A 115,343-nucleotide genomic window follows, 5' to 3' on the forward strand; every position below is an offset into this window, starting at 1 on the left:
CGCGGCGGCGCTCGCGTGGATGTTCGCCGAATGGGCAGCCAAGGGCAAGCCGTCGGTGCTCGGTATCGTGTCAGGCGCGGTCGCGGGTCTGGTGGCGATTACGCCGGCGTCGGGCTTCGTCGGCACGCTCGGGGCGCTCGTGATCGGTATCGTCGCGGGTGTGGTCTGCTTCTGGTCGGCCACGTGGCTCAAGCACAAGCTCGGTTACGACGATTCGCTCGACGCGTTCGGCGTGCACTGCGTGGGCGGGATCGTCGGTGCGCTGCTGACCGGCGTGTTCGCGGTCAAGGATATCGGCGGCGCGGACGGTGACGTGATGCTGCAACTGAAGGGTGTCGCGACGACGCTGATCTACAGCGGGGTGGTCTCGTTTGTTCTGCTCAAGGCAATCGACGCAGTGATGGGGTTGCGTGTCGCCGAGGAAGAAGAGCGCGAAGGACTGGACCTGGTGCTGCATGGCGAGGCGGTCGAATAACGGTTGCGCCGCGGATGGAGCGGGTACGACGGTCACCGCCCCTCCTTTGGGGTGCCGCGTACCTGCCGGCATCGCTGCCCATGCGGGGCAGGGCGCCTGCGTGCCTTGGGTTGGGGCCTGGCGCTTACAGCGGCCAGGCCGCGACAGAAGTCGGAGCACCCTTCGTACTTGAGAGCATGCGGGTGTCTGCCAGGTACGCGCCCGTACTGCCGAAGTTCGGCCAGACGAGCGAGGAGGTCGTGCCGGGTTCGAGCAACCGGATTTCCGCCAGCCGATGAAAAAGAATAATCAGCAGCATGTCGTCGTACTGGTTGTTCTCATATCGCAAATCGCCTTTTTGGCAATGTTCGCATTCGCCGAACCTGTCGTCAGGCATAACAGATGGCTCGCCGCAGGATTCGGATTCGACTTTTTATTCGGGCTGATTCTGTCTGTCGGCTTTGTCGGGATGTGGCGCACGCGCGCCGTCGATTCAGATTTTCTCGGATTTCTTCTGGCCAATCCGGTTGATCTGGCGATCGTGATTGCGACCGCCGGTCAGCTAGTGGCCATTCTGCTTGTTTGATGCGATTGGAAAGCACATTTCGATTTAGAAGCAGCTCGGCGCGAGCTGACCATCCCAGGTGGAATGTCCCGGGATGGAACTCCAATTAAGAAAAAGCTGTTCTATTTTTCTGTAATCGCAAATGGGGCATAAAGACATGAAAAAAACCTTGCTGGCAATTGGGGTCCTCGGCGCATTTTCGGTTTCCGCGTATGCGCAAAACAGCGTGACCCTGTACGGTCTTATCGACACGGGACTCATCTATACCAACAACCAGGCCGGTCATAGCAATTGGCAAATGGCGACCAGCTCCACGCAGAATACGGTGTTTGGCCTCAAGGGTACCGAAGATCTGGGAGGTGGTGTTCGTACGATCTTCAAACTCGAGCAGGGCTTCAATCTAAACAACGGTAGCCAGGCCTTTCCGGGTGACGCCTTCGGTTCTCAGGCCTGGGTCGGGTTGCAAAGCGACAATCTCGGCACCGTGACGTTGGGCCGCCAGTTCGATGTGCTGAACGACCAGCTCGGACCGATCACCGCGGGGAGCAACACGTGGGGTGGCAACCTCGCCGCACACCCGTTCGAGAACGACAACCTGGCGGCTGATTCGGTGGTCGTCAACAACTCGGTCAAGTATGTGAGCCCGACCTATGCCGGCGTGACGTTCGAAGGCATGTATTCGTTCAGCAACAAGGCGGGAGGATTCGCTGACAATCGCGCGTACGGCTTTAGCGTAGGTTATGCGCAGGGCCCAGTGAATCTTGCTGGCGGGTACCTGCAGTTCAATAACGCAGGCGGTGGCGTATCGGCCACGAATCCGAATGGGGCAATCGCGCAGGGCGACGGCAGCGCGAACTTCATCGCGGAGCGCCAGCGTATCTGGGGCGCCGGCGGCAATTACACGTTCGGCCCCGCGACTGTCGGATTCGTGTGGAGCCATACTCAGATCGACAACATGGCGGGCGTCATCTCGCTGGGCCTCGGCAGCTATCTGCCGCTTGGCGGCAATCTGCGATTGGACAATTACGAGGTGAACGCACACTACTCGGTGACGTCTGCGTGGAGCGTATCCGGTGCCTATACGTTCACTGACGGTGCTTACAACCAGGGGGCCACGAAGGCCTCTCCAAAATGGAATTCGGTCATGCTGCAGACCGACTATTCGTTGAGCAAGCGTACCGACGTGTACCTGGAAGGCGTCTATCAGCATGTTCATGGCGCGCCGGCGGATTCCGTGCTCGCAGATGCGATGATCAATACCCTCTCGCCATCGTCGACGGGCACGCAGGTCGCGGTCACCGCGGGACTGCGACACCAGTTCTGATCTTCTGATTGCACGAATCGTGCGCTGTAGCGATGCGGCTGTGGGCATAACTTGATGCACGGACACAGCCGCGTTGCAACAGAGGTCGCCTGACTCTCGCAACTCGTCGCCCCGGGCTACGAGACCTATCGCGGTCTCGGCCGGGACGGGTTATCCGTCAACGTCTCACGCAGGTCGGATCGACCGTAGGCAGCGCGCGGACTCAGCGAGTGCGGACGCTCAGCTATCGGGATGGCTCGCGACAAAACTCGCGAACGCATTGTACGGAAGCCCAAGCGCCGTGCCGTTGATCATCAGACCGTAAGTTGCGTCCCCGCTATCGAGCTCGTAATACATCGCCGATTGAATGTTCTTCGTCTTTCTCGCCTGATAGTAAGTGAGCAGGCGCGACGTGATGTAGTTGGCCCGGTACGCCTCGGTCTTCTCCGGTCCTGTGTTCCATTCCGAGATCACGAAGGGGACGCCATATCGGGCCTTGCAATAGGTGGGCAAATCGAAGCCCGGGCCGGACCCGTCGGAGCCGATATCGAAGATGTCGCCGTACACCTCGTAGTTGTGCCACGTAGTCAAGTCCCACCTGACGGTCGGATGGCCGCTCGTGCCATCGGGCTGCTTGCCATCCCACAGAGCGTCGGATGCGCCGGTGTCCGCGACGCAAAAGTTGACGCCGCATTTAGCATCCGCCTGCACCGACTTGACCCCGTCGATCATGCCGCGCATCACGCCGCGCATCAGCGGCCAGTTCGCATTGTTGAAGTCGACGACACTCGTTCCTGCGCTGGTGGAGTCGAGAATGATCCCGTTCGCGCGCGTCAGTTCGTTGCCGCATTCATACAGGGTCACGCCGTGGGGTTGCAACGCCGTCGCGACAGTTACCGCGCAATCGAAGCCGCGTGTGTAGGCGGTCGATTCGCTCGTGAACAGGTTGCCGTTACCGTCGTAGATGCCGGCATCGATCAGCACGAAAAGGGTCAAGCCCGCTGGCTGGAATGCTTGTGCCAACGCCACGACCGCGGCGAGTTGCGGTGCGTAGTCGGTACAGCTGAGCCGGTACGTCGAGCAGCCCAGGGCTTGCATGATCGACACGAGCTGCGACGTGGAATACAAATAATCGTAATGCCCGTTGATACCGTGAAACGAGCCGGCCGGCGCCGCGGTCGCGATGCGCGGATCGTTGCACGGCAACCATTCATCCGCGTCGGCGCACACGTGGAACTGACCGCCGGTCGATTGCGCCCAGAACTTGCCGCCGTACCACAGCAGAAGCGCAGCATTCGACATCGTGCCGACGGCACTCCGATTGCGGTACACGACACCGTTCACGACGGTCCATATCGCGCCGACCTTGTCGATCAGATACGACGCGGGCGGGATCATGGTGCCGTCGACGGAGGTGCCGCCCAAACGTGGGTCATTGCACGACTGCCATCCCGAACCATTCCATCCGTAAAATTGGCCGCCGGTTCCCTCGTGATAGATCGTACCCCCGTACCAGAGTATCAACGAGACGTTGTAGGTGTTGCCCGCCGCGACACCGTTCCTGTAGACAGATCCGCCGACCAGGGTCCACGACGCGTTCTGACTGTCGATAATCACCGTCGCCGGGGGGATGGTCGTGTTCTGTGGCGAAGCGTTCGATGTGTTGCCGGGTGACCCCGAGTTCGGGTCCGATGGAGCGCCAGAACTGTCGCCCGAGGTCGAGCCGGACGTACCGGTGGACGCTGTTCCAGTCGAGGCGGTCGACGACGAGCCGTTCGCCACCGTCGTCGTGCCGCCAGTCGAAGTCGTAGTACCGGAACTGGTCGTGCCCGTCGAGGTCGCGATACCGGAGGTTGCCGTGCCCGTAGAGGGTGCCGCCGTCGTGCTCGACGGGTTCGTGGAATTGCCCGTGGAAGAGCCGCCGGCATCCGCAGTACCGCTATCACCACCACCACCACCACCACCGCCGCCGCACGCGCTCAATACGACGCTTCCGCCGAGCGCAGTGAGACAACCAAGAAATTGACGTCGCGCAATCATGACAATAGCGCGAGCTGCCGCGAGGCGGCCCGCAAGGAATCCGGAGAGAAGTTGGGGAGTCCTTCGGGTCGCGAGTGCGTCGCGTGAGCCGCTCAGGACATTCGATGCGCGCTCGTGGGTGGTCTCGCGTTGCGACCGATCACTGAGTCCGGCAAGTCATGCCTGTCTGTCGGCACAAACTGCGCATGGGAGCAGGGTTGTGCCGAAATAAAATCTTTTCGCTCGCGATGGACGAACCGCGAAAAGATTTCACTCTGCGGGTGAGGGCGTGGGAATCGGACGCTGTCTGCACAGTGGCAGACTCAGACGGGCGATCGCGATGCCGCTTATGTGCGATGCGGCCCGACGATGCCCAGCCGCGCGATGCGCCGGTACAGCGTCGCGCGCGATATGCCTAATGCCAGCGCGGCGGCGTTAGGCCGCCACTGGCAACGCGTGAGTGCCGCGACGATCCGTGCCCGCTCGTCGTCGGCGCTGGCCGGCGACGTGGAGTTCGCCGCGAGCGCCGGCGTGACGGCGGGCGCGAGTTGCGCCGCGAAGTCCGGCGACACGTGCCGCAACTCGACGCGAGCCGAATCGCAGACCGCGCACGCATAGCGCAGCACGTTGCGCAGTTGCCGGATGTTGCCGGGCCACGAAAAAGCGGCAAGACGCCCGGCGAATTGCGGATCGAGCATCAGCACATGCGTGGCCGCCTGGGCTTCCTCGTTGAACACCGTATCGATCACATCGCGGATATCGGTGCGCTCGCGCAGCGGCGGTATGCGCAGCGTCGCGCCGCTCAGGCGATAGTAGAGATCTTCGCGGAACGATCCAGCTTCGACCATCTGCATCGGATCGCGGTGCGTCGCGCAGATCACGTCGATATCGACGCGCACCGGCGTATCGCCGCCAAGCGGCACCACTTCGCCCTCGGCGAGTACACGCAGCAGGCGTGTTTGCAGGCCGAGCGGCATGTCGCCGATTTCGTCGAGAAACAGCGTGCCGCCATGCGCGAGGGCGATCTTGCCGCGCGCGCCGCGACTGCGCGCGCCGGTGAACGCGCCAGGCGCATAACCGAACAGCTCGCTCTCGATCAGCGGCTCCGGAATCGCGCCGCAATTCACGGCGACGAACGGCCGCGTGCGCCGCGAACCCGAGTCGTGCACCGCGCGCGCGAACACCTCCTTGCCGACACCGGTTTCGCCGAGCAGCAGAACCGGGAGCCGCTTGCCGGCGATCCGCAATGCGACTTGCGCGTTGCGCGCGATCCGTTCGTCCGAGCTGTGCAAAAAGCGGCTCATCGCGCCGATGCTGCTGTCCGCATGCGGATCGGCCGGCCGTGTCGCGAGGAGCGGGCGAGCCGCGCGTCTCATCGGCGCGCGAATGCGTGCATACAGCATCGCGCCGGTCGCGCGCAGCCGCAGCGCCACGATCATGTCGGTGCGCGCGACGTCGTGCAGACGGACCTCGGACGTGTCGAATATCTCGTCGATGTGACGCGGCCCGTCGAGCCCCGCGATGCTCTCGTGCGCCTTGCGGTTCGCGGCGGCGATGTTGCCGCATTCGTCGAATGCGATCAGTGCTTCGGGCTGCGCTTCGACGAAATGGCGGCTTTGATGGCCGAACAGGATCCAGTGCTGCGCGGTCTGATTCAGAAAGTAGCCATCCTCGATCAAACTCGCGCTTTGCCGCACCAGCTGAAAAACCAGCCCTTGGCTGTCGCGGTTGTCGGGCGATCGAATCGCCGATGCATCGAGCACGCCGATCAATTCGCCGGTCGGCGCGAAGATCGGCGAAGCGCTGCACGTGAGCGTCGTGAACGCGGCCCGGAAGTGATCGGTCTTGTGCACGGTGATCGGCGCGAGATCGGTGAGTACGTTCGCGATGCCGCAGGTGCCTTCTTCGCGCTCGGACCAGCACGAGCCGATATACAGCCCCGCATGCTTGAAATCGTTGCGCCGGTCGCGGTCGATCCGATAGTCGATCGTGACGCCGTGCGCGTCGGACAGCATCACGCAATAGTCGGCGACACGAATCATTTCGTGCAGCCGCGTCAGGCACTGGCCCGAGGCGCGCAGAAAGGCTTCCTCCTTGCCCTGGACTTCGCGCAGTTCGGCGGACGTCAGCACGCGCGGGCCGATCACCGAACTGGGGTCGAGCCGGTACTGCTCGTACGAACGTTGCCACGACGACACGAGGCGCGACGAATTGGCAGGGGCCGGCAAGCGTCCTTCGATGGCCCCGCGTACGCGATCGACGTGCTGCGTTTGAGAAACATAGGGCATGGCCGGCTCCAGGCGAGCGGCACCGAGTAGGGCGCGTCCCTGTCTTGTAGCACATCCACACTGAGCGATCACATTGCGGCGCAGCACGTCAGGGGCGTGAGACGAACGTCTCAGAGACGAGTGAGACGCTGGTCGCATCGAGCAAACCCTTGTCTGGCGCGGTACCGCGCAAGCGTCGCGACGTGCTGTGAGCCGCGCACCACGTCGCGGGACGGGCCCGTGAGACACAGTGAACTGCGCGGCGCAGGTCCGATGAAAGCGGCCGCGACCGTCCGACCTCCGCGTCCACCCTGTGAATACGGCGCTTTCGGCGCGTACGCACGACGCGCAAGCAACTGGCCCGACCTTTGCAGTATCGCTGGCAGACAAGCAAACGCGAAAGCAAGCGCGCTTCATCACAGCAAGTCGCTTCGCTACTCGCGCACAGGAGACAAGCCAGTGTCATCACCCATCACCGTCGGCGTGATCGCGAACCCGGCATCGGGCCGTGATATTCGACGCCTCACCACGCACGCTTCGGTGTTTCCGACCGCCGAGAAGGCGAACATGGTCGTGCGCCTGCTCGCGGGCCTCGGCATGCTCGGCGTCGCTCGCGTGCTGACCTTGCGCGACCGGACCGGTGTCGCTGCACTGGTACTGCGTGCGCTTGAAACGCACGCCGCCGTGGCCGAGCCGCAGCCTTGGCCGACCGTCGAATTTCTCGAACTGCCGATCACGGACAGCGCGGCCGACACCCATGCGGGTGTCGCGCGGATGGTCGGGTTGGGTGTCGATCTGATCGCGGTGCTCGGCGGCGACGGCACGCATCGCGCGGTTGCCGCGCATTGCGGCGAGGTGCCGCTGCTGACGCTGTCGACGGGTACCAACAACGCGTTTCCGGAACTGCGCGAAGCGACGGTGGCGGGCCTCGCGGGCGCGCTCGCCGCTTCGGGGCTCGTGCCGCCCGAGGTCGCGCTGACGCGCAACAAGCGTCTCGTGGTCCGTTGCGTCGCGGGCCCGAACAAGGGGCGCGAGGAAATCGCGCTGGTCGATGTGTGCCTGAGCCGGCAGCGTTTCGTCGGTGCGCGCGCCGTCTGCGAGCCGGCTGATATCGAAGCGCTGTTTCTGACCTTCGCGGCGCCGGATGGTATCGGCCTGTCGTCGATCGGCGGCGCGTGGGCGCCGGTCGAGCGCGGCGCGCCGTACGGGCTGCATCTGAGGTTCGCGCGCGCGGGCGAATCCGGCGTGCCGATCTTCGCGCCGCTCGCGCCGGGCCGTGTCGATCGGGTGACGATGCGCACCTGCGAGCGCTTCGAAGCGGGCTGCTGGACGCCGCTGCATACCGAACAAGGGACGCTCGCCTTCGACGGCGAGCGCGAGATCGAGCTCGAACGCGACGACCGCTACGAGATCGCGCTCGACTGGGCGGGACCGCTGACCGTCGATGTCGGCCGCACGCTGCGCTATTGCGCGTCGCGGCAGTTGATGCGCGAAGCGGCGGCACGTCGGAGGTAATCAACTCAGGAGGAAGCGAACGCCTGAAGCACAGCTGGCTGAAGTAGCAGTGACCATCGAGATCATTCCCTGGAGACACACCATGTCTGTATCGACGCAGTTGAGCAAGGAAAAGCTGCTGGAAGCGTACCGGATGATGCGCACGATCCGCGAGTTCGAGGAGCGCCTGCACGTCGAATTCGCCACCGGCGAGATACCCGGCTTCGTGCATCTGTATGCCGGCGAGGAAGCGTCGGCGGTCGGCACGATGATGCATCTGAACGACGCGGACTATGTCGCCACCACGCACCGTGGTCATGGCCACTGCATCGCGAAGGGCGTCGACGTGCCCGGCATGATGGCCGAAATCTACGGCCGTAGCACCGGCGTGTGCCGCGGCAAGGGCGGCTCGATGCATATCGCCGATCTGTCGAAAGGGATGCTCGGCGCCAACGGGATCGTCGGCGCGGGCGGTCCGCTCGTGTGCGGCGCCGCACTCGCCGCGAAGCTCAGGAAGACCGGCGGCGTCGGCGTGTGCTTCTTCGGCGACGGTGCGTCGAACCAGGGCGTGATCTTCGAATCGATGAATCTCGCTTCCGTCTGGCGCCTGCCGGCGATCTTCGTCGCGGAAAACAACGGCTATGCGGAGGCGACCTCGTCGACGTGGTCGGTCGCGGCCGACAACATCGCCGACCGCGCGAGCGGCTTTGGCATGCCCGGCGTGATCGTCGACGGCTTCGATTTCTTCGCGGTGCACGAGGCGCTCGGCGCCGCGATCGAGCGGGCGCGCGGCGGCGGTGGCCCGACGCTCGTCGAAGTGAAGCTGTCGCGCTATTTCGGTCACTTCGAGGGCGATGCGCAAACGTATCGCGCGCCCGGCGAAGTGCAGAAGCTGCGCGACGAAAAAGACTGCCTGAAGCGTTTCGAGGAGCGCGTGGTGCGCGCCGAAATGCTCAGCGCGGACGAACTGCGCGGCATCGATGCCAAGGTGAAGCAGCTGATCGACGGCGCGGTGACGGAAGCGAAGGCCGCGCCTCTGCCGACGGCCGCCGACCTGCTGACCGACGTCTACGTGTCCTATCCGTAACCCGCGGCGCGAAACCATTCAACCTTCAGCTTTGCAAGGGATCGGAATAAGTGCGTTGCATGGGACCAGAGTAAGCGCTAATGCGCCAACTCTGTTCGACAGCTAAAGCGCTAACTCCGATCGACAGGAGACAGTCATGGCAAGGAAGATCACGTTTTCTCAGGCGATCAACGAAGCGCTGAGCCAGGAGATGGCGCGCGACGAAACCGTCATCGTGATGGGCGAGGACAACGCGGGTGGCGCCGGGTCCCCAGGTGAACAGGATGCGTGGGGCGGTGTGCTCGGCGTGACGAAAGGACTCTTTCACAAGTTTCCGGGGCGCGTGCTCGACACGCCGTTGTCCGAAGGCGGCTTCATCGGTGCCGCGGTCGGCGCGGCCGCATGCGGCATGCGGCCGGTCGCCGAGCTGATGTTCATCGATTTCATGGGCGTGTGCTTCGACCAGATCTTCAATCAGGCCGCGAAGTTTCGCTATATGTTCGGCGGCAAGGCGCTGACGCCAGTCGTGATCCGCACGATGCAGGGCGCTGGCCTGCGCGCGGCCGCGCAGCACTCGCAGATGCTGACGTCGATGTTCACCCATATCCCCGGCCTGAAAGTGGTGTGCCCGTCGACGCCGTACGACGCGAAGGGCCTGTTGATCCAGGCGATTCGCGACAACGACCCGGTCATCTTCTGCGAGCACAAGCTGCTGTATGGCCGCGAGGGCGACGTGCCGGAAGAGTCGTATGCGATTCCGTTCGGCGAAGCGAACGTGGTGCGCGAAGGCGACGACGCAACCATCGTGACCTATGGCCGGATGGTTCACCACGCGACGGATGCCGGCGAAAAGCTCGCGAAGGAGGGCATCCAGGCCGAGGTGATCGATTTGCGCACGACCTCCCCGCTCGACGAGGAAACGATCCTGGAAAGCGCCGAGCGCACCGGGCGCGTCGTCGTGGTCGACGAGGCGAATCCGCGCTGCTCGATTGCGACCGATATCGCCGCGCTGGTCGCGCAGCGCGCGTTCCATTCGCTGAAGGCGCCGATCGAACTCGTGACCGCGCCGCATACGCCCGCGCCTTTCGCAGGCGTGCTCGAAGATCTGTATATCCCGTCGGCCGAGAACATCGCCGTGGCCGTGCGGAAAGTAAGGAGCTGAGCAATGCCGATTCACATGATCACGATGCCCAAGTGGGGGCTGTCGATGGAGCAGGGACAGGTCAACGGCTGGCTGAAGGAGGTCGGCGAAAAAGTCGCGAAGGGCGACGAGATACTCGATGTCGAGACCGACAAGATTTCGTCGGGCGTCGAGTGCGCTTTCGACGGCACGCTGCGCAGGCAGATCGCGCAGCCGGGCGACACGCTGCCGATCGGCGCGCTGCTCGGCGTCGTCGCCGACGAAGCGAGCTCCGAGGCCGATATCGATGCGGCGGTCGAGGCGTTCCAGCGCGACTTCGTGCCGGCCACCGCGGACACGGCGGAGGCCGGACCGCAGCCGCAAAAGGCGCAGATCGGCGGGCGCACCGTGCGTTACCTGAAGATCGGCGACGGCGGCACGCCCGCGGTGCTGATCCACGGTTTCGGCGGCGATCTGAACAACTGGCTCTTCAATCATGCGGATCTCGCCGCGCACCGCGCCGTGTGGGCGCTCGATCTGCCGGGGCATGGCGAGTCGGGCAAGGCGGTCGACACGGGCAGCCTCGACGAACTGGCCGACAGCGTAATCGCGTTTCTCGACGACCGGGGCATCGAGCGCGCGCATCTCGTCGGCCATTCGATGGGTGGCGCCGTGTCGATGACGCTCGCCGCGAAGGCGCCCGAACGCGTCGCGTCGCTGGCATTGATCGCGGGCGCGGGGCTCGGCGACGAGATCAATCGCGAGTACATCGAAGGATTCGTCGAGGGCAGCAGCCGCAACGCGCTGAAGCCGCATCTGGTGAAGCTTTTTGCCGACGGGTCGCTGGTCACGCGGCAACTGATCGAAGACATCGTGAAGTACAAGCGGCTCGAAGGCGTGAACGACGCGCTGCGCAAGATTGCCGCGTCCGCGTTCGAAGGCGGGGTGCAAAGCCGCGTCTATCGCGAGCGGCTCGACACGCTCGCGCCTCGCACGCTGGTGATCTGGGGCGCGCAGGACCAGATCATTCCGGCCGCGCACGCGCAGGGGCTGCCCGCTCAGGTGCGTGTGCACGTGATCGACGGCAAAGGACACATGGTGCAGATGGAGGCCGCATCGGAGGTGAACCGCCTGCTCAACGAGTTCTTCGGATAACCGCGATGGACGCCGCTCCTCATACCGACAGCCTCACGGCGCTTGGCCAGCATGGCAAGCGCAACCGCGACAAGCTCGCCCGCATTCCCGTGAAGATCGTGCCGGCGGACGATTCGACCGTATTGCCGAAGCCGCCCTGGCTGCACGCGCGGCCGATGATGAGCGAAACCGTCGCGGGCATGGCGGCGGTGCTGCGCGAGCACAGCTTGCATTCGGTCTGCGAGGAGGCGATGTGTCCGAACATCGGCGAGTGTTTCGCGCAGCGCACCGCGACATTCATGATCATGGGAGGGATCTGCACGCGGCGCTGTGCGTTCTGCGACGTCGCGCACGGACGGCCGCAAGCGCTCGACGACGACGAGCCCGCGCGGCTTGCCGACGCCGTCGCGGCGCTCGGGCTGCGCTACGTCGTGATTACATCGGTGGACCGCGACGATCTGCGCGACGGCGGCGCCGCGCACTTCGCGCGTTGTATTGCGCTCGTGCGCGAGCGCGTGCCGGGCATTCGCGTGGAAATCCTGACGCCGGATTTTCGCGGGCGAATCGACCGCGCGCTCGATGCTCTGTCCGTGGCGTGGCCAGACGTTTTTAATCACAACATCGAGACGGTGCCGTCGCTGTACCGGGCGGCGCGGGCAGGCGCGGACTACCTCGGTTCGCTCGAACTGCTATCGCGCGCGAAACGCCAGAACGCGGCGGTGTTGACCAAATCCGGCCTGATGGCCGGGCTCGGCGAGACCGACAGCGAACTGCTCGCGACGATGCGCGATCTGCGTGCCCATGACGTCGACGTGCTGACGATCGGCCAGTATCTCGCGCCGTCGCGGTTTCACATGGCGGTGCGGCGATACGTGCCGCCCGCGACGTTCGACATGCTACGCGACGAAGGTTTGAAGATGGGGTTCATGGAAGTGGTGTCGGGACCGCTCGTGCGTTCGTCGTATCACGCGGATCGGATCGCCGGAAAGCTCTGAATGCATGTGCGCCGGACCTTTGGCGGCGCAATCCGATGAATACCTCCCCGTAACCTCGGCTTTTCGAACGATTGACCGCCGGGAAACTACTCGACAATTCGTAGGTATGCGAGGCGAGTCCCAGCGCGGGGTCGCTTCCCGAACGACGAAACGGTATTCGTCACCACGTGCACTTTGTCGAGGCAGGCATGTCAAGCAACATTACGATCACGGACGAACTCGTCGCTGAAATCGCAAACCGGTTGGCCGAAGAAGGCGAGAAGGTGTCTCCGGTAGCCATCTGGTCCGAAGTCCATACAGGCTCGGTGGTCGCGGTGGCAGCGGCATTGCGCAAGTGGCGTGAAACGCGCGCCCCGCGGGTGCCGCAGGTCGTCGAACGTCCGGCTTTGCCGGAGACCGTGACCGACACCATGCGCGATGCGCTCGACCGGCTATGGAGCTCAGCGCAGGACGAAGCGGAACGCGCGGTGGCGCGACGCCTCGCCGCGATGCGCCAGCGCGTCGAGGACGCCAGCAACGAGCGCGACGACGCGCTCGCGGAACTGCAAACCACCGTCCAGGAACTCGATGCGCTGCAAGTCCAACTGGATAAGATGACGAGCGCCTACGAGGAGAAAGTCGACGCAGTAGCCGGTCTCGAAGAGGACATTGCGCTCGCCGTGCAACGGACCGACGCGGCGGAGAAGCGCGCGCAGGAACTTGCTGAGCGCGTTTCGCTCCTCGAAGCGGAACTGCAGAGCGCGGAACTGGCCGCGGAGCGCCGAGCGCTTTCGCACGAGGAGACCGACGCCGCGGGCGAGGGCGAGGTGGCGAACGAGTCGGCTGGGTCAGTCGTCGAAACGCCGGCCGACGAAACGGAGCGTGCGGCGCTGGAAGCGGCGCATTCCGAAGCGGTCGCTCGTCTTCAAAGCGAGCTCGAAGCGATTCGCGCGGAGCTGCAGGCCGAGCAGGAAGCGCACGCGGCCCGCCGGGAAGAGGTCGCGGGCGCGCAGGCTGAACGGAATGCCGCCGCACTTGAATTGCAGAATGTCCAGACGCGGATCGCCAGCCTGACCGATGAGCGCGATGCGGGCGCCTCCGAAATCGCGAGACTGTCGGCCAGCTTGTCCGAGGCGCAGGCGCGTGCCGACGCGGAGCAGCAGCGCGCGGCCGAACTGGCCGAAAGCTCGGTGGCGAGCGAGAACGTCGCGGGCCTGGAGTCGGCGTCGCCGGTGACTGCCGACTCTCAGCAGCTCGAGGCATTGAAGGCGCAGATGACGCGCGACGCGGACGCGCATGCTGCCGCAATTGCCGAAGCGCGGGAGACCGTCAGGAAATGGTCCGACTACTCGAACGCACTGAAGCAGCAACTGGCTCAGGCGAATGAAAAAATGGTCGTCGTCCTTGCCCGCGGCGCGGGTGAAGCGACATTGAGCCGCCGGCTTGCCGCTGAACTGGGCCAGATCAAGCCAGAGCATGAATTGCTGCGCAAGGAGATTCAGCAGCAGGTGCTCGTCGAAACGATCAGCGCTCAACTCGAGAAACAAGGCTACCGCTACGACGAGAAGACGGGTGCGGTGTCGAAGCTGAACACCGAAACCTCGCCAGCGTGACGGGATCGTCGATGGGATGGCGGCAGCGCCGATCGATTTTCTCTGTGCGCGGGAAGCCGGTGCCGTCGCATCGCGATGCGACCGTTCTCCCAGGTCGTTACCGGTGCACCCATATGCGACTTGCTGTCGTCGATCGAAGCACCGGTCGCAAGCTCAGTCAGAAGAAGTGCTGTACGCCAATGCGCACCGACGCCTGATCGCTGCGCGACGACGGCGACAACGAGAGCAGCGCCGCTTGCGCGCCGCCGCCCGCGTGCTGATAGGTCAGCTCGGCGTAGAGCATGGTGCGCACCGAAAGGTGATACAGGTTCGAGAGACCGGCGGTCGTGTAGGTCTTTCCGTCGAACCACGTGCGGTAGCCGCCGAGCAGCACGGTGTCGAATGGCGTGACGTTCCAGTCCACGCCTAACTCAGTTGTCGTGGCACGCGTTGAATCCGTATCGCTGGCGATTTTCACCGTATCGACGACAGCGTGAAACGCCCATTGGCGATTGGGTATATACGTGCCGGCCACACCGAAGATCTCGGTATTGCGCGCCTTGAATGGCGTGCCGCCGGTAAGGTCCTGACCGAGGAAACTGGCGTAGCCAAGCGACGTATTGAAGGCGTACGACTTGTTGCGGGTGTCGCTGTATACCGCGCCCAGTTGCAGCGCCGAGGACTTGTAGAGGAGCGCGCCGCCTACATAGCGGCCCTGTCCCGTCGAAGGATCGGTGAAGCCGTACATCGCGCGCGCCGACACTCCATGCCACGGATTGCTTGCGTACTTCACCGTGTTGTTCACGGGGGTGACCGCATCGTTGTCGATGTTGGCGGGGCGGTACAGCAAGTAGTTGTACTGGACAGCGCCGTTCGCGTTGGGCAGAAGCACATCGTCGGTCAGATCCCACTGCCTGCCGAGTGTGAGCGTGCCCCAACGGTTGTCGGAAAGCCCGACGAAGGCCTTGCGGCTGAACAGTACGCCCGAAGTCGCGAAAGCGCCCGTATTCGAGAAGAAACCGTTCTCCAGCTGGAATACGGCTTTCGATCCACCCCCTAGATCTTCCGAGCCTTTGAAGCCGAACTGGTCGGGCACGCTGATCGGCCCCATGACGACTTGCGAGCTTCCCTTCGCATTGGTCACGTAGCCAACGCCTTCATCGATGCTGCCGTACAGCGTGACGCTGCTTTGCGCATGTGCGGACGATGCTGTCACACCCATGCACAACATCAGACAACTCAACGAAACGTAAGGGGTACTGATTGCGGATGCGAAAGGATTAGGTAACGGTCTCATGCCGATCGCAGGTAGGGGAAAAGAAGGAGGAGGAGATCAGGTCGCAGGCCGGTTTGCACCGGCTCTGCGGCGTGTCATGCGTGGCGCGGCCTGCACAGAGCGATGGCGAGCGCGGCGACGAGGGCCGATGCGGCGAAGGCGATGAAATTCAGGCGCACGTCGAGATGCGACGCGGCGAACCACGCGCCGAGCATCGGCCCCGCCATCGCGCCGATCCGGCCTATGCCGACTGCCCAGCCCGTCGCGCTCGCTCGTGCGAACGGCCGGTAGAAGCTTGCGATATAGCCGAGCTGCACCATCGCCACCCCGATACTGCCCAACCCGGCGAGCGCCACCAGCGCGTAGTTCGTGAACACGCCGCCCCTCACCGTCAGTCCGCAGATCGCGAGCGCGCCGATCACGTAGCCGCCGACGATCGTCTTGCGCGGGCCGAGCCGATCACCGACGCGGCCGATCAGAATGCCGCCGATCGCCGAGGAGAGCATGAAGACCGCCAGAAACGACAGGCTCGAGCCGAGGTCGTAGCCGAGCTTGCGCATCAGTTGCGGCAGCCAGGTGCCGAGCCCGTAGATCACGAGTACCGCGGCGACTTGCGCGAGCCACAGACAAAGCGTCGACCACCAGTTGCCGTGCGAGAACACCTCGCCGAACACGACGCGCAGCGAAGGCTTGGCCACCGCCTCGACGGGAATGCTGTCGAGCGACGCGATCGACAGGCCGAGCCGTTGCGCGAGCTCATCGGCCTCGCGTCGCTTGCCGCTCGCCATCAGATAGGCGAGCGACTCGGGCAGCAGCTTGATCAGCACGGGAAGGGCGAGCAGCGGCAACGCGCCTACCGCGACGACGAAGCGCCAGCCATGCGACGCGAGAAACGCCATCCCGATCACAGCGGAAACCAACGCTCCGATCGCGTAGCCTGAATACATGATGGCGAAATTGAGGTTGCGCCTGGGCGCCGGCGAGTATTCGACCGTGAGCGCCGCCGCCGCGGAAATGACGCCGCCGAGGCCGAGTCCACCGATGAAGCGCATCACGCTGAAAATGAACGGCGTGGGCGCAACGGCCGCACCCAGCATCGACAGCGAGAACAGCGCCACGCACGCAATCAGCAGACGTTTGCGGCCCATCAGGTCGGTCAGAACGCTGATGAAGTACGAGCCGAACAGCGTGCCGAACAGCGCCGCGCTACTCATCGCGCCGACTTCGATCGGCGTGAGCTTCCACACCGGGTCGGCGAGCATCGACGGAACGATAGTGCCCATGACGCCGATGTCATAGCCTTCGGTCACGATCGTAAGGAAACAAAGGGCCAGCACGCGGCGCGTGGTGCGCGCGGGCGGGTCGAGTGCGAGTGCGAGAGGACTTTCGGAGATGGCCGCCATGGGATGACTTTTTCGAACGAACTACCGGAAAGATCAGGCAAGCACGATGCCAGTCCCTCGTGGATGACCTCGTGGCCGAAAGCGCGGATCACGTGTCTATCCGCGCTTTGTGCGGCTTGCCCGCCCGGCGCAGGCGGAAGCTGTTGTCTGCGCTCGAATACAGAATGACATTCTATTTTCGAGGCGTCAAAGATTTCAAAATAAATTTAGGCGTGGTTCGGGAAAATCCTGGGTCGAGGCCGCGTCGCCTGCTCAGCTTACGTCATGTCGCGGCGCCTCGCCCAATAGCAGCGTGGTCATGAGCGCGGTGATGCGCTGGATGTCGCGGTGATCGCCGATACGCTGATTGATCACGAAGCCGTCGAACGCCATCCAGATCACGTGAGCGAACAGGTCGCCGCCGAGGGCCGCGACGCGCTCGGCGGGCAGCGCGTCTTTGAGGAGCTGCGTGAGGAAATTCTCGACCGATACGAGCAGATTGTTCGGTTTCGCGAGACCCGCGGGCGCGCTCGCGAGTGCGTCGATCAACGAGTTCGCGAAGGCGTTGTCGGCGGCCGGGATGTCGTCCCAGATGCCCGCCAGGATGCGCTCGATCTTTCTGCGCGGACCGTTGAGCAACGCCACTTCGCTGCGCAGCCGATGCAATTGCTCGATCAGCCAGGGCTCGTAGATTTCATAAAGGATGACGAGCTTGGAGTCGAAGTAGACATACAGGTTGGCGACCGTGGTGCCCGCGAGACGGGCGATTTCGGTCATCGTCGTGGCTGAATAACCCTTTTCACTGAAGGCGTTGAACGCGGCCGTCAAAATGGCTTCCCGCTTGACGGCTTTTTTGATTTGCGGCACTTGAGGGCTCTCTATCGGAAGGGCGGTGGTCGGTTCGGGGCATTCTATCAAGCCGCCACGCCCACGCCGGTGCGTGTCGGACGCTGCCGACCGCGACTTCCATTTCGATACAGCCTTGCTGCTGAAAGAGCCTGCGTGCGGCTTGCGCAATCAACTCATGCTTCCCGTGTTTCATTACATCGCACCTGTTCGGATTCGCGCGGACATGCCCCCGCGTTTCGCGAAATCAACAAAAGACACTTGACGATCAAAATTTTTCAAAACAGAATACCATTCATTAATAAACGACATTCGTTTTTGAGGTGAAGCTATCGTGTCCACGACCTTGCTGTCCCCCGAAGTCCCCGCGCCGGCAGGCACGCTGACCGGCCGGTATCCCGAACTCGGCTCCGGTCCGATCCCGGTCGAGCCGTACATTTCGCCGGAGTACTACGAGCGCGAGAAGCAACACATCTTCAAGAAGACGTGGCTGCAGGTCGGTCGGGTGGAGGAGATTCCGAAGCCGGGCGACTACTTCGTGAAGGACCTCGCCGCGTGCGACACGTCGATCATCGTGGTGCGCAATCGTCAGGGCGAGATCCGCGCCATGCACAACGTGTGCGCGCACCGCATGAACGAAATCGTCTACGACAAGTGCGGCAACACCCGCAAATTCTTCTGCAAGTTTCATGGCTGGGCGTACGACCTCGACGGCAAACTCACGGGTGTGCCCGACGAGAAGTGCTTCTTCGGTCTCGATCGCGAGCAGTTCGGCCTCTCGCGTGTGGCGTGCGAAGTGTGGCAAGGCTTCATCTTCGTGAACATGGACCCGAATCCGCCGGTCTCGCTCGCGGATTACATGAGGCCGATGTTCGGCGACATCGAGGGCTATCCGTTCGATAAGCTCACCGCTGGCTTCGGCTGGCAAACGGTCGTCAACTGCAACTGGAAGCTCGCGCTCGACGCGTTCCAGGAGGCGTATCACGTCGCCTATGTGCACGGCAATTCGATCGCGGACGCGATCGACAAAAGCGACAACGAAAGCATGCCGCCGCTCGACGCGCTGTGCGGCGAATTTCATCGGCGGCTCTCGCTGGCGGGCAACCAGAAGTCCGTCTATGGCAACCCGAAGGCGGTGACCGAGGGCGGCGCGGCCGCGCAGAACGCGTTGTCCGAGCAGGGACATAAACGCCCGATCGCGGCGGCGGCATTGCGCGCGGGCATCGGCAGCGCGAAGCACGCGTTTGCGCTCGACGCGCTGCCGTCAGGCGTGAACTGGACAAGGAGCCCGAACTGGCTGTTCGACATGAACATCGTGTTCCCGGACTTTTACGTTTCGCTGCGTCCGAACTATTGCCAGGCGTACAACTTCCGTCCGATCTCGCACAACCAGACGCTCGTCGACGCACGCGTGTACTACCCCGAAATGACGACGCCCGGCGGCCGCTTCTTCCTCGAATACATGAAAGTCGCGCTGCGCGACGTGCTGCTCGAAGACTTCAGCACGCTCGAACGCACGCAACGCGCGGCCGAAACGGGCGCGAAAAAAGTGATGGTGTTGCAGGACAACGAACTGCTGGTGCGCCACGCGTATCACGTCGTCGAACGGATGCTGGCGCAAGGCGTCGCGGCCGGTGCGACGGTTTAACCAGGAATCGAACATGAGCACCGCAATGCCTACCCAGCCGGTCAATTTCGTCAGCAGAAAAGCGCCCGTCGCCCGCACGTTGCCCGCGGGTTTCGAGTCGCTCGCGCCGTTCGTCGACATCTGGGCGCTCGAGACCGAAACCGCACGCAACGCGCAACGCCACGCGGTCGGCATGGAAGCCATTCTTGCGTTTCGCGACGCGATCCTGCCGCAGGTCGACGACGTCGTCGCATATCTGAACGGCTACGCGCTCGCGACGCTCGACGAGCATCCCGAAGCGATGACCTTGATGTACCTGCTGCTGTCGCTGGCCGAGATCGCGCCTGCAATCGAGTTCTATAACCAGCCGGCCGTCATCGACGGATACGAGTCCGCGCGTTTTCGCGCCGACGAGACTTTTGTCATGCGTCCGCTGCCCTGAGCGTTGACGCGATCGGCCGGTGCGTCCGGTCTGAACCTGAAGGAGACAGCAAATGGCGAAATGCCGCGTGTTTGGCATCGATCACGGCCTGAAGACCGTGGTCGAAAACGGCCTGTACATGAAGACGATGATCGGCGCGACGATGAGTGTTGCGGTGATCAAGTTCGTCGAGCAGGAGGGTACGAATCTGCCCGCGAAGGCGCACGATCACGGCGAGGAAGCGTCGCTGCAGGTGCTCGGTTCGTGCTCGATCTTCGAGGTGCGGCCGGACACGCCCGACGTCGAGCGCACGCTCGCCCAAGGCGACGCGATGATCATTCCCGCAGGCCTCAGTCACTACGGCAAGAACTGCTACGGCGCGCAAGGCGTGAGCATGCGCTTGAACGTGGTATCGCCGCCGCGCGCGGAATATGGCGCGCAGGACGACACGCCGTATTACCCGCTCGCCAATCGATGATGAGGGATGCAAATGAATAATCGCGCTGACAATCTGGCCGGCGACATCGCGCAATGCACGGCAGTTCAGGCAGGTGAGCGCTGGCGCGATCCGCACGCGGAGAGCCAAACGGTGCGCGCGCAAGGCGCGCTGTTGAGCACGGAGTTCGCGGTGTTCGAGCCGAGCGAAGTGCGCGACGAGGTAGCGGGAGCGCGCGGCGAGGAAGTCGTCGCGATTCTCGAAGGCCAGTTCGATATCGATGCGGCCGGCGAGCATTACCGGCTCGTCGCGGGCGAGGCGATCCTGATTCCGCCGCGCGAGCCGCGTCGCTTTACGTGCATCGGCGCCAAGGGCGTGCTGTATCGCGCCGGGACCAGTGTGTGAGATCCAATCATGAAGCACGATCCATTTGAACCGGATGATGTGAAGCACGTCGTCGTCGTCGGCGCGGGCCATGCTGGCGGACGCGTCGTGCAGCATCTCGTGTCGCTGGGCTTCGCGGGGCGCATCACGCTCGTAGGCGACGAGCGTCATCCGCCCTACGAGCGGCCCGCGCTCTCGAAGGAATGGCTGACGAGCGAAACCGAGCCGACGCTCGCGGCGTCGCCGCTCGTTCTGGCGCCCGCAGCGTTCTGGGAGCCGTCGGCGTTGCGCGATGCGCGCATCGACCGCCTGCACGAACGTGCGGTCGCGCTCGATGCGACTGAGCGCGTGCTGACACTCGCGAGCGGCACCCAGGTGCGGTTCGATCGCCTGGTCGTGGCGACGGGCGGCGCGCCGCGCGACGGCGCGATTCCCGGCGCGAACCGGCCCGGCGTACACCTGCTGCGCACGGTCGACGATAGCCTCGCGCTGCGCCGCGCGCTGCGCGAGAGCCGTGGCCTCGCCATCATCGGGGCAGGCGTGATCGGCATGGAAGTGGCGTCGTCGGCGCTCGAGCTTGGCGTGCCGGTGACGGTGCTCGAAGCGGGCGAGCGCGTGCTCGCCCGCTGCCTGTCCCCCGTGATGTCCGAGTGGCTGCTGCGCGAGCATCGTGCGCGCGGCGTGCGGGTGGAACTGGGGGTCGCGGTCGAGTCGATCGCGGACGCAGCGCAAGCGGCGCAACTTGCCACCGACGGCACGCGCTATGTCGTGCGTTGCAAACTCGTCGATACCGCGCAAACGCGATCACGCGAAGCCTTCGACGTCGCCGCCGACACGATCCTGATCGCGATCGGCGTCGATTGCGCGCCGGCGTTTCTCGCGGGCACGGGGCTCGCGGGACGCCAGGGAGTCGACGTCGACGAAACCTGCCGCAGTCCGCATGCGCCGTGGCTTTACGCGGTCGGCGACGTCGCGCATGTGCTCGATGGCGAGAGCGAGCGCGGTGGTCTGCGTCAGGAAACGTGGCGCAATGCCGAGAACCAGGCGCTCGCGGTCGCGCAGACCCTGATCGGCCGCGCGCAGGCGTATCGCGAACCGCCATGGATGTGGACCGATCAGCTCGGCAACAACATCCAGGTCGTCGGCCAGCCCGATCCGCGCGACGAGGTCGTGCTGCGCGGCGAACCGGGCGCTGGACCCTGCGCGGCGCTGAGCATGCGCGACGGTCGCATCGTCGCGGGTGTGCTCGTCAACGCGGGCCGTGAGCGGCGCTTCCTCGAAAAGCTTGTCGCCAGCGCGATGCCCGTGGACGTCGCGCGCCTCGCGGACCCCGGCACGTCGCTCAAGGAGCTTGCCGGATGAGCGCGATTTCGATGGGAATGGCCGACGCACGTACCCGCAACGACACGCCCACATACAGCGGCGCGCAGATGGCAGCGCTTGCGGCACGCGTCGAACGGCTCGAAGCGATCGAAGCGATTCGCGCACTCAAGGCGCACTACGGCGCGCTCGCCGACGCGAAGTACGGTGGCGACTACCGCAAGCTCGACCGCGAAGCGCTCGCGGACATCGCACGCCAGCAAGCGGCCTGCTTCACCGGCGATGCCGTCTGGGCGGGCGGCAACGGTTTCGGCGGCGACCTCGTCGGACGTGAAGCGATCGAGCGCTGGTTTCTCGATTCGCCGTGGCGCTTCGCGATGCACTACTACGTCAGCGAGACGCTCAAGGTGGATGTCGCGCGCGGCGTGGCGCAGGCGAACTGGCGGCTGATGCAGGTGGCGCTGCGCGAGGACGCGGACACGCGCGCAGGCGCGGTGTGGCTGGGCGCGGTCACGACCGAACACTACCGGCGCGACGCGGCGAGCGACCTCTGGTTGATCAGTTACATGAAATTCGAAGCGCTCCACATGATGACCCTGGCGGATGGGCCGCTGCCGATCGCCAGCAATTTCGCGGACCTCGACGCGCTGCGCGTCGACCGCACCGAGGACAATCAGTCATGACAGAAGTCATTGCGTCGCCCTGCGCGACCCATACGGATTCTTGCCGCGGTACTGTCGCGCTCGATATCGCCGAGCACGCGTGCCGCGTGCTGCAGAACATACCCGTCAACGCGGAGTATCGTCACATGATCGTCGCCGCGCCGATCGGGGCCGCGCTCGCGCAACCGGGCCAGTTCTTCCATCTCGCGTGCCCGCCGGGCGCCGCGGGCACGTCGTTTCTGCGGCGGCCGATGAGCGTCTACGGCGCCGATCCGCTGCGGCACACCGTCGAGTTTCTCTACAAGGTGCAGGGTATCGGCACGCAAGGGCTGGCGACGTTGCGGCCAGGCGACACGCTCGATGCGCTCGGACCGCTCGGTCGTGGCTTCGAATTGCCTGAAGAGACGCGCCATGTCTTGCTGCTGGCGCGCGGCGTAGGCCTTGCGACGCTCGCGCCACTCGCGGCGCATGCCACCGCGCGGGGCGCGTGCGTGAGCGCCGTGCTAAGCGCGCGCAGCCAGGCCGTGGTGATGTCCGCCGAGCGTTTGCGCGTGGCGGGCGCGACGGTTCATATCGTCACCGACGAAGACGGCAGCAGCGATCCCGCGCGCGTCGAAGCGCAACTCGAAGCGCTGCACGCCGAAGCGCCGTTCGACTTCCTGTCCACCTGCGGCTCGAACCGGCTTCTGATGCTGCTCCAGAAGCTCGGCAAGTCGTGGGGCGTGGCGGGACAAACCGCGATCGAGCAGCACATGGGTTGCGGAATCGGCTCGTGCTATGCGTGCGTGCGTCCATTCCGCGCGCATGCCGATTCCGACCGTCTGACCTTCCGGCGCGTGTGCTGGGAGGGCCCCGTGTTCGATTTGCAGGAAACGACATCATGGTAGATCTGAGCGTCAAGGTGGGCGGACTCACGCTCGCCAATCCCGTCATGCCCGCGTCCGGCACTTTCGCGGACGGCAACGCGCGCGTGTTCGATCTCAATTGCCTCGGCGCGATCGTCACCAAGACGATCACCGCCGACATTCGCGAAGGCGTACCGCCGCCGCGGGTCGCCGAGTTCAAGGACGCGACGCTGTTTTCGATCGGTATTCCGAGCAAGGGCGCCGACTATTACATCAATACGACGGTGCCGTTCTACCAGCGTTATACGCCGCCGATCGTGGGCAGCATCTCCGCGAATTCGGCGGCCGAGTTCGGCGAGCTGGCGGGGCGCATCGGTACGAGCGGCATTGCGGCGATCGAGGCGAACGTGTCGTGTCCGAACCTGAAAAAGAACGGCAAGGCGTTCGGCATGGACCCCGAGGCGACGTATCAGGTCGTGCGCGCGATGAAGTCGAGCACCCGCGTCCCCGTGTGGGTCAAGATGACGCCGAACGCCGGCAACCTGGTCGAAGTCGCGCTCGCCGCGCAAGCCGCCGGCGCCGATGCACTGGTGTGCTGCAACGCGATTCTGGCGATGGCGATCGACGTGCGGACCTTCAGGCCGCGCGTCGCGAACGTGATGGGTGGCCTGACCGGCGCCGCGACCAGGCCGATTCTGCTGCGCATGGCCCACCAGTGCGCCGAGGCCGTCGAGATTCCCGTGATCGGCTGCGGCGGCATCAGCACGGCGGAAGACGCGATCGAGTTCATGCTCGCGGGCTGCGCAGCGGTCCAGGTCGGCACCGCCAACTTCATTACGCCGAACGCGATGCCGCGCGTGATCGATGGGCTGCGTGCGTTCTGCGAGCAGCGCGGTCTCGCGCGCGTCGCGGACCTGATCGGCGCGATGCAGCGTCATGACGTGATCAATCTGCAAAAGGACTATGCGCTATGAAGGTCATTCCTATTGCCTCGGTATGCGGGCGCACGGTTCGCGCGCCTGCGCACGCGGCTGAGGCGGCGCTCGCGAGCGGCGGGGCGCCGGCGCTATCGATGGCCGCCGACGCGTGGCATCTGGTCGGCGAGCTCGATCGGTGTTTTGACGGTAACGATTGTCTGGGCGTGACGATCGACACCGTGAAGGTCGGCTTGTTTCGCGTCGCCGGCGAAATCCATGCGCTCGACGATATCTGCACGCACGGCAACGCGTTGCTGAGCGAGGGCCTGCTCGACGGTCACGAGATCGAATGTCCGTTGCACGCTGGCCTCGTCGACGTGCGCACGGGCAAGGGCACGACCGCGCCGATCGTGCGCGATACGCGGCGCCATGAGGTCCGGATCGACGGCGGCAATCTCTACGTTCGGCTGCGCCGCTGAGACGATGAGCTTTTTATCGACTGCAACCAAAACCGCGCGCGGGCCGAAAATCGCCGTGATCGGTACGGGCGGCACATTTGCGATGCACGCGCGTGGCCCGTTCGACTGGGTCGAGTATTCGGAAAGCGGCGTCGTGCATCCGCTCGACACCCTGCTCGCGACGCTCGGCGAGCTCGCGCCCGACGTCGAACTGCTACCCGTCACGTTTCGCAGCCTCGGCAGCGTGGCGATCCAGCCGGCGGACTGGGTGGAACTCGCTCGGCTGATACGGCACACGGCGCTCGCCGATCCGTCCATCACAGGGTTCATCGTGACCCACGGAACGGCGACGCTCGAAGAAACCGCGTGGTTCCTGCAACTCGTGCTCGACATCGCGCGGCCGGTGATCGTCACGGGAGCGCAGAGGCCCGCAAACACCGCGGGCAGCGACGTGCTCGCGAACCTGCGCGGCGCGATTGCGGCAGCGCGCGATCCGCTGAGCGCGGCACACGGCGTGCTGGTCGCGATGGACGGCTGGCTGTTCTCGCCGCGCGACGTGACCAAGGCGGCCAGTTTCGAACTGAACGCGTTCGAGTCGCCGGGCTACGGTCCGCTCGCGCGCATCGAACCCGACGCGCGTATTGCGTGGCGGCGCGGTGCGATTGCGACGCGTCGCGGTAGCGAATCCGCATGGTTCTCACGAGCGCTGCTGGAAGCGGATGCGCCATTCGCGCTGCCGCGCGTCGATATCGCGATCTCGTATGCGGGTGCCGACGGTGTGGCGATCGACGCGCTGGTCGCGGCAGGCAGCGCCGGCATCATCAGCGCGGGACTGGTGCCGGGACGGCCGGCGGCAGCCGAGGCGGCCGCATATCGCAAGGCGGTTGAGGCCGGTGTCGTGGTCGTGCAATCGAGCCGCGCGGCGCGTGGCGTGGTGCCGCCTCAGGCGTTTCTGGCACGCGACGGCGTAGTCGCGGGCGGCGATCTCGCGCCGCACAAGTTGCGCATCGCGTTGATGCTCGCACTCACGTTCGATGGCGATTCGCGAGCCGATTTCGCGCAACGGCGCGAACGCATTCAAACCATTCTGCTCGCGTTGTGAACGCTTTGGCACGCAAGGAGGCATTTCGAATCATGCAGTTCTCTTACCTCGTGACCTGGGTGCATCCGGACCCGGCGGCATGCATCAGCGCCGACGACCTCGAACGCATCGCCGCGATCGTCAACTCGACGCCCGCGCTGCGCCGCTCCCGCCTTTACACGCCGGAATCCGCCGACGATTACTACACGCGGGACGGCGCGTCGCCGATCTTCGCGATGCAACTCGACTACGCCTCGGTGTTCGATCTCGAAGCGCCGATCGCGGCAGGCGGCCATTTGCAGGCGCTCGCCGCGGCCAATCTCGCGAGCCTCGCCGGATGCCGCGTGGAGCAGCAGGCGATGCTGCGCCGTCCGTTTCCGGTGGCCGATGCCGACGCGCGCGTGCCAGCAGGCAGCCTGCCATGCCAGTTCCTCGTGCACTACCCGGGCCACGCGCTCGACTTCGACGAATGGATCAACTACTACCTCACGCATCATCCGCAGATCATGTTCGACTTTCCGGGCGTGCGCGAGATCGAGATTTTCACGCGCATCGACTGGCTCGACGCGATGCCATGGACACGCGTGCACTACATGCAGCGCAACAAGCTGATGTTCGACAGCGCACGGGCGATCACCGAGGCGATGCACTCGCCGGTGCGCCACGCGATGCGGCAGGACTTCGAACGATTTCCGCCGTTCGAGGGCAGCAACATCCATCATCCGATGGCGGCGCGCACGACCTTCTTCGACTAACGCAATTCGCAAGGGGCAAGCATGAGCATCGGGTTCGGTCATCTCGCGCGTATCGGGCATCTGTACCCGTCGGGTGGACTGTGCGACTTCGAGATTCAGGCGATGGCGCCCGACGGCGTGCAATTCGTCACGACGCGTTTGCCGTTTCGCGACACGTCGATCGAATCCGATCGCACGTTGATCGACGACATCGAACAGCACGCGCAACTGCTCGCCGACGCGAAGGTCGACCTGATCGCGACGAATTGCACGGCCGCAGGCGTCGTGAACGGACCTGACGCGATCAATGCACGGGTGACGGCAGCGACGAACATCGCGGCGGTCACGACGATCGAGGCCGTGCTCGCCGCGTGCGACGCGCTGGGCGCGAAGAAGCTGGGACTCGTGACGGCTTACGGCGAACGCGTCGTCGCGGCGGAGCAGGCATTTTTCGAGCAACGCGGGCTGAGTGTCGTCGCCGAAGCGAGCCGCGCGTGCCGCACGCCTTTCGAGCAGGGCACGGTGCAGCCCGAGGTCTGGTCCGACATCGCGACGCGACTACCGGGCGATTTTGACGCGTTGCTGATCAGTTGCGCGGGCATTCGGGTGAGCAGCGTGATCGCTTCGATCGAGACGGAAGTCGGACGCCCGGTGATCAGCAGCAATTCCGCGCTGTTGTGGTACTGCTTGAGGAAGCTGAACATCTCTGCGAAGTCGCCGGGATATGGCGTTCTGTTAAGCGATTGAGACGGTCCCTTTCCTGCCTGCTGCACCTGGCGCGCCAGGGCGCGATATCGGCCGCATCTGGCGCGTGGCGGAGCAATTCGAAGTACCTGTGCATGGCGGTTTGACCCAGGTCCGATAGTCAGCGTGCGGCACGGCCAGGCGTAGAATCGCGGGCGCAGCGGCGAGTCCATTCGTCGCCGGACCGGAGACCGATGGCTGATGGAAATCAAGTGGATCGAAGACTTCATCGCGCTCGCCCGCTATCAGAGCTTTTCCCGGGCGGCGGAGTTTCGCAACGTCACGCAGTCGGGTTTCAGCAGACGGATCCAGTCGCTCGAACAATGGGTCGGCGCCGATCTCGTCGATCGCAGCGGCTTTCCGCCGACCCTGACCCCGGCAGGGCAACTGTTTCGTGACGCGGCCGAAGACATCCTCGACAAGCTGTTCGACACGCGCGCCATCATTCGCACCGAACAACGCATCGCCGGCACGAGCCTGCAGATCGCAGCCGGCCACACGATCGCGCTCAACTTCCTGCCCGCGTGGCTGCGCACGCTGTCCAGGCATGTCGGCGAAGTGCGCGCGCGCGTGATTCCGGCGAACGTGCACGATTCGATACTGATGCTGGTCAACGGCAACTGCGAGCTGATGTTCGCTTATCACCATCCGCAGCTGCCGTTGCATCTCGATCCGACCAGGTATGAATGCGTGACCGTGGGCGTCGATACTTTCATGCCGGTATGCAGGCCCAATCAGCGGCTTGCGCACGTGTACCGTCTGCCCGGCGTGATCGAACATCCGATGCCGTTCATCGCCTATACGGAGACGAGCTACTTTGGGCGCTGCTTCGCGTTGCTGATGGAGCAGAGCAAAGCGTCGCCCGCCTTGCAACTTCACTATGAATCCGACATGGCCGAGGTCGTGAAGAAGCTCGTGCTGGAAGGCGAGGGTGTCGCCTGGCTGCCGAAGAGTTCGATCGCCGCCGAACTCGACAGTGGCCAGCTTGTCGCCGCCGGCCGCTCCGAATGGCAACTGGAGCTGGAGTTGCGCGTGTATCGCGACCTCACGAACCGCACTGAACTGCTCGATACGCTGTGGCGGCATCTGCGGGCCTCGTCGGGGTCAGCCGAATAGCGCCGCTAGGGTTATCCCGCGTTATGCGAAACTTGCATAGCCGTATGCAACACTAGCATTCACGTCTTTTCTGCCGTCTCTAGAATTCCGTCCAGTCACAAATAATCTCAGGACGGAGACACATGAAGAATCGGCTTACCCTCTACATCCTCGCCGGCATGCTGCTCGGCGTGGCCGTCGGTTATGTCTGCCATCGCACGGCGGCCGATGCCGCGCAGGCGAAGGAGATCGCCGGCTACTTTTCCATCGTCACCGATATCTTCCTGCGGCTCGTGAAGATGATCATCGCGCCGCTCGTGTTCGCCACGCTCGTGTCAGGTCTCGCCGGCATGGAAGGCACGAGCGACGTGCGCCGCATCGGTCTGCGCTCGATCGCGTGGTTCCTGTGCGCGTCGCTGTTCTCGCTCGCGCTCGGCCTCGTGCTCGCGAACCTGCTGCAACCGGGCGCCGGCTTGCACATGTCCCAGACGAGCGCTGACGTGGCCACCGGCCTCAACACGTCGAGCCTGAACTTCAAGGACTTCGTCACACACGCGTTCCCCACCAGCATCGTCGATGCGATGGCGCGCAACGATATCCTGCAGATCCTCGTCTTCTCGGTGATGTTCGGCATCGTGCTCAGCGTGATCAAATCGGACCCGCGCGTCGCGCCGCTGATCGCGGGCGTCGAAGGGCTCGTGCCCACCATGCTGAAACTGACCGATTATGTGATGCGTCTCGCGCCCGTCGGTGTGTTCGGCGCGCTGGCATCGGCGATCACGGTGCATGGCCTCGACGTGCTGACGACGTACGGCAAGCTCGTCGCCAGCTTCTATACGGGGCTCGCGCTGCTGTGGACGGCGCTGATCCTCGCCGGCTACGCGTTTCTCGGCAAGCCGGTCTGGGCCTTGCTCAAGGCGATCCGCGAACCCGCGATGCTGGCGTTCTCCACCGCGAGCAGCGAGGCGGCGTATCCGCGCCTGACGGAGAAGCTGGAGGAATTCGGCGTCGACAAGAAAGTGGTGGGCTTCACGTTGCCGATCGGCTATGCGTTCAATCTCGACGGCTCGATGATGTATCAGGCCTTCGCGGCGATCTTCATCGCGCAGGCGTTCGGCATCGACATGCCGATCGGCACGCAGATCGTGATGCTGCTCGTGCTGATGGTGAGCAGCAAAGGCATGGCGGGTGTCGCACGCGGCTCGGTGGTGGTCGTCGCGGCCGTGGCGCCGATGTTCCATTTGCCGCCATCGGGCGTCGTGCTGGTGCTCGCGATCGACCAGATTCTCGACATGGGGCGCACGGCGACCAACGTGATCGGCAACAGCATCGCGACGGCAGCCATCGCGAAGTGGGAGGGCCAGCGCGTGACGCGGCAGGAACGCCGCACGGCGATGGCGACGGCTTCGTTCGGCCAGCTCGAAGGCGAGACGAAATGAGCGGCATCGACGCAACGTCTGCCACGAGCGCGCGCAAGTTCGGCGTGGTGGGCGGGCTCGGCCCGCTCGCGAGCGCGGACGTGTTCTTCAAACTGATCAAATCGACGCCGGCCACGCGCGACGCCGAGCACTTCGATGCGATCTTCGAGCAGCAGCCGTTTCGCAGCGCCGATGCCGACAGCGAGACGTTGACGCAGCGCAAGCTGTACATCTTCGATCTGATCAGCAGCTTCGAGAAGCGCGGCGTGACGACGGTCGTGCTGCCGTGCTTCCTGAGTCACACGTTCATCGACGAACTGAAAGCCAATTCGCCGCTGCAGATCGTCGACATGATCGATGCGGTGCGCAGCCACGTGCGCAGAAGATTTCCCGCGGTGCGCCGCGTGGGCGTGCTCGCGTCGGCGCATACGCGGCGCAGGCGCCTGTTCGAGAAGTACTTCGCGGCGCCCGAGTTCGAAGTGATCCACCCGCGCATCGGCGACGGCATCGATTTCGTCACCGAGGCCGTTTATGGCGAGGATGGCGTGAAGAGCGGCAATCTGCGTGGCCGTCCGGCCGAGTTGCTGCGGGCGGCGTGCGAGGACCTGATCGAACAGGGCGCCAACGTCATCGTGCCGGGGCTCACCGAGATCGCGCTGGTCGCGGACGAACTCGGTGCGTTGCGCGTGCCGCTCGTCGATTCGAACCTGGCTTATGCGCAGTACGTGGTGTCCGGCCAGTACCACACGCCCGAGACGATCTTCAAGGTCGGCGTGGTGGGCGGCGTGGGTCCGGCGGCCACCATCGATTTCATTCACAAGATCGTGCGCGCGACGCCCGCGCGGCGCGATCAGGACCACCTCAAGCTGCTCGTCGAGCAGAACCCGCAGATCCCGGATCGCACGGAGAATCTGATCGGCGATGGACCCGACCCGACCATCTCGCTCTATGCGACCTGCAAGAAACTCGAAACGGGCGGCGCGGATCTGATCGCGATCCCGTGCAATACGGCGCATGCCTTCGTCGAGCGGATACAGCCTTATCTCGGCGTGCCGATCGTCAATATGCTGACGGTGACGGTGCGTTATCTGCGCGAGTCGTTTCCCGCGCTGCGCTCGGTCGGCGTGCTCGCGACTTGCGGCACGCTCGCGAGCGGCGTCTACGAAAAGGCGCTCGAATCGCACGGCTTGCGGCAGGTCGTCCCGGCACCCGCGCTGCAGGCGCGCGTGATGGACGCGATCTACGGCAAGGAAGGCGTGAAGGCCGGATTCACGGCGGGGCAGTGCCAGCAAGATCTCGCCGCGGCGATCGACGGGCTTATCGCCGACGGCGTCGAAGTGATCGTTCTCGGCTGCACGGAACTGCCGCTGCTGATTCGCGAGCCGTATGTGATCGGCGCGAACGGCGCGCGCGCGAGCGTGGTCGATCCGACCGACGTGCTCGCGAAGCAGTGTGTCGCCTGCGCGACAGCGCCGCCTCGATAACCCAACCGCATCACCCAGTCAATGCGACGGACCTGCACACGAGGTGTGCCGGATGACCCCGCTCGCCTGTCGATTTCAGAACCTGAGAGGTAATCATGCTTGCACCGACCGAACGTATCGAACACGACCTTCTCGGCGATCTCGCCGTGCCCGCGACCGCGTACTACGGCGTACACACGCTGCGCGCGCTGCAAAACTTTCCCATCACGGGTATTCCGATCTCCGTGTATCCGAACCTCGTCAACGCGCTGGCGAGCGTGAAACAAGCCGCCGCACTCGCGAATTACGATTTCGGCCTATTGAGCGCAGTGAAGATGCAGGCCATCGTGCACGCATGCAGGCAGGTGCGCTCAGGCACCGCGCACGAGCATTTCGTCGTCGACGTGATTCAGGGCGGCGCGGGCACGTCGACCAACATGAACGCGAACGAGGTGATCGCCAATCTCGCGCTCGAACATCTCGGGCAACAGCGCGGCGAATACGCGGTTCTCCATCCGAACGAGGACGTGAATCTCGGCCAGAGCACCAACGACGTCTATCCGACCGCGCTCAAGATCGCCACGTACGCGGGCATCATGCAACTGGTCGACGCGATGGGCGTGTTGCGCGCATCGTTCGAACGCAAGGCGGTGGAATTCGGCAACGACCTGAAGATGGGCCGCACGCAGCTTCAGGACGCCGTACCGATGACGCTCGGCCAGGAGTTCAGCACCTTCGCTGTGATGCTCGGCGAAGACGAAGAACGGCTGAAGGAAGCGGCCCAGCTCATCTGCGAGATCAATCTCGGCGCGACGGCGATCGGCACCGGCATCAACACACATCCGGAATACGCGCAGCTTGCATGCAGGCACTTGGGCGAAATAACCGGTATCGCGTTGACCACGTCGCCGAATCTGATCGAAGCGACGCAGGATGTCGGTTCGTTCGTGCAGCTCTCTGGCGTACTGAAGCGCGTCGCCGTAAAACTCTCCAAGACCTGCAACGATCTTCGCCTGCTTTCGAGCGGTCCTCGCGCGGGCCTCGGCGAAATCAACCTGCCGCCGGTGCAGGCGGGTTCGAGCATCATGCCGGGCAAGGTGAATCCGGTGATTCCGGAGGTCGTCAACCAGATCGCGTTCGAAGTCATCGGCAACGATGTGACGGTGAGCTTCGCCGCCGAAGCGGGGCAGCTCCAGCTCAACGCGTTCGAGCCGATCATCGCGCACAGCCTGTTCAAGAGCGTCGCCCATTTACGCGCAGGGTGCCTCACGCTCGCGTCGAAATGCGTCGACGGCATTACCGCGAATCACGAGCGGCTGCGCGCGATCGTCGAGAGCTCGATCGGCATCGTGACCGCGCTGAACCCGTACATCGGCTATACGCACTCGACCGAAGTCGCGAAGGAAGCGCTTGCGTCGGGCAAAAGCGTCGCGCAGATCGTGATCGACAAAGGGCTGTTGAGTCAGGCGCAGCTCGACGAGATTCTTCAACCCGCCATGCTGACGCAACCAAGAAAGATGTCGTCGGCGGCGTGAGCGACGAAGGTTGTCCCGCTCACAGGTCGCGTGCATACGCACGCGACTCTTTTAAACGATGGAGGAGAGAAAGATGAACGGCAACACGATCGATCGAAAAGCAAAGCGGCTGTGCGGTTCGGCGGCACTGCTGATCGCGGCACTTGCCGCGGGTACCTGCGCACAGGCTGCCGGCGCGCCATCGCAACAGGCAAGCGCCGTCACGGCAACGCCGCGTGTTCTGGTGCTGGCCACCGGCGGCACCATCTCGGGAACCGCCGATCCCCGTTCGGCGATCGGCTACAACTCGGGCAACGTGAAGGGGCAGGAACTGGTGCGCGGCGTGCCGGGCATCGAGAAGCTCGCGAGCATCAGCGCGGAGCAGATCTCGAACGTCGGCTCGCAGGACATGAACGACAAGATCTGGTTGCAGCTTGCGCGGCGGATCGACGAGGTCTTCGAGCGGAACGAGGCCGACGCCATCGTGATTACGCACGGCACCGATACGATCGAGGAAACGGCGTTCTTCCTGAGCAACGTGCTGCGCTCCGACAAGCCGGTGGTGCTGGTCGGCTCGATGCGACCGGGCGGTTCCGCGAGCGCCGACGGTCCCGGCAATCTGTACGAAGCCGTCGAAGTGGCGGCGAGCCCGCAGTCGCGTGGCCGAGGCGTGATGGTCGTGATGAACGACCAGATTCACGCGCCGCGCTGGATCACCAAGACCAATACCACGGCGGTACAGGCGTTCGCGTCGCCGAATGCCGGCGCGATCGGTTATGTCGATCCGGCGAGCGTGCGCTTCGTGATGCCGGCGGTGCAATCGACGCGCGCTGCGCTGAGCCTGCCCGCGAGTGGGCAATTGCCGCGCGTCGATATCGTCTACGCGCATAGCAACATGGATGGCCGCCAGATCGATCATGCGATCGCCGATGGCGCGAAGGGCATCGTCGTCGCCGGCGAAGGCGATGGTGACATGTCGAAGGAAGCCCTCGCGGCGCTCGACCGCGCGGCGGCAAAAGGCATCGTGGTGGTTCGCTCGACGCGCCTGGTGTCGGGGTTCGTGAACCGCAACGTCGAGGTGGACGACGACAAGCGCGGTTTCGTCGCATCGCTCGATCTGAATCCGCAGAAGGCGCGATTGCTGACGCAATTGCTGGTGGCCAACGGCGTGACCGATCCCGTCAAGGTACAGCAGGCGTTTAGCGGGACGTGGTGACGGGTTGGGGGCGCCGCCGGTCCGGGGCGCTGCCGCTTATAAAGCCGCGCGTAATGCCTCGTCGGCAACGGCAAGACGCAACGCGATGGTCTTCACGAGAAACCGATGCAACTGTTGCGCCGTCGCCGGATCCTGCTGTTCGAGTTCGAGCAGCCGGGAGATCGACAGGCGGTACACGCGCGTCGGTGCCTCGGCAATCACATCCGCGCTGCGCTGTTGCTGCGTGTACACCGCCATTTCCCCCACGACCGTGCCCGGGCCGAATGAGCGCAGACGCGCCGAGCGGCCATCGCCGAGCGGCAGCGAGATCGCGACACGTCCTTGCTCGACGAAATACAGCGCGTCGCCCGGCTCGCGATGACGAAACAGCGCCTGCCCCGAAAGCAGATCCTGCAGCTCCAGACACGCGATCAAGCCGTTCAACGCGCCGGCCGTGAAATGCGGCTCGAGCATCGCCCGCAGATCGCCGCCATGCGCGATCGCGAGCGAGTTCGACGCGAGCAGTTTGTCTTCGATCCATTCGAGACCCGCATCGAGCGTATCGAATTCATGGATCTTCAGGTTGAGCGTGCCGGTCTTCACGAGCAGATCGCGCGAGCGCGGCGGCAGCGCGGTCAACACGAGGTCCACGCTTCTTGCTGCGCAGAGCTGCCTGAGTTTGACGAAGCTGATCGATACGGATGCATCCATGCCATGTGTCGCCGCAAAGTCGAGCACGACGAAGCGGACCTGCGACGGATCCCCGGCGCCGAATCGCTCGCGAAGGCGCTGCAGAATGGAATTGGCCGTGCCGAAGAAGAGAAACCCTTGCAGGCACATTCCGCATACCTGGGGGCCGATTGCGCGCAGAGCCTGGGTGTCTTCGATGCTGCGCTCAACATTCGAGGTCCGCGCGCGCAGGTCGAACTCCATGCGTATGCAGCCGACCCGACCGTAGAGCAGCGTGAACATCACACATGCTGCAACGACGCCCACCCCTACGCCGACGATCACGCCATACGCCGCGATAGTGCCGAGAATCACGGGCACGAGCAGATACTCATACCAGTTGAGCTTGGTCCAGGCGCCCGCGAGCCAATGCACGAGCAAGCGCAGCCCCATGAAGAGCTGAAGGCCGACCAGCACCGGCACCGGAAAGAGCGCCACGATGCCCGGCGAAGTGGCGAGCACGACCACACACGCGAGCGAGGCGAACACGCCCGCCACCCGGCTCGTCGCGCCCACCCGCGCGTTGAGCATCGAGCGATTGAACGACTGGTAGCCGACCATGCCGCCCAGCAGTCCGCTCGCGAGATTGGCGAGGCCGGCGGCGCGCATCTCGCGATTGAGGTCGACGTCCTCCCCGGTGGCCGCGCCGATCGCCGTTGAATTCATCAGGATCGTCACGGCCGACACCGAGGTCACCACCAGACTCTCGGGAAGATGCGCGCCGACCGCCGACCAGTCGATGCCGCCCCGTCCGAGCCTCGCGGCCAGGTGCAACTCCGGCAGCCCGGCAAGGTGCAGCTTGACGCGCGGCAGCAGCAGACCCATGCCGCGCGCGTCGTCGATCGAAACTCCGGCAACCTGCAGCAGAACGTAGAAAAGCACGACGCCGAAGGCCAGCGTGAGCGGCAGCGCGGCAATGTGCTGCCACGTGCGCATCAATACCGTGGCCAGCACGCCGACGACCAGCGCCGGAACCCATGTGAGCCAGTGAAGGTGCGCGAGCAACGCGAGCGTGTGCCACTGCAGCGGCTGGCCCGTCAGCACGCGGAACGCCCCGGCGAGCAGCAGGTAGCCCGTGCCCGCGAGAAATCCGCCGAGCACCGGATAGGGCAGGAACTGCAACGAGCGGCTGCGCTTCGACGAGCCGATCGCATAGAGCACGATGCCCGTCATGAGCGAACAGAGCGCGATGGCGATCAGCACAGTGAGGATCAGCGTCTGCGGTGAACCGCCGTCCGCGCGCACGCTGCTGGCCACCCCCGCCGCCACGCCGGCGAGAAAGGCGGCGGCGTTGCTGTCGGGGCCGCCAATGTTGACGCGCATCGAACTCGTCAAGGCGATCACGAGCGCCGTGACGACGCAGCTCACGAGCGCGGTGGGCACGCCCAGCATCGCGTAGCGGGCAAGATCGGCGCTAAAGATCATCGTGCCGAGGCTCATCGCATAGCACAGCATGACGAGCGTCGAAACGGCGCCCGCCGCCACGTCGCCTGGCAGACCCGCCAAACGCGAGCGCAGCGGGATCTCGGAGACGGAAACGGTCTTGCCCGGCTTCACGTGGATTCCCGGTCGAATGCAAGGGCGCCGTGAGGCGCGCCAGCCAGTATCCTGCGCGGCTCGAACGGCTGTCAAACGCGATGCAGCGTGCTTATCGGACACCTACACTGATTATTCATCGGCCCCGTACCTGGCGAACTCCACGCAAAGGCCATGCAGCTCCGGAGCCGTTCACACCGGCGGCCGGCAGGCGCGCGATTCGTCTGAGCTTTTGCCCGCGGGGCCACGCATCGGAGGCGGGGCGACGAACATGGATATCGAGAAATGGCTGCGGGACCTCGGGCTCGAGCAGTACGCCCACGCGTTCGCGGCAAACGACATCGACATGTCGCTGCTCGGGCAACTGACCGACGTGGACCTGAAAGAGCTGGGGGTACAGTCGCTCGGCCACCGTAAGCGCATTCTGGCCGCGGCGGCAGGCGCCCTAACGGCGGCCGCGCCGCTACCGCCCCAGACGCCCGCCGACAACGAGGTGCCCGCGGACGAGCGCAGGCAGGTCACGATTCTGTTCGCCGATCTCTGCGGCTACACGATGCTGTCCCGCTCGCTCGATCCCGAAGACTTGCGCGCGCTGATCGGACGCTACACGGCGCTGGTCGACGGGATCGTGCTCGCCTATGGCGGCACGATCGACAAGCACATCGGCGACGCGGTGATGGCGCTGTTCGGCGCGCCCCGCTCGCACGAGACGGACACGCTGCGCGCCGCCCGTGCCGCTCTCGACATTCACGACGGCCTGGCGCGGCTGGCCGCGCAGACCGGGCGGCCGTTGCAGGCGCATATCGGCATTGCGAGTGGCGAGGTCATCGCGGGCGCGCTGGGCCGCGCCGACGCGCAGGACTACACCGTGCATGGCGATCCGGTGAACCTGGCCGCTCGGCTCGTGGCAGCCGCGGCCGCCGGCGAAACCTGGATATCCGACGACGCGGCGCGCACGCTCGGCGACGCCGCCAGTTGCGAAGCAATCGGCGAGCGGCGCTTCAAGGGCATCGACACGCCGGTGCGGGCATGGCGGCTCGTCGCGCTTGGCAGCGAGCCCGTCAGGACGAGCCGCAGCCGCTTCGTCGGACGCGAAGCCGAGCTCGAACAGTTTCACGGCATCCTTCATGCGTGCATGGCAAGGCGCGCAGGGCATGTCGTTCATGTGCGAGGCGAAGCCGGGATCGGCAAGACGCGGCTCGTCGACGAGATGCGCCGCCATGCGCAGGCACAGGGCTTCACGCTTCATCGGAGCCTCGTGCTCGATTTCGGCGTCGGCAAGGGCCAGGATCCGGTGCGGACCATCATTGGAAGCCTGCTCGGCTTACCGGCCGGTGCATCGAGTGAAGCGCGGCAGGCCGCCGCCGCGCAGGTCGCGACCCAAGGTATCGTCAAGGCCGAGCAGATCGTGTTTCTGCACGACTTCCTCGATCTCCCGCAGGCCGCCGAATGGCAAACCATCTACGAGGCCATGGACCACGGCGCGCGCAAGCGCGGCAAGCAGGCGCTCGCCGTGAGGCTGACCGAGGACGCTTGCGCTCATGCGGCGACGCTCATCGTCGTCGAAGACTTGCATTGGGCCGATTCCGAAGTCATCGGCTACCTGTCGGCGTTCGCGTCAGGCATTGCCAACGGCACGGGCCTGCTGGTCACGACTTCGCGCGTGGAAGGCGATCCGATCGATGCAGGCTGGCGCGCACGTTGCCGCGACACCCCGTTCGCCACGATCGATCTCGGACCGCTTCGCAAGGACGAGGCCCTGAGCCTGGCGGGCAATTTCATCGATGCGACCCAGCGCGTCGCGCTCGCCTGCATCGAGCGCGCGGGCGGCAATCCGTTGTTTCTCGAACAACTGCTGCGCAACGCTGAAGAAGGCAGCGGCGGCAACGTGCCCGCGTCGATCCGCAGTCTCGTGCTCGCGCGGATGGACCGGCTCGCACCCCGTGACCGCCTGGCGTTCCAGGCGGCCGCCGTGATCGGCCAGCGTTTCGACCTCGCGCTGCTGCGAGAGCTGGTGGGCGATCCTGGCTACGTCTGCGACGGCCTGCTCGTCAATGCACTCGTGCTGCCGGAAGGCGAGGACTTCCTGTTCGCCCACGCATTGATCCAGGAGAGCGCCTACTCGACGTTGTTGCGCGCGCGCCGCCGTGAACTTCATCTGCGCGCGGCCGAATGGTTCGCACAAAGCGATGTCACGCTGCACGCCCAGCACCTCGACCGCGCCGAAGACGAGCACGCGCCGCACGCCTACCTGGGCGCGGCGGCCGCACAGCGTGCCGCCCATCGTTTCGAAGCCGCGCTGCGGCTGGCCGAGCGCGGCATCGAAATCGCGCAGTCGGACGCGGACCGCCATGCACTGAACTGCTGCAAGGGCGAACTTCAGCGCGACCTGGGCGACATCGCAGGATCGATCGTGACGTACCGCACCGCACTCGCCGCCGCCGCCGACGACGCCGCCCGATGCGACTGCCAGCTCGGGCTCGCGGAAGGTCTGCGTGTCAGCGAGGGTCTCGACGAAGCACTCGGCTTACTCGCGCAAGCGCAAAAGATCGCGGAGCGAGACAACCGGCTGGCGGAGCTTGCAAGCCTCCACTATCTGCGCGGCAACATTCTCTTTCCGCTCGGCAAGATCGACGCCTGCAGCGCCGAGCATGAGCGCGGTCTTGGCTACGCGCGGCGCCTCGGTCTGCCCGAGGCAGAGGCTCGCGCGCTCGGCGGCCTGGCGGATGCGGCGTATGCGCAGGGGCGCATGCGGACCGCGTTCCATCATTTCAGCGAATGCGTCGCGATGAGCCGCGAACACGGGTTTGGCCGCATCGAGGTTGCCAATCTGTCGATGCAGGGCTTCAGCCGCATTTATCTGAACGACGCAAGTCAGGCTCGCGAGGACGCAAGCGCCGCCGCCCGCGCCGCCGAGTTGATCGGGCAGCCTCGCGCGCAATTGCTGGGGGAGACGCTGGGAGTGTTCGCCTGCCAGGAACTGGGCGATGCGCAGGCGGCCGGCAAGCATCTGGTGCAGGAAATGCGTGTGATCCGGCAATTGGGTGCGCGCCGCTTCGAAGCGCAGAATCTGGAGATGCAGGGTCGCCTGTTACTGGACGAAGGATGCCGTAATGAAGCAGTGGTGGCGCTGCGCGAAGCACTCGCCATCTCACGCGAGGTAGGGACTCAGTTTTCCGGGCCAAAGGCCTTGAGCGCACTGAGCCGCGCGGTTGACGATAACGGCGAGCGTACGCGGCTACTGGCTGAAGGCGAGGCGCTGTTGCGCCTCGGCGCGGTCGGCCACAATCACCTGTGGTTTTACCGCGACGCCGTCGAAGCGATGCTGGGGGCGGGCGATCCTACTGGCATGCTGCACTACGTGGACGCACTCGAGGCCTATACGCAGCGCGAACCGTTGCCGTGGTCCGAGCTTTTCGCGGCGCGCGGCCGTGCGCTTGCACTCGCGCTTCAGGCGCCGCTCAGCGAAGCCACGCGACATGAACTCCTGCGACTGCGAGAGGCGCTGCAGCAGGCCGGCTTTCGCAATTACGTGAGCGCGGTCGAAGCGGCCCTTGCGGCTTGAGGCACGCGCGTAGCCGATCCTCAGCGTGGCGCGGAATCGTCGTCGGGCGGGTCCTTGTGGACGACCTCCATGTCGATGGTGCGGGCGTCGTCGCCATACGCGACCGTCTGCCGCCGCAACGCGCGCATCTTCCACCACAGATACCCGACGACGATCGTGCCGACCGCGAACAGCACGGCGAACAGCACGATCGACAGCATCGCGGCCACCACGAACAGGATCGCGCTCAGGGCGATGGTCAGCAACCGGCCGAACCAGCCGGGGCCGCCGATCCGGATCCCTTTCTCATATGTCACCCGCCGCGGCGGCGGTCTGTCGTTTTGCATCGCTCGTCTCCCGGCCGCCGTCCGGCGGATGATGCGGGTAAATCCTCATGCGTGGTCATTATGCAGGATGCGAACCGCTAACGTCGTCGGCGCGGCTCAGCGTATAGTCGACTGACGTCGTTAAGAAGCCCACGCGTTGGCTCGTTTAAGTTCGGTAGTAAGTTGCCGTTCGCCAAGGCTGACAGGCTCTAGCGTGCAGGCCTTCTCTGTCTACCCGGTTGCACCCCTGCCAGGGCACATTATGAAATCCGCCGGTTTTCAGTTACCTCGGTTGCCCGCGTGATCATGCGACGCCTGCATCTGCTCGAAATCGAAGACCAGCCGTGGTGCCCACGGGCGATCCGTGACGGCGGGACGGACTGGCTGCATTTCCTGGCGAATACCCTCAAGGGCTTCAACGTTATCGCGCTCAAGCTGCGCGAAGCGATGCGGCGGGTCGGCAACGACCGGATCGTCGATCTGTGCTCGGGCGGCGGCGGCCCGTGGCTGACGCTTGCACCGTTGCTCGCGCAGTCCGGACGCGTGACGGTGCAGCTGACCGACTTCTATCCCAATCGCGCCGCGTACGAGCGCGTATCCGCCGGGGCAGCCGGCCGCGTCACCTATGTGAGCGAACCGGTGGACGCGATGGACGTGCCATCGGGATTCGACGGCGTGCGCACGATGTTCAACGCTTTCCACCATTTTCGGCCGGACGATGCGCGGGCGATCCTCGCCGACGCGGTGACGAAGCGTCGCGCGATCGTCATCGTCGAGGGTGCCGACCACCGGCTGCTCGGTGTCGTGTTCATCCTGGCGATGCCGCTGATGATGCTCGCGCTGACTCCGCTGATCCGGCCGTTTCGCTGGTCGCGACTAGCGCTCACCTATGTGCTGCCGGCTATCCCGCTGCTGTGTCTGTTCGACGGCATCGTGTCGATGCTGCGCATCTACAACCCCGACGAATTGCATGAGATGGTGGCGCGTATCCCGGACCAGCAGAGCTTCGAATGGGACATCGGCACACTGCCGGTGCAGGGCTCGCCGATCGGTCTGACTTACCTTGTGGGCGTTCCGCGCGGACGCGCCGGCTGAACGCAAGCGGGCGCCGTCGGCAGCGGCGGGCCGATCACTTGCCGGCCAGATGGTCAGGTGTCTGGCTGCTGCCCGCCGGCAGCTCGCCCATCGCCTGAAACAGCGTCGCCGTATCGGCCAGGCGCCGGCCGATCAGGCGGATTTCTTCGAGCCTCGCTGCTTCGTACTGCTGCTCGCCGCCGCGGGCGGATGCAGCGGGCAGCGCGCCGAGCCGGTGACGCGACGTGGCATCGTCGAACGACTCGCGTGCCTCACGGGCAGCGCCGCTCGCGGCGTCGAGCGCCTGCGCGTCGTGTTCGAGCGACGCAAGCGTGTCCGCGACGTTTTCGAACGCCGCCAGCACGGTCTGCTTGTACTCGAACACGGCGGCCTCGTAGGTGTCGATTGCCGCGCGCCGCTGGGCGACGAGCGCGCCGCCATGAAAAAGCGCCTGCGACATCGTCGCGGCGATGCTCCAGATCGCGCCTGCGCCCGACAGCGCGAGCGGCCAGTTGAAGCCGCCTTGTCCCATCGAGGCGTTCAGCGTCAGGCTCGGAAACAGCTGTGCCGTCGCGACGCCGACGTCGTCTGCGGCGGCCTTCAGCGCCGACTCGGCGGCCGCGATATCGGGCCGCGCGCGCAACAGGTCCGATGGCAGCACGACGGGCAGGTCCTGCGGCAAGTGCAGGTTTGCCAGCTCGGGCTCGGGCGGCGCCGCGTCGGGCGTGCGGCCGAGCAGCACCGCAAGCGCATGTCTCGTCACCGTCAGCCGTTGCCGCAGATCGGCCACGCTGACCTCAAGCGCGGCGATGCTTTGCCGCGCAGTCGATACGTCGCCGCGCGTCAGCGATCCGAGTTCGTAATGCCGTTCGGTGTCGTGAGCCTGATCGCCCGCAAGCGCGATCAATCGCTCGGTCGCGTCGATCTCGGCGCGCAACATCGCCGCCTCGATCGTCGCCGTGACGATGTTGGTGGCCAGTGCACGGCGCGCGGCTTCGCGTTGATACGCGTCGATCTCGACACGCGCTGATCGGGCCGCGTTGGCTTTACGCACCGCGCCGAACAGGTCGAACGTATATTGCGCCTGGACTACGCCGATGAACTCGTTGTAAAGCAGCGTGTTCGGGCCGCCGGGGACCGGAATGCCGAGATCGCGTCCGCGCGAGGCCTGCCCCACCAGATCGACCGACGGCAGCAGCGAGGCGCCGATCTGCGCCCGCAGTTGTTCGTGCGCGGCGGCCAGGTGCTTGTCGGCGGCAGCGAGCGTCGGGCTGTTGCGCAAACCTTCTTCGACGAGGTCATTCAACGCTGTCGATTCGAACAGCCGCCACCATTGCGGCACAGGTTGCGCGCCGGTGGTGAAGTGCTGCGCGACACCGAGCGCGGCGACCGTTTGCGCGGGCTGAGGCTCGACGCCGTAATGGGCGGGAGAGGGCATCGCGGGCGGCTCGCCGTTCGGACCGAACGAGCATGCGCCAAGCGCGATCGTCGCGGCCGCGCCGAACGCCGCGCGCCAACCATGGATCGCCGCTGCCCGCGCTCGACCCGGCGCGCCGGCGAAATGCGGCGCGCTCGCGAGCGCCGGCCCGTCGACGGGGTTGCAGTCTGTGCCCACGATCAGCTCCACGTAGATTCGATTGTCGGGGTCGCGGTTCGCACACCGCGTTCGAAGTGCCGCACCTTGAACGCGGTCGCGTACAGCGCGGGAACGAAGAACAGCGTCAACACCGTGGCGCCTGTGATGCCGCCCATCAGTGCGGTCGCCATCGGTCCGAAAAAGGCCGAATGCAGCAGCGGGATCAGCGCGAGCACGGCAGCCGCGGCGGTCAGCATGATCGGGCGGAAGCGCCGGACCGTGGCGCCCACGATCGCATCGAAGCGCCCTTGGCCCGCGGCGATATTGCGTTCGATCTGATCGACCAGAATCACCGAGTTGCGCATGATGATGCCGGACATCGCAATGACGCCGAGCATCGCCACGAAGCCGAACGGCTTGCCGAACAGCAGCAGTGCGGCGACCACGCCGATGAGCCCGAGCGGCGCGGTGAGCACGACCATCAGCACGCGCACGAAGCTGCGCAGTTGAATCATCAGCAGCGTCAACACCACGACGAGCATCAGCGGAAGTTGCGCGATCACCGACGCCTGCGCCTTGCCGCTGATCTCGCCGGCGCCGCCGGTCTCGATCCGGTAGCCGATCGGCAGCGACGCGCGTAGCGGCGCGAGCGTCCGATCGATCGCCTGGGTCACGTCGATATCCAACGCGTTGCCGCGCACGTCGGCCTGGACCGTAATCGTCGGTTGACGGTCGCGGTCCCAGATCACCGCGTATTCGAGTTCGTTGTTGAGGTGGGCGAGCGCGCCGAGCGGCACCGGGCCGTTCGGCGTCGGCATCGCGAGGTTCACGATCTCGTCGGGGTCGACCCGCTCGCGCTGGGGCGCACGCAGATCGACACTGATCAAGCGGTCGCGGACCCGGTACTGCGTGAACGTATAGCCCGACAGCGTCATTGCGAGGAAGCTCGCCACGTCTTCCGAGGTGACGCCGAGCTCGCGCGCCTTCTGCTGGTCGATCTCGAAGCGCACCGAGCGTTCGCCGGGTTCGTCCCAGTCGAAATGGACGCCCGTTGTGCGGGCATCGGCTTTCATCGTCGCCGCGACCTTTTCCGCGATCTCCCGCACGGTGGCGAGGTCGCTTCCGCTGACACGAAACTGCACCGGATAGCCGACCGAGGGGCCCGTCTGGAGCGGCGAAACGCGCGCGCGCACGGCGGGAAAGCTGTTTTGCAGCGTGCTCGCGAGCCAGCGTTCGAGCTTTGCGCGGTCGTCGACGGACTTCGCGGTGATCACGAGCTGCGCGAAGTTGGGCTGGGGCAACTGCACGTCGAGCGGCAGGTAGAAGCGCGGTGCGCCCGCGCCGACGAAGTCGACCAGATGATCGATCTCGGGCCGGCCGGCCAGCGTCTTTTCAAGGCGCGCGGCTTCGCGCAGCGTCGCTTCGAACGACGCGCCTTCGGGCAGCCGCATGTCGACGAGCAGTTCGGGCCGTTCGGAGCTCGGGAAGAACTGTTGCGGCACGAACGCGAAGCCGGCCAACGCGGCAACGAACAAGGCGGCCGTGACGCCGAGCACGACGAGGCGCCGCTTCACGCACCACGCGATGCAGTCGCGCAGGCGGTCATGAAAGCGGGTGGCGCGCGGCGCCGCCACCGGGGTCCGGCGCGTCTGCGCGTCGTCGCGCCGGCGGAGCTTGCGAAGCGCGCGCCGAGGCGTCTCGCGTGCGGCGTCCTTGCGTTCGGGTAGCAGGTGATAGCCGAGCAACGGAATCAGCATGACCGCCGCGAACCACGAAGCGATCAGCGCAATCGCGGACACCTGAAAGATCGAGCGCGTGTATTCGCCGGTGGCCGATTTCGCCAGCGCGATCGGCAGGAATCCCGCCACCGTGACGAGGGTTCCCGTCAGCATCGGAAATGCGGTACTGCTGTAGGCGAACGCCGCGGCCCTCGCGCGGCCCCAGCCCTGCTCGAGCTTCACGGCCATCATCTCGACCGCGATGATCGCATCGTCGACGAGCAGGCCCAGCGCGAGGACCAGCGTGCCGAGCGAGATCTTGTGCAGGCCGATGTCGAAGCCGTTCATGCATAGCGCGGTGACCGCGAGCACGACCGGGATCGAGATCGCCACCACCACGCCGGCGCGCCAGCCCAGTGAGATGAGGCTCACGGCCAGCACGATCACGATCGCTTCGGCGGCGGCCCGCAGAAAACCGTTGACCGAATGCGAGACCGCGTGCGGCATGCTCGACACCTCGACGAGTTCGAGCCCCGCGGGCAGACGCGCACGCAATTCCGCTGTCTGCGCATCGAGCCGCTTGCCGAGCTGAATCACATCGCCGCCAGCCTGCATCGTGATGCCGATGGCGAGCACCGCGCGGCCGCCGGTGCGAACCTGCGAGACCGGCGGATCGTCGTAGCCGCGCCTGATCGTGGCAATGTCACCGAGACGAACCAGGCGGTGATTGATGTCGATCAGCGTGTCGGCCATCGTCTTCAGGTCGGTGAACTGGCCGCTCGGACGCACGTACACGCGGTCGAACGCGGTAGTCAGCGTGCCGCTCGGCGTGACCGCGTTTTGCGCGTTGATCGCCCGCGCGAGCTGTTGCGGCGTGATACTGAGCCGCGTCAATTGCGCGTTGGGAATCTCGATCGTGATGTGCTCGTCGGGGTCGCCGAAATAATCGACTTTCGCGACCCCGGGCACGCGCAGCAGCACGCCGCGCAGTTCGTCGGCATAGTCGTGCAATTGCGCCGGCGAGAACCCGTCGCCGGCGAGCGTATAGATGTTCGTGTAGACGTCGCCGAACTCGTCGTCGAAGTACGGCCCCCGCACGCCGGGCGGAAGCGTATCCGCGATGTCGGCCATCTTCTTGCGTACCTGGTACCACGTCTCGCGCACTTCGTTCACCGGCGCGGAGTCTTTCATCGTGAAGACGATCAGCGATTCGCCGGGACGCGAGTAGCTGCGCAGATAGTCGAGATGAGGCGTTTCCTGGAGCTTGCGGCCGATCCGGTCGGTCACCTGCTCCTCGACCTGGCGTGCGGTCGCGCCGGGCCAGAAGGTCCGGATCACCATCGCGCGGAACGTGAACGGCGGGTCCTCGGATTGTCCGAGCCGGGCATAGGCGAGCCCGCCGAACAGCGTCGCGAGCACGACAGCGAAGATGACGAGCGCCTGGTTACGGATCGCCCACGCGGACAGATTGAAGCGGCCGGTATCGTCCGCTGCCGGCCGCCGCGGTCCGCCCGCTCCGCCGGGTCCGCCGGGTCCGCCCGCTCCGTCGGGCCCCTGGCCGAACGGCGCTCTCATGATGCGAAATCCTCGGGATGCAACGGCGCTACCGCGCGCACGGTTTCGCCGGCGCTGACGGTATGCACCCCTTGCAGCACGACGCGCTCGCCGTCGTTGAGGCCTCGCGCGACCGAGATCGTGCGGTCGTCGTAGCGGCCAACCTGGACCCGGCGCAGTTCCAGCGCCTGGTCGTCCGGCCGAACGACCCAGACGGCCGGCGCGTTGCCGTCGTGAAAGAGCGCGCTGGCGGGCAGCGTGATCGGGTCGTCCGCTTGCGCCTCGCCGGCCGCGGCGAACGTGACGGTGGCCGTCATGCCGAGGCGGACCTCGGGGCCTGGCGCATCGAGCGTCAGTTTCGCGCGATAGGTGCGGCTACCGGGGTCCGCGGCCGGCGACAGCTCCCGCACGTGTGCCGTGAAGCGTCTGCCCGTGGCGGCCGGCAGCGAGACGCTGGCCGCGCTGCCGATCGCCAGCGCGTTCAGCAGACTCTCGGGCACGTCGCAGAGAATATCGACCTCGCCGGACCAGGCGAGATGGTAGACCGCTTGTCCCGCCGCGACGTTCTGCCCGGTATCGGCGTCTTCCGCGGTGATGACGCCGGCATGGTCCGCCGTGAGGACCGTGTACTGCGTCTGATTCGTCAGCAGCGCGAACTGTTGTAGCGCCTGATCGCGCTGCGCGGCGGCCGCCACATACGCATCCTGGGTCTGCTCGAGCTGCGCTGTCGAGATCAGCTGTTCCTGCGCCTGCGCACGGTCGCGATCGAGTTGCTGCTCGGCGAAGGTGAGCCGATGCTGCGCCGCCATCAATTGGGCCTGCGCGCTCGCGAGGCTGCGTTGCGCGTCGTCGGCATCGAGCCGCGCGATCGCCTGGCCGGCCGTGACCGTATCGCCGAGCCGCACCTTCCGCTCGATCAGCTTGCCCGCGATGCGAAACGACAGCGGCGTCGCATAGCGCGCGTTGACTTCGCCCGGCAGCGTCGCGAGCACGGGCTTGCTGTCCCGATGCACGACCACGGCGATGACCGGGCGCGGCAGCGTCACCTCGGCTTCTTTCGCGTGACAGGCGGCGAGCGTGAGCGCGCCCGACAGCGTCAGCATGATCTCGCGCCAGCGCATGCTCACGAGTGTTCCTCCAACTCGCCGGCTTCGAACTGTGCCTTGGTCCGGCGGCGCTGCACCTTGCCGCTCGAGGTCCGCGGCAAGCTGCCCGCCTGCACGATCGCAACGTGACCGACCTGCAGGCCCGCGCATTCGGCGACCTTCTGCGCGATCGCACGCCGCAGCGCCGTGGCCTCCGCCGGCTTGCCCTCGGCACAGACGACCAGTGTCTCGTCGCCGTCGCGCATCACGCTGAACGCGATGACACCGCGGCTTTGCACGCTCGGCAACTCGGCCACCGCCCATTCGATGTCCTGCGGATAGAGGTTCGAGCCGTGAATGACGATCAGGTCCTTGCTGCGGCCGCAGATATAGAGCTGGTCGCCGGAGAGGTAGCCGAGATCGCCGGTCTGCAGCCAGCCGTCGCGGTACGCGTCGGCGCTCGCGTCGGCCTGGCCGTAATAGCCCACGGTGATGCTGGGCCCGCGCGTGACGATTTCGCCGACGCAGCGTTCGGGCAGCGCGCGCCCGGATTCGTCGACGATCCGCAACTCGTGGCCGGGAAAGCAATGGCCGCAGCCGACCAGTTCGATCGTGCGTAAGCCGTTATCACGCGCAGCCGGTATCGCTCGACCAAGCCCCAGCGCGGCCGCATAGACGACGTCGGTGACGAGCGGCTGGCCGTGGTCGTGAAACGTGATCGCGAGTGTTGCTTCGGCCATCCCGTAGCACGGCAGCAGCGCTTCGGCACGAAAACCGGCCGGCTCGAAGCGCGCGCAGAACTGGCGCAGCGCTTGCGCGTTGATCGGCTCGGCACCGCAGCCGGCGACGCGCAGCCGCCGCAGATCGAGGCCCTCCAGGTCCTGGTCGCGGCTACGGCGAGCGGCGAGCGCGTACGCGAAGTTCGGCGCGAAGCTGATGGTGCCGCGGTATTTCGTGATCGCCTCCATCCAGAGGCCGGGCCGGCGCACGAACGCTTCGGTTGCCAGCAGCACGCACGGCAAGTCGCAGATCAGCGCGCCGAGCACGCTGATGAGCCCCATGTCGTGGTGCAGCGGCAGCCAGCTGACATAGACGTCCTGCTCGCGCAGATCGATGCCGCGGGGTCCGAGGAACGCTGTCGCATTCGCGACCAGATTGCGATGCGTGACCATCACGCCTTTCGGCAGCGACGTGCTGCCCGACGTGTATTGCAGGAAGCACAGGTCATCGGGATGCAGCGTGGGCAAATCGCACGCGGGCGGCTCGCCGTCGAGCAGCGCTTCAATGGTCACGATACGTTCGAGACCGGTGTCGACGGCGAGCACGTCCTCGATGGTCTCTCTTGTCGAGTTCGACGTGAGCAGCATCCGGGCGCCTGCCGAGCGCACGATGTGACTGACGGTTTCGGCGTAACGTGTGCGGGTCCTGAAGTTCAGGCTTCCGCGCGGAAATATCGGTACCGGGACGAGACCGGCGAACGAGGCGCCGAGGAAGCTCAGGATGAACGCTTCCGGGTCGAGGACCACGAGCGCGACGCGCTCGCCCTTGTTCAGCCCCAGTGCCACGAGCTTTTTCGCGTGGTTGCGCGCCTCGCGTTCGAGCGCCTCGTAAGGATAGTAGTGCTCGTCGCCGTGCGTGGAGACGAAGCGAAGGCCTCGAGCGTCGCCGCGCGGCAGTGCTGCAACGGCATCGACTAGCGTCTGGTCCATGGTGTGGGGTCCCCGGTCAGGTAATCGAGATTCAGTGATCGAGCGAAGCAGCGGGCGACCAGTCGCGGATCGGCTGCAGACGGCGACGCAGCAGCGCGATCACCTCGTCGTCGCTGCGCACCGGCGCGCCGGGCAAGCGCACGAAATGCGTGGCGAGCTTGCGGTGCTGGCGCGTGACGAGCAGCAGCCAGATCTGCGCGATGTCGATGCGATCGAACACGACCGCGTCCTCGCGACCGTACTTCTCGAGGTTCGCCGCGAATTCCTTCGTGAGCTCGCTGAAGTGCGTGCCTTTGCGGACGTGGTGGTAGATGTGATAACCGGCGTTGAAGACGCGCGCATTGAAACGCGAGTCGATCGTATTGGTGCTGCTCGTGTACGGGTTGTCAGGCTGATCGGGGTCGATGAACGCGTGCTGGACCCAGTTGCCGATCATCATCATCAGCCGCACGAACACGAACGGAAACACGAACACGACGAGCGTCGCCCGCAGGTTCCAGTACGCGGCGGCAGCAACCGCCGCGTAGAACGCGACCTCACCCACGAGCAGTTGCCTGATCAGCTTCGTATTGCGCGAGCGCCACAGATAGACGGACAGATCGAGCGGCACCAGCGCGGCGAAGCGCAGGTAGTAGTGCAGAAAGCCGATGACGCTATCGCGCTGAAACCGCATCGTGGAGCTCAGGTCGCGTGGCAGGTTGTCGTCGATGTGATGCATGCCCATGTGATGGACATAGAACGTGCCCGGCGTCTGACCGAAGAACGGACACAGCACCCAGTCGAGCAGGATCTCGAGCGCCCGGTACTGCTTCCTGAAGAGCCGCCGATGCAGCGTGCAGTGATAGCTCATCGTGAAACGGTCGCCGAACGCGTTCCAGACCAGCACGTATGCAACGCCGAGCCACCAGGGAAAGCGGCCGAGCCCAAACAGCACGGCTGCGGCGGGAATGAATATCAGCGCGCACTGGAGGTAGAGCCGCAGATGCGGCAGGTCGCGACGATCGTTGAGCAGGCGGTACATGGTGGCTTCCTTCAGGGGCGGTTTCAGTGGTCAACGGGCGGTCAATTCATGTCAGGTCGGCTCGGGCAGTTCGATCACGCCGCTATGGCCATCGACCTTGAGCTGCATGCCCGACTGCACGCGCGTGGTAAGGCCCGGAATCTGGACGACGGTCGGGATGCCGATTTCGCGGGCGACGATCGCGGCGTGGGTCAACGGACTGCCACGCTCGATCAGCAGCCCGGTCGCCGACGCGAATACGGGCACCCAGCCGGGGTCGGTCCGATAGGTGACGAGGATGCCGCCGTCGAACTCGTTCGCTTCGCGCACGACCTTCGCCGGTCCTTCGGCGAAGCCCGGCGAGCAGGGCGTGCCGCGCAGCGTCGCGCCGGCCGCGTGGGCAGGCGCCACGCGCAACGCGGTGAGGTTCGCCGGGTTGCTGAGCCAGGCCGCTACCGGGCCATGCGTGACGAAGCGTGGCGGCAGGTCAGCCATGTCGCGATAGCTGGCATCGTCGCGCTTGCGCTGCTCGATGAGCGGGCGCAGTTCGCGGTGGGAGACGGTGCCTTCGAAGCACCCGCGAATTTCCTCGAGGCGCAGATGGAAGATGTCGCGGCCCGTCGACAGCACGCCGTCGGCGGCGAGACCCTCGCCGACTGCGCGGAACATCCGGCGCGCGACCCCGAACGCGCGCGAACGGCAAAAGCGCACGGTCTCGCGCGCCCGGATCGCGGCGCGCACGCGGCCGCGCGCGCGTGCAAAAATCCAGCGCTGCAGCGGATTGAGCCGCTCACGCAACAACGCGTCGATGCGCGTTTCGGTGGCGCTGCGATCGATCGACGCGGCACCATGCGCGAGCGCGGCCTTCAACATATCGAACAGCACGCCCGGGTCTTCGCGCAGATCGGGCTCTTCGAGCTTCAGCTCGTTGTTGCTGCGGTACGCGAAGTCGGCGAGGTAGCGCTCGATGTCGGCGACGATCTCGGGCGCGCCGCATCCGCGCAGCGCCGCATACGCAACGGCAGACGGCGTGTTGCGGATCAGCGCTTCGACCTGAGGCTTCGCCCGCACGGCTTGCGCAATCGCGCTCAGCCTGCGGACCGGCTCGATCGACTCGAGGTCGTCCATGCCGCCGATCACCGCCACTTCGAGCCAGTCGGGCGCACCGGGCATCCACCGCTTGATCAGCCGCCGGACGACGCCGTAACTGAGCCCGATCGCCGACTCGAGCACGATCATCATGCCCCAGCGTGCTAGCAGCGCCTGCTCGAAGCGGCAGTAGTGCGCATAGACGGCGTCGGCGGGAAGCGAGCGATAGTCGAGCGCGTTGAACTCGTCGTAGACCGGATAGAAAAACGCGCGGAAGCGCTCGACGTTGCGCTCGAGACGCGCGAAGTGCCACGCGAACTTCGTGCCGCTCAAGGCCCGGATGCAGGCGAGTCCGGCGCGCGAGCCGGTCTTGTACGGCGCGATCAGCGCGGCGAAGCTCGCCAGATCGAGCGGCTCGTCGACGCCCATCTGGACTTCCATCATCTTGCGCCCGAGGTTTTGGAACGGCGCGAGCCCGGAAAGCTTGTACCAGTGCAGCAGGTTGTAGTACACGCGCCCGTTCAGGAACGCGAGCGTCGAGCCGAGGAAGCCATCCATCTCGCGCCGCTGCTTGTGCGGAATCGCGAGCAACCGGCAGAACTCGCGGAACACCTGCGCATAGACGTGCTGCGCGAAGGTGAAGGTCAGTTGCGTCGTCACGCCGGGATAGTTCTCGACGATGTTGGAGTTGTCCCATAGCTGAAATTCGCCGGTCCGCGATGGGGCCGGTGCGATCGGCGTGGTCACGGGGCGCGCCTGCAGAATCCACAGCTGGTGCTCCGCGATACACCATTCGATATCGAGCGGCTCGCCGAGCTCGCTTTCGAGCGTGCGGGCCGCCGCCACGACGCGCTCGATCTCGTCGTTAGAGAGGGCCGCTGCGTCGCGCAGCGCGGCCGGCACCTCGCGGATGTGGCGGCCGTCATGACGCTCGTGTTTTTCACCGATCACCACCTGCCTGGGCTGTCCGGTGTGGCGATCCACCGTGATCGTGTCGGCGTCGACCGCGCCCGACACGAGTCCCTCGCCGAGCCCGTAGACGGCGCTCAGCACGAGCTCGTCGCGGTTGCCGTTGGCCGGGTTGATCGTGAACACGACGCCGCTCGTGTCCGCCTGAACGAGGCGCTGCAGGATCACGGCCATTCCGGCGCCGGCGATATCGAGTCCGTGCTGATGCCGGTAGCGCAGCGAGCGCTCGGAATACGCGGAAGCCCAGCACCGGCGTACGTGTTCGAGCGTCGAGTCGAGCCCGCGGACGTCGAGGAACGTGTCGAACTGGCCTGCGAACGAGAAGCTCGCGCTGTCTTCTTCGATGCCGGACGAGCGCACCGCGAGCGGTCCGTCTCCAATGATGTCGTGCGCGCGTGCGATGTCGGCGCGCAACGCGGCGCTGATGTCGCACGTCAGCATGGCCTCGCGGATCGCGCTCGCGATCGCGGCGGCGTTCGCAGGCGTGAAGTCGCGCAATAGCGCGGCGATGGTCTGATCGAGGCCGCCGTCGCGGCGGAACTCCGCGAAGCAGTCGGTGCCGAGAATCGCCCAGTGCGGCACCGCCACGCCGAGGTTGGCAAGCCGATGGAGCGATCGTCCCTTGTTGCCGGCGAGCCGCTCGATCGTTTCGGCCGGACTCGCCGCGCTCAGGATCAGGCGTGGCGATGCTGTCGGGGCGGCGCAGCTTTCGGCCGATTCGAATTCGCCGCGTGCGCGCGTAATGGTGTCGAAAGTCATTGAGGTCCCCGTTGCTCAGGTGCTCGACGAAGCGAGCAGGTCTCTTGCTTCCTCGGCTGTACCGCGCCCGCCGTGAGCGGTCTGCGGGAAGCGCGCGTGCAGATGCGCGCCGAGGTTGATCCAGTCGTAGGCGGCGTGGATGGTTCCGCGCCAGCCCGACGCCGTATCGAAGCTCGCCGGAAACTGCGGGTCGCCGCCGAGGCCGCGCAGACGCTGCGCGAGTTCATCGGCGAGCGCGACGTAACGCTGTGCATCGCGAGCCGATCCGATCGAGCACTGTTCGAGTTCGCGGATGCCGTCGATCAGCGCCGCATCGAGCGGCAGCAGCCGGATCGCGTCGAGCGTCGCTTCTTCCATCGTCGACTGCGGCGTCACGCCATGCGCGCTGAGCGTGACCATGCAGGCGGTCTGCATCATCCGTTGCAGCGCGTACTCGAGCACCTTCCATTGGCCGCGCTGGAGTGCGCCCTGGGCATCCTCTCGCGCGTTCTCGAGACCGATGTTGGCCCAGATCATCTCGAGACCCGCTTCGGCGAAGCGCCCGGCGGGCATCGGCAGCAACTGGGCACCGCTCGGGCGGCCGCCCGCGAGGCGCGCGCCGTCGATCGAAATCAACGGCGCGCGCGACACCGGCATCGACGTCGCCTGCTGACGTGCGTGGATTTCTCCGCTGCCCTTCCAGCGCAGGCTGACGAGACCCAGCCGGCTGAAGTCCGCGATCAGCGCGCGCTGCCGGCTCGCCGCTTGCGCGTCGCCACGGCTGGCGATGGCCGTGCATGGCGTGTCGAAGGTGATCGCTCGCCAGGCCTCGGCCGCTTCGTCGTCGAGCGCAAAGACGTCGCTACCTCGCAGCACGTGGACCCGTTCGCCGATCTGCCAGGTCGTCGTGTCCTTGCCGGGGCCAATCAACACGTTGTCGGCCATGAGGCTCACACCGTTGACGCCGAACTCGCGGATCAGCGCGACCCCCGCCGCGAGGAACCGGCTTTCGGCGCCATGCTCGCGCGGCGCGTGCAGCAGGCCCCACAGACGGCCGACGCGGCCGGCGTCGACGGCCGCGCGTTCGAGTTGCAGCGACAGCCATTTCGGGCTCATGTAGCACTCGCCAAGGCGTGCCACGTGACTCTTCGCCGCATGAAACGCGGCGGTCCTGATCCAGGCGCGTGCGTAGTCGGGCTCGCCGAGCGCGAACATCGCCACCGCATAACGGCCGGTCTGACGCGCGAAATCCTCGAACCACAGCGCCACCGCCTCGCAGAGCGCCTCGCGGCCAAGCGCCGCTTGCAGCGTCTCGATCAACGCCGGGTTGTCGATCGGCAGCGCGCCGATAAAGCGCTGGCACCGTTCGAGCAGATTCCACGACAGACGCGCGACCGCGCGCCGGCCTTTGCCGAGCGCTGCGCGAACCTGCGCGAGTTCGCGGCGCAGCCGCGCCGGACTCAGCAACCTGACCTCGACGCGGCGGCCGTCGATGAACAGGATGTACGGCATCGTGGCTGGCTCTAGCCCGCTATCGACGATCGCGACGAAGTCGACGTCGGAGCGCTCGTTGCCAAAGCCTTCGGCGATCGAGCCTTCGAGAAACACGGCGCTCGGTGCCCGCTGTTCGAACTGGGTGCCGAGCGCGGCCCGCGCTTTTTGCCAGAGCTCGGCGAGCATCGGATCAGTCATCAACATGGTTAGGCTCCCTGAGCGTCAAGCCGTACGCGGCACGAAGTAGCCCGCCGCGATCCCGTAACGAAAGATCCTGCGCAGCAGCGTTTTGCCCGTCGCGCGAGGCAGGGCCGGCAGGATCGCGGCGGTCGCGTCGCGTGCAAAGCGCACCTGGCGCGTCAGGTACGACTCGTACAGTTTCACGACCTCGTCGTAGTAACGGCGTTCGAGCGGTTTCATAGCGGCGGCGTCGAAGACATGCCGCGGCACATAGCGAGGCACGTGAAACGAGGGAAACTCCGCGCAGACGTCATTGATTTCGCGCAGCGTCGTCGGCGTGCCCGAGGTCAGATGCAGCGTGCGTCCGCGCACGAGAGGAAACTTCGCCAGCGCTTCGACGACGCAGTCCGCGACCCAGTCGATCGGCACGATGTTCAGCGTCGCCCCGTAGTCGCCCGGCATCGTGCGCACGAGTCCCGCGGCCGTCAGGCGCACGACGGTGTACAGCGTGTCGAACTTGCGGATCACGCCGCTCGCCGAGTCGCCGACGATGATCGACGGGCGCAGCACCGCCGCCGGCAGACCGCTGCGCATCGCCGCTCGCACCGACTGTTCCGCGCGGTACTTGCTCTGCTCATACGGGTTGCCCAGACGCTGACCGAGTTCGAGATCGTCCTCGCTGAACACGCCGGGGCGCTCGCCGCAGACATAGGCGGTGCTCACGTAGAGCAGCGGAATCGGCGCGTCGCCGCTACCTTGCGCGAACTCGACGACGCGCTCGGTGCCGCGAAAGTTGATCGCGTCGTAGACCTCGGGCTTGCGCCCGAAGCTGGTTAGCGCGGCACAGTGGACGATCGCGCCCGTTGCCGCGCGCAGTGCCTCGTAGGTGTGCGGATCGAGCCCAAGCCGGGGCTCGGCGACGTCGCCCCGCACACATGCGAAGGTTCCGGCAGCGGGCGTGTGGCCGCCGTACGGTGTTGCCGCGAGCGGTGTGCCGTCGTTGCGGACAACCGGTCCATCGGAGCGCAAGAATGCGACGACCGGGTACCCGATTGCCGTCAGCCGGGCGATCACTTCGGCGCCCAACAGACCTCGCGCACCGGTGACGAGAACGTGCTTATCCATCGTGGGTGACCATCCAGGGTTGCGTGTCATTTGAGGAGAAGCCCGGCCAGCAGTCCGAGCTCGACGGCGACGACGAAGCGGGTGCCAGCCCAGCGTGGCCGGCCCGGTCTGCTCGCGGGGCCCGGCCAACTCGCGTTCAGCCAGACGAGCCACACGAGCGGCAGCGTTGCGGCATAGATCGAATACGTTTGCGACAGGCTTGCCAGGCGCGAGAGCGACACGTTGATGCCGAGCGCCAGAATCAGCAGGGCATTCAGCGCGATCCGAATGGCGCGCGCCGACAGGAGATAGGGCTGCAGTGCGGTGGTGCCGACCTTGCGCGAGAACTTCCAGAATTCGTAGCCGGTCCACATCGATCCCGCTACGCTCACCACGACGTAGAAGCTCAGTTCGCGCCCAGCAACGTCGCGCCATAAGAAAAAGCCGTACATGAAGATGGCGAAGGGCGCGCCCTCGAAAGCGGGTAGGCACAGCAGCGGGTGGGTCGGGAGCAGCCGCTTGAAGACGAACGGCGCAGCGAAGGCCAGTGCGGTGGCGGCAGCGGCGGCCGTTCGCGCGTGCCCCATGCCGGCGTTCAGCGCAACGAGCAGGATCGCGCTTGCCGCGAGGCTGGCGACGAGGCGTGTGCGTCGCGCCTCGCGTCGCGCCCACAGCGCGTGCCCGGCGGGATAGTCGCGTTCGAGGTCGTCGAGGTCGTCGATCAGGCGAAGCTGGACGAACAGCAAAAAAAACGACGCAAGACCGGCCAGCAAGCGCCAGCCCGGTTCAATGGCGACGCCGGCTATCCGTCCGTATAGCAGCAGCGAGCAGACGAACGCGCCGGCGATCGGCACCGCCTCTGCCGCCAGCGGCAAGCGGCCGAGCGTGTTGCCGAAAGCGGCTGCCGCGGCGGCAAGCCGGCCACGTCTCGCATGCGCGGTGGCCAGCGAAAGGCGCGGGCTCATGTGCGCAACCCCTCATTGGCGTCTACACGGACGGCGGCGTGCCGGATGCACAGGTCCACTAGCGAGCCGACCGTGAAATACGCTTCGGCGCGTTCTTCGTTCAACGCTTCTAGAGGCAGACGCTCGATGCCAAACGCCTGCTCTAGTGCGACCACCGCTTCGACGAGCGACAGCGAGTCGAGGCCGAGATCGGCGATCAGTGAACTGTCGAGGCGAATCTCAGTGTTGAAGTCACGCTGATGCTCGCGGCAGACGCGCAGTAACTGCGTGCGTACGACGCCGAATACGGTGTTGCGCGTCGACGCATTTCTTGGTGTGCTGGCCATGCTGGATCCCTTTCCGTTCACGCGTTGCTCGACGCGGCGTAGCGCCACGGCAGTGTCTGGCCGCCGGCCAGGATGCCCTGTGGATGCGCGAGCGCGACAGGCTCGATCGCCAGCTCCAGGCGGACGGCTTCGAGTGGCCGCTGCAACGCTTCTTCCCAGCGGTAGGAAAGGGGAATGCGCGCGCGCTTGCCACGCAGCCACGCGCGGCGCAGAAAACGATGGACCCAGAAGTTCGGCCACCACGGCGCGGTCAGCACGGTGCCGAGCAGACCGACGATGCGCGCGCGCATCGGTTCGAGCCCGCAGTCGAACGCGAGAAGCGAGGTCTCGCCGGCCCAGTCCTGGCCATAGCCCGTCAACACGTGCAGCAGGTCATGAATGCAGCCGGTGCGCTCGATGAACCACTGACGGTCCGGGCCGGGGAGGATTTCTTCGAGGCCCGCGGCCAGCCGGCTCGCCTGCAGCAGACCATCGGCGCTGTAGCCGCTGTGCTCCATCATCGCCATGTAAGCGCGGCCGAACGATCCCGGCGGCAAGCGCAGCAGCGCGTCGGAATCCGCGAGCGTGCCGAGCAGTGACGGCTGCTCGGCAAGCAGCGCGCCGGCGCCGGGCTCGCCGAGAAAACGCTGGTACATCGCCTCCATCTGGCCGCCGTCGAGCGCGATCATCACTTCGTAGGCATGCTGAATATCGTCTACGTTCGCCCTCAACGCCTTGATCGCCCGCAAGGCGCGCGGCCAATCGATGTGGCGTCGCGCCAGCGCGTCGTCCTTCAAGGTTGCTGTCATCTGCGGCTCCCGGCAAAGATCAAGAGGGCGAGTCACGAGTGGCAATCGACCGGTGCCTCGCGATTCGGGTTCGGCTACGGCAAGAAGGAATCGAGGCAGGCCGGCCACCAACTGTGGAGATGCTTTTTGCAGGGTTCATGCCAGTCGTGCGTCGGCAGCACGAAGGTCGTCCTCATTCCCTGCAAGAACGGACCGAAGTGCCCAGATCTCAAAGGGCCGCGCGGGTTTCGCGCCGATTGAAGCGGAGTCTGCGATTTGCCGACGCACGTTCGGGCGAGCCCGTCGCGGCCTGCTGGATGTCGGTGCCGGGCCAACAGGCGAAGCGCATCTGTTGGTTGCAGATCGACTGCGGGACATTCGATACCGGCCCGGTACGTATGCCGACGTCCAAACATCTAAACGTGCGCATGTATCGCGCTGCCCTTTGAAATCTGGCTGCCCGCTTGCGTCATTGCTTCTGACGAGGACTCACGTCGCGCTGCAAGAGCGTGCCTGGCACGAACCGTGCGCGAGGAGCGCGAACAGTGAGTGGTGCGCATTGATGGTCGCGAAACGTATCGCTTGGGAATACTCACGAGGATGGAGGTAGAGCAATGAATCAGGCATGGAAGGCGAAAGCGGGGCAGTTCCTGCCGGGTGCGAATCTGACTGTGTTGCCGCACTGGGAGCGCGACGCGGTACCGAGCTACGATCGTGCCGAGGTCTCGGTGCCAGGGCGCCTTCACTTCGCGGTATTCGACTTTATGCAAATGGCGCCCGGCTTCGGCGGCGGCGGACTCGGCGTATCGACGAGCACGGTCGGACACCGGATCACCGTCACGAAGACGACCAACGGCGAGGGCGGCTGCGACGTGCCGAGCGGGCGGCACATGCTCGAGTTGTTCAAGCGAGCCGTCGGCTACGCACGTGACGACATCCGCGTCGATCGGGTGCGCAGCATCCAGCACCAGCACAGCGGCTTCGGCTCGAATGTCTCGTTCAATACCGCGACGCTCGCCGGCTTGAACGCGTTGTTCGGCTCACCGTTTTCGCCGCACGACATGTGGGAAATGATCACCCGCAACTACGTCGAGACCGCGAAGGATGACGAGCACGTGTATTTCGGACTGGAGACCGGCGTCGGCGAAGCGTGCCTGTTCTTCGGTGGTCTGGTCTGGGTCGACGAGAAGCACGGCAACGGCCGTTTTCTCGGCAACCTGAGTTCGGAAAACCTGTGGGTGACCACCGCCGTTGGCAACTACGACACGCTATCGACCGAAGCGCTGCGCGCCCATGGCGAAGGCGCGGACATGTCAGGCACCACCGAGGCGGGCTTCGTGCCGACGCATTTTGTCGAGTGGCAGAAGCGCTACGGCATCGCGTGGCGCAACTTCATCGAACAGAAATTGCGGCCGGCACTGCATCGCAACGACCTGTTCGCGTTTCTGAAGCACGGCTGGGAACTCAACAGCATGAGCAACATGAAGGTGCTCGAAGGCATTTTCCGGACCGACGTGATGCGTGAGTTCGACGAGACGATGCAACGCGAGGGCGCGGTGTACGCGGGGATGAGCAGCGCGGGTCCGGGCTTCTATGCATTCTCCGACTGCGAGGACAAGGCGAAGCACCTCGCGGCGGTGATGATGCATCGGTTCAGCGATTTCATGAGCGAGATGACGGTGGCCCGCGCGGGCCAGAAGCTGTCCATCGACGTCGCCGTCTAGGCGCATTCCTGCGAGCCCTCGCGAACCTTTCCACCGAGACCGATCGAACATGGCCAAGCGCGTCACCTTCGTCAACACGAACCAGATCAAACCGGCGATTGCGCCGATTGCGTTCGACTACCTGTCGGCGCCGATGGAGCGAGCCGGGTTCGCGCTCGATTTGCTCGACCTGTGCTTCTCCGACGATTGCGAGGCGGCCATTGCCGCGCACTGCCGCACCGCCGCGCCGGATTACTGGGGGGTGACGCTGCGAAATACCGACGACGTCTATTTTTCCAGCGGCTACAGCTTTCTCGACAGAATCAGGGAGATCGTCGCGTTGCTTCGGCGCGCGCGCGCGGTTCCGGTCGTGATGGGCGGCGCGGGCTACTCGGTGATGCCGGAAAAACTGCTTGCTTACCTCGACGCCGACTTCGGCATCGTCAGGGAAGGCGAATTCAGCTTTCCCGAGCTGCTGACCTGCCTCGAAGAAGGCAGGAGTTTCACGCACATACCCGGCGTGGTCTACCGCGATACGGCCGGGGTGCGCGCTACGCCGCTCGCCCCGAACGCATGCGGACCGCTGGCCAGCATCGGGCCTCACAAACGCGAGCTGGTCGACAACCCCCACTACTTCGCCAAAGGCGGCCAGATCGGCATCGAAACGAAGCGTGGCTGCAATCGCTCCTGCATCTATTGCGTCGAGCCGCTGATCAAAGGCCGCACGGTGCGCATGCGCGAACCCGATGATGTCGTCGCCGAGATGGCATCGCTCGAAGAACGCGGGGTCAACGTCTTTCACATCAACGACTCGGAATTCAATCTGAGCGTCGCGCATCCTCTTGCGCTGTGCGCGGCCATCATCCGGCACGGGCTCGCCGGCAAAATCCAGTGGTATGCGTACGGTATGCCGCGGCCGTTTCCCGATGAACTCGCGGCCGCGATGAAAGCAGCCGGTTGCGTCGGCATGAACTTCGGCGTCGACACCGCCAGCGAAACGATGCTGAAGATACTGCGCCGCACCTTTAGCGCCCACGACATCGAGCATGCGGTCAATACGGCGAAGCGCCACGGCCTCGAGCACATCATCGAGCTGCTGTTCGGCGCCCCCGGCGAGACGCAGGAAACCGCGCGCGAGACGATCGAGTTCATCAAGCGGGTCGATCCGGAGCGCGTTTCGGTGACGGTCGGGCTGAGGATTTTCCCCGGCACCGAGCTCGAGCAGATGATTCGCCGCGAAGGCCTGCATGTCGGAAATCCGAATCTCCACGGCCATATCGAAGGCAACGACGATCTGCTGCATCCGCTGTTCTATCTGCCGACCGCATTGGGCCCGGACCCGCAGCAATTCATTGCCGATCTGATCGGCAATGATCGGCGGTTCTTCGGGACCAACGCGAGTCTGTTCAACTACAACGCGAACGACGCGCTGGTCGAAGCGATCGCGCAAGGCGAACGGGGCGCGTATTGGTCGATCCTGAACCGGATCGAGAAACGCTTCGAAGCGGCCCACGACGCTCGCGGGTGTCACCGCACGTCGGCGGCCGGCGGCGATGCGGATTGGGCACCGATCGAGGTTGTGCCGATCGAGCAAAGTGCCTGATGCGGTGTGCGATGCCCGAAGCGGCCAGTCATCCAGTGGCCTGCGTACTTTCAACCCAGGAGGAGTGCATGCTTTTAGAAAACAGCCAGCCTGAGCCGTACAGGATCAAGATGGTCGAGCCGATCAGGCTGATCGACCGCGAGCAACGGCAGGCGCGGCTTGTCGCCGCCGGGTACAACGTCTTTCGCCTCGAAGCAGACGACGTCTACATCGATCTGATGACGGACAGCGGCACCTCCGCGATGAGCGCGAACCAGTGGGCCGGCATCATGACCGGCGACGAATCATATGCCGGTTCCCGCAGTTTCACGAAGTTGACGCAGGCCGTGCGGGACATGCTCGGCTTCGACTACGTATTGCCGACCCATCAGGGCCGGCCGGCCGAGCACTTCCTGTTTCGGACCCTCGTGCGCCCGGGCCAGGTGGTGCCGTTCAACGCGCCGTTCGATTCGACCGAGGCACACGTATCGATTGCCGGCGGGACCGCGATACCGTGCGTCGCCGAAATCGGCTACCAACCCGCTGTCGAGCACCCGTTCAAGGGCGACGTGGATGTGCAGAAGCTGCGCAACGTGATCGAAAGCGAAGGGCGCGACAATATTCCGCTGATCATGGTCTCGCTGACGAACAACGCGGGCGGCGGCCAGCCGGTATCGATGGCGAACCTGCGCGCGGTGAGGGCGTTGGCCGATGAGTTTGCGATTCCGGTCTACTTCGATGCGGCGCGCTGCGCGGAGAATGCTTACTTCATCCAGCAGCGCGAGAGCGGCTATGCGAACCGGTCCGTGGCGGAAATTCTGAAGGAGCAGTTTTCCTATGCCGAGGGCTGCACGTTCAGCTGCAAGAAGGATGCGCTGGTCAACATCGGCGGCTTGCTCGCGACACGGTCGCGCACGCTCTATGAGCAGGTCGTGCCGCTGCTCGTGCTGTACGAAGGTTTCGTCACCTACGGAGGGATGGCGGGCCGCGATCTCGAGGCGCTCGCGATCGGTCTGCGCGAGATGGTCGACGACCGATACCTGCAACACCGCGTAGGTCAGGTCGAACGGCTAGGGGACACACTGCTTGCCGGCGGCGTTCCGATACTGAGGCCGACCGGTGGACACGCGGTGTACGTCGATGCGGCCGCCTTCCTGCCGCACCTGCCGCGCTCGCAATTCCCGGCCGAGGCGCTGGCTGCCGAGCTTTATCTGGAGGGCGGCGTGCGCGCCGTCGGTCTGGGCTCGTTGGCGTTCCTGAAAGAAGATCCGTCGACGGGCACTGTCAGCGCCCCGAGGCTGGAACTGCTGAGGCTGGCCATTCCTCGCCGCGTCTACACCGATAGCCACCTCGCGGCGGTTGCCGCCGCGTTGATCCGGGTCTACCAACGACGCGATGCGATCCGGGGAATGCGCATCGTCTCGGCACCGTCGATGCTCAAGCACTTCACCGCGGTCCTCGCGCCGATCGAGGCCCGTGACGAGATGCTGGCGGAGTCTCGGGAAGTTATGGTCTGAGGTGATTTCATGTCGCATGGTGTCTTCGAAACGCTCGAGCTCAAACCGCATGCTTATCCGGGGGTTCTGGTCACCTTGTGCGGTGTGGATGGGGCGGGGAAGTCGTCACTGATGGAAAGGCTCGAAAGCGCGTGCACGCGTGCGGGGCTCAACTGCGTGACGACGTTTACGCCGACCCGTAGGATCCGCAAAGATGCGCTGTTCCGGGATATGGTGGACAGCCACTGGCATACATCGAGCGCCGGTGCCGGACTCGACGTAAGCCGACGGCGCGTCGACATGCTGGGCATTCTGCTGTCCATCATGGGAGACCTCGTCCAGCATCTGACCGACACGGTCATACCGGCACTGGAACGCGGCGACGTCGTTTTCTGCGACCGCTACGTATTCACCTCTCAGGCTGAAATCGGCACGCGTTCCGATCCCGCTGAGACTGCGCCTGTGCTCCGCAGCATCGCCGGTCATTTGCTGCGTCCCGACGTCGCCTTTGGTCTGAACGTTTCCGGCGCGACTTCACACCGTCGCGTGCGGGCAAGGAACGACGAGAACGACCAGCCGCCGCCGATGAGCTTTCTGACGCGTCAGGTGGCGGCCTATCGCGCCGTGTTCGAGGTCAACGGCGTTGTCGCGCTGGATGCGGAGCGCAGTCTCGACGAGACGTTCTGTCAGGCACTCAGTCATCTCGTGGCTATCGACCGTGTTGCGGGGCGGTTGGGCTCTATCGGGGCGGAACGTCCTACACGAAGCGTGGCAGCATGCTGAGGCTTCGACCTGCCCCGGGAAGCCGGATTCGGGCATCGAGGTATGCGACAAAATGCGCGTCGACACGTTTTGATGAGCATCTATCCTTCGAGGAAGGACCATGATGCATGGAACATCAGCGCCAGGGAGACGACGATGCTTAGCCCACATGAGATCGCAACGCTCATGCTTCTCGAGACAAACCCCCGTCCAGAAAATTTCGATCCCGGCGATCTCGACGCGTTGTGCGAGCGCCAACTGGTATTTCTGGAAAAGCTCGCGTCTGGATGCGCGCGAGGGCGTCTGACCGCGCAAGGACGTTCGATATTGCGGTCGGTCGGGAGGGTGAACTCGGGAGGGTGAACTAGTGCCTCGCTCTGCATCGCCTGGGAGCTGTGACCTTCAGGAGCAATCACATGCAATACCCAGTCGCGCGGCGGGCGGTGCAGACCATTGTTCGCGAACATCAACAGCTGTCAGCGGTGGTCAACGGCATGACCCGGTTTGTCGCGTCATTGTCCGCAGGCGCGCCTGCGCCCGAACCGATGCTGATGCGGGCCATGCTTTGCTACATTCGGGAATATCCGGAGCAGGTGCATCATCCGAAGGAAGACAAATATCTGTTTGCGCGCTTGCGATCACGCACGGACGAACTGGACGACGTCATCGACGAACTGGAGGCGCAGCATGTCGCAGGCGAAGCGCGGGTACGTGATCTTGACCGCGCGCTGACCCGATATGAACTGACCGGGTATTCGGCGGCGCCAGCCTTGCGGACGTTGGTTGATGAATACGCGGCGTTTTACAGCCATCACAGGCGGCTGGAGGAGGAAGTGATTTTGCCGGCCGCGTTGCGTTTTCTTACTGCGGCCGACTGGATGGAACTGGACGAGGCGTTCGGCGCCAATCGCGATCCGTTCAGCGGCAGCGAGATCGAAGGTGAAATGGACCGTTTGTTTTCGTTGATCGTCAGTACCGTTTCCGAGTCGATTCAATAAGAGTGGGCAGCACCGGAATGTGACGGGCGACGCTCGCGCTCAGCGGGCTAGGCCGCCAACGGGACAGCGCCCGTACATTTGATTTCATCGAGGCAAACGCTGGACTTGACTCCGCTCACGCCCGGAATGCGCATCAGCGTATCCAGCAGAAACTCCGACAGCGCTTTCAGGTCTTGCGCCACGACCTTGAGCATGTAATCGATATCACCCGTTACGACGAAGCATTCCTGAACCTGGGTGAGTTCCGAGATCATTCGCTTGAACTTCGACAGGTCGCGGACATGGCCTCGCTCCATCGTCACCTGGATGAAGGCCACTACGCCAAAGCCCAGCAGCTGCGCGTCGAGCCGCGTCTCGTAGCGTTTGATCACACCCATTTCCTCGAGCCGGCGATGCCGCCTCAGCGTTTGCGCGGGCGACAGTTTGATCGCCTCCGCAAGTTCGAGATTGGAGATGCGCCCCTGGGACTGAAGAATCTCCAGTAGACGCACGTCGATACGGTCGATGTCGATTGCCTGCACTTTTATTTCCTCGTTCTCCACTGAAATGAAATATTAATGCACAAATCAGGGTTTGTCTGCGTCTGCAAGGAAATCCAATTGCGTCGATAAAAATTTACACTGAATCCAGATGTCGCTGCGATGCGGCCGGCAAATGCGTTGAAAGAGTGGTCCGAGGACGCTGCCTGCGTGGCGATTGGAGAAATTTGCTTTCATTTTTCCGACACCCGGCACCACTCGGTGCCGGTTGCTCGCCACAAATCATTCACCCTCTGCTGAACCTGAGAGATCATGGCCGACCTGTTTGACAATCCAATGCAACTGATGGGCTTCGAATTCGTTGAATTTGCCTCGCCCGTACCCGATGTCCTTGAACCGCTGTTCGAGCAGATGGGCTTCACACTGGTGGCTCGCCACCGTTCGAAGGACGTGCTGCTTTACCGCCAGGGCGAAATCAACTTCATCGTCAATCGCGAGCGCAACAGTGCGGCCGCTTACTTTGCCGCCGAGCATGGCCCGAGTGCGTGCGGCATGGCATTTCGCGTGAAGGATTCGCACAAGGCCTACGCCCGCGCGCTGTCGCTAGGGGCTCAGCCGATCGAAATCGCAACCGGTCCAATGGAGCTGAGATTGCCGGCAATCAAAGGCATTGGCGGCGCACCGCTTTATCTGATCGACCGCTTCGAGGACGGCAAGTCGATCTACGACATCGATTTCGAGTTCATCGAAGGTGTCGAGCGGCGGCCGGCCGGTCATGGCTTGCGCCTCGTCGACCACCTCACGCACAACGTCTATCGCGGCCGCATGACGTATTGGGCCAACTTCTACGAGACTCTGTTCAACTTCCGTGAGCTACGCTACTTCGACATCGAGGGCGAATACACGGGTCTCACGTCGAAGGCGATGACGGCGCCGGACGGCAAGATCCGCATTCCATTGAACGAGGAATCTGGCAAGGGGAGCGGGCAGATCGAGGAATTCCTGATGGCCTTCAATGGCGAGGGCATTCAACACATCGCGTTCCTGACGGACGATCTGATAACGGTTATCGACAACCTGCAGATGGCAGGCGTGCCGCTGATGACGGGGCCCAACAGCTACTACTACGATGCGCTCGAGACGCGCTTGCCGGGCCACGGTCAACCGGTGAGCGAATTGCAATCGCGCGGCATCCTCCTCGACGGAACGACGGCAGACGGGTCGCCGCGCCTGCTGCTGCAGATTTTTTCCAAGCCGCTGCTTGGCCCTGTCTTTTTCGAATTCATCCAGCGCAAGGGTGATGAAGGTTTCGGCGAAGGCAATTTCAAGGCGCTGTTCGAGTCGCTCGAACGCGATCAGATCGAGCGGGGCACGCTGAAGGTTTGACGCGCATACAACCCCGTTGATAGCTCTCGACCAGAGCAGGCGAAAAGCGAGGCGTGGCGTCCAGAACCAACCGCAGGACACAGGAGACAACATCGTGGCACACCAGCAACAGGGCACGCTACAGCGCGGCCTGAAGAATCGTCACATTCAGTTGATCGCGCTAGGAGGCGCAATCGGCACCGGCCTCTTTCTCGGCATCGCGCAGACCATCAAGACGGCAGGGCCGTCCGTGTTGCTCGGGTACGCGATCGCGGGCATCGTCGCCTTCTTCATCATGCGGCAGCTCGGCGAAATGGTCGTCGACGAGCCGGTGGCGGGATCCTTCAGCTACTTCGCAGGCAAATACTGCGGCCAATTCTCCGGCTTCGTGTCCGGCTGGAACTACTGGGTGCTGTACGTTCTCGTGTCAATGGCAGAACTGTCGGCCGTTGGCATCTACATGCAGTACTGGTGGCCCGGTCTGCCCACGTGGGTCTCCGCGCTCGTCTGCTTTTGCGTCATCAACGCGATCAACCTCACCAGCGTGAAGTCGTACGGCGAGCTCGAGTTCTGGTTCTCGATCGTCAAGGTCGCGGCGATCGTCGGCATGATCGGCTTCGGCGGCTACCTGTTGATTTCGGGCCACGCAGGCCCTGACGCGGGCGTGGCCAATCTCTGGCGCCACGGCGGCTTCTTTCCGAACGGCGTGTCGGGCCTCGTGATGGCGATGGCTGTCATCATGTTCTCGTTCGGTGGACTGGAACTCGTCGGCATTACGGCCGCCGAGGCGGAAGATCCTTCGCACACCATCCCGCGCGCGACCAACCAGGTGATCTACCGGATCCTGATTTTCTACGTCGGCGCACTCGGCGTGCTGCTGTCGCTGTATCCGTGGGAAAAAGTCGTTACGGGCGGTAGTCCGTTCGTGCTGATCTTTCACGCGATGAATAGCAACTTCGTCGCCAACGTGCTCAATGCGGTGGTGCTCACCGCCGCGCTGTCGGTGTACAACAGCGGCGTCTACTGCAACAGCCGCATGCTTTACGGCCTCGCAGGCCAGGGCAATGCGCCGCGCGCTCTGCTGAAGGTGAACGCCCGCGGGATTCCGCTCGTCGCGCTGGGTGTTTCCGCCGTGGCGACGGCCACCTGCGTGGTGATCAACTACCTGATGCCCGGCAAGGCATTTGAACTGCTGATGGGGCTCGTCGTCTCGGCGCTCATCATCAACTGGGCAATGATCAGCATCATTCATTTGCGCTTTCGCGCTGCGAAAGCGCGAGCCGGTGAGACGACCGTATTCCGCAGCCTGGGCTATCCGCTCACCAACTATCTGTGTCTGGTGTTCCTTGGCGGCATCCTGGTGGTGATGTGGCTGATACCGGATCTGCGCATGTCGGTCTACCTGATCCCCGTTTGGCTCGTTGCGCTGGGCGTCGGCTATCGCTTGCGCAATCGACGCGCGGGCGCCTCCGTACCAGTTGGTGTGCCGATGCGCTAGGCACCGCGTTTCTGCAACCATTTGGCCTAATCCAGGGAACCAGCATGTTTGAACACATCGATGCCTATGCGGGCGACCCGATCCTCACCTTGAACGAGAACTTCGCGAAGGATTCGCGCGACCACAAGGTCAATCTGAGCATCGGCATCTATTACGACGATCAAGGCCGCTTACCGGTGATGCAAGCCGTACGCGAGGCCGAAGGACAACTGCTCGCCGAGCTCGGTCCAAAGCCGTACCTGCCGATGGCGGGCTTCGCCCACTACCGCGATGCCGTGCAATCGTTGGTGTTCGGCGACGACTCGACGGCACGTACCGAGGGGCGCATCGCGACTGTGCAGACCTTGGGCGGCTCGGGCGCGCTCAAGGTCGGTGCGGATTTCATCAAGCGCTATTTTGCGGGCTCACGGGTATGGGTCAGCGATCCGACGTGGGAAAACCACCGTTTCATCTTCGAGCGCGCGGGATTCGAAGTCGACACGTACCCGTACTACGACGAATCGAGCGGCGGGCTCAAGTTCGAAGAGATGCTATCGGCCATCGACGCGCTGCCGGCGCGCAGCGTCGTCCTGTTGCACGCGTGCTGTCACAACCCGACGGGCGTCGATCTGAACGACGCGCAATGGGTGCAACTGATCGAGGTCATCAGGAAGCGGACCCTGCTGCCCTTCATCGACATGGCGTATCAGGGCTTCGGCGCGGGCATCGACGCGGACGCATTGGCGATTCGTGAACTCGTGCGCCAGAACGTGCCGGCGTTGGTGGCCAATTCATTCTCGAAGAACTTCTCGCTGTATGGGGAGCGCTGCGGCGGCCTGTCGGTGATTTGCGAGTCGCCGGACGTTGCCGGGCGCGTATTGGGTCAATTGACGAGCGCTGTGCGCGCGAACTACAGCAATCCGCCGACGCACGGCGCAAAGATCGTAGCGCGCGTGCTGACAACACCGGCAATGCGGCAATCATGGCAACAAGAGCTTGCATCGATGTGCCGGCGCATCATGCGTATGCGTGCGGAGATCCATGAACGCCTGCGCGGCAAGGTGCCGGACACGATGCTCGCGCGCTACCTCGAGCAGCGCGGTATGTTCACGTACACCGGGTTGTCGGCAGACCAGGTCGACACGCTGCGCGAACGGCACGGCGTCTACTTGATCCGGTCCGGGCGCATGTGCGTCGCCGCGCTCAATGACAACAACGTTGCGACGGCTGCGGAGGCCATCGCGAGGGTCATCTCGCGGGCAGGCGATTGAGACTACTGCCGCAAGCGTGGAGCCGCGGCTGGACACGCGATCAGTCCGGCTAAGGTGCGCGCGATGGCGGATCGGTTCCAGACCGACGTCGAAGCCGTCGCTAGCGCTCTCGATGCGGTGCGCGGCATGGAAATCGTCCTTTTCAGTTTCGTCGCGCGCTCGCGTTGCCGCTGTGCTTGAGCGTCGGATCGAGCAACGAACCCTTGACGTCGAGCGAAGACGCTTGCCCGAGTTTCGCGTAGTCGTTCTCGAGCCATACGTTCGCCACTTCGCGGCCACGCTCGAAGAGCGTTTTGAGCAATGACCAGGACGTGCTGCTCTTGGAAACAAAACCGAACTTCGCGAGAAAATCGTCGTCGCGAATCAGGTGAAACCTGACGGGCTTGAAGCGGCTTTTGCGCGCCGCTTCCTCGCCGACCGAGTCGAGCACACGGTTGACCGCTTCGATCGCGTTGATCTCCAGTACGACGGACGCGTTGAAACCGATTTCATTGAGCCGGTCGAGAATGCCGCGCGCGTCTTTAGGCGGCATGTCGTGGCGCACGAACGGATTCGCGAGAACGAGAATCAGGTCCTGGGCATGGGCGATCAACGGCGCCAAAGGCGGGTTGCCCAGATAGCCGCCATCCCAGTACGGTATGCCGCCCACGCTGATGGTGCGAAACTCGCTCGGCAGGCATGCGGAAGCGCGCAATACGTCAATGGAAATCTCGGGGCGGGTGAAGATTGCGCGTTGGTTGGTTCGTACGTCGGTTGCGCAAATGAACAGTTGCGGGCCATCGCGCGTGGTATTGAGCGCGGCGAGATCCTGTTCGGGGAGGGCGGAACGAATCACCGGCCCGAGCGGATCGCGGTAAAACGGATTGCCGTAAGGCGAAGTGACGAGTCCCACGGCCTCCAGCATGATGGCGGCGGGATTCCAGTCGATATTCCAGCCGCCGAATGGGCCGGGTTCGGAAAAGCCGAGCAGCGCGTTGCCCGCCAGCGCGCCGGCGCGCGATACCGCTTCCCAGAAGGCGCGCAGCATCTCGCGTGCTTTCGGCGCGCCGCTGGTTGCGAGACCCGCCGCGCACAGCGTCGCATTGATTCCGCCCGCGCTTGCGCCGCTGATCGCCGCGATATCGAGCGGGGTTGCCTGCGACGAAGCCTCCAGCAGACGGTCGAGCACACCCCACGTGAAGGCGCCGTGCGAACCGCCGCCTTGCAGGGCAAACGCGACCTTGGGGCCGTTCTGTCGCGTCGGGTTCCGGGGTTCCTCCATCGCCATGGCTCCTTCGCGTCTTCATCGCGTTCCCGGCAATCTTACGCGCACGCGAGGATACTTGCGTCGGAAACGTCTAGCTTTTAATGGTTCGTCCTGTCCCGCATGCCATGGCGGATCGCCCTGGATGCTGCGATACTATTTATAAGCGCGCGCTGCGTAACCTACTAAAACGGTCCATGACAAAGAGGTTGACTGACACAAACCGGTGTGCCGGGACGGCATCGCGGGCTCACAGCTTTTGTCCGGGGGTACCTGGATGAAACGGCATCTCGATCTGGATTCCCGAGGCGCGATCACGCTAAACGGGCTGGCGCACAGGCTGGGGCGTGCCCGTGAGCAACTGATGCATCGCTGGATCGCCGAGACCTCGGAGCAGGCCGCGCACACCGATGCGGACAGCGGGCAGGAACTCATTGGCTGTTTCGCCTATATGCTGGCCGAAGTATGCGCCGCCCTGCTGGTCGCCGAGAGCGACGCGTCACTATCCGCGCATGTGGCTGTCGCGTACCCCGGCAGGTTCTGGCCAGAGAGCTGGCGGGTCACGGATCTGTTTCGCAACATCGATCTGATGCAGCGCTTTCTGAAAGACGAGATCCGCGCGTATTTCGGTCCGGTTGCGGCTTCCGTCGACGTTCACATACGGGCACACGACATCGTCGAGCGCACGTTTCGCGCGATGATCGAAAACGCCATCGAGGCGCAAATGCAACGTCAGGCGGCCGAGGTGGCGGCGGCGCAGGACAGCCTGCACACGGCGCTGACTGCGCTGAAGCTCACCGAGGAGCGGCTGCGTGTCGCCACGAGCGCGGCCGGCATCGGCATCTTCGAGTGGTGTGGCGCCTCGCGACAAGGCGTGTGGGAAAACCGCCAGATGTACGAAATCACCGGGCAGCCCGAGGAGAGGGGACCGTTGACGGAAACCGAGTTCATAACGTCGGTCGTTCATCCCGACGATGTCGAACTGCTGAAATGCCATTTTCAGTCCCGGCTGGTCTCCGGCGAGCCGGTGCATGTCGCGTTCCGGCTGCACCGCGTCACCGACCGCGCGCTTAGGACCGTCGAAATGTTCGGGTATCTGCGTCCGCCCGTTCAGCAGGACGATTACACGTTCATTGGCAGCTTGTGCGACGTGACGGAGCGGACCGACGCAGAGGCGAAATTGCAGGACGCCGATCGCCGCAAGGACATCTTTCTGGCCACGCTCGCGCACGAGCTGCGCAACCCGTTGGCGCCCGTGCGTAACGCCGCGCATCTGCTGGGCCACGGCGCGGGAGCCGATCCCGCCAAACGTGAGTGGCTGCGCAATGTCATCGAACGCCAGACCGGCCACCTGTCGCATCTGATCGACGACCTGCTCGATGTATCGAGGATCACCACCGGCAAGATCGAGTTGAAGCGCGAGGTCTTCGATATCAGGCTGGCACTCGACCATGCTCTCGAGATCACGATGCCGGCTGCGTTGCAGCGGCATCACGACATCGTGCGTCTGCCGCTCGCGCACCCCGTGTACGTCCACGGTGACCCGGCGCGGATCACCCAGACATTTTCCAATCTGCTGGATAACGCAATCAAATACACCGACGAGGGCGGCCGGATCGTCGTATGCGCGACGCTCGTCGGTCAGGAGGTATCCGTTACCGTGTCGGACACGGGCACGGGTATTTCGGGCGACGCACTGCCTCACGTGTTCGATCTGTTCGTACAGGGTTCCTGCCACGGCGAGCCGTCCAGGGGCGGTCTCGGGATCGGGCTCTCGGTGTGCAAGACGCTGACCGAGATGCACGGCGGGACCATTGTCGCCAGGAGCGAAGGCAAGAACAGAGGCAGTGAATTCGAAATACGTCTACCCGTTTGCCAGGGCAGCAACCAGCAGGCTAAGGACGGTGCCGAAGCAGGTCGACCGCCGTCCGACCCATTGCGTGTTCTGATCGTCGACGATAACAGCGATGCCGCGCTGTCGCTCGCAATGATTCTCGACGCGCACGATGTGCGCACCGCACACAGCGGGGAAGAAGCGCTTCAGATTGCCGCTGCCTTCGAGCCGCAGATCGTTTTCCTTGATCTTGGTCTGCCGGGAATCAGCGGCTATGAGGTTGCGCGTCGGCTGAGGGATCGTCAGGCGGCCGGCAAGCGTCTTGAAATCGTCGCCGTGTCCGGATACGGACAGCCTGAGGACGTGACTCGCTCAGCGGGGGCGGGGTGTGATAGTCATCTCGTCAAACCCGTCGATATCGAAGAACTGCTTGCGATCATCAGGCGAATGACCAGCGACAATCCGTCCACCGCGTAGTTTTCGATCGACCCTCTTTGTGCGAGGCGGCGTTCTGGGGCGACGACGAAAAGCACTGTTCGGATTTCCCCGCTTATCAATCGAATTCCCTCGCGGGAACGACGTGGCAATTTTCGCAGTGCTCTACCATCAATCCATCCAGGAGGTAGTGATGTCACGGACTGTCAGGTTTGCCGAGGCCGGTGGGCCAGAAGTGCTTCGATTCGTCGACGAATCGGTCCGCGGCCCCGGCCGCGGTGAAGTTCGCATCAACGTGAAAGCGATCGGTCTCAATCGCGCGGAATCGATGTGGCGCACCGACCAGTACATCGAGCCCGTCCGCTTTCCGGCCGGGCTCGGGTACGAGGCGGCCGGCATTGTCGACGTGGTGGGCGAAGGCGTCGGCGGTTTCGCGCCCGGAGACGAGGTCAATGTGATCCCGTCGTTCTCGATGAATCAGTACTTCACCTACGGCGAAGTCATCATCGTGCCGGACCATGCAGTCGTCAGGCATCCGAAATCTCTTTCCTTCGCCGAGGCCGCGTCGGTGTGGATGATGTTCGTCACCGCATATGGCGCGCTGATCGAAGATGCGAAGGTGGGCGCCGGCGACTATGTCGTCATACCGGCCGCTTCGAGCAGCGTTGGACTGGCAGCGATCCAGCTAGCGAATTACGCGGGGGCGACGTCGATCGCGGTCACGCGCCATGCTGGCAAGCGACAGCAGTTGCTCGACGCGGGTGCCGCACACGTGGTCGTCACGGACGAGTCGGACCTTGTCGAAGCGATCATGCGGATCACGGATGGAAAGGGGGCTCGCGTCGCGTTCGATCCGGTCGGCGGCCCGAACTTCGCGAAACTGGTCTCGGCGCTGTCCTTCCAGGGGATCGCGTATCTGTACGGCGCGCTAGACGAACGTGCCACGACGCTGCCCGTGCTGCCGATGATCGCCAAAATGATTTCCGTGAAGGCGCACAACATCTGGCTGACGAGTGGCGCCCCGACGCGCCGAAAGGCTGCGGTGGAGTTCGTGCTCAAGGGGCTCGAAAGCGGCTCGCTGAAGCCGGTCATCGATCGCACCTTTGGGTTCGACGAGATCGTCGACGCGCACCGCTACCTCGAAACCAACGGGCAATTCGGAAAGATCGTGGTAACGGTGTAGCCCGCGAACCGACATTGAGGTGAGGCAACGCGCTGCTTTTCCGCTTGATATCGTTGCTGGCCGCGTTCGCTCAAGCGCGGCCATCGCGAAGTGCTGAGGTCCAGTTCATGCAGCATGTGGCGGCATTGGGGTAGCGCATGACATGGCGATTCTTCGGTCGGATCGCCCATGCCGGCGTCGGTCTGGCTGTCGCGCGACCTTCATCACGGGCCCATCGGTACCGTTTCCACGCGTGCCCGGACTCACGCGTGTCAGGACACCACATCGGCCAGCGGCCGCCTCGGCGCATGACTGACGCGCGGGCCGCGGCCGACGCGGAGCAGAAGCTGCGGAATCGCCTCCGTTCCCAGCAGCGTCCGGAGTCGCTCGCGCAGCGGGTCCACTTCGATCGGCTGGTTCAGGTAGGAAGCGGTCAGTCCCGCGGACGCCGCGACCAGCAGCATCCGCTCGAGCGCCTGTCCCGCCGCGAGCCATGCCTCGCGGTCGTCGCGCATCGTGGCGATGCCGACCATCAGCGGCGAGCCTTGCACGAGGTGCTGATGCGTGGCGGGCTGTCCCGCGCCCACATCGAATACGCGGACGGCCAGGCCGACGAGCGGCGCCGCGAAGTCGAGCAATGCTCCGAGAGCGGTACCGTAAGCCGGCATGCCATCGTCGCGCCGGCGCGGGTGGATCCAGCTGGCGAGCTCGCGACGGAAGCGTGGGTCCGCGAATTGCGCGTGATCGGCGTCGGCGATCAGTTGCGCAAGCGCCTCGCGCGCGGTCGTTTGCTCCACGCAACAGGCAATCGCGCCCTCGTCGTCGCAGGCGTCGCTGAGCTTGCGTTGCAGTGCGGCCGGAACGGCTTCGTCGGCGAACGGCGCACGCGTCGTCACGCGCGCCGTCAGCGCGTCGAATAGTTCGTGCAAGTGCGGGTCGCGGAGCCCGTCGCGCGACACGCGCACGAGCGCCACGATGTCGGGGTCGGCTTCCGATGGAAACAGCGTGATCGCATAAGCGAGACCGAGACGGCACAGCGCCACGCGAAGATTGAGCAACGCCGCGCCGCAGCTCATCAGAAGTTCGCGATCGAAAGGATCGACCACGGGAAGCGCGCGCATGCGGTCGGCGCAGATCTGTACGGTCTCGCCGCCGACGATGAACCGCCACGGTTGCGTGTTGTGATTCGACGGCGCGAGCACCGCATAATGCAGCGCAAAGCGCAGCTGCTGTTCCAGTGGCGTGGAGGCGTGGAAGTGCGGTTCGCCGATTTCCCACGCGTCATGTTGGGCGGCATCGTTCATCTCGAAGTCTCCTTTCGGATCGTTCCCGCGAGCACGCGGTTCGTGTCGTCATCGTGTCGCCGGGTACCGTGGCAGGTTTGTGGCAGGTCGACGTTTCAGATGTCTCGCGTACGCTTTGAGCGGGTCTCGCAGCGCAGAAGCGCTACAGGTCGTTTCCGTCGTCGAACAGCTTATGGCGGATCGCATAGCGAACCAGTCCGTTCTCGTTCGGCATCTGCATTTTTTCGAGGATGCGCGTCTTGTGCGTGCTGATCGTCTTCACGCTGACGCATAGTTCGTTGGCGATCTCGGTGATGCTCTCGCCTTCGACCAGGCGCCGGAACACGTCGAATTCGCGATCGGACAGCCGCTGGTGCGGCAGCGCGTCGGCAGGCTCGTTCAGGTTCTGGGCAAAGCGTTCGGCCATCGCGAGGCTGACATAAACGCCCCCTGACGCGACTTTCGTCACCGCGCCGACCAGTTCCGCGCTCGCGCTTTCCTTGGTCAGATAGCCGGACGCGCCCGCCTTGAACGCGCGCACCGCGTATTGCTGCTCGGCGTGCATCGTCAGCACCAGAATCCGCAGGCCGGGTTTTTCCTCCTTGATCTGCTTGATCAGTTCAATGCCATTGCGCCCCGGCATCGACAGGTCGAGCACGAGCACGTGGGCCTGCGTCGCGCGAATCAGCGCGATCGTCGTCGCGCTGTCGCAAGCTTCGCCGGCCACTTCGAAGCCGCTCGCCTGCTGCAGGATATGGCGCAGTCCGTCGCGTACGAGCGTGTGGTCGTCGGCCAGCAACACCTTGATCATGGGGTGATCTCTCCCGGTTGCATCCATTGCCAGGGAAACCTGACCGCAATCGCGAAATCGGCGCTTTGCGCTGTATCGATCTGGATGGAGTCGCCGAGCATCGGCGCGTGTTCGCGCACGCCGATCAATCCGAACGGCATTTCGTGACCGCTGGCTCCAACCGTCTCGCGATCGGCGTCTCGTTCACGATCCATTATCCGCTATCCGCTATCCGCTATCCGTGGCGGGCAGTCGGGCCGTTTGTGTGAGGTGTCACTTCGGCCAGCCGTGATCGACGCGGACGCGACCTCGATCACGCGCGCAGATCAATGACCCCGCTTCGCGTCGGAACACGATCAGCGGGTCGCAAACGGCGCTGACTGCATCAGTGCAAGCACGGGTCGCCAGAACGCGGGGGAGTCGAACGCCGCCATCGGTACCGCGGTGTCGAATGACAAGGTCAACGCCTGTTCCGCCGGCGTCAGTGCGTCGGCGCTCGCGAGTTGACGCGCGAGCGTCGCGGTGTCGGCGTCGGACAGATCGCGCGGACCATGCCGGCGCGCTTCGATGCGTTGCGCGAGCACCGTTGGTTCGGCACGAAAGTCGAGAATGCGAGCCGGTACGCCGAGCCGTTGGGCGAGCGCGAAAAACGTGTCACGGTGACGGAACTCGAGAAAGGTCGCGTCGACGATCGCGCTGTGGCCGCTTTGCAGCACGCGGTGCGCGAGTCGAAGAAGGTGGTCGTAGATCGCGTGACGTGCGGCTGGCGTGTAGTGTTCGGCGCCAAGCGAGGTTTGCGCGTCGGGCGCCGGCCGCGGACGCTTGCGTTCGGCATCGCTCGACACTCGCACCGCGCCGCACAGGTCCGCAAGGGCCCGGCTCGCGACCGATTTTCCCGAACCGGAGTAGCCATGACACAGCAGCAAAACGGGTCCCGGCTTCTGCGTTTGCGCGCGTGCCACCTCGAGGTAGCGCAGGGCCGGATCCGGGATGACGACGCTGCGGCCCGCTACGTATCCCGCTTTCAGGCACGCGACCCACGCCCGCACCAGCGCGCGATAGGCGACGTACAAAGGCATCAGCGACAGCGCCGCATAATCGCCCGACGTTTCCAGCCAACGGTTCAACAGTCGATTGGCCAGACGGGGCTCCGCTCGCGCGCACAGGTCCATCACGAGAAACGCGACGTCCGCTGCGACGTCGATCCAGCGTAGCGCATCGTCGAAGTCGATACAGTCGAACATCGCGATTGCGCCGCGCCAGCGAACCACGTTGTCCAGATGCAGATCGCCATGGCAGCCCCGCACGAAACCCTCGGCGCGGCGCCGCTCGATCAGCGGCGCGAGTTGGTCGAGCTGTCGCGCGCACCACGCGGCAATGCCGGGCAGCGCGGGATGGCTGCAATTGGCCAGCAGCGCCGCGTTGATCGTTTCGATCTGCGTTCGCACCAGCGTGGCGCTGCCGTAGCGCGACGACGGCGCGTTGCGGGGCGCCCTCAGGTGATAGTCGGCGAGCCGCTTCGCCGCGCCGTCGATGTCGCGCGGCGTCAGTGCTCCCTTCGCCGCGAGACTCGAAAAGAGCATCGCCTCGTCGAAGCGGCGCATCTTGACCGCGTGATCGACTGTCACGCCGCCGTCCCCGAGTGTCAGCACGCCGGCGTGGCGCGCAATCGGCAGCACGCCGGCGTAAATACCTTGCGCGAGCGGCCGGTTCAGACGGAGCTGGGCTTCGCAGCAGCGCTTGCGGGTCGCGGTGGCGGTAAAGTCCGCGAAACCCGGGGCGACGGGTTTGATGATCTTGTACGCGAAGCGCCCGGCGAGATACACGACGGATATGTGCGTTTCGACCCGGACGATCCTGCCCGCCGGATGACGGTACGTGCCCGGCCTGCGCAGCGTCGCGTCGAGTCCGCGCACGCTGCGGCGCGCGGCGCGGACCCGGTTGGCGAGATGCTGGATGCCGCGCATGCCTGCATTGGCGCGTGGTGAAGAAAGCTTGCGACTCCGTGGCGAACTCATGCCGGACTCCACCTCGCGGGCAGCTGCGCGCCCATTTCTTCGTGGCGGCCGCTCAAGTCGACCGAGCCCGCGACAACCAGGCCGGAATTCGCGACGAGCGGCACGCCGGGCGCGCGTTCGACGATCACGCTGCGGCCCCCGAAACCAGGCATGACCTTGACGGCCTCGGCGAGCGCATTGATGCCATCGAGCAGCCATTGCCGGGCGTCCTGGTGAAGCACGAGCGTCTCATTCGGCACGGTTGACCTCCGCGTGGTGGGACGGCCGGCGCCCGCCTTGCGCGCGAGCCGGAATCGTCTACTCATTTAAGCCATCGGGTATGGTAACCGGCTTGATCTGTATCAACGAGGCGGTAGCCGGGCATCGCCAGTCGGTCGGCAACTGCCTGTACGCTTCCATACGAAATGGAGCGTGGGTCACCGATTGACCGCAGTCGAGCGGCGTGCGATCGTGGCAGCAACGCGCCGGTGGAGCAGCGGATGAAGCGATTCGATATTTTCAATGGCGATGCCGACGGCATCTGCGCGCTGCATCAGTTGCGGCTCGCCGAGCCTGCCGACACCATCCTGATCACGGGAGCCAAGCGCGAGATAATGCTTCTGCAACGCGCGAACGCGCAGCCGGGCGACAGCGTGACCGTGCTGGATATTTCGCTCGACTCGAACCGCGAGCCACTCATCGCGTTGCTGGATCTTGGTGTAAAGATCGACTATTTCGATCATCATTTCCCCGGTCCCATCCCCGCACACGCGCTGCTGACGACGCATATCGATACGTCACCGGATAGGTGCACTGCGCTGATCGTGGACCGCCATCTTCAAGGCCGGTACACGCGATGGGCGGTGGTCGCGGCCTATGGCGACAACCTGCATCGGGCAGCGCATCGGGCCGCCAGTGCGTGCGCGGTGAACTCGTCCGATGAGCGCAAACTGCGCGAACTCGGCGAAGCGATCAACTACAACGCCTACGGGGACAGCGTTGTCGATCTTGCCGTCGATCCTGTCGAGATGTATCGCGCCATTCAACCCTATTCGGATCCGCTCGAGTTCATTGCATCGACCGGCGTGCTGCCCGAACTGCAGGCGCGACGAACGGAAGACCTCGAACTGGCCTTGGGACTCGCGGTAACGCGGCGGCTCGCCAATGGAACGCTGCACATTCTTCCCGACGCGGCGTGGGCGCGGCGCGTGCGAGGTGATTTCGCCAATCTCGTCGCGCGACGCGACCCGGCGCGAGCGCACGCGGTCCTGACGGCCGGCGCCGATGGCCGATACACGGCGAGCGTACGGGCTCCGCTCGATTGTCCGCGAGGCGCCGACGTCCTTTGCAGGAAGTTCGGAGGAAACGGCAGGGTCGCTGCCGCCGGTATCGACGGGCTCGATCGCGCGCGGCTCGACGAATTCGTGACAGCGTTCAGCGTTGCGTTTTGACGCGACGTTCGTGGAGCGGGTGACCGGTAATTCACCGCCGCATCGCAGTCGGCAGTGCGAATTCACCAGGTGGCGCATCGACATGGACGCCGTCACCGTCGCTTGGACAGCGGAGGGCGGGCTTGATGCTTGATGCAAATCAACGGTGGTCCGCCGCTACGCATCGATTATTGGGCTGTACTCGAACCCGGGGCTCATCACGAGTGGCCGGATCTTTGCGATAGGCGCATGGCACGGCGGAATCGACGCGTTGCAACGACTGGTCGACGAGGACTTCGTCGCGGCGGCGCGCCGCGCGAGCGGATTCGAAGTTGGCGCCGAAGGGAGCACGGCGACGCGTCCTTCAGCGCCTGTCAATTGCTTCGCCTCGCGCCTGCCTGCACCCCTGTGCGACAGCGCAGGGCACTCGATATGGAGATCACTATGCAAGCCTCGGACATCATGACCACCCGGTTGGTTTCAATCGCAGCGGAAAGTTCGGTCTATGACGCGGCAAAGATGCTTGCCGACAGCCGGATCAGCGGCATGCCCGTCGTCGACGACGCAGGCAGCGTGATTGGCATCGTCAGCGAGGGCGATCTGCTCCGGCGCATCGAAACCGGCACCGAAACGCAGCGGCGCTCGTGGCTCGCGGAGTTCCTCGCGCCTACGCGTCAACTCGCGGTCGAGTATCTGAAGGAGCGTTCGATTCGGGTGCGTGACGTGATGAGCGCCCCGGCCGTCACCGTCGACGAATCGACGCCGCTTGGCGCGGTCGCCGAACTGCTTGGGCGCAAGCACATCAAGCGGTTACCGGTCTTGAGCAAGGGCAAGCTCGTCGGCATCGTCAGCAGGGCCAATCTGGTGCGCGCGCTCGCGAGTTGCGCACCCGCGCAGCTCGATGCGCAACCGTCGGACGATCAGATTCGCAGCGCGATCACGAAGGAACTCGACGGACATCGTTGGGCGATGGCCGCCGACGGCCTGATCGTCACGGACGGCGTCGCTCATTGCTCGGGAGCGGTGCGCTCCGAGGAAGAACGCCAGGCGATCCTCGCCGCCGCGCGGGTGCCAGGGGTAAAAGGCGTAAAGGATCATCTGGAATATTCGGTCGCGTTCACGCCTATGTGAACAGGGGCGCGGCAAATCGCGGGCATTCCGGCATGCCCTGCACGCCGTGCCGCGCCATGGTCCCGACGCAGTGCCTGGACCTCGACCGTCCGTTCCAGACGTCGCAGTTCTTCCGCTCGATGACGATCTTCGCGCCATCGCGCTACAACCGTGATTTTCTGATCACGGTCAACGACGAGTTCGCATTCGTGCCGGGGTTTTCGTCGGATGGCGCCCCGGGGTTCTCGGGCACGTGCTTCGGAAGCGGTGGGGTATCGGCATCGCCGGCGAGACCCGTGAAAACTTGTCCGTTCAGGAGGACGCTTGATGCAGCCGATTGATGGCATAGTGGCTCTGGCAACGCGCACCGACGTTGCGGGAGGAAAAGCGATGGGCAACCTGTTTCGCGACCGCGCCGACGCTGGCAGACAACTGGCCCACGCACTGCGCGACTATCAGGGTCGCGGCGATCAGGTGGTGCTGGCTCTGCCGCGCGGCGGCGTTCCTGTCGCGTTCGAAGTTGCACGGGCATTGCATGCGAAGCTCGACGTTCTCGTCGTCAGAAAGCTTGGGGCGCCGCAAGACGAGGAACTGGCGATGGGCGCCATCGCGACGGGGGGCGCCCTTCATCTGGAAAGGTCGGTGCTTCGCGAACTGCAAATCAGTGACGCCCAATTGGCCGACGTGATCGCGCGCGAAACAGCCGAACTCGCGCGCAGGGAACTGGCGTACCGTGGGGAATGCCCGCCGGTGCCAGTACAGGGCAAGACGGTGATCGTGGTCGACGACGGCATCGCGACGGGGGCATCGATGCATGCGGCGCTCGACGCGCTCCGCAGCAGACATCCCGCTCGGATCGTGGTGGCGGTCCCGGTGTCGCAATCCGATGCGTGCACGGCATTCGAAGGAATCGCGCACGCGTTCGTGAGCGTGCTGCAGCCGGATTGGTTGATGGGGATCGGCGGGTTCTATGTGAATTTCGACCAGACGACCGATGAAGAAGTCCGCGCCTGTCTCGCCGCCGCGCGCGGTTGGGAGCCCGAGCAGGGCTCGGACTCGGCCGGCTGACGGCGCAATGAAGGCAGACACGGCGGCGGGCCGTGTCGAACATGGGGCATCTATCGACGGCTCACGTTCCGACCGACACGTACAAGAGCACGATCGGCGCCTTCGATCCGTTTGGTGTCGCCGAGCGTAATGGCGCGCCATAGGTGCAGCGCAAATCCACGAATCTCGACCATTGGACGCGCACGCCCGCGCCGACGCCCGCGAGCAGACCGGGGTTAGCTTCGGCTGGCTGGTCGATCGTGCTCCATACGCGGCCCGCATCGAAAAACACAAAGGGTTGCACGACTGCGTTGCTCGCGCCGAGCGAGATCGCAGGCGTGCGTACCTCGGTCTGAATGTTCCAGCCGCGATCGCCGAGCGTGACGTATGGGTCGTAGCCTCGCACACTGGACTCCCCGCCGAGCCCCATCTCCTCGCTCGGTAATAACGTGTTCGGCGTCCACTGAAACGTTCCGTTCGTGATCAGCGTGAAGCCAGCCCCAAGCGCGGTGGCACGAGACGCTGTCAACTGCATATAGACGTAGCGAGCCGTCGCGCCCTGCCGCGCGGCGTTAAATGCCTCGTCCTGATTGTTGCCATCCAGTCCGCCCGGACTGGCGACGAGTGTCGCCGCGGCGTGCGCCGTGCCAGCCTCGGTCGGTTTGCTGATGTCGTAAGACAACACGAACTGATGTATGTGCGTATTCGAGTTGAAAACCTGGGAGCCGCCAAATTCCAGATCGTTGTTGCTGCGCTTGAAGTCGTATCCGATCTGGATCAACTGTGTCGTGTCCGTGATGGTCGGCAGAGGCAAGTCGTAGCGAAAGCTGAACTGCGCAGAAATGCCCGTTTGCCCATACGTGTCGGGCAACCGTGGCGTGCTCTGCGCGTAGACGCCGAACAACTCGATACTGTCGAGCCAAGGCAGCGGCGCCGTGTAGTTCAGCGCGTGCGCGGTGAAGCGGGCGCGGTTCGGGCGGCCTTCGATATTCGGATTGCCGCTGAAAAAATCGTTGCTGGCCGTGAATTGATAGGCGATCTGCTGATCGAGACCAAGCAGGTTGCCGTAGCCTATGCCTGCAAAGAACCGATCACGGCCGAGCTCCTGCACGCCCTCATTGTCGTAACCCGCGCTTACGCGAAGCGGCAGCCGGTCTTCGGTTTGCAACACGACGTCGGTCGTGTCGGCGGCCTCACCGGGCGCAAAAACAGCATCGACCCGTCGATAAGGATTCGCGTTGAGCACCGCAAGTCCCTTCGAGACCGCCGCTTGCAGGACCGGTCCGCCGGGCTCGAGCGGCATTTCACGTTCGAGAAGCCTGCTCGAAAAGTAGGTGTTGCCGCTGGCATGAACCCGACCCAGTTTGAATTCGGCAATGGCGATATGCACGACACCCGAGCTCACGTCCTGTTCCGGCACGTAGACGTCGACGAGCGGCTTTCCCGCCGCCCGATAACGCGCGACCACGGCGCGGCGTATCTCGGCGAGGCGGCCGAAGGTCAGCGGCTTGTCGAGGTCCGTGGCGAAGCTCTGCAGGAAGGCGGCGTCGAGTACGGGCAATCCTTGCGCGACGATACGGCCTTGCTGCCTCGGCGATGCCGCCGCGGACGCGCCGGCTGGTTCGAAGACGAGCCCGGCAAGCCGCTCGACAGCGATCCGTGCGGACTCGGCCTGCGCTTCCGGGGAGGAGGGTGACGACGCGCTTCGCGGCGCCTGCGGTGCGGGTTGCGGCGCGAGGTCGCGCCATGCCTGTGCCGCTACTGGTGAGGTCTGCATGATGCCCGCAATGCACGTTGCGATCATCAGGACAGCAGTGCAGGCGGCGGATCGCGGTTTCATCGATCGCTTATATGCAAAGCGCTGTGCCTATTGGCAGCCTGGCAGCAGGCTGCGGCGACCAGCAAGCCGCCGCCCTCAACCCGATGTCGCGCATGCAGTACGAGCCTTCCGTCGTTCATGGCGATACCTATTAACGGGTGTGGTGCATCGAATCCGGAGCCGCACGTCGAAATTATTCTAGTCGAAGCGCCTGCGCGAGTTTCCAAAAGCGATCCGAACCCTCTTCACACCTCGCGAATGCTATCGAGGAAACATTTAGTAAGGGTTTCCACGATATGTACTGACCCGCGTCTTGTCTTTACTCTTCTAGACTTGTCATACAACATGCGCGATGACGATTCTCTCGTGCGCCTACACCTATTTGTCCGGAGGGGACTCCATGTCCAAGCTGTCGTGCGATCTTGATAAAAATGCGCCCGCAACGGGCGACACCTTGCGCATTTCGCGCCGTGGCTTCATTGGCCTCGGAGGCGCGCTCGCCGGCAGCGCACTCCTGCAGGCTTGCGGCGGCGGAGTTTCCGCTGCCGCGGCAGGCGGAAGCAGTAGTTCCACGCCAGCGACGGGAAGCACGCCGTCAACGGCTGCGGCCGACCCGATCTGGGGTCCCAACGGCTCAGCGACGAACATCATTAATGCGCTGCAGAAAATCACGCAGAGCGCGTTCCCGGCCGTCGATTTCCAGGTCGAACAGTACGGTGCGCAACCGTGCGCGGTCATTGCCCAGGCCAACCCCTACACCGGCAGTTCATCGCCCCTGAGTACGGGGGCCGGCGCGACCAACGCACCGGGATCGTTCGATTCACGTGCCGCTTTCCTCGCGGCAATCGCAGCCTGCAGTGCAGCCGGTGGCGGCCGGGTCGTGGTGCCGGCGGGCACGTGGTATTGCGCGGGTCCCATCGTGCTGCAGAACAACGTCAACTTCCATCTGAGCGCGAACTGCACGATCTATTTCAGCCCGAATCCTGCCGACTATGCGAAGGACGGTCCGGTCAACTGCGGCGCCAACGGCAATCTGTACTACAGCCGCTGGCAGGCGAACGACTGCCTGAACTTCGGCTCGCCCGTGTACGCGCGAAATGCGAACAACATCGCGGTGACTGGCGAAGGCCCGACCTCGGTGCTGAACGGTCAGGCGATGACGCCGTTCGCCGGAAGCGGAAACACCAGCACTTGCTGGTGGACCTACAAGGGTTCCAGCGGGGCATACGGCTGCGCGGGGTCGACCACGCCGTCCCAGGCCTATACGAATCCGAACAACGTCGATCTGATGGTGGTCGCCCCCACCATTTCGGCCTCGCTCTACACGCTATTGACCAATCCGGCTACGCCGTGGCAGCAAGACCAGAACTACCTGCCGGCGCTCTCCGAAGCGGGCGTGCCGGTCGCGCAGCGAATCTTTGGTCTCGGCCACTATCTGCGGCCGTGTATGGTTGAGTTCATCGGTTGCACGAACGTGCTGATGGAAAACTACCGAACCAACAATACGCCGTTCTGGCAGCATCATCCGACGGACTGCACGAACGTCGTGATCCGTGGCGTGACAGCCGACAGTATCGGACCGAACAACGACGGCTTCGACCCCGACGCCTGCAACACGGTGCTGTGCGACAGCGTAACGTTCAACACCGGCGACGACTGCATCGCGATCAAGTCAGGCAAGGATCTCGACACGGAGTACGGACCCGCGCAGAACCATGTGATCCAGAACTGCATGATGAATAGCGGTCACGGCGGCATTACGCTCGGCAGCGAGATGGGTGGCGGCGTGCAGAACATCTACGCGCGCAATCTGACCATGCTCAATCAGTTCTGGGCAACGAATTCGCTGAACATTGCGATCCGTATCAAGACGAACATGAACCGTGGAGGCTACGTCAAGAACTTCTACGTGAACGGCGTCACGCTCCCGCACGGCGTGAGCCTGACAGGTGGAGGCTACGGCAGCAAGATGCTGACGGGCAGTCCGATCAACGGCACCGTGCCCATCGGTGTGGCCACCGCAACAGCCGCCAACCCGTCCGCGTCTCAAGGCGGCCTGATCACGTTCGATTGCGATTACCAGCCTGCCGCCGATGCGATTCGCACACGCCCCGCACTCATTGACAACGTCAACATCGCGAACGTCAATGCTTCGAACGTGACATTGGGCAGTACAACCGGCTCCTGTTTCCAGGCCATCGTTGCACAAGGTCCAGTTGCGTTCGACTACAACGGTCCGGCGCCTGCGCCGACCGTACCGGCAATCACGGGAGTGACGATTTCCAACTGCGACTTCGGCACGCCTGTGGCCGCAGGCCCCGCGAGCGCCAGCACGCCGGGTCCGATCTACCTCTACAACGTGCACGACATTACGTTGCAGAACGTGATCATCGCTGGGCAGACGCTCAATCAGACGCTGTCGGATCCGCGTTAAATACGACGCACCAAAGAGCGGCGAGGCGCCGCTCTTTGGCGTCGCACAGCTAGAGTGAAGTCGTCGCGCGGGGGGCTCTCAAGACGAGCCACTTTGCAGCTCGCTCATCAGGCTCGCCGCGTAGGCCGGAATATTCGGACCTTATGTTGTCACTCAGGACATGGCGGAAATCAAGTCGTTCCAGCTTGGGCGATATGTGTCGCGCTAGATCTTCATGCGCTGCAGAACGCGGTCGCCGGCGACGAACTGATGAAACATCACCGCTGCGATATGCAGGCAGATCACGCCGAACAGCACCCAAGCGAGGACGCCGTGAACATCGCCCATCGCATGTCCGAATGACGAACCCGGTGCCGACAGTGAGGGCAACGAAGCAAGTCCGGCGAGGCGCACCGTCCACGTGCGCGACGAAGCGTTGATCCAGCCGAGCAGCGGCACCAGCACGAGCAGCACATACAGCGCGAGGTGCGTGAGCTTCGAAGCGGCGCGAAACAGCGGCGGCAGGCTGTCCGGCGGCGACCGATGAGTCACGCGCCACAGCACCCGCAACACCATCGCTGCGAGCAGTGCGGTGCCGACGCCAAGGTGCCAGGCGATTTCGCCGTCCGGCACGGTATCGCGGTGCACGTCCGGCATCGTCCAGCCGATCACGAACTGCGCGGCAACCAGCCCGACGACGAGCCAATGGAGCAAACGTGCGACGATGTCATAGCCGTGTTCAGTGGAGACTTGCATAGGGGAGCCTGTGAGTTGGATTCAGTCGAAACAGATCGTACACGGCCGCGCCTTAAGGCCAGGTTAAGGGCCGGTTGCCAAGGCCGCCTGTCTGCGCCGTTCCAACGACTCGAAGACCGCCATTCCCGCAATCATCGCCGCCACGAACACCCACGCTTTCACCGACCCGAGTCCGAGCGCAACGAGCGCCGGGCCGGGACAGAACCCTGCAATTCCCCAACCGACGCCGAACGCGAGGCTGCCCACCATCAGCCTTCGCGTGACGCGCGTTGACGCGGGAATCTGCATCGGCAATCCGAGCAGCGACTTGCCGCGGCGCTTCGCGATCGCGAAGCCGATTGCTGCGACAGCCACCGCGCCGATCATCACGAACGCGAGCGACGGGTCCCAGCGTCCTGCGAAATCGAGGAAGCCCAGCACTTTGGCGGGGTTGGCCATGCCCGACAACAGCAGGCCGAAGCCGAACAGCAGCCCGCATACGAATGAAACGACTGTTGCCATCCTAGGCTCCGAGAAGATGTCGCATGATATAGACGGTGACGAAGCCGGCCGCCATGAACGTCGCCGTCGCTACGAGCGAGCGCGTGGCGCCGCGTGAAATGCCACACACGCCGTGTCCGCTCGTGCAACCGCTGCCATAGCGGGTGCCGATGCCGACCAGAAAGCCGGCCGCGATCACGGCCGGCCACGACGCGTCGACGGTGATCGCGACGGGCGCACCGACCGCGCGCGCGATTACCGCGGCAGCGACCAGCCCGGCAACGAAGGCGACGCGCCATGCGCCGTCTTGCCTGGTCCAGCGCAGCAGGCCGCCGACTATCCCGCTGATTCCGGCGATGCGGCCCAGCAAAAGCACCATCGCCGCCGCCACGGCGCCGATCAGCAGGCCTCCGCACAAGGACGCGAGCGGGGTGAAATGGTCGAGATCGATCATCGTTCAGGTTGACTGTCGTGTGGGTTGGAGGGAAGCGGCAGCGCTTACATCAGTGCCGCTTTGACCAGCAGGCCGAGCGCCACGCAGACGAGGATGCTCGCAAAGCCCAGTTGCACCTGACGCGCGGCGATGTGATGCGATGCAATCCGTCCGCTGAGCATACCGGCGGCGGTGGCGCCAGTGAACCACAACGCGACTTCGAGTGGACGCGTTGCGCCGTGCGTGGCCGTCGCGAGAACGCCGCCACTGCCGACGAGTGCGATCACCATCAGCGAAGTCGCGACGATACCGTGCATCGACACGTCCGTCAGCTTGCGCATCATCGGCACGATGATGAAGCCGCCACCGACACCGTGCATCCCCGTCATCAATCCCGTCAGCGAACCGGTGGCCGCGAGCGCGGCTGCGGTCGGCCAGGTCCAGCGAAAGCGGCCGGTCGCCGTGCGGATTCCACGGCGGCGCCGCTGGTGGACAGTAATCGAAGGGCTGGGGCGTGACGGTCGCGCGACAGATCGAAGCGTTCTTCGCGTTTCATCCGCAGCTTTCCGAACGCGCCCGAGCCTTGATCGCCGTCGCGCAACCGAGCGGCATCGTGCCGTGGGAACAATTGAACCTGCCTCACGAGGTCGATGGCTCGCGGTGCAGCTTCCGGGCACCGCGGCATGCCTGCACGCTGAACGCGACAAACGACTACGAGGCGGTGCAGGCGTGGCTCGCACTACACGAGACCGCAGCCACGCAACGCGCCTACAGGAAGGAAGCCGAGCGCCTGATCCTGTGGGCCATCGTCGAACGCGGACGGGCACTGTCCTCGCTGACGACCGATGATGCGATCGCGTACCGTGCCTTCCTGCGCCGGCCGACACCTCGCGAGCGCTGGGTTGGTCCGCCTCGATCGCGCGATTCGGTTGAATGGCGACCCTTTACGAGAAGGCGAATGGGCGCTGCTACGCGCAATCGCGGACAGCCTCGAGTGGTCGTACGGGTGGTCTGAGCCGGCGGGACAGCGACTACGTTTCCTGCTGGACTTCGGCTATGCGACGGGCCTGCGCGCAAGCGAACTGATTGGCGCCGTGCTGGCCGATGTCCGTGTTGACGAGCGCGGCGATCACTGGCTGCATCTGGTCGGCAAGGGTGGCAAGCCCGGCAAGGTGGCGTTGCCGCCGCTTGCGCGTACTGCGCTCGACCAGTATCTCGTCCGGCGAAAACTCCCAGTTACGCCGGAACGCTGGAATCCGAAGACGCCGCTGGTCGCCAGCCTTGGCGAGGACGGTAACGCCGGCATTGCTGGCTCCCGCCTGTGGCGCGTGATGCGACGATTCTTCATGCAGGCAGCCGACGTAATCCAGCCCGAACAGCCTGCGACCGCCGACAAGCTGTGCCGCGCGAGCTCTCACTGGATGCGCCACAGTCATGCGAGCCATGCTCTCATACGTGGTGCTGAATTGACGACTGTACGCGACAACCTTCGACATGCTTCAATCGCGACGACTTCGATCTACCTGCATGGCGACGAAATCCAACGCGCGCGGCAAATGAATCAGGCCTTTGCCGCCCGCAAACAGAGGCTAACTCGCTGAATCAAAACAATTTCGAAAATTTCTGCAGTTCTGGCTTACAAGCCCTGTCAGGTCCGGTCCAGGCTAATACAATTAAGGTACTCGATATCTGGATCCCTATCGTTCGTGGATTGAAAACGCAAGGCAAATCATTTCCAATGCAAAACCGTGGCGCTAAGTCCCTTCCAACTCATCCAATACAGACGCCAGGGACGGTTCGTGCTCATTTGATAGCCACGTCATCGGCAATCTAATTCCCGAATCGATCAGGCCCATTCGATGCAGAACCCACTTGACCGGTATAGGATTCGGTTCAACAAAAAGTTGATTGTGCAACCCGGCGAGCAGGCGGTCCGTATCTCGAGCTGCTCCCGGATCTCCAGCAAGCGCATATCTGCACATCTCAGCCATTAACCGGGGAACTACGTTTGCCGTCACTGATATAACGCCCCTGGCACCTGCCAGAATAGCGTCACAAGCAAACTTGTCTTCACCGCTGAACACATTGAACGTTTTGCCGCAGCGTTCCAACAGCTCGACGGTCCGACTCGCCGTCGCCGCTCCGCTGGCCTCTTTAATGCCTACGATATTCTTGCATCGGTTGGCCGCTTCCTGAACGCTTACCGGCAACATATCGGTACCGGTTCTGCTCGGGACGTTATAAAGGATCACCGGCAGATCGGTTGAATTCGCCACCCGCACATAGTGTTCCACCAAGCCTCTTTGCGTCGGTTTGTTGTAGTAAGGCGTCACTGAAAGGATACCTTGACAACCGAGCGCCGTGACCGCCTCCGTAAGTACAACTGCTTCCCGAGTCGAGTTTGCTCCAGCCCCAGCGATGACCGGAACTCTTCCGTTCGCAGCCTTAATTGTCCTTTCTATCACGCGCAGATGCTCATCGACATCCAGAGTCGGCGATTCCCCTGTCGTTCCGACACTTACGATTCCGGCAGTGCCGTTCGAGGCATGAAAATCAACCAGTCCTGATAGTGAATCCCAGTCTATCGAACCATCAGCAAACATGGGAGTAACCAGCGCAACCACGGATCCGTCAAACATTCGATGACCTCATTAATTGTAAAATGCCGCATAACGACCGCTATGCCGGGTCCCGGGCCGAAAATCGGGCAATCTTCACTTGCGACCAGACACAAAACGTTAGAAGCGTTGCACCAACCGCACACATGGCCAAATCTGTTCTGACATAAGGCATAGCTACGCCAACGCTGAGTGTACCCAGCGCGCCACCCAAAGATCCAACCGAGAACCAGAGACTCATGACTTTCCCCTGGTTTTCCCGGCTTACCTGACGCTGAATCACAGTCAGTACTGGGACATCGGTGCAAGCGGCGGACCAGCTGACCAGTGCTACTATCCCGAACAATGTTGCTATTGGAGCGCTGACTACGTAGGTAACCGCAAGGAGAACAAAAACAATTCCCAGAATGCCCTCGCTGAGATGGGCGAGCCTTAGCGGGTTGGACGACAACCTGCGCCCGATCCATAAAGTGATGAGCATCTCCAAGATACCGTTCGTCAGCATGAGTACGCCATACACATCGGCATGCGAAGGAGACTTGTCACGTAGTGCAACGGGTATGCAAACCTGCAACACGCCTCGCCAGAAAAATGTATAAATGGCGTAAGTGATGACACGATCGTGGAGCAGTTTATCGGCGGCCAGAGAACGGTAGCCATTCAGCAGGTCAGACGCAAAACTCCATGTTTTCCCCTGCGGCACACGTCCTGCCGCTGGCAATAGGGTAAGCAACGTCCCACTCACCGTCAACGCACACCCTACAACGTAAAAGGCCGCTTGAATGCTAAGGTACGCCAGTAACGCCGATTGAATTCCCGCACCGATAAAGTAGGCGGGCCAAAAGCTACTTTGTAACAATCCGTTTGCGGGCTGGGCGTCCTGCGCCTCGACCACATCACCGACGTACGCCCTGCCAGCAGGAGAGCTAACCGAGAAGAGAGACGAAATAAGCAAGCTCGCCGCCGCAAGCGTCGCTGTGCCGTCCCGCCCTAGGTGCAAGAAAAATGCAAGCGCGACGACCACAATAACCTTTCCTGTCTCAGCGAGAAGCAGGATCTTCTTTTTATCCCAACGATCAGCGAAAACGCCTGCGACAGGCCGAATCACTACACGCGGAAACACGTTACAAAACGTCAGAAAGCCGATCTCCGTCGCCCCAGCTTGGTGCGAGATGGCGCTGAACACTACCAGTGCCCCGAACAATCCGTCGCAGGCAGTCCCAACTAACTGTGCCAAAAAGTAAACAGAGAATTCCTGCTTCCTCAAGAGAAGGCCGTAGGGCGACTGAAGAACGCCTTTCATGAAATTTCGACTTTTCATATAACTTGTTGCTGAACGCCCTGCTGATCCAAGCGACTGTCTAAGCTCGCTAGTTCCGTCAAGAACGTCTTCACGTATCGCTCAACGCGCGCGATTTCATCGAATAATCCGGACGCGAATGAGACGGTAGCGTCGTCGCCCTCGAAATCCCCACCCTTGCCAGCAATTCGCTTTTGCGTGGCGTGAGCTTGCCGGCTTATGTCTTCCATCACGTTCACCAACGGGCCAAGCTCTGGGAAAATCTTGCAGAACTGAGCGAAGCTATTACGCGACCCCGAATAAATAGAAAAAAAATCTCGTAACCTTTCCGACTTTTCGATTCGCGAAGAGAAAGGATATTGCAGATATGCTTCGAATTGATTCATGAACCAAAGCGAGTCGGTGTAATCGCTGACCACACTGAGGAACGTGTTCGCGAAGTCACCGCGCGCATTTGCTGGAGATTTTCCGACCGAAAACTCTCTCATCCGCTTCATCGTGCAGTTTTCAAAGAAATCGAAAACGACTCGATCCGGATATGAGTAGCCGCACAAGATGCCGCCCCCGCCGTCGTCTACGATACTCCAATCGCCGTCACGACGACCGACTAAGGTTACCATGTGTTCGGTATGCTTCTGCCGGAATTCGGGGCAGTGAGGCAAGTAGAAGACGTCCCCAGCTAGAAGAACTACGTTGTCAACGCTCCACGCGCTTTCAGCGATCGTGACGATATCGGTCGGCCTCTCGGGTTCCAGCATGACTTGGCTGACTCCCAATTGGTTAAGGTCCGAATTGTCCAGGAACCTAGACGTGAACTCATACCGACGTCTTCCCTCCTTGACAATCTGCTCGAAGATTTGATCAGTCGAAACGAGCGATCTGAAAAATAACAATTCAACTGGAACGTCTCTGTCTTTCAGTCCCACCATCGCCTGCCGACGCCAACAATTCATAAAGCGTCGGTCAAATACGTCACGATCGTACTTTACTAAATCTACAGGTGGCATCGCCCAACTCCTCGTATGAGATTGCTGACACTTAAAGCCGCTGAAAAAACTCGCCTTGCATTTTTGTCTGCATATCCGCGTACGCTTGGGGTGGGGCGCTACGCATCTGTTTAATCGCAGGCCAGACTTTTTCCATGCGAGATCCGAGCCACGCGCATTTGCTATCGCGCTCCCAGTCGGCAACATCCAACCTATACGTTTCTGCACCCTGCCGCAAAAGCACCTCTTCGGCATAAGGATCGAAAAAGATCGCGCGCTCGTGATGTTCCTCGGCAAAGAGCGGCGCGATGAATCCGTACGGGGACACCCCATTCAACTCTTCAACAAGCCGCCTCAGGCGTTCACGTCTGAATCCGCGCGGTAGATTTCTATCCACCCGCACGCGCCAGACGACCTCCCCACGGACGTACCGGTCAAAGGTGTACTCGTTGTCGGCCGAGGTGACGAATTGAACCTCGCCGTTTCCCGTCCACGCTCTACCGGAAGAGTTGCAGTCATAGTAGGTCTTCCTAACAGGGTCCAACAGCATCCATCGATCATCGTTCACCGGCACGTGAACCAAACTAATGAAGGCAAATTTCAGCGCTTGCTGTCTGACGTCGGTAACGTCGGCGTGGACAATCTGGCAGTCTATGCCTCCATTACGCAGGAGCGACTCCAACATCTCGGCCTGCTCTATGCAAGTCGCACCAACCCCTTGACTAAACTTTTCCCACAAATCTGCTGCTTCGAAAAATAGCTTATTTTCGACAATATTTTTTGCGGTATCGAATTCCACGCGCTTGATAAAGCGCGAAAAAGCTTCTATTACCCGATCGACTAGGTTCTCATGAACCAACATGTCGTCGATGATCGCTGCCAACGAATCGTGGTTAGTCGCATATTTTCCCGCCATGTACGATTATCCCTCTGTGAAAAACGAACCTGGGATTGCGCCGCGGACCAGTACCGTCACCTGATCGACAGCCGCATTACCGACCACGACACACGAATGCAACGTTCCCCGAGGGATTTTCACATGGTCACCCGGACGGACGATAAAATCGTCCGTACCTACGCGATGCCGAGTAGTGCCCGCCACCCGAAAAATTATTTCGTCCACGTCGTGGCGTTCCTCCTTCAGATGCTCACCCACGTCCATGGTGTTCCGGAAGGCGATGCAATCCAAGGTCTCATACAAAATCTTGATTGCCTTCGGCTCACCGTGCACATTTCGGACAATCAAATGCATGTCATTAAGCGCCTCCACTGGCCGCCTCCTTGGCACTGGTCAGATTTTGGACATTTCTGCCCATGATGCCTTCACGTTCCAGATTCGAAATATCGAGCTCTCTGATCTTGGCAAGCTCGACGTTCTGACTGTGAGACGGTCCTTCGCTGCCGAAAAGCAATCGTTCTGGACCGAGCTTACGTAGCGCAGTCCGTATAGCCGGCAAGGCGCCCGTGGACGTCTCCAGATAGATTTGCTCGTACTCGGATGCAAATTCGACCGCGGCGTGATCAGACGAAGCGAATCCCATGTGCCCAATGATCAACGGGGGACGGTAACTGTCATAAATTTCAGCTAAAGCATCCAGCGACGCTTGCGGCACCATAAGAAGGTGGGTGTATATCGGCAATTCGTTGTCCGCGCAGAACGCGAACAGTTTCCGCACCTCAGGGTTCCTGTATGACAGTCGAGCAATAAGGGGATTTAACTTGAATCCGACAATGTTGGGATGAGACAGATACTCCTCAACCAAGCTATCAACGTCGTTGAATTCAGGGTTCAGTTCGACGAAACCATAGAACTTGTCGGGTCGAACGGTGACAGCCTCAAGGATAAGCTCATTAGCGGGCTCAAGGCTGATCAGTGGTTCGTCTCCACGCATGAAATCTGCGAGACGGTCGGCATGCACCTTGTTGCCAGGTACGACGATCGTCATGTCTGTACCTGAACGCTCCATGCTTCTCAGGTAAAACTCTATGTTGCTCATGGGCGATGAACCGAGATGAGCATGCGCATCGATAATCACGTGGTGAGACTCCTATCGACAAAATTGACTTTAGGTAAACTCGCGAACTCTTCTTGGGTGTCCACGAATCTGAAGCGACCACCTTTTTCTTTCGCGATACCCAGTTTGTCTGCGAGATGACCACGTTCGCAAACGGTGACCTTCGCGTGCACCCCGGCGTGCTCGAAAATCTGACTTTCCACTTCTGCCCGAGCGACACGCTCACTGGAACGCTGCTCAACAAAGACGTGCAAGTTGTCTTGCCACACGTTGGCTATGAACTCGGCGCTGACCCGGCGGTCGCCGAGCACCGCTTCCTCTATCTGAATAGGGAGGACGCATTTCCCCCCAACGTCAGCCCGATCAAGGACACGGCCGAGGATCTCTAGACTAGGCGTACCGAGATGACAACTACATTCCTCGTGGAGCACCGCAAGGTCGCCCGTTTTATAGCGGATCAGCGGCATCGGTTGCGGGTTCAAGTTAGTCAGAACAATTTCGCCTTGGGAGGACGGCCCCACGACAGTTCGTGATTCGTCATCGATGAGCTCAACGTACATGCCGAGCGAATTCTTCGGGATGTGGAACTTTCCTTCAGGGCAGGAAACGAGCCCACCATCCAGTTCGGTCAGCCCGTACGTCGAGTACACCTCCGCGTCACCGTAGAGTTCTGAAATTCTTTGCCACTTTCGCCGCGAAAGAATTTCTCCAGTGACGAAGATCTTGCGGACAGACAACCCCGCGGGATTTCCGCCCTCATCCTCAATCGCTTCGGCGTATCTGATAATTTCCAGAGGCCTGCCAACTATCAGTTGCACTTCTCGACGCATTAATAGGTCTACAACCTTGCTCGGCGGCGCAAGGAAATTTCGTACGCCCGCAGGAATCACCGATATCCCCAAGTGCCGGAGGCCTAGCACATACTTGAGCCCCATCGGGTTCATCTCCATGGGCAGCGCAACCATTGCGACTCTTATCTGGTCGTTCCTTAGCTTCATCCACGAATCAATGAAGTCCCCAAAAGCTTCCACCCGATCGCGCCCGAGATCAGGGAGCACCGGAAAGGCATCGCCCGTTGAGCCACTTGTCTCGAAGTAGAAGGGTGGTCGCTCTAGCCATACCTCGTGGAGCAAGGAACCATCTGTCACTACTCCTTGTCTGTTGATTGACGGCAATTCGATAGACGACCTGATTCCCTGAAGGTTGATTCCTTCATAAAGGCGCCGGTAGAAGGTAAAAGAGCGCGCCGCGCTTTCAGCAAGCTGACGCAGTCTATCAAGCGAATCCGACTCTCGCGCCGGATTTAATACGTTACCAGCCATGCTTCCTCTCCGCCGTTCGGGCGTGCAAAGTCTTTCAGCGACTTGAGGGAGATATCTTCCGATCGTCGGAACAGAGCCTCAAATGTGGTACCGACTTCCTTTAGTTCTATCGCCAATTCATCAAAGAAGATTGCAAATTTCTGTTGGAGCCTGGAGCGTAGATCGTCGTTGTTCATGCCTTTCTTGACATCGAGGCTTAGCGCTCCTTTACGAGCTTTCTCGTCAACCAGTTCAAGTTTGAACATCCCGGTTGTCTCTTCAAACCCGCAAATGATCTGTTCGACATCCGTCGGTAGCAATCGGCTCTCTCCAAGCAACGCTAACTGGCTCAAGCGCCCACTCACCTTCAAGCGAGGTGAAGTGCAACCGCAACAGCAGATTGACGTATCGAGACGGCCAATGTCCCCAGTCCTGTATCGAATACGAGGTGAACCCTCCCGGCGGATCGTCGTAATAACGATCTCACCCGGCTCACCAACAAGCGCATTACCAGTTTTCGGGTTGATGATCTCTACATAGAAGCAGTCGTCGTAAACATGTGATTCGCCGCAGGTTCCCGTGAAGGTAATCGCGCCAAATTCGGACATTCCATAAGTTTGAGCAACCGAGTCTGCTCCATATAAACCGGCGGTTTTGCGCATTGCCGACTGAGAGACTGCGCTACCGCAAAGTTGGATGTGACGTATCTTTTCGAACGCAGTATCGTCGGCCCGCATTTTCATCGCGAGCGTCGAAAAAAGAAACGGGTTCGACGTAACCAATACCGTCGGCTGGAGTCTCATCGCCAGGTCGAGTTGTCGCCTCAAACTGCTATAGTGACTACCCAAATCGACTGCTATCGCCATAGCGCCTGCCTTTTGCGCGGCTTGATGGAACGCGTGAGCTGACGAAGTGAATGCATAAGGAAGCGAGACCAGCACGGAATCCTGCTTTCCCAGTTTTATCCAATCTGGAAATCTCTTCGATAGATCACTATTCCAGTCCTTGCTTGTAAAGAAGGACGGGCACCGCGACGATCGATCGGGATTGCCGGCGCTCGTTCCGGATGACTCATGGTACGAGACAACATCTGCAAGGGACACGCCTAACGCGCCGTAGGGAAAGGATCTCTGCAAGTCGTCTTTTGTCGTAAAAGGTAAATCCTCAAAAGTGAATGACTTTCCTTCACCAATAATCTTCTTGAACTTGGCAGCATAAAGCTCGGTCTTGCCATAAGCATTTAGCACTGCGTCTGAGAGCTGCTGAGATTGCATTCCATGCCTCGATAGGGATAACGAGCGTACAGAGCACACTTGCGGGTACTCAACGAAATCTAGTCAATTTGATGGGTTTTGATGAATTTTCGAATCCATGATTAAATGGCACTATTTTTTAAACAATCCAGTTCTGCCAGACAAGCAAACGCGCCATCCGCGCCGCGTGATGGCAGGCTGCATTTATCCGGTGTCGTAGAAATGCAAAATGCTGCTGCCTTGGATCGAATCTTTAAAGGAATGCCTGCGTTCGCTTCGCATCGCGAGGGCACGTATCTGGTGCTCACGTGCGGGTACCAACGCACCGCGCAATTGGTGAGCGCCGTCGGAAAGCGAGAGCCGTGACGAGCGATCGGTTCTTCTTCATCCGGGCATATTACCTGGTTGCGTGCCGAAGTTGGTAATGCACAATCCTTGCTATTTGTCATCTAAAAAATCAGAGAGGCCTATTGATTTTATTAAGGATGGCTTATTCCGAATGCTTGAGTCAAAGATCCGGCAATATTAGCTTGGGTTAATTTAAGCATAAAATTTCATCTCAAAAACCTATCTTTCAAGATGGGTTTATCTTGAAATTAAAATGTGGTATCGCCCGTCTGGCAGGTTGCGGAAATACCTCGCGCGGAAGTCATCGCGACGGATAGTAAAGGCGTTGATGTGAGAAGCTCACCCGACCCCCAAGGAGATCATGCGCGGCGCCGACACGTTCCCGGAAGTCTGTTTTCCGTGCGCAAGCTGGACGATTTCGTTCCGTGCTTGCATCCGCTGCGCTCGATTCGCATCATGGCGAATGAGGCGCTGGCGAAGATGGACCGCTTGTTTGCCGGAATGTATGAGACTGACATCAAGGGCGGCCGCCCGAGCATCGCGCCGGAGAAACTGCTGCGGGCCATGCTGCTGCAGGTGCTTTACAGCATCCGGTCCGAACGCCAGCTCATGGAGCAAACGCAATACAACCTGCTCTTTCGATGGTTTATCGGTCTATCGATGGACGATTCGGTGTGGGTGCCGACGGTGTTCACGAAGAACCGCGAGCGTCTGATCCGTCACGATGCGGTGGCCGAATTCTTCAACGAAGTGCTGTCTATCGCGCAGAAGAAGAACTGGTTGTCGGGCGAGAACTTCAGCGTGGACGGCACGCTGATCCAGGCGTGGGCGAGACACAAGAGCTTTGTGCGCAAGGACGGTGACGACAGGGATAACGACGGTGGTAGCGGCGAGGGCGACTTTAAGGGTGCCAAGCGGAGCAACGAGACGCACGAGTCGACGATCGATCCCGACGCACGGCTTCATCGCAAGGGCAAGACGGCCAGCGAACTGCGGTTCATGGGCCACACGCTGACCGACAACCGCCATGGGCTGGTGGTCAACGCTCGCGTTAGTCGTGCTGACGGACATGCTGAACGTGACGCGGCCAAGGTCATGATCAACGATGCGCGGCAAGCAGCGAAGGACGCGGCTGCGCAAATCACGCTGGGCGCGGAAAAGGGTTACGACGCACAGGAATTCATCGAAGCCTGCCAGCAGATGAAGGTCACGCCGCACGTGAGCGTGAGCACGTAAATCGATCGGGATTCGGGGCGTTTTGAGCAGCTTGCGTGATGTAGGCTTAGGCGCAAACCTCGTTCACGTTGCTCAAGTTTGTGGATCGTCGGCGGAATCTGTGGGTAGTTTGAGGCGATTTACGAGGGGTAAAGGAAGCGATAAAGCTTCTTGCAGGTGGCGTCGAAAGCGCTCTGGGCCTCCTCGTCGAGATGCCGAGAAATTAGCGGGCCACCGTATTCATCGATCTGGTCGAGAACGAGCGTGCGTGCATCCATCGCGAGGCCTGGCCGGGATACGCACTTATGCGCTGCAGCGCATAAAGCAGAGGGTTTTTTGTTTACCGATCGCGGCATGACTCCATCTCGTCTTGCTCACATGTTCGAGACCCGCGACCGCTAAACAAAAAACCCTCTGCTATACCCGACGCTTCAGATATTAGCGAATCCCGGCCAGACCTCGAGGTCGACGCAACCGCCGATCACTGGCTGCACGAATTGACGACTGTACGCGACAACCTTCGACATGCATCAATCGCGACGACTTCGATGTACCAGCATGGCGACGAAATCCAACGCGCGCGGCAGATGGATCATCAGGCCTTTGCTGCCCGCAAATAGAGGCTAACTCGCTGAATCAAAACAATTTCGAAAATTTCTGCGGTTCCGGCTTACAACCCCTAATAGTGCGTGTCGGCGGGATCGATGGCCGCGATGTCGAGATCGGGGCTGCGCGCGAGCAGGCTCGATGCCGTCGCGATGCCGGCCGCGCCCGCGCCGACGATCACCACGTCGTGCTGGCGCGCCGGCCGCATCCGTTGCGCTGTGACGGCAGGCGCATCGGCACCCGGCTTCGAAGGGGCTGTGAGTTTCGTGTTCCGCATGTCTGATCCTCCTGTTTGCTCCAGGCCGCCGCGCTCACAGCGCATCGACCGGTACCTTGATGTATGACACGCCATCGCTTTCGGGCGGCGGCAGGTGGCCCGCCCGCATGTTGACCTGCACCGAAGGCAGGATCAGCACGGGCATCGCGAGCGTGGCGTCGCGGGCCGTGCGCATCGCGATGAACGATGCTTCGTCGACGCCGTCGTGGACGTGGATGTTCCGTTCGCGCTGCTGGGCCACCGTCGTTTCGAAGAGCAGCGGACGGCCGCCAGGCTGGTAGTCTTGGCACAGATACAAGCGGGTTTGCGGCGCGAGACCGAGGATGCGCTGGATCGAGCGGTACAGCGCGACGTGCCGCTGTCCATTCAGGTGAAGCTGCTGCGGCTGATCGAAACGGGCACCTTCAGGCGCGTGGGCAGTACCGATATGCTGCGCGCCGACTTCCGGCTCGTCGCGGCCACGCACAAGCCGCTCGAGCGGATGGTCGCGGACGGCCAGTTCCGTGCCGATCTGTATTTCCGGATCAGTGCGTTTCCGATTCATTTGCCCGCGGTGCGCGAGCGTGTCGACGACATCGCGCTGCTCGCGGATTCGATCCTGCGGCGCATTGCGTCGGCGCGCGCCGGATCGTCGCATAAAGCGTCGATTTCCACGGATGCGATGGCGCTCCCCCCTCGCACGGTCAGTGGCTTAGCTGCAAGTGAAACTGCTTGCCGAGTTCACGTCTCCGCTGGTATAGCGGGCCACCTTCGGATACGCGCAGAGCGGACGCGTGCGCCCGGCACCCCAGCTAGTCGGCACTTCGCTATTCGGTATCGCGTTGGTCGTGTCGCGAGCCGTTGCGATGATCCGGTTCGGCGCTTGCCCTTGCTCGACCCATGCCACCATAGGCGTCAGCATGTCGAACTGATCGGCCGTGGGACCGCCGCTGCAGTGGTTCATCCCTGCTACCGTGAAGAGCCGGGCGAAATTGCTCGCGTCACCGCCACTAGCCGTGGACAAGCGCTGATACCAGTCGGTCGTATCGTTCGACGAGAACACTGGATCGCTCGTCCCGTGATAGACGATCAACTTCGCGCCCCGGCTCCTCAGACCGCTCAAATCAGTCTCGTTCGGCGGGGTCATGAATGACCACGAAGACTCGGAATAGACACCGCTCGTTGCGAAGATCTTCGGCGCGTCACTGTCCATGTTGAAGTTCAGAGCGTAGGCGCCGATGGAGCTGAGCAGCGAAGCGCTCTGCGGCGGCGACGTAAATACGAAGGCCGCCGCGGCCGGGTCAAGGCTGATCGAATTGCCTTGCTTCCACGCGGCCCAGCCTGATCCGTTGACACCGACGTCATACGGAAAGCTCGCATAGAGCGCAGTGCCCGCGCTATTTTTCGCCCCAGAAAAAATATTTCCAACGGCTTGCTTTTGAGCCGCCGTAAGACAGGTGCCGTCGCGCCCATTGCTCGAACATGTCGATACGTCCGTGGCCAGGTCGAAGTTCGCCTGGCACGCTTTGATGTCTTGCACCATCCCGTCCGCTACACCATCCAGCGAATCGCACTTCGCGATGACCTTCGACGCAATGAGCTGCCTTTCAGCAGTCGTCAAGCCGGTGGTGATATCGGCAATTCCGGATGACGTTTTGGCGGTCGCGACGGTAGCTAGCTGTTGTGCGCTCCACATCTGCCCGATCGCCGCCTTTGGCAAATGAAAGCCGGGGTCGCCGGCAATGATGCCGTCGTAATCCGCGAAAGACCTGGCTGCCGCCACCATCGCATGACGGCCGCCGTTCGAGCAACCTTCGAAGTAGCTGCGGTCGGGGCCCTTGCCATAGGCCAACTTGATCACCTGCCTGGCCATTGGCGTGAGCGTAGCAACGGCGTTATAGCCATAATCGAGGCGCGCCTGGGGATCGAGACCAAACAGCGGGTTTTGCGACCCGGAATGACCTGCATCCGAACTGATCACGGCGAAGCCCATGTTTAGAGCGTTGTTCAGCGGGCCCCCGCCACTGAGCACCCCCGTCGCCGGTGTCACACTACCGTCGAGACCACCGTTGGCCTGATAGAAAAAGCGACCATTCCACGCGATAGGTAGCCGCATTTCAAAACCAATCGCATAAGTTTGGCCGTCAACGGCGCTCGTGCGTTGATTCATTTTCCCTTCGATCACGCAATGTTCGGGCACGGACTTTCCTGCCACCGTGAGCGTTCCGGCCGGCACGTCGGTAACGGACGTGAACGTCGTGGCCGCAAACGTCAACCTGGCGGCGAGCGCGCTGCAGTTTCCTGACAGCGTCGCGGGTTGTGCTGCGGAAAGCCGAGGCAATTGTGTCGCACTGGTGGAGAGCGAGTCGGAACCGCCGCCGCAGGCCGCCAGCATCGCGGACACTGCCGATACGCACATAGCAATTGAAGTTCGTTTCATTCTCGCCCCCTATCAGAACATGTGTTTAATGCCGACCATCACGCCCGTTTGACCCATGCCCGCGCCTGGCGTGGTGCCACCGCCGCCACCGCTGACCGAATAGCGCGCCTTCGCGCTGTTCGCGAGATACGCAGCCTGCGCATAGACCGACGAACGCTTGCTCAGAAGATAGGTGGTGCGTAATGTTCCCATCGTGGCGCGGGTATCGTGGTCGCTATTGATGATCCGAAACACTTCGCCATCGAGGAGGAACGCAGGCGTGACCATGTACGAAGCGCCGAGGAAGAACAGATCCGAACGGATATTCGGTACTGTCGGCGACTGGGTCACTACGCGGCGTCCAATCCAACCTGCGCCGATCTTCGCGCCTGCGTACTGCGCATAGGCGCTCAGTTGCGTACGGGCGTCCTTGTCCGCGGCGTTGATGAGAGGTGTCGGCGCAATTCCGTCGAAGAAGTTGGCGGCTGCGGTCGCGCCGCCGCGTTGCTCCTCGTACGACGCAGCCGCGCCGAAATATTGAGAGTCGTACTTGAGCATTGCGGACCAGTCGCGGCATTCCGTGGCGTGGCCTGGAACCGAGCCGGTACAGGTTCCTTGTCCCGGCGAGTTGCCGGTACCCGCCGCGTCCCGTCCGAATGAATAGCCCGCGCCCAGCGTAAAGCCCTTGTACGAGCCAAGATAGGTGATGGAGTTGTCGGCGCGTGCGTTGGGCACATAGGCATCCAGGGAGCCCATGCCGTAAATGTCCGGACCGATGATGTCGGCGCCCTGAACCGCAAGATAGGTCATCGTGTACTGACGGCCGAACGCGAGCGTTCCATACGGGCTTTTCATGCCGACGAATGCTTGGCGTCCGAACAGCCTCCCGCCCTGTCCAGAACTGCCGTCGCGCACGTTAAAGCCGCTTTCGAGCGTGAAGACAGCGCTGTAGCCGCCGCCTAGATCTTCGTTGCCGCGCAGCCCCCAGCGTGACGGGAACTCTCCGGTAACGGATGGCATGCGAAAGACGCTGTCGCCCTTCGCGTTCGCGTGCGAGACATACTCGATCCCCGTGTCCACGATGCCATACAACGTGACGCTCGATTGCGCAAAGGCTCCAGTGCTCAGCGCGCATAGCGCACCGAACATGAGAACGTGAGTCGACTTCAATTGCATGGTGATGTCTCCAGACCAGTTGTATGTTTTTTTGTTGAACTGCGGTTGAGGGATCTTCGGTTTCAGGCGATTGCAGCGATGAGCGTGACGGGGATGCTGGCCCCGCTTACCGTTGATGCAATATCAGGCAGGCTGATATAAAGAACAAAATAAAGCGCGTCCTGGAAGACGCGCCTGTCCGTCGCGATAGTTCCATATTTGATATCAGGTATCCTGACAACGCAAGCATGAAATGTTCGGTAGATACCCTATGCAGCGGGATGGATGCGAGCCGAGCATTGATTGGTGACGGCTGCCCTTCCGACGAGCAGCGCAAACTGTACGAGCTCGCCTACGCGCAGGTCCACTTCAATATGGACGCTCGCCGGCTCGCTGGTGTCGCCCATGCTGGCGCTGCGCATGCGGTGGGGCGAAGCTTGCCCGCAGGCCATCCTGCGTATCGAGCGCGATGTGCTCGAGCGTCATGCACAGCGTCATTTCGGCGACGCGGCGGGTGGGGCAATCGAATTCGAGCCAGAATTCGCACTGACGTCGGCACAGAGGTGTGCCTGATGCAGTTGCTGACGATGCTCGCGGAAATCATGAGTACGGAGGCGCATCCGCTGCGCTATCCACTCGCATTTGAGCAGTTCGAGTCGACATTCCTGAACGCGCTTATCTACGGTCAACCGAACAGCGTACGAAGCGGCATGACGCGCGAGCGCAGACCGCTTGCGCCGTTTTATGTACGACGGGTGGAGGAATACATCCGTGCGCATTTGCAGGAGCCGCTAACGATCGAGCGGCTCTCGCTGACGGAGTGTGGGCTGACGATGCATCCTGAAAAATCAAAGATCGTGTATTGCAAGGACAGAAGTCGCACCCAAACCTACCCGAATGTGACCTTCCGGAGTTGACCCGCTTTCGTGGACACCTATCCTTTGGAACAGGAGGTGTCCATCATGGGTAAACGCCTACTTCGTCAAATACTTTTTCTGAAAATGAAATAATCAGAATTTATCGGCGCAAAATTGTTAATTGCCTGTACGCCTTGAAGGGCAATCTCATGCAGGCACGGACGAAAGGGGCCGTCATCGTTAGCGCACGTAAAGCGCCCGAATCTTGACGGGGGATTATTCATCCGACAGCGACAACTGGCAACGGTGACCGTGGATTCCGGGCTTTCATGTATGCGCTGAACACGTAGGCCGAGGGCAATGGGCGCGTTCGACATTCAGTCCGCGCACCTGCTCAACACTCCACACAACCACAATCACCAGAAAGATCGGGCAGTGGCCCCACTGGGTCCGGATGCCACAACAGCCCAAAGTACTATGCGGCGGGCCTCTCCCGAGATAGGCGATGCACATCGCGCATCCTTCACGCGGATTCCGGCTTTTAAATCAGTTTTCGATATTCTGGATATCAAACAATTGATGTCTCGTCGGGCGAGTGGGTATTCGCGGTCGATGGAGCGTGGCTCGCCAGAGCGGTCCGTCACGAAGACCAATACACTGACAAGGTTATATATACAGGTCTAGAATGGAATCGGCGTTGGGCCGTTCGCGAAATACTTCTCCCGAAACGGAAAGCGATTCGCGACGTGGCCAGGAATCCCCACACAGGACAGTGTCGCTCACTCCAAACGTGCGGTTTTCGTTTCGATGTAATCTGGACCAAAAGGGTCCTGATTAAAACGGGAGATGTTCCGATGTTGCGCATGAGCAAACTTGCCGATTACGGCACGGTGATCATGACTGCGATGGCGCGCGATCCCGATGCCGTCCACAGCGCAAGCAGCATTGCTGCGGCGACCGGCGTCGCGGGGCCTACGGTGTCAAAGGTGCTGAAAGTCCTGACGCGCGGTGGTGTCGTGGAGTCGCTGCGCGGCACAAACGGTGGCTACCTGCTGCCGCGGCCGCCCGCGCGGATCACGCTGGCGGAGGTGATCGCCGTCGTCGACGGCCCGATCGGGATGACCGAATGCAGCACTACGCCAGGCCTGTGTATCCAGGAGGCGGCGTGCGCGGTGCGCGCCAACTGGCAGAAGGTCAATCGCCTGATTTACGAAGCGTTGCAGCAGGTCACGCTGGCGGACATGGCGGGCCCCACTTTGCGCGCAGTCGATATCAGCGCGATCCGCGCGCGTAGTATCTCCACCCATCGCGCGGGCGCGACGCCTGCGCCAAGTCGATTGACGGAGGCCACGCATGAGCGCATCCACAACCGGTTTCGATGAACTGATCAGCCGCGAATACCAGCACGGTTTCGTGACTGATCTGCAGGCCGATGCGCTTCCGCGCGGGCTGAGCGAGGATGTGGTCCGGCTCATTTCGGTGAAGAAAGACGAGCCGGCGTTCATGCTCGAATGGCGACTCGCGGCCTATCGCCACTGGCTCACGATGACCGAGCCGCATTGGGCGACGGTCGAACACCCGGCGATCGATTACCAGAACATCATCTATTATTCCGCGCCGATGACGCAGAAGAATCGTCCGAAGAGTCTCGATGAAGTCGATCCGGAACTGCTGCGTACCTACGAAAAGCTGGGTGTGCCGCTGAGGGAGCGCGAACTGCTGGCGGGCGTAGCGGTGGATGCGGTATTCGACAGCGTGTCGGTAGCGACTACGTTCCGCGAAAAGCTGGCGGAACTCGGCATTGTGTTCTGTTCATTCTCGGATGCCATACAGCATCATCCTGAGCTGGTGCGAAAGTATCTCGGCTCGGTCGTGCCGCACACCGATAATTTCTTCGCCGCGCTTAATTCCGCCGTGTTCAGCGATGGCTCGTTCTGCTACATCCCGCCGGGCGTGCGCTGCCCGATGGAACTGTCGACCTACTTTCGTATCAACGCCCAGAACACCGGGCAGTTCGAGCGCACGCTGATCGTCGCGGACAAAGGCGCGTACGTGAGTTATCTGGAAGGCTGCACCGCGCCGATGCGCGACGAAAACCAGCTGCATGCCGCTGTGGTCGAGCTGGTCGCGCTGGAAGGGGCGCAGATCCGCTATTCGACCGTGCAGAACTGGTATCCGGGCGATGCGTCGGGCAAGGGCGGCATCTACAACTTCGTGACCAAACGTGGCGACTGCCGCGAGGCCAATTCGAAGATTTCATGGACTCAGGTGGAAACCGGTTCGGCGATTACGTGGAAGTATCCGAGCGTGATCCTGCAGGGCGATAACTCGGTCGGTGAATTCTATTCGGTGGCACTGACCAACCACTATCAACAGGCCGATACCGGGACGAAGATGGTTCACCTCGGCCGCAATACGCGCAGCACGATTCTGTCGAAAGGCATTTCGGCGGGCCGCGGAAAGAACGCGTATCGCGGCCTCGTGAAGGTCGGCCGTGCGGCGGAAGGCGCGCGCAACTACACGCAGTGCGATTCGCTTTTGCTCGGAAACCGTTGCAGCGCTCACACATTCCCCTACATCGAGGTCAAGAACCCGACCGCGAAAGTCGAACACGAAGCATCGACATCACGCATCGGCGAAGACCAGTTGTTCTATTGCCGGCAGCGTGGGTTGTCGCCGGAAGATGCGGTGTCGATGATCGTGAACGGCTTCTGCAAGGAGGTCTTCAAGGAACTGCCGATGGAGTTTGCAGTCGAGGCACAAAAGCTGCTCGGCATCAGCCTGGAAGGCGCCGTGGGATAACCCACAGCGATTCGCGAGGGATTCGGACCATGCTTGAAATCAGCAATCTGCAGGTCGAAGTCGACGGCAAGAAAATTCTGCGTGGCATCGATCTGGATGTAAGGGCCGGCGAGGTGCACGCGATCATGGGTCCAAACGGCTCGGGCAAGAGCACGCTTGCCCAGGTGCTGGCCGGGCGCGAGGACTTTGCTGTCACGGGCGGCGAGGTCTCGTATCTCGGCCGCGACCTGCTGGCGCTCGCACCCGAGGAGCGCGCACACCAAGGACTGTTTCTCGCGTTCCAGTATCCCGTCGAGATACCCGGCGTGAGCAACGTTTATCTGCTGAAGGCGGCGCTGAATGCGCAGCGGCGGTATCGTGGCGAGCCGGAGTTCGATGCGATGGAGTTTCTGCAACGGGTCAAGGAGAGGATGACGCTGATGCGGATGGACGAGAGTCTGCTGTATCGCGCCGTGAACGAAGGGTTTTCCGGCGGAGAGAAGAAACGCAACGAGATTCTGCAGATGGTCGTGCTGGAGCCCCGGCTCGCCATTCTCGACGAAACGGATTCCGGACTCGACATCGACGCATTGCAGATTGTCGCGCAGGGCGTCAACAGCATGCGCAGTCCAGAACGGGCGATCGTGCTCGTGACGCACTATCAGCGGCTATTGGACTACGTCGTGCCGGATCGCGTGCATGTGCTGGCGAATGGCCGGATCGTGAAGTCGGGGTCCCGTGAACTGGCGCTGGAGCTGGAGCGTAAAGGCTATGGTTGGATCGACGATGAAGCGGTGCAACCAGAAAATACAGCAAGCCAGGAAAGTGCGGGGCATCCATGAAAAACGAATCTCTCGACTATTTCCATCAGTTTGGGCAACTCGCGAAGACGTTGCCCGGCGTTGAGTTTCCATGGCTGCGTGCCGCGCGCCGAAGCGCGTTCGACCAGTTCGACGCGCTGGGTTTGCCGACCACGCGGCACGAGGACTGGAAATACACGAACGTGTCGGCGATTGGCAAGCGTCCCTGGCATTTCAAGGCACAACGCACGGACTATAGCGACGTGCGGCACGTCATCGATGAACTCAAGCTGGACCCTGCCGCGCATCGACTGGTCTTTGTCAACGGTCGGCATGTGCCGCGGCCGTCGAAACTGAATGGTTTGCCACACGGGGTATTTGTGGGCTCGCTCACCCGGGCGTTGAGAGAAATGCCACAACAACTGGAATCGGCATTCGCCTCGCAGGCGTATTCAGATGGCTTTGCCGCGCTAAATACGGCGTTTATGACGGATGGGTTTGCCATCGTGCTGCCGCCTGGCGAGGTCATCGATCAACCGCTGCAGATCCTGTTCCTGACCGACGAAGCGGGTCTTGCGGTGCAGCCGTTCAATGTCGTGCTTGCAGGAGCACGCTCGGGCTGCACGATCGTCGAGCATTTTGTAGGGCTGAGCGGCGACGCGTACTGGACCAATGCGGTTACCCGCATCGTCGCAGACGAGCAGGCGGACGTGCAGCACTACCGGTTGCAGCAAGAGGGCCCGAAGGCTTTTCATATCGCGTCGGTCGCCGCTGCGCAGCAACGGGGCAGCTGTTTTACCTCACATGCGTTCGCGTTCGGCGCCGCGTTGTCGCGCACTGGTATCGGCACAAGCCTGAACGCCGCGAACGCGCAAGCCACGTTGAACGGTCTCTATTTCGTCGGGGGCCGGCAGCACGTCGATCACCACACGCGCATCGATCACACAGAGCCGCATGGCACGAGTCGCGAACATTACCGCGGGGTGCTCGACGGCGCAGCGCGCGGCGTGTTCAACGGGCGCGTCATCGTGCATCGCGATGCACAGCAAACGGACACGCATCAGGCGAATCACAACCTGCTGCTGTCACGCGATGCGGAAATCGACACGAAGCCGCAACTCGAGATCTACGCCGACGACGTGAAATGCACACACGGCGCGACGGTCGGTCAACTGGACGACAACCAGCTGTTCTATTTACGTGCACGAGGTGTCGAAGAGCGCATGGCACGGGCGCTACTGACATACGCATTTGCGCGCGACATTGTCGAAGGTGTGCGCATCGATTCGCTGCGTGGCCGGCTCGAAAACCTGCTGTTCGCGCGCACCCCGGAAGGCGAGCGCATCAGGGAGTTGCTATGAAGCCGATCGAACAGATGCAGACGCCCGATCCGCGCAATGTCGAGCACTGGCGAGCCGATTTTCCGATTCTGGGCGAGCGCGTGCATGGCCGGCCATTGGTCTATCTCGACAATGGCGCCACTACGCAAAAGCCTGCCTCGGTCATCTACGCGGAAAACGCTTACTACCGGCATAGCAACGCGAATGTGCACCGCGGCGTGCATCTGCTGTCTCAGCGCGCGACCGATTCATTCGAGGCCGCACGCGCGAAGATTGCACGCTTCATCAATGCGCAGCGTCCGGAGGAGATCGTGTTCGTGCGTGGCACGACCGAAGCGATCAATCTCGTCGCCCAGAGTTATGCTCGCCCGCGGATCAAGCCCGGCGACGAAATCCTGATTAGCGCGATGGAGCACCATTCGAACATTGTGCCGTGGCAGCTCGTCTGCGAGCAGACGGGCGCGGCGCTGAAAGTCGTGCCGATCGACGATATGGGCGCGCTCGATGCCGACGCGTACGAGCGTTTGTTGAGTGAACGTACGCGGCTGGTCGCGATGACTCATCTGGCCAACGCGCTCGGCAGCATCAATCCGGTGGAGCGCATCGTTGCAGCGGCACACGCGCGGGGCGTGCCGGTGCTGCTGGATGGTGCACAGGCAATCACGCATCTGCCGGTCGACGTCCGCGCGATAGATTGCGATTTCTATGCGTTGTCCGGGCATAAGGTGTACGGACCGACTGGCATTGGCGTGCTATACGCCAAGGCCGCACTGCTTGAAGCGATGCCGCCATGGCAGGGCGGCGGCGACATGATCCGATCGGTAACGTTCGAGAAAACGGAGTACAACGCGATTCCGTGGAAGTTCGAAGCGGGTACGCCGAACATTGCCGGCGCGATTGCGCTGGGCGCGGCGCTCGACTATGTCGACAGCATCGGCATGGAAGTCATCGCCGCGCACGAGAACGAACTGCTCGCCTATGCGACGGCCGCCCTGCGGGTGATACCGGGCTTGCGTTTTATCGGTAGCGCACGCGACAAGGCAGGCATTCTGTCGTTCGTGCTCGACGGCGTGCATGCCCATGATGTCGGCACGATTCTCGATCATCACGGCATCGCGGTGCGTGCGGGCCATCATTGCGCGATGCCGGTGATGCAGCGCTTCGGCGTACCGGCGACCGTGCGCGCGTCGCTCGCCCTCTACAACACCCACCAGGATATCGACGCGCTGATCGAAGGTCTCGGAAAGGTCAGGGAGATATTCGGAAAATGAGCGATCTGCGCGATCTGTATCAGGAAGTCATCTTCGACCACTACCGGCGGCCGCGTAACTGTCATGGACTGTCCGGTGCCAATCACACGGCTGAGGGCTATAACCCGCTGTGCGGCGACCGGATTACGCTTTATCTGCGAATCGAGGACGGCATCGTCAAAGAAGCGAGTTTCGAAGGCGCGGGCTGTGCAATTGCGACAGCATCAGCGTCGCTGATGACCGAGGCGCTGAAAGGCAAAACGGAAGCAGAGGCCGAAGCGCTGTTCGGGCGCTTTCACGACATGGTGACAACGCCCGCTGCAGGGCAGGCGACAGCCGCGCCGGAGATGGGCAAGCTGGCGGTGCTGTCCGGTGTACGTGAATTTCCCGAGCGTGTGAAGTGCGCGACGCTGGCCTGGCATACGCTCCACGCCGCGTTGCACGACGAGGATCGCCCCGTTTCGACAGAGTGAGGCAGACGATGAGCACATTCGACTGGCTGAAGCGCGCCGAGGCCGCACAACCCGGCAGTGGCACGACGACAGAAGGTCTTGAAGAACGCGTGATCGACGCGCTGCGCACCGTGTTCGACCCGGAGATTCCGGTCAACATCTACGATCTGGGGCTTGTTTATGGTCTTGACGTGGACGAAGCCGAAGGCCGCGTTGGGATCCGCATGACGCTGACCGCGCCAGGCTGCCCGGTCGCGCAGACCTTCCCGGCGACGGTGGAGGATGCGGTGTTCTCGGCGAGCGGAGTGAACGACGTGCACGTTGAACTGGTGTGGGATCCGCCGTGGTCGAGAGACCGGATGTCGGATGCGGCGCGCCTGCAATTGGGGATGCTTTGACATGTCCGACTGGGTCGATGTCGCTGCGATCGGGGATTTTCCGGCCGGGTCTGTTCGCAGCGTCGAGGTCGATGGCGCGCAGGTTGCTGTGTTCAACGTCGACGGCACCTGTTATGCAATCGAGGATGTCTGCCCGCACGACGGCGGCATCCTGACTGGCGGTGTGGTGGAAGGCGACGTGGTCGTCTGTCCGCGCCACGGTGCACGATTTTGCATCAGGACCGGAAAGGTGCTGGCGCCACCGGCATATGAGGATGTGGTGGCGTTTCCGGTGCGGATCGAGGCGGGCGTCGTTCAGGTGCGTGACGAGCGGTGGGATTGAGGTGCGCTGTCGACCGGCTCTCGTTCTCAGTAAGCGGCTCAGCTGGGCCGTTCGTCCATTCGCGCGCGTGTGAGGCATGATGGCGAACTGGAGCTGGCGGTCAGGTGGCGGGATTCGGCGGACTGGCTCGCGTGTGCAGCTTGTCGGCCACGCGCCACGGCAGGAGCTCTTCGATGCAATTGATTTTGTGGTCGGCGATGTGGGTTAGCACGTAGTCCAGATAGGCGCACGGATCGATGTCATTCAGTGCGCAAGTTCTGATCAGTGCGTACATCGCGGCTGCCCGTTTGCCGCGATGTTGTTGTCGATCTCGAGCGTACCGTCTTCGCAATACAGCGTCAGTGCGCTCCACTGGTTCAGCGAGTAGTTGATTGCCCTCGCTGCATCGGACTTTGACGAAAGCGTTTCGAGCTTTGCCCTGAGCCACGCTTCGTAGATTTGAAGCAGTGGCCTGGCTCTCTCCTGCCGTATTCGCAGCCGTTCGGCCGCTGGCTTGCCGCGAATGGAGGCCTCGATGTCATAGAGCCCGCCAATATATTCGAGCGGCTTTTGAGTTGTGTCGGACGGCGTGCGCACGTGGATGTCGTAGAACTTTCTTCTCGCGTGGGCATGACATGCCGCCTCGCGTATCGAGCCATCGCGGAACAGTTCGTCGAAGCCCGCGTAAGCGTCCGCTTGCAGGATCCCTTTGAAGTCGGCCAGATGGGTCTGAGGATGGATGCGTTGCCGATTCGGCGAGTAGGCGAACCAGACCGAAGCCGGTTGCCTCGAACCGGAGCAATGATTGTCGCGCACGTAGACCCACAGTCGACCGGTGCGGGTCTTCCTGTTGCCCGGCGAGAGTACCGGGATCGGCGTGTCATCCGCGTGCAGTTTGGTGGTGGCCACCGTATAGCGGCGCAGCGCCTCTGTTAGCGGTGCGCACAGTGCCTCGCACTGGCCGACCCAGCGGCCCATGCTGGCCCGGTCAAGCGTCACGCCGTCGCGCGCCGCGATCGCCGATTGCCGGTACAACGGCTGGTGATCTGCGTACTTCGAGACGAGGACGTCTGCCAGCAAGCTAGATCCTCTCAAGAAACACCCACCTGCCGCGGATCTTCAGCTACGTTTCATCGACACGCCACGACGGCTCTCTATTCGTTCAGCAGGACACTCTAACCGATTCGCTTGCGCCGTTTGCACCATGTATGGACGACTCCCTGGGGTTACGGCTCCGCAGAATCGTCGTGCTGTGATGGTCACCGCCCTGTCATTATCCGGAGGATTTTCTGCACGATGCGCTCATGCTGCTCCAGCGCCTCATCGAGCGTACTTGCTCCGTAGCTCCTGTTGTCTTGCGCCTGCATTCCGGCGACGCGCGTCACGAACAGCAAAGCCTCCCCGGTTTTCGGTTTGGACACACCACGGAAGCGGGTCGTGACCGTTACACCGTAGTCGTCCAGCAGTGTGCGGCGGAAGATCAGTTCGTTTTCCGTCATCCAGCGCGACCACGCGCCGTGGTCGAACACCTCGACAGGCCTGTTCTTCGCATCGAGAACATAGATGCGCTCCGAGTTGGACGGGACCGGTGGCGTCTTCATATTTCAATGCAAAGGCGTGAGAAGGAAGTCGGTCGCCTCCCGCCACCAGGTTTCGTCGACGTGGCCAATCCAGTCGTTATGGTCAGCCGCCTCCACCACCACGAGTTTTCTCGGTGCGGACAGCGAGTTGTAAAGCGCCTCGCCGTAGCGCGTAGGGACGATGCTGTCGCGTTCCGCAACCACGACGAGAATCGGGCGGTCGAACGACGCCAGATGGGTCACGCTGTCGTATCGGTCGCGCAGCAGCCACTTCACGGGCAGCCACGGATAGTGGTAAGCGGCGACGTGCTCGAGCCGATCCCATGGCGTGATGAGCATCATGCCTGCGATCTTGTCGCGTTCACGCGACCCGGCCGCAGCCACCACGCCGGCCCCAAGCGATTCGCCGATGAGCAGCAGTGGCGGGCCATAGAGGCGATGCGCCAGCGCGATGGTCTGTTGAGCATCGTCGACAAAACTCGCTTCGCCTAACGCCCCGGCGCGCGGTCCGTAGCCTGGATATTCGGCGAGAATCACGCGCAGCCCGAGCCGGGTGAGCGCTGCCGCATAGAACGAGCGGTGGCCGGCATGCCCCGCATTGCCATGGAAGACGATGACCGTGGCGCGCGCGGAACGGTCCGGCTCCGCCACGAGGCCCCGGTACGCCTCAGGTGTCGGCCAGGCGCGCAGTCCACCGGAGGTGACCTCCTCGATTGCGGCCTTCTGAGGGAAGTAGAGAAAACGATCCTGCAAGATGGCGACTCCGGCTAACACGGTCATGTACGCGACGGCGAGGCCGACCATCATTCGGGTGAATTTCATCGTCTTGCGCTCGACCCACCGAACTTTTCGATAGCACACACCCAGTTTAGCGCGCGGTCGCCACCGCTCATATTCAGGCGTGTCGTCAGGATGTGGGCGTCCAAGTTATGGTACGGAGAGTATCTCCCTGCCTTGTACCCTCGATATTTTCCGGGCGACGCGACCAGGCGCGGGGTTGGTCCGTACGAAGCAGCCCAGAGAAGACCTGCCTGATAACCGTCGCGTACACTTCGGCCATAGCGGTCGGTTGCCGATCGGGCAGCGTGCGGCGGCAGCAGGTCGCTTTGCTGACCTTCGCAACCCGGTGCCGATGAATGTCAGCTAAGTCATGGATGGATGAGTCTTGCCGACCCAGAGCCGACTTCCGGCATGTCGAAGCATCAATGGCTCTTTGAAGAGTGAAGCGGACTTTCGTCGCGGAAAGGCTACCGGTGGGTCATCGGCCTGAGCCGACGTTCGCCGATCAAATTGGTGCGGCTGTCGCGTATCGCTTTGCTGACTTTTACAAACTGGCGTCGGCGAATGTCAGCTCTCTCTGTCCATCAACGAGTCTTACCGACCCGTCCAGACCTTTCACAGTCCGATCGCCGACGGCCTCAAAGGTATGCCGTCAAAGGTGCGGCAAATCGTCAATGCATTTTTCGACATGATCGCCAGGGACATCCGTGTCGATCCCGGCGGTTCCGTCGGTGTGAGAGACAGACACAATTTTTGGTCCGAGATACCGTGTGCCACCAAGCGTAAAAAGGGACCAAACAACATCTCCCCGACGGATCGCGGCGACGACTTCGACCACCTCCACAATCGCCGGGGGGGACAGCCATTCACGCGTCGACGGATCGACGGGAGCCCAACGCACATGGGTAAACCTGTCGTTCGTCGGGTTGATGCGAACGGCGTCGATAGCAAAAGTTGTCACATCTACCTCCATCATCCTGACAAAGGGATGTGTGCATTATGCGCCGCTTCTTGTGCCGGGGATCAGCAGGACCGGTCGTGAGGGCCGTTGTCAGCCCATGCCGCACGTATTGCTCTCGCCTGACGCGTGCCCCCGAACTGGATGTCCGGTGGGTGCGGCGAATACTCCGGGACAGCCTGGACCTGGATAGTGAAGCCTAAGCGGAGTTCTCGTCGCACCACTGAATCGCCCAACGCTGCGCCGCCTCAATAGCATCCGCGTCGGAGGGATAATCGCCGAGGTCGCCCGAATACTTTACCTCGACGGCATCGCCACTCGCCGAGGCGCGCCGGTAGATCTTTGCGCGAGCGTAATAGCGGCCGCCTTCATCAAGAGGTGACGCGTCGATGTGGAATTGTTGGTAGTCGAAATGCATGGCTGTCTCCAAACGATTGCCCTAATCGTCGTCGCGTTGGACGAGGTGGACCTCGTTGTCACCGCCAAGGTCGCTCTGTCAGTGTATTCGCAGGCCAAACTCAACGCTGTGGCAAGACGACTGAACGAGCGTCCAAGAAAGACACTGGACTACGAGACGCCCGCCGAACGATTCCAGCAAACTATTGCATCCACCGGTTGAATCCGCCGGGCGGACCCGCCATCTGAATGTCTGCGCGACGGAACGGACGAATGACGCTTGATGGCCGGCAGTACGCGTTCACACCAACCACGGGAAAGCTGCCGTTGAGAATTCCAACGTCACCTCTGTAAAACGTTCATCGAACTGGTGCTATCGGCCATGACCGGTCACTCGACATTGGGGGCTGAATCGTCGACAAAGTATGTCCGGCGTGAGGCGAGAGTCCGCCGTCTAAGGACGGATCACCGTCATCCTGTATGGGCCGCCGTTCGCAGCTGCGTGAGCCACCGCGTCGTTAGCGTCATCAAGGGGGAAGGTTGTGACGTCAAAGTGGCCGAGATCCAGCAGCCCGGCACGGATCAAGCCCGTCATGCGCGTCACTGCTGCGGGCGGATACATCCATTTGCCGCGTATCGTGATGTCGTTGCGCATGATCCACGCATAAGGCAGGTCAAGCCCTTCGCCGCCGAGCATGCCGACGCCACCCATCAGCACGACTCGTCCATAAGCGCGGACGGTCGTGACCGCCGCGCGCACCGTGGTCGTGCTAACCGACGGCGGCATCAGATCAATCACGCAATCGATCGGACAGGGCGCCGCCAGCCGCATCCGTTCGCGGTCCTCTTCTTCACGACCCGAAAGCTTCACGGTCCGGATGCGCTCGCCGAAGCGGCGTTCCAGATCCGCGAGGGCCTGTTCGTTGCGTCCCGGCGCGACCACGCAGCGCGCGCCCATCGCGAGGGCGACGGCGACGCACGCGCTGCCGAAGTTGCCTGTCGCGCCGCTCACGAGCAACGTCTCACCTGCCTGCAAACCAGCTGCGAGCAGTCCGCCGTAGGGCACCAGCATGACATTGAGCGCACACCACCGGGCGACATCGGCCGGATCGATCTCCCCGATGCGAACGGCGTTTTCCGTCGGCACTCGCACCTGTTCGGCGAAGGGACCATCGTGAAAATGCCGTTGCAGACGTTTGCCGCCGTCCCCGCGCGCGCTCCAGCCCTGTAGTGCGATGTCGGGGATCAGGGCGTCGTCGCGCGAGCGCACGGTCGGATCGCAGAACACCCAGTCACCCGGCTTCAGGTGCGTGGCGTCCGGGCC

Annotated in this window: 98 protein-coding genes and 10 pseudogenes (1 of these 108 running past the window's edge); 57 read left to right on the plus strand and 51 right to left on the minus strand. The window is 63.1% G+C overall.

Annotation, left to right across the window (positions count from 1 at the left end; translation table 11 throughout):
* Positions 1-475: pseudogene (locus F6X37_RS14945) on the plus strand (ammonium transporter); the annotation flags it as partial.
* A 124-nt stretch (positions 476-599) separates the two neighbouring features.
* On the opposite strand, the gene F6X37_RS14950 reads toward F6X37_RS14945, so the two are convergent.
* A complete protein-coding gene (locus tag F6X37_RS14950) occupies positions 600-773 on the minus strand; it encodes a hypothetical protein (RefSeq protein ID WP_184039955.1) in 174 nt (57 codons plus the stop codon).
* On the opposite strand from F6X37_RS14950, the gene F6X37_RS14955 reads away from it, so the two are divergent.
* Both F6X37_RS14955 and F6X37_RS14960 read left to right on the plus strand, forming a co-directional pair.
* Positions 750-1,040 carry a hypothetical protein gene (locus tag F6X37_RS14955; RefSeq protein WP_090811592.1) on the plus strand — a complete coding sequence of 97 codons (291 nt, stop codon included), beginning with the start codon at positions 750-752 and terminating at the stop codon, positions 1,038-1,040. The two genes, F6X37_RS14950 and F6X37_RS14955, sit on opposite strands and share 24 nt — an antisense overlap.
* A 136-nt stretch (positions 1,041-1,176) precedes the next feature.
* Positions 1,177-2,343, plus strand: a complete 1,167-nt coding sequence (locus F6X37_RS14960) for a porin (RefSeq protein WP_187611868.1) — start codon at positions 1,177-1,179, stop codon at positions 2,341-2,343.
* A 219-nt stretch (positions 2,344-2,562) separates the two neighbouring features.
* Here F6X37_RS14960 and F6X37_RS14965 read toward each other — a convergent pair whose 3' ends face one another.
* Positions 2,563-4,362 carry a hypothetical protein gene (locus F6X37_RS14965; RefSeq protein ID WP_222944846.1) on the minus strand — a complete coding sequence of 600 codons (1,800 nt, stop codon included), beginning with the start codon at positions 4,360-4,362 and terminating at the stop codon, positions 2,563-2,565.
* Between the two features lie 326 nt (positions 4,363-4,688).
* Entirely contained in the window at positions 4,689-6,629 is a 1,941-nt protein-coding gene (locus F6X37_RS14975) for a sigma-54-dependent Fis family transcriptional regulator (RefSeq protein WP_187611871.1), read from the minus strand.
* Between the two features lie 438 nt (positions 6,630-7,067).
* On the opposite strand from F6X37_RS14975, the gene F6X37_RS14980 reads away from it, so the two are divergent.
* From F6X37_RS14980 to F6X37_RS15005, 6 genes are all read left to right on the plus strand, one after another.
* A complete protein-coding gene (locus tag F6X37_RS14980; RefSeq protein ID WP_187611872.1) occupies positions 7,068-8,123 on the plus strand; it encodes an ATP-NAD kinase family protein in 1,056 nt (351 codons plus the stop codon).
* An 82-nt stretch (positions 8,124-8,205) separates the two neighbouring features.
* Positions 8,206-9,189, plus strand: a complete 984-nt coding sequence (locus F6X37_RS14985; RefSeq protein ID WP_090811581.1) for a thiamine pyrophosphate-dependent dehydrogenase E1 component subunit alpha — start codon at positions 8,206-8,208, stop codon at positions 9,187-9,189.
* Between the two features lie 136 nt (positions 9,190-9,325).
* Positions 9,326-10,330 (plus strand): alpha-ketoacid dehydrogenase subunit beta, encoded by a 1,005-nt coding sequence (locus F6X37_RS14990; RefSeq protein ID WP_187611873.1) that lies wholly within the window; start codon positions 9,326-9,328, stop codon positions 10,328-10,330.
* Between the two features lie 3 nt (positions 10,331-10,333).
* Positions 10,334-11,443 carry an acetoin dehydrogenase dihydrolipoyllysine-residue acetyltransferase subunit gene (locus tag F6X37_RS14995; RefSeq protein WP_187611874.1) on the plus strand — a complete coding sequence of 370 codons (1,110 nt, stop codon included), beginning with the start codon at positions 10,334-10,336 and terminating at the stop codon, positions 11,441-11,443.
* Between the two features lie 5 nt (positions 11,444-11,448).
* A complete protein-coding gene (lipA, locus tag F6X37_RS15000; RefSeq protein WP_184058842.1) occupies positions 11,449-12,417 on the plus strand; it encodes a lipoyl synthase in 969 nt (322 codons plus the stop codon).
* 188 nt (positions 12,418-12,605) lie between these two features.
* Positions 12,606-14,009, plus strand: coding sequence for a DNA-binding protein (locus F6X37_RS15005; RefSeq protein ID WP_187611875.1), 1,404 nt, complete (start codon positions 12,606-12,608; stop codon positions 14,007-14,009).
* 157 nt (positions 14,010-14,166) lie between these two features.
* On the opposite strand, the gene F6X37_RS15010 is transcribed toward F6X37_RS15005, so the two are convergent.
* From F6X37_RS15010 to F6X37_RS15020, 3 genes are all read right to left on the minus strand, one after another.
* Entirely contained in the window at positions 14,167-15,210 is a 1,044-nt protein-coding gene (locus tag F6X37_RS15010) for a porin (protein ID WP_187611876.1), read from the minus strand.
* Between the two features lie 149 nt (positions 15,211-15,359).
* Positions 15,360-16,667 carry an MFS transporter gene (locus F6X37_RS15015; protein ID WP_187611877.1) on the minus strand — a complete coding sequence of 436 codons (1,308 nt, stop codon included), beginning with the start codon at positions 16,665-16,667 and terminating at the stop codon, positions 15,360-15,362.
* 252 nt (positions 16,668-16,919) lie between these two features.
* A complete protein-coding gene (locus F6X37_RS15020; RefSeq protein WP_018422052.1) occupies positions 16,920-17,513 on the minus strand; it encodes a TetR/AcrR family transcriptional regulator in 594 nt (197 codons plus the stop codon).
* A gap of 313 nt (positions 17,514-17,826) precedes the next feature.
* On the opposite strand from F6X37_RS15020, the gene F6X37_RS15025 reads away from it, so the two are divergent.
* From F6X37_RS15025 to F6X37_RS15105, 17 genes are all read left to right on the plus strand, one after another.
* Positions 17,827-19,140, plus strand: coding sequence for an aromatic ring-hydroxylating dioxygenase subunit alpha (locus tag F6X37_RS15025; RefSeq protein ID WP_316251970.1), 1,314 nt, complete (start codon positions 17,827-17,829; stop codon positions 19,138-19,140).
* Between the two features lie 13 nt (positions 19,141-19,153).
* A complete protein-coding gene (locus F6X37_RS15030) occupies positions 19,154-19,561 on the plus strand; it encodes a hypothetical protein (RefSeq protein WP_184058835.1) in 408 nt (135 codons plus the stop codon).
* A 52-nt stretch (positions 19,562-19,613) separates the two neighbouring features.
* Positions 19,614-20,018 carry a cupin domain-containing protein gene (locus tag F6X37_RS15035; protein WP_018422048.1) on the plus strand — a complete coding sequence of 135 codons (405 nt, stop codon included), beginning with the start codon at positions 19,614-19,616 and terminating at the stop codon, positions 20,016-20,018.
* Positions 20,019-20,030: 12 nt separating this feature from the next.
* On the plus strand, positions 20,031-20,381 hold the full coding sequence (locus F6X37_RS15040; protein ID WP_187611878.1) for a cupin domain-containing protein: 351 nt from the start codon (positions 20,031-20,033) through the stop codon (positions 20,379-20,381).
* A 9-nt stretch (positions 20,382-20,390) separates the two neighbouring features.
* Complete coding sequence (locus F6X37_RS15045) at positions 20,391-21,722, plus strand: NAD(P)/FAD-dependent oxidoreductase (protein ID WP_187611879.1); 1,332 nt, start codon at positions 20,391-20,393, stop codon at positions 21,720-21,722.
* Positions 21,719-22,363 (plus strand): nuclear transport factor 2 family protein, encoded by a 645-nt coding sequence (locus tag F6X37_RS15050; protein WP_187611880.1) that lies wholly within the window; start codon positions 21,719-21,721, stop codon positions 22,361-22,363. Before F6X37_RS15045 ends, F6X37_RS15050 begins: the two co-directional genes overlap by 4 nt.
* Positions 22,360-23,229, plus strand: coding sequence for a dihydroorotate dehydrogenase electron transfer subunit (locus F6X37_RS15055; RefSeq protein ID WP_184058828.1), 870 nt, complete (start codon positions 22,360-22,362; stop codon positions 23,227-23,229). The genes F6X37_RS15050 and F6X37_RS15055 overlap by 4 nt, the downstream gene beginning before the upstream one ends.
* Positions 23,223-24,161 carry a dihydroorotate dehydrogenase gene (locus F6X37_RS15060; protein ID WP_018422043.1) on the plus strand — a complete coding sequence of 313 codons (939 nt, stop codon included), beginning with the start codon at positions 23,223-23,225 and terminating at the stop codon, positions 24,159-24,161. The genes F6X37_RS15055 and F6X37_RS15060 overlap by 7 nt, the downstream gene beginning before the upstream one ends.
* Complete coding sequence (locus F6X37_RS15065; RefSeq protein ID WP_262419924.1) at positions 24,158-24,583, plus strand: non-heme iron oxygenase ferredoxin subunit; 426 nt, start codon at positions 24,158-24,160, stop codon at positions 24,581-24,583. The genes F6X37_RS15060 and F6X37_RS15065 overlap by 4 nt, the downstream gene beginning before the upstream one ends.
* 4 nt (positions 24,584-24,587) lie before the next feature.
* A complete protein-coding gene (locus F6X37_RS15070) occupies positions 24,588-25,664 on the plus strand; it encodes an asparaginase (RefSeq protein WP_184058826.1) in 1,077 nt (358 codons plus the stop codon).
* A gap of 32 nt (positions 25,665-25,696) precedes the next feature.
* A complete protein-coding gene (locus F6X37_RS15075) occupies positions 25,697-26,398 on the plus strand; it encodes a hypothetical protein (RefSeq protein WP_187611881.1) in 702 nt (233 codons plus the stop codon).
* 21 nt (positions 26,399-26,419) lie between these two features.
* Positions 26,420-27,124 carry an aspartate/glutamate racemase family protein gene (locus F6X37_RS15080; protein ID WP_184058822.1) on the plus strand — a complete coding sequence of 235 codons (705 nt, stop codon included), beginning with the start codon at positions 26,420-26,422 and terminating at the stop codon, positions 27,122-27,124.
* Between the two features lie 198 nt (positions 27,125-27,322).
* Positions 27,323-28,237 (plus strand): LysR substrate-binding domain-containing protein, encoded by a 915-nt coding sequence (locus F6X37_RS15085; protein ID WP_187611882.1) that lies wholly within the window; start codon positions 27,323-27,325, stop codon positions 28,235-28,237.
* 122 nt (positions 28,238-28,359) lie between these two features.
* Positions 28,360-29,655 (plus strand): dicarboxylate/amino acid:cation symporter, encoded by a 1,296-nt coding sequence (locus tag F6X37_RS15090; protein ID WP_187611883.1) that lies wholly within the window; start codon positions 28,360-28,362, stop codon positions 29,653-29,655.
* Complete coding sequence (locus F6X37_RS15095) at positions 29,652-31,118, plus strand: aspartate/glutamate racemase family protein (protein WP_187611884.1); 1,467 nt, start codon at positions 29,652-29,654, stop codon at positions 31,116-31,118. Before F6X37_RS15090 ends, F6X37_RS15095 begins: the two co-directional genes overlap by 4 nt.
* A gap of 95 nt (positions 31,119-31,213) precedes the next feature.
* Positions 31,214-32,632, plus strand: a complete 1,419-nt coding sequence (gene aspA / locus F6X37_RS15100; protein WP_187611885.1) for an aspartate ammonia-lyase — start codon at positions 31,214-31,216, stop codon at positions 32,630-32,632.
* A 73-nt stretch (positions 32,633-32,705) separates the two neighbouring features.
* Positions 32,706-33,827 (plus strand): asparaginase, encoded by a 1,122-nt coding sequence (locus F6X37_RS15105; protein WP_184058814.1) that lies wholly within the window; start codon positions 32,706-32,708, stop codon positions 33,825-33,827.
* Positions 33,828-33,863: 36 nt separating this feature from the next.
* On the opposite strand, the gene F6X37_RS15110 is transcribed toward F6X37_RS15105, so the two are convergent.
* Entirely contained in the window at positions 33,864-36,092 is a 2,229-nt protein-coding gene (locus F6X37_RS15110) for an SLC26A/SulP transporter family protein (RefSeq protein WP_187611886.1), read from the minus strand.
* A gap of 250 nt (positions 36,093-36,342) precedes the next feature.
* Between F6X37_RS15110 and F6X37_RS15115 the strand changes: the two genes are divergently transcribed.
* Positions 36,343-39,636 carry an adenylate/guanylate cyclase domain-containing protein gene (locus F6X37_RS15115; protein ID WP_187611887.1) on the plus strand — a complete coding sequence of 1,098 codons (3,294 nt, stop codon included), beginning with the start codon at positions 36,343-36,345 and terminating at the stop codon, positions 39,634-39,636.
* Positions 39,637-39,656: 20 nt separating this feature from the next.
* On the opposite strand, the gene F6X37_RS15120 is transcribed toward F6X37_RS15115, so the two are convergent.
* Complete coding sequence (locus tag F6X37_RS15120; protein ID WP_184033324.1) at positions 39,657-39,962, minus strand: hypothetical protein; 306 nt, start codon at positions 39,960-39,962, stop codon at positions 39,657-39,659.
* Between the two features lie 285 nt (positions 39,963-40,247).
* On the opposite strand from F6X37_RS15120, the gene F6X37_RS15125 reads away from it, so the two are divergent.
* A complete protein-coding gene (locus F6X37_RS15125) occupies positions 40,248-41,036 on the plus strand; it encodes a class I SAM-dependent methyltransferase (RefSeq protein ID WP_262419925.1) in 789 nt (262 codons plus the stop codon).
* Positions 41,037-41,070: 34 nt separating this feature from the next.
* Here F6X37_RS15125 and F6X37_RS15130 read toward each other — a convergent pair whose 3' ends face one another.
* The 11 genes from F6X37_RS15130 to F6X37_RS15180 all read right to left on the minus strand — a co-directional run bounded on the left by F6X37_RS15130 (position 41,071) and on the right by F6X37_RS15180 (position 57,310).
* The gene (locus F6X37_RS15130) at positions 41,071-42,630 is read right to left on the minus strand and encodes an efflux transporter outer membrane subunit (RefSeq protein ID WP_410451364.1); all 1,560 of its coding nucleotides are present in this window, start codon (positions 42,628-42,630) and stop codon (positions 41,071-41,073) included.
* A gap of 2 nt (positions 42,631-42,632) precedes the next feature.
* Positions 42,633-45,884 (minus strand): efflux RND transporter permease subunit, encoded by a 3,252-nt coding sequence (locus tag F6X37_RS15135; protein ID WP_262419926.1) that lies wholly within the window; start codon positions 45,882-45,884, stop codon positions 42,633-42,635.
* A complete protein-coding gene (locus tag F6X37_RS15140) occupies positions 45,881-46,984 on the minus strand; it encodes an efflux RND transporter periplasmic adaptor subunit (protein ID WP_187611954.1) in 1,104 nt (367 codons plus the stop codon). Before F6X37_RS15140 ends, F6X37_RS15135 begins: the two co-directional genes overlap by 4 nt.
* Before the next feature lie 2 nt (positions 46,985-46,986).
* The gene (locus F6X37_RS15145) at positions 46,987-48,657 is read right to left on the minus strand and encodes a fatty acyl-AMP ligase (protein WP_187611889.1); all 1,671 of its coding nucleotides are present in this window, start codon (positions 48,655-48,657) and stop codon (positions 46,987-46,989) included.
* Between the two features lie 31 nt (positions 48,658-48,688).
* Positions 48,689-49,678, minus strand: coding sequence for a fatty acid desaturase (locus F6X37_RS15150; RefSeq protein WP_187611890.1), 990 nt, complete (start codon positions 49,676-49,678; stop codon positions 48,689-48,691).
* A gap of 51 nt (positions 49,679-49,729) precedes the next feature.
* Positions 49,730-52,474 (minus strand): phosphoenolpyruvate synthase, encoded by a 2,745-nt coding sequence (locus F6X37_RS15155; RefSeq protein ID WP_187611891.1) that lies wholly within the window; start codon positions 52,472-52,474, stop codon positions 49,730-49,732.
* 15 nt (positions 52,475-52,489) lie between these two features.
* Positions 52,490-54,151 carry a nucleotidyltransferase domain-containing protein gene (locus tag F6X37_RS15160; protein ID WP_187611892.1) on the minus strand — a complete coding sequence of 554 codons (1,662 nt, stop codon included), beginning with the start codon at positions 54,149-54,151 and terminating at the stop codon, positions 52,490-52,492.
* A gap of 18 nt (positions 54,152-54,169) precedes the next feature.
* Positions 54,170-55,252, minus strand: a complete 1,083-nt coding sequence (locus F6X37_RS15165; RefSeq protein WP_187611893.1) for an SDR family oxidoreductase — start codon at positions 55,250-55,252, stop codon at positions 54,170-54,172.
* 26 nt (positions 55,253-55,278) lie between these two features.
* Positions 55,279-56,085, minus strand: coding sequence for a hypothetical protein (locus F6X37_RS15170; protein WP_316251971.1), 807 nt, complete (start codon positions 56,083-56,085; stop codon positions 55,279-55,281).
* Between the two features lie 107 nt (positions 56,086-56,192).
* A complete protein-coding gene (locus F6X37_RS15175) occupies positions 56,193-56,522 on the minus strand; it encodes a phosphopantetheine-binding protein (protein ID WP_222944847.1) in 330 nt (109 codons plus the stop codon).
* Between the two features lie 17 nt (positions 56,523-56,539).
* Complete coding sequence (locus F6X37_RS15180; protein ID WP_187611895.1) at positions 56,540-57,310, minus strand: Coq4 family protein; 771 nt, start codon at positions 57,308-57,310, stop codon at positions 56,540-56,542.
* A gap of 593 nt (positions 57,311-57,903) precedes the next feature.
* On the opposite strand from F6X37_RS15180, the gene F6X37_RS15185 reads away from it, so the two are divergent.
* From F6X37_RS15185 to F6X37_RS15205, 6 genes are all read left to right on the plus strand, one after another.
* Positions 57,904-59,013: a hypothetical protein gene (locus F6X37_RS15185; RefSeq protein ID WP_187611896.1), complete on the plus strand. Its 1,110-nt coding sequence runs from the start codon at positions 57,904-57,906 to the stop codon at positions 59,011-59,013.
* 49 nt (positions 59,014-59,062) lie between these two features.
* The gene (locus tag F6X37_RS15190) at positions 59,063-60,595 is read left to right on the plus strand and encodes a B12-binding domain-containing radical SAM protein (RefSeq protein WP_187611897.1); all 1,533 of its coding nucleotides are present in this window, start codon (positions 59,063-59,065) and stop codon (positions 60,593-60,595) included.
* 68 nt (positions 60,596-60,663) lie between these two features.
* Entirely contained in the window at positions 60,664-62,091 is a 1,428-nt protein-coding gene (locus F6X37_RS15195; RefSeq protein WP_187611898.1) for a tryptophanase, read from the plus strand.
* 9 nt (positions 62,092-62,100) lie between these two features.
* The gene (locus tag F6X37_RS15200; protein ID WP_187611899.1) at positions 62,101-62,853 is read left to right on the plus strand and encodes a dTMP kinase; all 753 of its coding nucleotides are present in this window, start codon (positions 62,101-62,103) and stop codon (positions 62,851-62,853) included.
* Between the two features lie 135 nt (positions 62,854-62,988).
* Entirely contained in the window at positions 62,989-63,195 is a 207-nt protein-coding gene (locus tag F6X37_RS36875) for a hypothetical protein (RefSeq protein ID WP_262419933.1), read from the plus strand.
* A 53-nt stretch (positions 63,196-63,248) separates the two neighbouring features.
* Positions 63,249-63,830, plus strand: a complete 582-nt coding sequence (locus tag F6X37_RS15205; protein ID WP_187611900.1) for a hemerythrin domain-containing protein — start codon at positions 63,249-63,251, stop codon at positions 63,828-63,830.
* Between the two features lie 47 nt (positions 63,831-63,877).
* On the opposite strand, the gene F6X37_RS15210 is transcribed toward F6X37_RS15205, so the two are convergent.
* On the minus strand, positions 63,878-64,351 hold the full coding sequence (locus F6X37_RS15210) for an Lrp/AsnC family transcriptional regulator (protein WP_090811524.1): 474 nt from the start codon (positions 64,349-64,351) through the stop codon (positions 63,878-63,880).
* A gap of 270 nt (positions 64,352-64,621) precedes the next feature.
* Between F6X37_RS15210 and hppD the strand changes: the two genes are divergently transcribed.
* The 3 genes from hppD (at position 64,622) to F6X37_RS15225 (ending at position 68,422) form a co-directional block, all read left to right on the plus strand.
* Positions 64,622-65,695, plus strand: coding sequence for a 4-hydroxyphenylpyruvate dioxygenase (hppD, locus tag F6X37_RS15215; RefSeq protein ID WP_187611901.1), 1,074 nt, complete (start codon positions 64,622-64,624; stop codon positions 65,693-65,695).
* Between the two features lie 94 nt (positions 65,696-65,789).
* Complete coding sequence (locus F6X37_RS15220) at positions 65,790-67,172, plus strand: amino acid permease (protein WP_410451365.1); 1,383 nt, start codon at positions 65,790-65,792, stop codon at positions 67,170-67,172.
* Positions 67,173-67,216: 44 nt separating this feature from the next.
* Positions 67,217-68,422 (plus strand): amino acid aminotransferase, encoded by a 1,206-nt coding sequence (locus F6X37_RS15225; protein ID WP_187611902.1) that lies wholly within the window; start codon positions 67,217-67,219, stop codon positions 68,420-68,422.
* 142 nt (positions 68,423-68,564) lie between these two features.
* Here F6X37_RS15225 and F6X37_RS15230 read toward each other — a convergent pair whose 3' ends face one another.
* Together F6X37_RS15230 and F6X37_RS36880 are read right to left on the minus strand one after the other, a co-directional pair.
* Entirely contained in the window at positions 68,565-69,683 is a 1,119-nt protein-coding gene (locus F6X37_RS15230; protein ID WP_187611903.1) for a patatin-like phospholipase family protein, read from the minus strand.
* 484 nt (positions 69,684-70,167) lie between these two features.
* The gene (locus F6X37_RS36880) at positions 70,168-70,437 is read right to left on the minus strand and encodes a hypothetical protein (RefSeq protein ID WP_262419927.1); all 270 of its coding nucleotides are present in this window, start codon (positions 70,435-70,437) and stop codon (positions 70,168-70,170) included.
* Between F6X37_RS36880 and F6X37_RS36885 the strand changes: the two genes are divergently transcribed.
* Entirely contained in the window at positions 70,411-71,976 is a 1,566-nt protein-coding gene (locus F6X37_RS36885) for an ATP-binding protein (protein ID WP_316251972.1), read from the plus strand. The two genes, F6X37_RS36880 and F6X37_RS36885, sit on opposite strands and share 27 nt — an antisense overlap.
* A gap of 151 nt (positions 71,977-72,127) precedes the next feature.
* A complete protein-coding gene (locus F6X37_RS15240; RefSeq protein WP_187611905.1) occupies positions 72,128-73,117 on the plus strand; it encodes a zinc-dependent alcohol dehydrogenase family protein in 990 nt (329 codons plus the stop codon).
* A 251-nt stretch (positions 73,118-73,368) separates the two neighbouring features.
* Here F6X37_RS15240 and F6X37_RS15245 read toward each other — a convergent pair whose 3' ends face one another.
* The 5 genes from F6X37_RS15245 to F6X37_RS15265 form a co-directional block, all read right to left on the minus strand.
* Entirely contained in the window at positions 73,369-74,400 is a 1,032-nt protein-coding gene (locus tag F6X37_RS15245; RefSeq protein ID WP_187611906.1) for an Acg family FMN-binding oxidoreductase, read from the minus strand.
* A 142-nt stretch (positions 74,401-74,542) separates the two neighbouring features.
* Positions 74,543-75,190, minus strand: a complete 648-nt coding sequence (locus F6X37_RS15250; protein WP_090811511.1) for a response regulator transcription factor — start codon at positions 75,188-75,190, stop codon at positions 74,543-74,545.
* The gene (locus F6X37_RS15255) at positions 75,187-75,384 is read right to left on the minus strand and encodes a hypothetical protein (RefSeq protein WP_187611907.1); all 198 of its coding nucleotides are present in this window, start codon (positions 75,382-75,384) and stop codon (positions 75,187-75,189) included. Before F6X37_RS15255 ends, F6X37_RS15250 begins: the two co-directional genes overlap by 4 nt.
* Before the next feature lie 141 nt (positions 75,385-75,525).
* A complete protein-coding gene (locus tag F6X37_RS15260; protein WP_187611908.1) occupies positions 75,526-77,187 on the minus strand; it encodes an AAA family ATPase in 1,662 nt (553 codons plus the stop codon).
* Positions 77,184-77,492 (minus strand): hypothetical protein, encoded by a 309-nt coding sequence (locus F6X37_RS15265; RefSeq protein ID WP_187611909.1) that lies wholly within the window; start codon positions 77,490-77,492, stop codon positions 77,184-77,186. Before F6X37_RS15265 ends, F6X37_RS15260 begins: the two co-directional genes overlap by 4 nt.
* A gap of 174 nt (positions 77,493-77,666) precedes the next feature.
* On the opposite strand from F6X37_RS15265, the gene F6X37_RS15270 reads away from it, so the two are divergent.
* From F6X37_RS15270 to F6X37_RS15285, 4 genes are all read left to right on the plus strand, one after another.
* Positions 77,667-78,617: an acetyltransferase gene (locus tag F6X37_RS15270; protein WP_187611910.1), complete on the plus strand. Its 951-nt coding sequence runs from the start codon at positions 77,667-77,669 to the stop codon at positions 78,615-78,617.
* Between the two features lie 423 nt (positions 78,618-79,040).
* Positions 79,041-79,727 (plus strand): CBS domain-containing protein, encoded by a 687-nt coding sequence (locus F6X37_RS15275; protein ID WP_187611911.1) that lies wholly within the window; start codon positions 79,041-79,043, stop codon positions 79,725-79,727.
* 56 nt (positions 79,728-79,783) lie between these two features.
* Complete coding sequence (locus F6X37_RS15280; RefSeq protein WP_187611912.1) at positions 79,784-80,047, plus strand: hypothetical protein; 264 nt, start codon at positions 79,784-79,786, stop codon at positions 80,045-80,047.
* A 49-nt stretch (positions 80,048-80,096) separates the two neighbouring features.
* Positions 80,097-80,774 carry a phosphoribosyltransferase gene (locus tag F6X37_RS15285; protein ID WP_187611957.1) on the plus strand — a complete coding sequence of 226 codons (678 nt, stop codon included), beginning with the start codon at positions 80,097-80,099 and terminating at the stop codon, positions 80,772-80,774.
* Positions 80,775-80,835: 61 nt separating this feature from the next.
* Here the strand turns inward: F6X37_RS15285 and F6X37_RS15290 are convergent, their stop codons facing one another.
* Complete coding sequence (locus F6X37_RS15290) at positions 80,836-82,557, minus strand: ShlB/FhaC/HecB family hemolysin secretion/activation protein (protein WP_187611958.1); 1,722 nt, start codon at positions 82,555-82,557, stop codon at positions 80,836-80,838.
* A 415-nt stretch (positions 82,558-82,972) separates the two neighbouring features.
* On the opposite strand from F6X37_RS15290, the gene F6X37_RS15295 reads away from it, so the two are divergent.
* The gene (locus F6X37_RS15295) at positions 82,973-85,006 is read left to right on the plus strand and encodes a glycoside hydrolase family 28 protein (protein ID WP_187611913.1); all 2,034 of its coding nucleotides are present in this window, start codon (positions 82,973-82,975) and stop codon (positions 85,004-85,006) included.
* A 204-nt stretch (positions 85,007-85,210) separates the two neighbouring features.
* Here the strand turns inward: F6X37_RS15295 and F6X37_RS15300 are convergent, their stop codons facing one another.
* From F6X37_RS15300 to F6X37_RS15315, 4 genes and pseudogenes are all read right to left on the minus strand, one after another.
* The gene (locus tag F6X37_RS15300; protein WP_187611914.1) at positions 85,211-85,741 is read right to left on the minus strand and encodes a cytochrome b; all 531 of its coding nucleotides are present in this window, start codon (positions 85,739-85,741) and stop codon (positions 85,211-85,213) included.
* 63 nt (positions 85,742-85,804) lie between these two features.
* Positions 85,805-86,242, minus strand: a complete 438-nt coding sequence (locus tag F6X37_RS15305; RefSeq protein ID WP_187611915.1) for a YeeE/YedE family protein — start codon at positions 86,240-86,242, stop codon at positions 85,805-85,807.
* Between the two features lies 1 nt (position 86,243).
* A complete protein-coding gene (locus F6X37_RS15310) occupies positions 86,244-86,675 on the minus strand; it encodes a YeeE/YedE family protein (RefSeq protein ID WP_090811497.1) in 432 nt (143 codons plus the stop codon).
* A gap of 44 nt (positions 86,676-86,719) precedes the next feature.
* Positions 86,720-87,070 (minus strand): annotated as a pseudogene (locus tag F6X37_RS15315) (TSUP family transporter); the annotation flags it as partial.
* Between F6X37_RS15315 and F6X37_RS15320 the strand changes: the two are divergent.
* Positions 86,985-88,255 (plus strand): annotated as a pseudogene (locus tag F6X37_RS15320) (tyrosine-type recombinase/integrase); the annotation flags it as partial. The pseudogenes F6X37_RS15315 and F6X37_RS15320 sit on opposite strands and share 86 nt — an antisense overlap.
* A gap of 153 nt (positions 88,256-88,408) precedes the next feature.
* Here the strand turns inward: F6X37_RS15320 and dapA are convergent.
* From dapA to F6X37_RS15360, 8 genes are read right to left on the minus strand one after another with little or no spacing between them, the layout of a single operon-like run.
* Positions 88,409-89,293 (minus strand): 4-hydroxy-tetrahydrodipicolinate synthase, encoded by an 885-nt coding sequence (dapA, locus tag F6X37_RS15325; protein ID WP_187611916.1) that lies wholly within the window; start codon positions 89,291-89,293, stop codon positions 88,409-88,411.
* Positions 89,294-89,333: 40 nt separating this feature from the next.
* Positions 89,334-90,575, minus strand: a complete 1,242-nt coding sequence (locus tag F6X37_RS15330) for an MFS transporter (protein ID WP_187611917.1) — start codon at positions 90,573-90,575, stop codon at positions 89,334-89,336.
* Positions 90,576-90,589: 14 nt separating this feature from the next.
* Positions 90,590-91,579, minus strand: coding sequence for a hypothetical protein (locus F6X37_RS15335; RefSeq protein WP_187611918.1), 990 nt, complete (start codon positions 91,577-91,579; stop codon positions 90,590-90,592).
* Positions 91,580-91,610: 31 nt separating this feature from the next.
* Positions 91,611-92,474, minus strand: coding sequence for a hypothetical protein (locus F6X37_RS15340; protein WP_187611919.1), 864 nt, complete (start codon positions 92,472-92,474; stop codon positions 91,611-91,613).
* 6 nt (positions 92,475-92,480) lie between these two features.
* Positions 92,481-92,828, minus strand: coding sequence for a cupin domain-containing protein (locus F6X37_RS15345; protein ID WP_187611920.1), 348 nt, complete (start codon positions 92,826-92,828; stop codon positions 92,481-92,483).
* The gene (locus tag F6X37_RS15350) at positions 92,815-93,594 is read right to left on the minus strand and encodes an amidohydrolase family protein (protein WP_187611921.1); all 780 of its coding nucleotides are present in this window, start codon (positions 93,592-93,594) and stop codon (positions 92,815-92,817) included. The genes F6X37_RS15345 and F6X37_RS15350 overlap by 14 nt, the downstream gene beginning before the upstream one ends.
* On the minus strand, positions 93,591-94,895 hold the full coding sequence (locus F6X37_RS15355) for a phenylacetate--CoA ligase family protein (protein ID WP_187611922.1): 1,305 nt from the start codon (positions 94,893-94,895) through the stop codon (positions 93,591-93,593). Before F6X37_RS15355 ends, F6X37_RS15350 begins: the two co-directional genes overlap by 4 nt.
* The gene (locus tag F6X37_RS15360) at positions 94,877-96,148 is read right to left on the minus strand and encodes a phenylacetate--CoA ligase family protein (protein WP_187611923.1); all 1,272 of its coding nucleotides are present in this window, start codon (positions 96,146-96,148) and stop codon (positions 94,877-94,879) included. The genes F6X37_RS15355 and F6X37_RS15360 overlap by 19 nt, the downstream gene beginning before the upstream one ends.
* Positions 96,149-96,836: 688 nt before the next feature.
* On the opposite strand from F6X37_RS15360, the pseudogene F6X37_RS15365 reads away from it, so the two are divergent.
* A pseudogene (locus tag F6X37_RS15365) lies at positions 96,837-97,708 on the plus strand (IS5 family transposase); the annotation flags it as partial.
* 122 nt (positions 97,709-97,830) lie between these two features.
* Here F6X37_RS15365 and F6X37_RS15370 read toward each other — a convergent pair.
* From F6X37_RS15370 to F6X37_RS15380, 3 genes and pseudogenes are all read right to left on the minus strand, one after another.
* Positions 97,831-97,968 (minus strand): hypothetical protein, encoded by a 138-nt coding sequence (locus F6X37_RS15370; protein ID WP_187611924.1) that lies wholly within the window; start codon positions 97,966-97,968, stop codon positions 97,831-97,833.
* Between the two features lie 404 nt (positions 97,969-98,372).
* Positions 98,373-98,573 (minus strand): annotated as a pseudogene (locus F6X37_RS15375) (pyridine nucleotide-disulfide oxidoreductase); the annotation flags it as partial.
* A gap of 34 nt (positions 98,574-98,607) precedes the next feature.
* A pseudogene (locus F6X37_RS15380) lies at positions 98,608-98,919 on the minus strand (MBL fold metallo-hydrolase); the annotation flags it as partial.
* Positions 98,920-98,922: 3 nt separating this feature from the next.
* On the opposite strand from F6X37_RS15380, the pseudogene F6X37_RS15385 reads away from it, so the two are divergent.
* Positions 98,923-99,240: pseudogene (locus F6X37_RS15385) on the plus strand (sigma 54-interacting transcriptional regulator); the annotation flags it as partial.
* A 24-nt stretch (positions 99,241-99,264) separates the two neighbouring features.
* Here the strand turns inward: F6X37_RS15385 and F6X37_RS15390 are convergent.
* Together F6X37_RS15390 and F6X37_RS15395 are read right to left on the minus strand one after the other, a co-directional pair.
* Positions 99,265-100,992: a tannase/feruloyl esterase family alpha/beta hydrolase gene (locus tag F6X37_RS15390; RefSeq protein WP_187611925.1), complete on the minus strand. Its 1,728-nt coding sequence runs from the start codon at positions 100,990-100,992 to the stop codon at positions 99,265-99,267.
* A 12-nt stretch (positions 100,993-101,004) separates the two neighbouring features.
* Positions 101,005-102,147 (minus strand): porin, encoded by a 1,143-nt coding sequence (locus F6X37_RS15395; RefSeq protein WP_184058736.1) that lies wholly within the window; start codon positions 102,145-102,147, stop codon positions 101,005-101,007.
* Positions 102,148-102,516: 369 nt separating this feature from the next.
* Between F6X37_RS15395 and F6X37_RS37625 the strand changes: the two are divergent.
* The 9 genes and pseudogenes from F6X37_RS37625 to nirD form a co-directional block, all read left to right on the plus strand.
* Positions 102,517-102,938: pseudogene (locus F6X37_RS37625) on the plus strand (AraC family transcriptional regulator); the annotation flags it as partial.
* Positions 102,939-103,879: 941 nt separating this feature from the next.
* Entirely contained in the window at positions 103,880-104,365 is a 486-nt protein-coding gene (locus F6X37_RS15405) for an SUF system Fe-S cluster assembly regulator (protein ID WP_410451366.1), read from the plus strand.
* Positions 104,337-105,785 (plus strand): Fe-S cluster assembly protein SufB, encoded by a 1,449-nt coding sequence (gene sufB / locus F6X37_RS15410; protein WP_187611926.1) that lies wholly within the window; start codon positions 104,337-104,339, stop codon positions 105,783-105,785. Before F6X37_RS15405 ends, sufB begins: the two co-directional genes overlap by 29 nt.
* Before the next feature lie 29 nt (positions 105,786-105,814).
* Positions 105,815-106,606 (plus strand): Fe-S cluster assembly ATPase SufC, encoded by a 792-nt coding sequence (gene sufC, locus F6X37_RS15415; protein ID WP_184058733.1) that lies wholly within the window; start codon positions 105,815-105,817, stop codon positions 106,604-106,606.
* On the plus strand, positions 106,603-107,925 hold the full coding sequence (gene sufD, locus F6X37_RS15420) for a Fe-S cluster assembly protein SufD (protein ID WP_187611927.1): 1,323 nt from the start codon (positions 106,603-106,605) through the stop codon (positions 107,923-107,925). The genes sufC and sufD overlap by 4 nt, the downstream gene beginning before the upstream one ends.
* A complete protein-coding gene (locus tag F6X37_RS15425) occupies positions 107,922-109,175 on the plus strand; it encodes a cysteine desulfurase (protein ID WP_316251973.1) in 1,254 nt (417 codons plus the stop codon). The genes sufD and F6X37_RS15425 overlap by 4 nt, the downstream gene beginning before the upstream one ends.
* Positions 109,172-109,627: a Fe-S cluster assembly sulfur transfer protein SufU gene (gene sufU / locus F6X37_RS15430; RefSeq protein ID WP_184058729.1), complete on the plus strand. Its 456-nt coding sequence runs from the start codon at positions 109,172-109,174 to the stop codon at positions 109,625-109,627. The genes F6X37_RS15425 and sufU overlap by 4 nt, the downstream gene beginning before the upstream one ends.
* An 8-nt stretch (positions 109,628-109,635) precedes the next feature.
* Positions 109,636-110,004, plus strand: coding sequence for an SUF system Fe-S cluster assembly protein (locus F6X37_RS15435; RefSeq protein ID WP_090811480.1), 369 nt, complete (start codon positions 109,636-109,638; stop codon positions 110,002-110,004).
* A gap of 1 nt (position 110,005) precedes the next feature.
* On the plus strand, positions 110,006-110,326 hold the full coding sequence (gene nirD / locus F6X37_RS15440; protein WP_090811477.1) for a nitrite reductase small subunit NirD: 321 nt from the start codon (positions 110,006-110,008) through the stop codon (positions 110,324-110,326).
* 100 nt (positions 110,327-110,426) lie between these two features.
* Here nirD and tnpC read toward each other — a convergent pair.
* The 5 genes and pseudogenes from tnpC to F6X37_RS15465 all read right to left on the minus strand — a co-directional run.
* Positions 110,427-111,400, minus strand: a pseudogene (tnpC, locus tag F6X37_RS15445) (IS66 family transposase); the annotation flags it as partial.
* A 164-nt stretch (positions 111,401-111,564) separates the two neighbouring features.
* Positions 111,565-111,906 carry a hypothetical protein gene (locus F6X37_RS15450; protein WP_184058727.1) on the minus strand — a complete coding sequence of 114 codons (342 nt, stop codon included), beginning with the start codon at positions 111,904-111,906 and terminating at the stop codon, positions 111,565-111,567.
* Between the two features lie 3 nt (positions 111,907-111,909).
* Positions 111,910-112,707 (minus strand): alpha/beta hydrolase, encoded by a 798-nt coding sequence (locus F6X37_RS15455; protein ID WP_187611928.1) that lies wholly within the window; start codon positions 112,705-112,707, stop codon positions 111,910-111,912.
* Between the two features lie 610 nt (positions 112,708-113,317).
* A complete protein-coding gene (locus tag F6X37_RS15460; protein ID WP_187611929.1) occupies positions 113,318-113,626 on the minus strand; it encodes a hypothetical protein in 309 nt (102 codons plus the stop codon).
* Positions 113,627-113,822: 196 nt separating this feature from the next.
* Positions 113,823-114,041: a hypothetical protein gene (locus F6X37_RS15465; protein ID WP_090811471.1), complete on the minus strand. Its 219-nt coding sequence runs from the start codon at positions 114,039-114,041 to the stop codon at positions 113,823-113,825.
* Between the two features lie 75 nt (positions 114,042-114,116).
* Between F6X37_RS15465 and F6X37_RS15470 the strand changes: the two are divergent.
* Positions 114,117-114,242 (plus strand): annotated as a pseudogene (locus F6X37_RS15470) (IS30 family transposase); the annotation flags it as partial.
* A 231-nt stretch (positions 114,243-114,473) separates the two neighbouring features.
* Here the strand turns inward: F6X37_RS15470 and F6X37_RS15475 are convergent.
* Positions 114,474-115,343, minus strand: the 3' portion of a protein-coding gene (locus F6X37_RS15475) for an alcohol dehydrogenase catalytic domain-containing protein (RefSeq protein ID WP_187611930.1). Its footprint extends 210 nt past the window's final position; the window shows 870 of its 1,080 coding nt (coding positions 211-1,080); its start codon lies off the right edge, out of view — the gene reads right to left on this strand; its stop codon occupies positions 114,474-114,476.

The sequence above is a fragment of the Paraburkholderia sp. 31.1 genome, from assembly GCF_014397645.1.
GTDB lineage: Bacteria > Pseudomonadota > Gammaproteobacteria > Burkholderiales > Burkholderiaceae > Paraburkholderia > Paraburkholderia tuberum.

What these genes read in the sequence shown, in the direction of transcription:
- F6X37_RS14955 (WP_090811592.1), top strand. Translation starts at nt 750, where the DNA reads ATGAAAAAGAATAATCAGCAGCATGTCGTCGTACTGGTTGTTCTCATA.
- F6X37_RS14950 (WP_184039955.1), bottom strand. Translation starts at nt 773, where the DNA reads ATGCTGCTGATTATTCTTTTTCATCGGCTGGCGGAAATCCGGTTGCTC.
- F6X37_RS14960 (WP_187611868.1), top strand. Translation starts at nt 1,177, where the DNA reads ATGAAAAAAACCTTGCTGGCAATTGGGGTCCTCGGCGCATTTTCGGTT.
- F6X37_RS14965 (WP_222944846.1), bottom strand. Translation starts at nt 4,362, where the DNA reads ATGATTGCGCGACGTCAATTTCTTGGTTGTCTCACTGCGCTCGGCGGA.
- F6X37_RS14975 (WP_187611871.1), bottom strand. Translation starts at nt 6,629, where the DNA reads ATGCCCTATGTTTCTCAAACGCAGCACGTCGATCGCGTACGCGGGGCC.
- F6X37_RS14985 (WP_090811581.1), top strand. Translation starts at nt 8,206, where the DNA reads ATGTCTGTATCGACGCAGTTGAGCAAGGAAAAGCTGCTGGAAGCGTAC.
- F6X37_RS14990 (WP_187611873.1), top strand. Translation starts at nt 9,326, where the DNA reads ATGGCAAGGAAGATCACGTTTTCTCAGGCGATCAACGAAGCGCTGAGC.
- F6X37_RS14995 (WP_187611874.1), top strand. Translation starts at nt 10,334, where the DNA reads ATGCCGATTCACATGATCACGATGCCCAAGTGGGGGCTGTCGATGGAG.
- lipA (WP_184058842.1), top strand. Translation starts at nt 11,449, where the DNA reads ATGGACGCCGCTCCTCATACCGACAGCCTCACGGCGCTTGGCCAGCAT.
- F6X37_RS15005 (WP_187611875.1), top strand. Translation starts at nt 12,606, where the DNA reads ATGTCAAGCAACATTACGATCACGGACGAACTCGTCGCTGAAATCGCA.
- F6X37_RS15010 (WP_187611876.1), bottom strand. Translation starts at nt 15,210, where the DNA reads ATGGGTGTGACAGCATCGTCCGCACATGCGCAAAGCAGCGTCACGCTG.
- F6X37_RS15015 (WP_187611877.1), bottom strand. Translation starts at nt 16,667, where the DNA reads ATGGCGGCCATCTCCGAAAGTCCTCTCGCACTCGCACTCGACCCGCCC.
- F6X37_RS15030 (WP_184058835.1), top strand. Translation starts at nt 19,154, where the DNA reads ATGAGCACCGCAATGCCTACCCAGCCGGTCAATTTCGTCAGCAGAAAA.
- F6X37_RS15035 (WP_018422048.1), top strand. Translation starts at nt 19,614, where the DNA reads ATGGCGAAATGCCGCGTGTTTGGCATCGATCACGGCCTGAAGACCGTG.
- F6X37_RS15040 (WP_187611878.1), top strand. Translation starts at nt 20,031, where the DNA reads ATGAATAATCGCGCTGACAATCTGGCCGGCGACATCGCGCAATGCACG.
- F6X37_RS15045 (WP_187611879.1), top strand. Translation starts at nt 20,391, where the DNA reads ATGAAGCACGATCCATTTGAACCGGATGATGTGAAGCACGTCGTCGTC.
- F6X37_RS15050 (WP_187611880.1), top strand. Translation starts at nt 21,719, where the DNA reads ATGAGCGCGATTTCGATGGGAATGGCCGACGCACGTACCCGCAACGAC.
- F6X37_RS15055 (WP_184058828.1), top strand. Translation starts at nt 22,360, where the DNA reads ATGACAGAAGTCATTGCGTCGCCCTGCGCGACCCATACGGATTCTTGC.
- F6X37_RS15060 (WP_018422043.1), top strand. Translation starts at nt 23,223, where the DNA reads ATGGTAGATCTGAGCGTCAAGGTGGGCGGACTCACGCTCGCCAATCCC.
- F6X37_RS15065 (WP_262419924.1), top strand. Translation starts at nt 24,158, where the DNA reads ATGAAGGTCATTCCTATTGCCTCGGTATGCGGGCGCACGGTTCGCGCG.
- F6X37_RS15070 (WP_184058826.1), top strand. Translation starts at nt 24,588, where the DNA reads ATGAGCTTTTTATCGACTGCAACCAAAACCGCGCGCGGGCCGAAAATC.
- F6X37_RS15075 (WP_187611881.1), top strand. Translation starts at nt 25,697, where the DNA reads ATGCAGTTCTCTTACCTCGTGACCTGGGTGCATCCGGACCCGGCGGCA.
- F6X37_RS15080 (WP_184058822.1), top strand. Translation starts at nt 26,420, where the DNA reads ATGAGCATCGGGTTCGGTCATCTCGCGCGTATCGGGCATCTGTACCCG.
- F6X37_RS15085 (WP_187611882.1), top strand. Translation starts at nt 27,323, where the DNA reads ATGGAAATCAAGTGGATCGAAGACTTCATCGCGCTCGCCCGCTATCAG.
- F6X37_RS15090 (WP_187611883.1), top strand. Translation starts at nt 28,360, where the DNA reads ATGAAGAATCGGCTTACCCTCTACATCCTCGCCGGCATGCTGCTCGGC.
- F6X37_RS15095 (WP_187611884.1), top strand. Translation starts at nt 29,652, where the DNA reads ATGAGCGGCATCGACGCAACGTCTGCCACGAGCGCGCGCAAGTTCGGC.
- aspA (WP_187611885.1), top strand. Translation starts at nt 31,214, where the DNA reads ATGCTTGCACCGACCGAACGTATCGAACACGACCTTCTCGGCGATCTC.
- F6X37_RS15105 (WP_184058814.1), top strand. Translation starts at nt 32,706, where the DNA reads ATGAACGGCAACACGATCGATCGAAAAGCAAAGCGGCTGTGCGGTTCG.
- F6X37_RS15115 (WP_187611887.1), top strand. Translation starts at nt 36,343, where the DNA reads ATGGATATCGAGAAATGGCTGCGGGACCTCGGGCTCGAGCAGTACGCC.
- F6X37_RS15120 (WP_184033324.1), bottom strand. Translation starts at nt 39,962, where the DNA reads ATGCAAAACGACAGACCGCCGCCGCGGCGGGTGACATATGAGAAAGGG.
- F6X37_RS15125 (WP_262419925.1), top strand. Translation starts at nt 40,248, where the DNA reads ATGCGACGCCTGCATCTGCTCGAAATCGAAGACCAGCCGTGGTGCCCA.
- F6X37_RS15135 (WP_262419926.1), bottom strand. Translation starts at nt 45,884, where the DNA reads ATGAGAGCGCCGTTCGGCCAGGGGCCCGACGGAGCGGGCGGACCCGGC.
- F6X37_RS15140 (WP_187611954.1), bottom strand. Translation starts at nt 46,984, where the DNA reads ATGCGCTGGCGCGAGATCATGCTGACGCTGTCGGGCGCGCTCACGCTC.
- F6X37_RS15145 (WP_187611889.1), bottom strand. Translation starts at nt 48,657, where the DNA reads ATGGACCAGACGCTAGTCGATGCCGTTGCAGCACTGCCGCGCGGCGAC.
- F6X37_RS15150 (WP_187611890.1), bottom strand. Translation starts at nt 49,678, where the DNA reads ATGTACCGCCTGCTCAACGATCGTCGCGACCTGCCGCATCTGCGGCTC.
- F6X37_RS15155 (WP_187611891.1), bottom strand. Translation starts at nt 52,474, where the DNA reads ATGACTTTCGACACCATTACGCGCGCACGCGGCGAATTCGAATCGGCC.
- F6X37_RS15160 (WP_187611892.1), bottom strand. Translation starts at nt 54,151, where the DNA reads ATGTTGATGACTGATCCGATGCTCGCCGAGCTCTGGCAAAAAGCGCGG.
- F6X37_RS15165 (WP_187611893.1), bottom strand. Translation starts at nt 55,252, where the DNA reads ATGGATAAGCACGTTCTCGTCACCGGTGCGCGAGGTCTGTTGGGCGCC.
- F6X37_RS15175 (WP_222944847.1), bottom strand. Translation starts at nt 56,522, where the DNA reads ATGGCCAGCACACCAAGAAATGCGTCGACGCGCAACACCGTATTCGGC.
- F6X37_RS15180 (WP_187611895.1), bottom strand. Translation starts at nt 57,310, where the DNA reads ATGACAGCAACCTTGAAGGACGACGCGCTGGCGCGACGCCACATCGAT.
- F6X37_RS15185 (WP_187611896.1), top strand. Translation starts at nt 57,904, where the DNA reads ATGAATCAGGCATGGAAGGCGAAAGCGGGGCAGTTCCTGCCGGGTGCG.
- F6X37_RS15190 (WP_187611897.1), top strand. Translation starts at nt 59,063, where the DNA reads ATGGCCAAGCGCGTCACCTTCGTCAACACGAACCAGATCAAACCGGCG.
- F6X37_RS15195 (WP_187611898.1), top strand. Translation starts at nt 60,664, where the DNA reads ATGCTTTTAGAAAACAGCCAGCCTGAGCCGTACAGGATCAAGATGGTC.
- F6X37_RS15200 (WP_187611899.1), top strand. Translation starts at nt 62,101, where the DNA reads ATGTCGCATGGTGTCTTCGAAACGCTCGAGCTCAAACCGCATGCTTAT.
- F6X37_RS36875 (WP_262419933.1), top strand. Translation starts at nt 62,989, where the DNA reads ATGCTTAGCCCACATGAGATCGCAACGCTCATGCTTCTCGAGACAAAC.
- F6X37_RS15205 (WP_187611900.1), top strand. Translation starts at nt 63,249, where the DNA reads ATGCAATACCCAGTCGCGCGGCGGGCGGTGCAGACCATTGTTCGCGAA.
- hppD (WP_187611901.1), top strand. Translation starts at nt 64,622, where the DNA reads ATGGCCGACCTGTTTGACAATCCAATGCAACTGATGGGCTTCGAATTC.
- F6X37_RS15225 (WP_187611902.1), top strand. Translation starts at nt 67,217, where the DNA reads ATGTTTGAACACATCGATGCCTATGCGGGCGACCCGATCCTCACCTTG.
- F6X37_RS15230 (WP_187611903.1), bottom strand. Translation starts at nt 69,683, where the DNA reads ATGGAGGAACCCCGGAACCCGACGCGACAGAACGGCCCCAAGGTCGCG.
- F6X37_RS15240 (WP_187611905.1), top strand. Translation starts at nt 72,128, where the DNA reads ATGTCACGGACTGTCAGGTTTGCCGAGGCCGGTGGGCCAGAAGTGCTT.
- F6X37_RS15245 (WP_187611906.1), bottom strand. Translation starts at nt 74,400, where the DNA reads ATGAACGATGCCGCCCAACATGACGCGTGGGAAATCGGCGAACCGCAC.
- F6X37_RS15250 (WP_090811511.1), bottom strand. Translation starts at nt 75,190, where the DNA reads ATGATCAAGGTGTTGCTGGCCGACGACCACACGCTCGTACGCGACGGA.
- F6X37_RS15255 (WP_187611907.1), bottom strand. Translation starts at nt 75,384, where the DNA reads ATGGATCGTGAACGAGACGCCGATCGCGAGACGGTTGGAGCCAGCGGT.
- F6X37_RS15260 (WP_187611908.1), bottom strand. Translation starts at nt 77,187, where the DNA reads ATGAGTTCGCCACGGAGTCGCAAGCTTTCTTCACCACGCGCCAATGCA.
- F6X37_RS15265 (WP_187611909.1), bottom strand. Translation starts at nt 77,492, where the DNA reads ATGAGTAGACGATTCCGGCTCGCGCGCAAGGCGGGCGCCGGCCGTCCC.
- F6X37_RS15270 (WP_187611910.1), top strand. Translation starts at nt 77,667, where the DNA reads ATGAAGCGATTCGATATTTTCAATGGCGATGCCGACGGCATCTGCGCG.
- F6X37_RS15275 (WP_187611911.1), top strand. Translation starts at nt 79,041, where the DNA reads ATGCAAGCCTCGGACATCATGACCACCCGGTTGGTTTCAATCGCAGCG.
- F6X37_RS15280 (WP_187611912.1), top strand. Translation starts at nt 79,784, where the DNA reads ATGGTCCCGACGCAGTGCCTGGACCTCGACCGTCCGTTCCAGACGTCG.
- F6X37_RS15285 (WP_187611957.1), top strand. Translation starts at nt 80,097, where the DNA reads ATGGGCAACCTGTTTCGCGACCGCGCCGACGCTGGCAGACAACTGGCC.
- F6X37_RS15290 (WP_187611958.1), bottom strand. Translation starts at nt 82,557, where the DNA reads ATGATCGCAACGTGCATTGCGGGCATCATGCAGACCTCACCAGTAGCG.
- F6X37_RS15295 (WP_187611913.1), top strand. Translation starts at nt 82,973, where the DNA reads ATGTCCAAGCTGTCGTGCGATCTTGATAAAAATGCGCCCGCAACGGGC.
- F6X37_RS15300 (WP_187611914.1), bottom strand. Translation starts at nt 85,741, where the DNA reads ATGCAAGTCTCCACTGAACACGGCTATGACATCGTCGCACGTTTGCTC.
- F6X37_RS15305 (WP_187611915.1), bottom strand. Translation starts at nt 86,242, where the DNA reads ATGGCAACAGTCGTTTCATTCGTATGCGGGCTGCTGTTCGGCTTCGGC.
- F6X37_RS15310 (WP_090811497.1), bottom strand. Translation starts at nt 86,675, where the DNA reads ATGATCGATCTCGACCATTTCACCCCGCTCGCGTCCTTGTGCGGAGGC.
- dapA (WP_187611916.1), bottom strand. Translation starts at nt 89,293, where the DNA reads ATGTTTGACGGATCCGTGGTTGCGCTGGTTACTCCCATGTTTGCTGAT.
- F6X37_RS15330 (WP_187611917.1), bottom strand. Translation starts at nt 90,575, where the DNA reads ATGAAAGGCGTTCTTCAGTCGCCCTACGGCCTTCTCTTGAGGAAGCAG.
- F6X37_RS15335 (WP_187611918.1), bottom strand. Translation starts at nt 91,579, where the DNA reads ATGCCACCTGTAGATTTAGTAAAGTACGATCGTGACGTATTTGACCGA.
- F6X37_RS15340 (WP_187611919.1), bottom strand. Translation starts at nt 92,474, where the DNA reads ATGGCGGGAAAATATGCGACTAACCACGATTCGTTGGCAGCGATCATC.
- F6X37_RS15355 (WP_187611922.1), bottom strand. Translation starts at nt 94,895, where the DNA reads ATGGCTGGTAACGTATTAAATCCGGCGCGAGAGTCGGATTCGCTTGAT.
- F6X37_RS15360 (WP_187611923.1), bottom strand. Translation starts at nt 96,148, where the DNA reads ATGCAATCTCAGCAGCTCTCAGACGCAGTGCTAAATGCTTATGGCAAG.
- F6X37_RS15370 (WP_187611924.1), bottom strand. Translation starts at nt 97,968, where the DNA reads ATGGATGCACGCACGCTCGTTCTCGACCAGATCGATGAATACGGTGGC.
- F6X37_RS15390 (WP_187611925.1), bottom strand. Translation starts at nt 100,992, where the DNA reads ATGAAACGAACTTCAATTGCTATGTGCGTATCGGCAGTGTCCGCGATG.
- F6X37_RS15395 (WP_184058736.1), bottom strand. Translation starts at nt 102,147, where the DNA reads ATGCAATTGAAGTCGACTCACGTTCTCATGTTCGGTGCGCTATGCGCG.
- F6X37_RS15405 (WP_410451366.1), top strand. Translation starts at nt 103,880, where the DNA reads ATGACTGCGATGGCGCGCGATCCCGATGCCGTCCACAGCGCAAGCAGC.
- sufB (WP_187611926.1), top strand. Translation starts at nt 104,337, where the DNA reads ATGAGCGCATCCACAACCGGTTTCGATGAACTGATCAGCCGCGAATAC.
- sufC (WP_184058733.1), top strand. Translation starts at nt 105,815, where the DNA reads ATGCTTGAAATCAGCAATCTGCAGGTCGAAGTCGACGGCAAGAAAATT.
- sufD (WP_187611927.1), top strand. Translation starts at nt 106,603, where the DNA reads ATGAAAAACGAATCTCTCGACTATTTCCATCAGTTTGGGCAACTCGCG.
- F6X37_RS15425 (WP_316251973.1), top strand. Translation starts at nt 107,922, where the DNA reads ATGAAGCCGATCGAACAGATGCAGACGCCCGATCCGCGCAATGTCGAG.
- sufU (WP_184058729.1), top strand. Translation starts at nt 109,172, where the DNA reads ATGAGCGATCTGCGCGATCTGTATCAGGAAGTCATCTTCGACCACTAC.
- F6X37_RS15435 (WP_090811480.1), top strand. Translation starts at nt 109,636, where the DNA reads ATGAGCACATTCGACTGGCTGAAGCGCGCCGAGGCCGCACAACCCGGC.
- nirD (WP_090811477.1), top strand. Translation starts at nt 110,006, where the DNA reads ATGTCCGACTGGGTCGATGTCGCTGCGATCGGGGATTTTCCGGCCGGG.
- F6X37_RS15450 (WP_184058727.1), bottom strand. Translation starts at nt 111,906, where the DNA reads ATGAAGACGCCACCGGTCCCGTCCAACTCGGAGCGCATCTATGTTCTC.
- F6X37_RS15455 (WP_187611928.1), bottom strand. Translation starts at nt 112,707, where the DNA reads ATGAAATTCACCCGAATGATGGTCGGCCTCGCCGTCGCGTACATGACC.
- F6X37_RS15465 (WP_090811471.1), bottom strand. Translation starts at nt 114,041, where the DNA reads ATGCATTTCGACTACCAACAATTCCACATCGACGCGTCACCTCTTGAT.